We start from the raw sequence: 115,343 nt of genomic DNA on the forward strand, positions 1-115,343 counted from the left end.
GTGATGATGCGGACATATTATCGAATCCCATCCTGGTTGATTTGGGGTTCAATCAGTCTCACTGGACTGAGCTAATTCAGGATTTCGAACATGTGTTCTGTGTCGCGGCTGGCACTCTAACATCACTCCAGTCATACAAAACACATACTCAGCGCAAGCGTATCACGCCCAGCCATGTTCGCCTTTGATATGCCTTTGACTCACAGATAAAAACGTGGTCCTGTGAAGCAATTACCTCGCTTGCAAATAGCCCCGAACTCAACTTCAACATAAAACGCTCGCGTTGCAGACTAAAACACAACCGCCTTCAAAATCACATCGAAAAACAACTATCCAATTGGTAGTTCACTCATCAACGGGTTGACTTTTCATCATCTTACAATGATGCCTGTCCATGTTATTGCGCCTACGGGTTGCCTTTTCATCTCATACAGCGGTGGCTGTCCATGTTGTTGGTGACTGTCTTGATCAAAGAATTTACGGTCCTAAACAGGGACGAGTTAGACTGCCTGCCACCAAAAATTTTTCCATAGAGCTTTAAGCGTCTATTTGTTGGTGGATGTCCTCTTTAACAGAGAACCAACACACGGCCGATATTGCAAGACAGACTCCACATACTACGAAGAGCATATTTTTGTCTGCAACTTGTTCGATAAATTTACCCACACCTAGGCTCGATACCAATTGAGGTAAAACAACCGACAAGTTGAATAAACCCATATAGAGTCCCATTTTTGCGGCATTTACCTTAACTGACATTATAGCAAAGGGCAGACTGATAGTGGCCGCCCAACCAATACCCAAAAATCCCATCATAATGTAGATGGAAATTGTACTAGTACCAAGCTGCGATAGGACAAGATAAGCAATTGCCATTGTAATTATGCAGTAAGTGTGAAGTTTGACCCTGCCTAGCCTTTTAGCTAAAGGTTCTAAAAGTAGCGCGGGTAGTATTGCCGCGACTAAGTTAAGCACCAAAAAACTACCCGAAATAACTTGCCCTGACTCGGTGTCATTAAGTGACGGGTGGTTTTGATTGATAAATCCAATTATGTAAATAAACATGGATTGCACGCCTAACCACGTAAATGAGTGAGCAGCCAACACTTTCTTAAATCCAGTTTCGCTGGTGCCGTCGGGATTTCGTTGTTCCTTTGCTAATAAAGTCTTAGCAATAAAAGCCAAGGTTATGGCCAAGCAAATTGCTTCTGCGTAGTAGTGGGTGTCCTTGATGTTGAGGATTTGTAATGACATGGCGTAGATGGAGTAGATTAGAAATCCCCACAGCGGTTGGATAACTAGCATGCCTTTCCAAAAGCCTAATTTATTATTGGGTGTGCTTGGGTCTGCGAAGCCCAATGCTTGCGGCTCTTTTACGAAGAAAGGCGGTACGACTGACATGATGAAGACCAATCCGACGCCGATGTAAATCAAGGCAAAGTTGTTCCAGAAGGTTCCAATTACGTAAGCCAAAACACCAAAAGATCCTGATACCGTTTGCATCCAGGTATATCCCTTAGTGCGTTCGTGACCTTTAGGCGTAACATCCGCAATAATCGAGCGGGTGGGGTTGAAACTGACATTGATGGACAGATCCAAAGTCAAGGCCACCAGTACCGCCACACCTAAAATACCATCAACGCCCATCGCCGATGATATGATACCGATATTAGGCAGAGCTAATAAACTTAGGGCTGCGAGCACACCGCCAATAAGAATGAATGGGCGACGTCGACCTCCCCAAAACCAGATATTATCACTGATCGCTCCAATTATGACTTGGCCAAGAATTCCTGCAATTGGGCCCGCCGCCCACACTAGTCCCACATCATGAAGATCTAGCCCGTATTGTGTTGTCAGTAGCCAGCTCAACGCCGCAATTTGCACCGAAAGGGCGAATCCCATGGCACTGGCAGGTAAACTCAACAGTGCAAAAAAGCGGTTAGTAAGATTTTTTTGAAAAGCTAGCATGGGATGCCTCAAAGTTAAAAAGCCACATAATTAATTAACAATATAATAACCTAGTCTGTTAGCAGAACATCATGCATACGTATGTAAAATTGGTTTTTATTCAAACTCTTGGTGTAAAAGGTGGCTTTTACTTCCGTTCTTAAATGGCATCTTTTATAGTCGTAACATTATTGTAAAAGAGGGGGTTTGTTTTGGGTCCTATCATGTTGGACGTGTCATCCTTTGAACTCACAGCAGTTGAAAAAGACGTATTAGATCATCCGTTGGTTGGCGGCGTTATTTTGTTTTCTCGGAATTATCATGATCAGCAGCAGTTGGCTGAGTTGGTTCGCCAGATAAGACATCACAGCCGTAATGAATTGCTGGTCGCAGTAGATCACGAGGGCGGGCGAGTACAACGTTTTCGAGACAGTTTCAGCGCGATACCTGCGATGGGCTCAATTGCCGCTAATCAAGATAGCATCACAGATGAAATGCGTACCGATGCCAACACATTTGGTTGGTTAATGGCCTCTGAGTTACTGGCCTTTGATATTGACATTAGTTTTGCCCCTGTTCTGGATATTTGGGGCATATCAGATGTCATCGGTGATCGTAGTTTCCATCAACAGCCTGATCTGCTGATTGAACTTGCCAGCGCATTTATTTTAGGAATGCGCAGTGCTGGAATGAAGTCAACCGGTAAGCATTTTCCCGGGCATGGCAATGTTAAAGAAGATTCTCACATTGCTATGCCAATAGATAAGCGCAATAAACAAGTGATATTCGAGCAAGACATGCGCGTTTTTTCTGAACTGCATCACAAAGGTCTGCTAGATGCCGTGATGCCTGCCCACGTAATCTATCCTGAAGTAGATAGTATGCCGGCCGGATTCTCTAAGATTTGGGTTGAACAGATCCTACGCCAACAATTGGCGTTTAATGGTGTGGTATTTACTGATGATCTATCTATGCAAGGGGCTGCCCATTTAGGCTCTTTTGTCGAACGCGCCGAAACCGCATTGCAAGCGGGTTGTGATATGGCACTAGTATGTAATCATCCAGATGCCGCCATTGCGGTTTTAGATGGCTTATCTCGAGACTATGTGCCCACTGGAAGGGTAAGATCGATGCGTAAAACGGTCGATTTAGGTTTTGATCAACTTCAACAAAGCGTGCAGTACAAGAATGCAATTCAGCGCTTGGAACAGTTCTATGAAAGCTAATTATTCCATACTATTTCTATCCTTGGCGCTTGCACTAGGTTTGTACTGGGGATTAATGATGATCGCCAATCAACCTCATGGGATATCCGTTACTGCCGCAATTACCTTGTTTGTTGCGGTTTTGTGGATTTCAGAAGCCTTGCCAATTCCAGTAACTTCCTTGATCCCATTTTTCGCTTTTCCAATGGCAGGGGTATTAACCCACGAACAAGCCGCTTCAGCTTTGGGTAGTCATGTTATTTTGCTATTAATGGGCGCGTTTATGCTGTCCAAATCACTTGAAAAGTCGAATGTGCATCGCCGTTTAGCGCTTTACATGCTGCGAATAACCGGCAGTCACAGTGCCAAGCGATTAGTTTTGGGTTTTATGCTTACTGCGGCAGTATTAAGCATGTGGATTTCCAATACGGCAACGACCTTAATGTTGTTACCCATAGTACTAGCAATTATCCCGCTCATTAAAGAACCTAAAATCGTAGTTGCGCTGTTATTGGGCATCGCTTATGCGGCGAGTGTCGGCGGCGTAGGGACGCCCATTGGTACCCCTCCTAACATCATTTTCATGAGCGTTTACACTGAAACTCAAGGAGTGGGCATTAACTTTTTGGAGTGGATGAAAACGGGGATCCCTATCGTTATCATTGCCATACCTTTAATGGCGTTGTGGCTAACCCGCGGGCTGTCTGAAATGGCCCATGTTGAGTTACCTAAAGTGGGACTTTGGCAAGCGGCTGAAAAACGTGTGTTGATTGTGTTTGCAATAGTGGCACTGGCTTGGATATTACGACCTTACTGGACCGATTGGTTTGCGATGCCCTATGTAGGTGATAGTACTATTGCATTACTGGGGGTTGTGTTGATGTTTAGTGTCCCTAGCGGCGTACGTGACGAGCAGGGCAATAGAGAGACGCTACTGGATTGGAAAACCGCCAACGCCATTCCTTGGGGCATGCTGTTGTTATTCGCCGGTGGTATTTGTATCGCCAAAGCCTTTAGCGCTTCGGGTTTAAGCGATGTGATGGGAGGTTGGCTAACGGGGCTCACCGAATTACCGATACCTATCCTCGTATTAGGCATTTGTTTATTTGTCACATTCTTAACTGAAATTACGTCCAACACGGCCACTGCTACTTTGCTCATGCCGATACTTGCCACCGCCGGTATGGCTGCGGGAATTGATCCTGCATTGCTAATGATGCCGGCCGCGATAAGTGCGAGTTGCGCATTTATGTTGCCGGTTGCTACTGCACCTAATGCGATTGTTTATGGTACTGATAAATTCAGTATTAAAACCATGGCACGAGAAGGCTTTGCGTTGAATATTATCGTCGCGTTAGTGGTTACTGGTGTCGTCACTGTAACCCGTTAACAGTTAGCCTGAACTCTGGATAAATAACACTTTGAACTACTTGTGTAATATTTAATTGCTCGACACAGCTAATTCAGAGTTCAGGTTAGTTAAACTTGGCTTTCTTGCACCTGATGATGATGATTAACTGACCGAGCAAGCACAAACAGAAAATCAGACAAACGATTTAAATAGCTTAGGCACAAATCAGGAACGGGATAGTCCTTAATAAGTGCCACCATCCGACGTTCAGCACGCCGTGCTATTGTTCTGCAAATATGTAACAGTGCGGCTACTGGATGGCCACCTGGTAAAATGAAATGCGTTTGCGCAGGCAACGAATCCTGCAGTTTATCAATACACCGCTCAAGATCTTCCAAATCCGCAGGCTGCAATTGTGTTTGAGCTGAAATTGCGAAGCCTATTTGAAACAGATTTTTTTGGACCGACAGCAATAGTGCTTCATGTTGCTGAATAATGGGATCTGATTGCTGAGTCAGCAGCATACCAATTTGTGCGTTGAGTTCATCGAGGGTGCCGTAGCACTCCAAAACATCGGCATCTTTTTGCATACGCACCATTTCTTTGGCAAATATTTGCGTGTGGCCTTTATCGCCAGACTTAGTATAAATTTTCATTATTCAGTACCTGGTGCGTCGGTGTTTTGTTCGGACTCTGGAAAATCATATCGACGGATCTGAATAATCATGCCAAACATGGGGTGATCAAAATAATGTATTTGCTGACTGATCACGCGTCGCAACTGATCAAACGGGAAACTTTGCAGATGAGATGCTTCACGCACACTTGGTTCAATTGAAGTTGATTTTGTCTCAGTTGCATCAAATACCGGCGATCTAAAATCAAACTGACTGTCGATGTGTAAATAAGGCGTACGTTGTATGTATCGCAAAAAGACATTAATACTTCCTTCTAGCTCCCACAATTCATCAAATACACCATTGTACGGCAGGGGGTTTTGTTCTACTTCCGGTAGCAACTGAGTACTGTCTTGCGTTAGCTCTTTAATAGGAACTTGGTTATAAATTGCCATGCGGATCTTATCAATTAAGTCAATTTCTAGCGGAACATTATCGTTCTCTATACCTGTGTCGACGAGGGGCAATTCTTGTTGTTCTGCAAATTGCGCGGCTGATTGGTCATTGCTGATATCGGCGCTATTTGGCATTGCAATGCGTCGACCGTCTTTTGCAAACTGCTTGGCAAAATTTTGTCCGGCAAATACCCGCAAAGGAGTACTGTTTTGTTGTCCAAAAAAGACTTGTTGTCGCCAGCCCATGTGAAGCATTGCGGTAAGGTCTCGTTGGCGACGAATATCCCTAAAAAGTGCCTGCATTTCTAAATTATTTAAATTCAATAATTGTGGATCCCGTGACAACGGAAAATCGCGACTTGCCACCGTTGTCGGAACTTTAGATAGAAACGGACGATATAGTTCGTCATCTGAGTATTTGCATAATAACTGTGGTGGGAGAGTAATCGGACCGGTCGTTAACCCAGGTAGCGCAAGTTCCAGATGTGTCGCCGAGAAGTAACTGCCATCTTCTAGCTGACGCTCGCTGCTGAGAGCGTTTTCAACATCAGTTAATCCTAGTTCAACAGCAGCGGTGTTACTGTCACTGTCTGGGATTGATGAATCCATTTCGGAATCTGCCGCGTCGAGTTGCAGCTCAAGGTTTAAGGGGGCAAATTCAAGTTCAGGTAAAGGGGCGAATTGAAATGTCAGCTCAGGTTTTTTGGCTAAAGGACTAAAACATTGAGGGAGTGCGCTAAACCAAGGGGTCAAGTCAGGATACAAATGCCGACTAAGTATATCAACGAGTGCCCGATCTTGAGCATGGTTAAGCTGCGCAGGAAATTGTTCCGCAACATTCTCAGGAGAAATGTTTCGTTTAAACAGAATGACTTCAATATCAAACCACCATTCTCGCTCTTGCGCGCTAACAGCGGCACTGGATAACGCAATAGTTAAAAGTAATGAGCGCCACATAACTTTTGCAAGATGAACGGCTAAATACGATAGGCCTAGCTTATGGAGAAACATCATGCTGCTTTTACCCTGCGTAAAAATTCTTCCAAAACATTGTCAATAGCCTGTATTCTCTGCTCCGCTGAGTCATTGTTGATCACTATTTTCAATTTCTGTGGACCCTCTAGTTTGAATTGAGTCGGTTTCGTTTGAATAAGATGAATAATATAACCGGGCTCTACCTTGGTACTTTGTGAAAACTCAATGACAGCGCCTTTCAAAGTTGCATCAATCTTGGTAATGCCAATGGCTTTTGCCTGTAATTTCATCTCCGCTATCTTAACCAAATTTTTGGCCGCTTGGGGTAATAATCCAAATCGGTCAATCAACTCTATCTGAAATTCCCTTATGTCATTAGGATTCTTGCACCCGGCTAACTTTTTGTACAAAGATAATCGGGTATTTACATCCGCAATATAATCTTCTGGAAGCAATGCTGGTATTCTTAATTCAATATCCGTCTGCGCTGACAAGGCATCATCTAAAGAAGGCTCGCGTCCTTCTTTAAGTGCTTCAACTGCTTGCTCTAACATATCCATGTATAAGGTAAATCCTACACTGGCTATCTGACCGGATTGATCATCACCAAGCAATTCACCGGCACCTCTAATCTCCAGATCGTGGGTCGCTAATGCAAATCCGGCTCCGAGATCTTCTAAGGCTGAAATGGCATCAAGACGTTTTCTTGCATCCCGCGTCATGCGTTTTGGATGTGGTGTCAGCAAGTACGCATAGGCTTGGTGATGAGAACGTCCCACTCGACCACGCAGTTGGTGCAATTGTGCCAAGCCTAAATGGTCCGCTCTGTCCATGATAATGGTATTGGCCGAAGGAACGTCGATACCCGTCTCTATGATAGTGGTACAAACCAATACATTAAAGCGCTGATGATAAAAATCACTCATCACCTGCTCTAACTCTCGCTCACGCATTTGTCCATGGCCTACGGCAATGCGCGCTTCAGGAACAATTTCGGCGATCTCCGCTGCGGTTTTTTCGATACTATCAACTTCGTTATGCAAGAAATAAACTTGGCCGCCACGCAAGATTTCACGCATGATGGCTTCACGTAATAAATCTTTGCTACGTTGATGTACGAATGTTTTGATCGCCAAACGTTTGGCTGGCGGAGTGGCTATTATGGACAGATCGCGCATGCCGCTTAACGCCATATTCAGCGTGCGGGGAATAGGGGTTGCGGTCAACGTTAAGATATCCACATCCGAACGCAAGGCTTTGAATTTTTCTTTTTGTCTTACGCCAAAGCGGTGCTCTTCATCAATGATCACTAAGCCCAAGTCAGCAAATTTAATGTCATCTTGTAATAGTTTATGAGTACCAACCACTATGTCGACTTTACCGTCCGTTATCCCCGCCATGACCTGTTTTTGATCTTTGCCGGTGACAAATCGAGACATGACTTCAATCCGAAATGGCCAGTCGGCAAAGCGGTCTTTGAAATTCTCATAGTGTTGCTGGGCCAATAGGGTAGTGGGGACCAATATCGCCACCTGTTTACCTTGATTGGCTGCAATAAAAGCTGCACGCATCGCCACTTCAGTTTTTCCAAAACCTACATCACCACAGACCAATCGGTCCATTGCATTTGGGCTACCCATATCTTGAATGACGGCATTGATTGCTTGTAACTGATCGGCCGTTTCTTCAAATGGAAAGCTATCAGAAAAACCTTGATACTCTTGCCAATTAATCGGATAGGCAAAGCCCGGTTTTGCTGCACGGCGGGCATAGACATCCAATAATTGTGCCGCCACGTCACGTACTTTTTCCGCGGCTTTTTTCTTTGCTTTAGTCCAACTGTCTGAGCCTAAATGATGTAGTGGTGCGCTATCTAAATCGCCACCACTGTAGCGCGATATTAAGTGCAAAGACGCGACAGGCACGTAGAGTTTGGCATCTTTGGCATAACAAATGGTTAAGTATTCGGTAGTGACGCCGCCCACATCTAAGGTTTGTAACCCAACAAAGCGTCCAACACCGTGGTCCAAGTGCACAACGGGCTGGCCTTCGGTCAGTTCGGCCAAATTGCGTATTACCGCATGCTCATCAGTGGCTTGCCGTTTTTCGCGCAGTCGACGTTGGCTGACTTTATGTCCGAGTAGCTGTGTCTCAGTAATCACCGCCAGACTGATGGATTCATCAATCAACTCAAAACTGTTTTCGGCCAATCCTATGGTGATACCAACATCGTTTTTGCCGGCTAAAAACTCGTGGATACTAGCGACCGTTTTGGTTTTGATTTGCGCTTTGGCAAGCAGCTCCATTAAACTTTCACGTCGCCCTTGTGACTCGGCAACGAACAGTGTTTTAGTGCCCGACTTGCGCCAATCCTCTAACGCGTTTTTAATGCTGGCCCAAGGAACTTTGTGCTGGTGTTTGATGGCAATGTCATTAATCGCCTCGGTTTTGAAATTGACTTTGCCCGCCTTGTTTTCGACCTCAGCGGCAGATAGATGTAGTCGTGGCCATTGTTTGAAACCGGCAAATAATTCTTCGTGGCGCTGAAATATTTCTTGTGGCAAAAGCAAAGGACGAGCCGGATTATAGCGATACTGCTCATAGCGTTCATTCAGATCTGTCCAATAAAACTCACAGGCAGAGGATAAATCGCCGTGCGTCATGATCAAGGTATCTGTATGCAGATAATCAAATAATGTTGACGTGTGATCGAAGAACAACGGCAAGTAATATTCGATGCCACCGGGCATCAAGCCTTTACCGACCTGATAATAAATCGATTCTTTGCTGTTATTGGCATCAAACTTTTCAAGATACTGTTGACGGAATAGTTTAATAGCGTCCTGATCGGTTGGGAATTCTCGCGCTGGAAGCAATCTGATACCTTCTACGGTTGCTTCTGAACGTTGATTATCGGGGTCAAAAAATCGGATAGTATCGATTTCATCATCAAACATATCGATCCGATAGGGCTGCCGACTACCCATGGGATAGAGATCAATAATACTGCCGCGAATACTATATTCACCATGACTCATCACTTGATTCACATGTTGATAACCGGATTTTTCTAAGCCTAATCGAAACTCATTTATATCCAGTGTTTGTCCGGTGTTGAGTATCAGTAAATGTTTACCCAAAAAATTAGTGGGCGGCATGCGCAACATTAAGGTATTTACCGGTACAATAAAAATACTACGCTGGTTTTGAGTTAGTTCGAATAATGTTTCCATCCGCTGAGAAACAATGTCTTGGTGCGGTGAAAAGTTATCATAGGGGAGTGTTTCCCAGTCAGGCAATACTTTTACTTCTAACTGGTCTTTGCCAGCGCCTCTGAGGAAAAAATCTAATTCTTTTTCTAACTTGAGGGCACTGGGTGTATCGGCAGTGACCAACAAGGTTGATCCTGGATTTGCAATTGCTCCTTGGGCGATGGCCATTGCCATACTGCTACCCTGGAGATTTCCCCAATGCGAAACTTTGCCAGCCTGACTTGGTAATGCAGGCGAAAAAATACTGGTCGTCATTAATTACTTTCGTTGTGTTGTTGTTTTGAACGGGCGCGTAACTGCACCGTTTGTAAATGCAAACTGGCACGAACCAAGAGTTCTTGGTCCTCTTCGCGAATACGAGAAAATAATAGATAAGCATGAAAGCCATCCTCTGCAGGTTCGCATTTTATCACCTCCGCGTAGCAAAACACGCCCGCCGCTTCTTCTGATAAAAACACTTTGAGCTCGACATACTGTCCTTCTTGCATTGGCTCTTGGGTCTCGACGGCTAGCCCGCCACCGCCGAATTCAACTGAACGATACCGGTGTCTTTCTTCATCTTGCTGTTGCAATATAAATGACATCATCAAATCGATCTTTTTGTTTTGATGGTGCAAGTATTCCACCAAGTCTTTAGCATGCTCACCTAAGTTCCTGAGCGGTCGCAGTGCTTGTGCATCGACACTGGACATGTGTGAAGCAATTTGAAACGCATACGGCATGTTACTCACCAAATTAGCGGCATCGGGCAGGCTAAAGTCATTATCCAGTGGCACTACATTCACATTCAGCGCGTGTTTTATAGTGAAAAACTCGTGATATTGAGCCATCTTCTGTTGCAAAGTTGCTGATTCCATAACTCTCCCATTACAGCGTTCGCTGATTAACATTCCGCGGGCAATCTAGCGCGTAGGCGTTTGCTTCTTGTGAAGCTAATTTCAAACACGTATTATGCCAGCTTATACAAAACAATGAACTGCCAATTGCCAGATTATTCATTTCCAACGCCATGACTCGTAGAATCACATTGAAGGTCCGCATTTACCATGTTTTATCCTGTTTCAGCTTATATCGGACTTAGATACGCAAGAGCCAGCAAAAGTAGCCACTTTATTGCGTTTATTAATTTGTTCTCGGTGGTCGGTATTGCTTTGGGGCTGATCGCATTAATTACGGTTGCCTCGGTAATGAATGGTTTTGAAAATCAGCTTAAAACCCGCATGCTGGGGATCACGCCGCATATTGTTGTTGATACACGAGACCAAACGCCACAGGTGGTGCAAGCTCTCTCTGGCATTCATGGCGTCAACGCGGTGTCCACCTTTATTGAAAGTGAGGGCGTTGTCCAGTCTAAAAGGGGAATTCAAGGCGTATTAATACATGGTATCGATCCGCAGTTTATGAGTGAAAACTCAGTGCTGTCAGAACACATGTTATTAGGCCGCTTTACCGATCTTAAAGCCGGTCAGTACAACGTTATTATCGGCCGAGCCTTAGCCAACAGCTTGAACTTACGACCGGGTGACCAAGCGCGAATACTCTCTGCCGGAGCAAGTTCGTTTAGCCCTTTTGGCCGAATGCCAAGTCAACGCCTATTCAACGTCGTCGGTTTATTTGATCTGGGCTCCCAGCTCGATGATAAAGTTATTTACATGCACGTGAATGACAGTGCCAAGTTACTCCGAAAGCCACTAAAAGAAGTAGGCCAAAGCCGATTGTTTTTAAATGATGCATTCGACTATCAACAAGTTGAGCAGTCAATCACCTTACCATCGGTAAATTGGCGAGTCCGTCAAGGCCCCTTATTTGATGCGGTGAAAATGGAAAAAAATATGATGTCCTTGATGCTGTTGCTGATCATCGCCGTCGCCGCGTTTAATATTGTTTCTGCTTTAGTGATGGTGGTTACCGAGAAGCAAGGTGACATTGCCATATTGCGCACTCAAGGTATGCAAAGTCGCGATATCCTCAGTATCTTCCTCATAAACGGGTTGTACAATGGGATCAAAGGGACAGTTATTGGATTGGTATTAGGTATTTTATTGGTGACACAATTGAATTTTCTACTTGCTTTAGTAGGTGCCCCTATTGCGTTAGGCGACGGTCAAGGGTTACCTGTGGATATCCAGTGGCAACAAATTATGTCGTTAGTGATGTTATCCATTGGACTCTGTTTTGCCGCTACACTTTATCCAGCTTATCGCGCATTGAAAGTTCAGCCAGCGGCGGCATTAAAATACGAATAGTAGGGGGTTGGTGGTTTTTTGTGCAATCAGTTCGAGCTGGTTGGTTTTCGCCATACATGTGACACAGGTTTCGCTATACTAGTGTCAGTATTACGCTCGTTTGGGTTGAATTCGGTTATTGCTAATTTAATACTAAGTAAATTAGCGAACGAATAGGTTCGACTCAGTACTGTGTACAATTAATCCTTACACACAAATCGTTTATCATAATAACCTCGAGCTGGGAAATTCAGCTTGTTATTTAAGGCCTATAAATGCAAAAGACATATATAACAGCACAACAACTTCTTGAGGATTCATTTCGTTTGGCCTCTCAAGTGTTTGAAGATGGTTTTCGTCCTCACTTTATTGTTGGTATTTGGCGCGGTGGTGCACCTATTGGTATTGCAGTCCAAGAATATTTTGATTACAAAAAAGTCGAAACAGATCACATCGCTGTGCGCACATCGTCTTATTATGGTATCGATAAGCAATCAAAAGAGATAAAGGTTCACGGCCTGCATTATTTAATCGAAAATGCCAATGCAGATGATGGTTTATTGATTGTAGATGACGTATTCGACTCAGGGCGCAGCGTGGAAGCGTTGATAACCCAGATTAAAAAATTATCTCGTCGCAACATGCCTAGTGATGTGCGAATTGCGTGCCCATACTACAAGCCTACGAACAACAAAACACAGATAGTACCGGATTACTTTGTGCACGAAAGTGACGAATGGTTGGTATTTCCTCATGAAATCTCTGGATTGACGCCAGATGAAATTATCGAAGGAAAATCTGACTTAAAGAATGTACATGATTTGTTATTGTAATCATTGATATGCATCACGCTGGTGAGCCTAGTTCATCAGCGTGATGAGTGCTAAAAGCAATCATACTAATTAATTTGAATTCAGCAGAGGTATCCTATCCGGAGTTCAGGTTACTTATCTTGGATATAGTACTTATCGTAAAACGTGTATACCCAGGTTGGTTTGTAGATGATCAACAGTGTCATCGTCATACCGTTTAGCATTCCCTCGGAAAAGATCAGCAGCGGTATCAGCATCAAATAGGTATCGATGATCACATCGGCTTGATACACACCGTCAATATAATAGTAGCCACCAAGCAATAGCATTTTCAGCGCAATCATGGCCGCACCGGCGAAAAAAGCACATACAAAAACGTACACAAAAAAGTGTCGAGGCAGTTTGTGGAATGAAAAGTTGTAAATCAAATAACTCACAGCAATCGGTGTGGTGACCCCTAAAAGTCCATGTACGCCAAACATAGCCCAGCTGTCATAGCCTGAAATAGTCGCGACAATCAAAGTTATGAAGCCACTTAGCAATGCCCATCGAAGACCCAACAACAACGTCATGGCAGTCAACCATAGAAAGTGCACATCCAGACCGGGAGTGACTCCAACTCGAAATATCCACAATCCAAAGACGCTGATAGAGGCACCCAACACCAAATGTTGGGTCTTTTTGCTATGAGCAAAATCAAGGAATGAAATCTTGCGAATGACAATAACAATGCTCAGCAAATAAAGCAGCCAAGCAATGCCTTGAAGTAAACTTATATCCATCATTTAAAGGGTATAACTCGCCCAGATCGGCGCATGATCAGAAGGCTTTTCAATACCTCTTAATTCATAGTCTATCCCCGCATCTGTCAGTTTCTCGTGCAGCTTTTGAGTGGCTAATATCAGATCAATTCGTAACCCTCGATTATCATCAAAGCCTCGAGAGCGATAATCAAACCAGCTATATTGCTCTCCAATTTCGGGGTGCAATGTTCTAAAGCCGTCGTACAACCCCCAATCAAACAGGCCGTTGAGCCATTCACGCTCCTCGGGAAGAAAGCTACATTTACCAGAGCGTAACCAGCGTTTTTTATTGTCTTCGCCGATACCAATATCTAAATCTGTATGCGAAATATTGACATCGCCCATGACGATCACGTTCTCATCAGGCGTGTGGTTTTCATCCATGTACGACATCAGATCACGGTAGAATCTGCGTTTTGCAGGGTATTTAGTTTCATGAGATTGGTTCTCACCTTGTGGGAAATAGCCGTTCAGTACTCGTACTTTCTCACCGTTAGGTAATGGGTAGTCGACCATGATCATGCGACGCTGGGCATCCTCTTCATCCGTAGGAAAGCCATATTGAACGTGGGTTGGCTCTTGCTTGCATAACATGGCCACACCGTAATGGCCTTTTTGTCCATGAAAATAGACGTGATATCCTAACTTGGTGACATCTTCTACAGGAAACTGATCGTTATGCACTTTAATTTCTTGTAAACCGATAACATCTGGCTGATGTTTTTCGATAAGGGCTTGGAGCTGGTGCAAACGAGCACGAATACCATTGATATTAAATGAAATAAACTTCATGGGGTCTCTTGATTAAGCATTTTTCAGCAGTTTACCAAACAATGTCAGCGGACTAAACTCGTTTACTTTGTTAAGTCTGTTAAATTTCAAGACGCTAATCAACAACTGTATTTGGCGATAGCAACAGAAATACTCGTCACGTGTATGCATTAAACATGGTCATCGCTAAAAGTTAAACATCGTCATGTTTACTAATTAAACATTATCAGGGCTGCGCACTGATATTATCTTACGTTGCTTACTGTCACCCCCACGTGTTGCGCACTGTCATCGCCACATGTTGCCCGCTGTCATCCCCACATGTTGCCCTCTGTCATCCCCACATGTTGCCCGCTGTCATCCCTACATGTTGCCCGCTGTCATCTCCACATGTTGCCCGCTGTCATCCCCACATGTTGCGCACTGTCATCCCCACATGTTGCCCGCTGTCATCCCCACATGTTGTTAGTGGGGACCTCCTTAACACCACAACACGTTTTAACAGATTCACGATTAAAGCGCTCGGGTATGACAATTATATTTAACACATTATTTTTATGCTAAATGATTTACAACACTGATTGGATGCACCCCCCTTGACTAAATACCAGCGAATTACATTCCCATGATTTTGCAAACAACGACATTCACATGATGCTATTGTCGAGCAATGACCAAACGCGCTAACATGCTTACTTTAGTCTTCTCCATCTAACGTTGTTCAATTTCAAGGAAGCGCTGTGCTGCATGTGATTCAGTCAAATAAAATGGAAGTCTTGCAGGGGCAGTTGATCCATAAGCTAGTGCACAGTAGCGTTGGTCAAGACGCATTCGAACAGGTACTCACACCAGATACTATAATAGTGCAGAGTCCGGGGATGGCGCAGTGGTTAAAAATTGATATTGCCAATATTTTAGGTATCGCTGCCAATTTAGAATTTCCGCTACCTTCAAGTTATATCTGGCAATTGTATCAGCAGTATTTCGATGATCTTCCCGACACCTCAGCATTTACCAAATCAAATATGGCGTGGAAATTAATGAGTCTGTTGGAGGCCTTTCTCGACACCGCTGAGTTTTCTGAAATTCGAGCCTATCTTGATGACGATGACGGGATAAAGCGTTACCAACTTTGCCAAAAAATTGCGGACGTGTTTGATCAATATCAAGTCTATCGACCTGATTGGATAAACGAATGGGAGACGGGCAATTCGACTATTGATGACGTGCCCTTAACAAGCCATCAATGGCAGCCTATACTTTGGCGTGCATTGGTCGAAAAAACCGCCCATTTAGGCGAATCAGCTTATCATCGTGCCAACTTACACCAACAGTTATTGAGCCGCATCACATCCAATCCTGTTGCGACAAACGGCAAACCGCTTTATATCTTTGGCATTTCCACTTTACCGCAACAACAACTTGACGTTTTTGAAGCGTTGGCACAACACCGAGAAGTATATTTATTTTGGTGTAATCCAAGTCATCATTATTGGGGCGATATCGTTGATCAGCAGCAATTTAGTCGTTTGAAACTAAAGCAGCGACCAGAAACAGCGCAGGAGGTGGGTTATTTTGATATCGGCAATCCACTGCTTGCAAGTTGGGGTAAACCAGGTCGCGATTACTTAGATATGATTGTGTCCTGTAATGCGCAAATTCACGATGAATTCCAACAATCGTCACCACAGTCAGCGCCGGAAACCCTGTTGCAGTGGTTACAGCACGAAATTTTTGAACTCACTATGCGTGGCACGCATGAGCGTCTTGATGCACAAGAATTGCTGAGCAATGGTATTCAGTATCCTAAACTGCCCATCGCCACTCACGATCGCTCGTTGCAATTTCATAAATGTCACTCCAAAGTCAGAGAGCTTGAGGTACTGCATGATCATTTACTGCATGCCTTTTCACTCAATCCTGATTTAAAGCCGGCCGATATTGTGGTGATGATGCCTGATGTGGCAGCTTATGCTCCTTATATTGAAGGGGTGTTTGGTAGCGCGCAACGTAAGCATTTCATTCCCTACGGCATATCTGATCGCAATGCCATGCAAGAGTCGGCAATCGTTGAGAGCTTTTTGCAGTTGATGGACATTCATCAAAGCCGCCTCAGTCTATCCGAGTTGTTAAGCTTACTCGAAATACCGGCAATCCAACGGCGTTTTGATATTAATGATAGTGACTATCAGAATATTCGTTTTTGGTTAGCCCAAAGTGGCTATCGATGGGGCTGGGATGGGCAAGATAAAACGCGCTGGCAGTTGCCGGATGAAATGCAAAACACCTTACTGTTTGGTTTGCAACGATTGCTGGCAGGGTATGCCATGCCCTCTGATCAATATTTTACGACAAACAGCGAATTTCGCGATGCCGCTGTTATCGCTCCATTTCATGATATTGAAGGCCAAGAAGCGGCAGCACTGGGTAAGCTTTATCAGTTTGCAATGTGTATTCACGATGTTTTAATGTTTTGTGCCAGTGACGATACGCTTGCCAACAAAGCCAGCCAAGGTCTGGATTTCATCGAGATGTTTTATGACGTAGACGACAATGAACAGGTCTATCTTAATCAGCTTCGTCAAGCACTAGAAAGCATAACCCATCACCAGCGCCAGTACCCGGATCCTATCAATCACGATATCTTTGTCGCGGAATTGCAGCAAAACCTGCAAGACAAAGGCGTCGGTCAGCGTTTCATGGCAGGGGCTGTGAATTTTTGTACGCTAATGCCAATGCGCAGTATTCCATTCCAGCATGTCTGCTTATTGGGAATGAATGATGATGCTTATCCTCGACAGACAGTACCAATTGGCTTTGACCTGATGCGTAAAGCACAATACCGGCGCGGTGATCGTTCGCGTCGGCAAGACGACAGATACCTTTTTTTAGAAGCCTTGCTATCGGCCAGAACGCAACTCTATATTAGTTATATTGGTTTGAATGTAAGGGATAATTCAGCTCGCAATCCGTCGATCTTAATCAGTGAGTTACTTGAATATTGCGCTCAAGTATTTTGCTTTGAGGGGGAGCATTCAGCCAATCCTCAGCGAACTCAAGAAAACTTACTTGATGCACTGCAAACCGAACATGGATTGCAACCCTTTGATCCCAAATACTATTTAGCATCACATCCGATCACCAGCAGTTTTAATTTGCAATGGCGCAATGTGCTTGATGCTCAACGTGCAGCGCCTGAAACTGAAGTGTTTTTGCAAGAGGCGTTACCTGATTCAGCGGATTCAAGGACACACACCTTGGCGTTGACAGAATTATTAGCTTTCTATGACAATCCGATTAAATTCTTCCTTAAGCATCGATTTGGCGCCACTCTCGATGTTTACGCCGATGAAATTCAAGACGATGAACCCTTTGCAATATCACCATTAGATCGTTACTTACTTACCGAACAAGCGTTGCATACTCAAGGTATGCAGGATGACAACTCATTAAGAACGCAACTATCAATGCATTGGCGAGCCGCAGGGAAGTTGGCGACCGGAAGAGTAGGAGATGACCAATTCGAACAGGAAATGAGCAATACGGAGTCTTTCCGTGAGCAGGTTCAACAATACATTACTGATGTGCCCCAGCAGGGTGTGGAAATTAATTTAAGTTTAGCCAACGTCACTCTTGAGGGCTGGCTAAATAATGGTTTTGGTGATCAATTTGTACTCTATCGCCCCGGAAAGTTGAAAACCAAAAACTGTTTAGCGTTATGGATAAAGTGGCTGACCATTTGTGCACAGCACCCTGGTCGATTTAGTCAAGCCCGATTCATTGCAACCGATAAGACCTTTGTATTGAATATTGTTGAGCAACAGGATGCGATTGGGCTTTTAGAATCATTATTTCAACAATTTGAAAAAGGGCAGAATAGTCCACTGATGTTGTTCCCTGAAACCGCAGTCTGCTGGCTTAAATCAGAAGATAAAGTTAAAACGCTGCGCATCTTTTACGGTGATAATTTTGCCAAAGGCGAAGGTCAAGATGAGAATATTCAAAGGGTGTGCGCGCAATTGGAACGGCACTTTGATGGGTTTTTAAAGGCGACCGAGCTGATTGTGGCTCCCATGCTTAATTATGGAAAAAAAGTATGAAAAGCTTAGACACCTATGACTTTCCGCTCGCGGGTGCTTCGCTGATTGAAGCCAGTGCAGGGACCGGTAAAACCTACACCATTGTAAATCTATACTTGCGAATTTTGTTAGCCCACAACACCCCTGTAAATTCTGCACAGGGGCTTGGACTGGGAGTGGACAATATTCTGGTGGTGACGTTTACCAACGCCGCCACAGCAGAGCTTAAAGAGCGGATAAGAAGCCGTATCGCATCGGCTTACTTTGATTTTTATCAAGGTGCCAGCGAAGACCCATTTATTCAACAACTTATTGATGATACTGAAGATGTTCAGCGGGCCTGCGACATATTGTCTTTGGCAGCGAAACAAATGGACGAAGCGGCGATTTTTACCATCCACAGTTTTTGTCAAAAAATGCTCGCCGAGCATGCGTTTGAAAGTGGTAGTGTGTTTGGCGAAAGTTTGCAGCTGGACCAATCCCAGTGGATCAAGCAAGCAACTCAAGATTATTGGCGTCGAACAGTGGTGACACTTGACCCTCATTTGCTTGGCGAGATCACACAGATCTGGAAAACACCTACAGATTTAGAAAAAAGCTTACATGGTCTGCTGAATCGAGACGTTGTGCCTTTGCAGCGAATTTCGTTGGCGCAGGCGAGTGCGCAATTAGTTGAGTTACATCAACTCACTGTGCAAATGAAACAGTGGTGGCAACAACAACACGTATCGACACAACTACAAAACGCCAAGTTAAAAGCCAGCACTAAATTGGGTAAACCGGTTATTTACCAGCAGATGGAACACTTTGTTCACAGTGATTCGCTGGTTTGTCCGTTTAAAGAGGGGTGGCAAGACTGGTTGCCTGAAAAAATCGCTAGCGCGCGAAAAAAGGGTAGTGCTGACCTTAGTCATTTAGATTTTAGCGTGTTTGAATCCCTTGAGTCACAGCGTCTTGTTTGCCGAAGTGCAATCCATTGTGCATTACTCAATGACGCTTTGCAGCAAGTTAGAATCAACTTGGAATTATATAAAACGCGTACTAGTCAATTGTCACCGGATGATTTGCTAAGCCGCTTGCAAAGCGCTATTCAATCAGAGCAAGGAGCGCGTTTAAGCAACATTATTCGTCAGCAATTTCCCGCTGCGATGATTGATGAGTTTCAAGACACGGACAAAGTCCAGTTTGATATCTTTAGTGCTATTTATCCCATTGATAAAGTCAATGTCACTGATTATTGCTTAGTATTGATCGGCGATCCCAAACAAGCCATATATGGATTTCGCGGAGCGGATATTTTCACCTACATATATGCAAAAAGACTGATTGCGCAAAGTCGTCACTTTACCTTAGCGAAAAACTGGCGAACCCAGCAAAATTTAGTCAACAGCGTTAACCAAATATTTAGCCAAAGTGAACGGGGATTTCACTTTGAACGGGATATTCCATTCTATCCTGTAGAAGCCGCTAAACCGGTCACCCAATTGACCATAGCCGGTCAAGATTGTGCCAGTTTATGTTTTCATCTTATCGCTACCGAACAAGAGGTGGTGCAGGCAAAAGAGGCACAACAGATCTTAGCTAAACAGGCAACGCAGGTGATTGTTGATATATTGCAATCCGGTGAAATAAGCCATTTGCAACGCCAAGATGAGCCCAAAAGCATTGAAGCTGGCGATATCTGTGTTTTGGTCAGAACCCGAAACGAAGCGCAAATTATCAAGCAAATGCTATCTGAGTCTAATGTCGACAGTGTTTTTCTTGTCCGCCACAGTGTTTTTGCCAGCGTCTCGGCAATTGACACCTATCGCCTGTTGGTTGCTTTAGCAAACCCTAAGAACGAAAGTTCGGTCCGAGCTGCACTATTAGGAACCACATTTTGTTTGAATGCTAACGCGCTTGATTCGTTGTTCAATGACGAGTTGGCTTGGCAGCAATTGATGGAGCGTTTCGTAGAATGGCATTATCAATGGCAAAAACACGGTTTGATGATGGTGCTCAATCAAGTGATGCAACATTTTGACGTGTACAGCCAGTTGCTAAAGCTACACCAAGATGGGTTGCGTCGACTCACCGATCTGCGTCATGTAATCGAGCTTCTGCAACATCAAAGTGACACCACGCCAGGACAAAGTCAGTTGGTTTACTGGATGTGGCAGCAAATTAGTGAGCCTGATCACAACAGTGAATCGCAACAGTTACGCTTGGAAACGGACTCGGGCTTAGTGCAAATTATTACAATGCATGCATCCAAGGGGCTGGAATTTCCGTTTGTGTTTATTCCATTTGGCTGCGCGTATCGCAAAACAGATTCTGCCATTTTTCACGGTGATAACGAACGTTTACAGGTGGATTTTACTGGTTCGGAAGCGTATCAACAGCAAGCTGATAATGAGCGTCTTGCCGAAGATATTCGCTTACTCTATGTTGCATTGACGCGCGCCGTACATTACTGCTTTGTGGGGGTCTGGAATCCTTCATTGGGGACCAGTAAAAGTGAGTCAGGATTAGCCTTGACAGCAATGGGAAGTTTATTGTTAAACCGCGGTGAAATGCCCACGAAAACACTATTACAGCAGCGGCTTGAAGCGCTAACGGAACTAGCCGATATTGCGGTGGTTGAAGTTGATGCTCAATTACAACCTAGTTCACTGATGCAATCGGAGGCTTCGGTAACTGAAGAGTACCAACATCAGTCATTAGCGTCGGATATTGATCGTCAATGGCGGATCACCAGTTATTCTGCCATTGCGCGTAACCAAATGGATCTGGAACATGACAAGTCTGGCTTCGACGAGACCCTGATCACGCCGGAACATTTATCTCTCACGCTTTCTGAGGATGTCGATACGGTCAACGAAATCGCAATGGACCGCTTTACGTTTCCACGCGGCGCTCAGCCGGGTTCTTTCCTACATGGGGTGTTGGAAAACATTGATTTTAGTCAAACACATACATTGGCTGATGCGATTGAACAACAGGGGAAATGGTTCGGTATTGACGATGTTTGGTATCCAATAGTGCAAGACTGGTTAATGGATGTCATCGCCACTCCAATTACTTTACCTGATGGACATAGTGATGCGTGTTTTACCATTAGTTCACTTGAAAAGAACCAAATCAGTGTGGAAATGGAATTCCACTTGCCGCTCAATAGAGTTAACGTCGAGCGTTTCAATCACTTGATCAATCAAGTGTTTAAAACAACCCACAGACACTACGATTTTGAGCAGCTACACGGCATGTTAAAAGGGTTTATTGATTTGACGTTTTGTGTCGGTAAGCAGTTTTTTGTGGCGGATTACAAATCGAATTATCTTGGCGATTCATCAAGCGACTATAGCCACGAAAATATGAGCTTAGCGATGCGTGATCATGATTACCATCTGCAATCATTACTTTATGTATTGGCTTTACATCGTTATCTCAAGGTTCGGTTACATAACTACGATTATGATACCCATGTTGGGGGGGCATATTATTGGTTTCTAAGGGGGATGTCCGCACAGCACCAAGATCATGGGATCGTGCTATTTAAGCCAGAAAAACAACATATTGAGCAGTTAGACCGACTATTTAGTGGACAACCAATAATCGAATCGAAAACCAATCAACAACCTACAGAGCAATTAGGATTATGGTAGTGCAGGGCCGTTCAACGTTCGCTTCAACTTACGCAGAGCCTATTCGGCGTTTGGCTTTGACCGACTTGGATATCGCGTTTGCCAGCTTTATATTTGACAATGAAAAACAGGATGCTGGGTCGTTGGCGTTATTAGCAGCTTGGGTTAGTCATCGACTTAATCAACAAGACACTTGCGTTGCTATTGATGATATTGCTCCTCATCGACTTGCGATCATGGGCTTTGAAAGTCAAGACGACGTAAGACAAAAAATCGCGCAGTCACGCTGTTTTTCAGCACCTTTGGAACAATTAGCTACCCCCATTATTGTCGATTTAAACCGATTGTATTTGCATAAGTATTATCAATACGAGTGGCAGTTAGCGCAATTAATCAAACACAAAGTGGCTTTCAAAACACAACTTGATATGACTTTATACAAGGACATATTGTTGACATTGTTTGCCCCGCCTAAAACACCGCAAACCGATGAAATAGATTGGCAATGTGTGGCGGTTTGTATCGCTGCTTTGCGTCGATTTACTTTAATAACCGGTGGTCCTGGAACGGGCAAGACAACAACAGTGGCTAAATTATTAGCCCTGCTGAACACGGTAGCAAAGCGGCAAAATCATAAACTCACGATTAAGCTGGTTGCCCCTACTGGGAAAGCCGCTGCGCGCCTGACCGAGTCAATTGATAAAGCCAAAGAGCGTTTGCCAAATGCCTACCAACAAGGCTTAGAAATGCAATGTAGTACCATTCACCGATTATTAGGAAGTTTGCCCAATCGGGTTGATTTTAAACACAATGCCAGCAACCCGTTACATTTGGATGTGCTGATTGTGGATGAAGCCTCGATGGTTGATTTACCCTTGATGTATCGTTTGTTCAGCGCGCTTCCAAGTCACGCCAAAGTGGTGCTCTTAGGGGATCATAATCAATTGTCGTCGGTAGAGACCGGCAGTGTGTTATCGGATATATGTCAAGCTGCGCAGGCGGATGCCAGTCAAATTGCGTACCATCACGACACGGCCGATGCGGTTGAACAAATGAGTGGTATTCAACTTCCTAAGGTGTCAGCAGAGGCGTCAGCAGAATTAAGCGAGTGCTACGTAAAATTACGCAAGAGTCATCGATTTTCGGCTGACAGTGATATCGGCCAATTGGCTAATGAGATTATTGCCGGTCAGGCAATCCAAGCAGCACGACTGCTGCAAAGCGAGCAAAACCAGAAGATACAGTGGCGTCAAAATAGCGCTCCGCAAAACCTAGTGGATGAATATGTGTCTCACGCCCAGTCGTATTTTGATGCTATTGCGCAAAATGACTTAACGGTTGCATTTAACCTGTTATCCAATCGACAAATTTTGTGTGCTTTTAAAACTGGGAGCTGGGGCACACAGTCGATCAATCGCTTGATTGAAAATGTGCTCATACGCAGTGGGACCATTAGCCCTGATAAAACGTTCTACGCAGGACGGCCAATCATGTTGGCTAAAAATGATCATAGTTTAGGCCTGTTCAATGGGGATATCGGTATCGTACTGCCAGATCCAGCAAACCCCGTATTGACCAAAGCGTGGTTTAAAGTGGCCAGCGTTGAAACGGACCAGACTAAAGAAAAAACCGAGGTTAGCCCAAATAGCGGGTTTAAAGGTGTGTTAGTGAGTCGCTTACCCGAGCATGAAACCGTATATGCCATGACAATCCATAAAAGCCAAGGCTCGGAGTTTCATCATATTGATTTGTGTTTACCGCAGCAAACCACCAGTCAGTCGGGCAAACTATTGAGTCGGGAATTACTCTACACAGGGCTTACGCGCGCCAGAGAGAGCTTTCATTTGTATGCCGCTTCAGCTGTGTTGGATCGTTGCTTAAAAACCCTTTGTAAGAGGGGCAGCGGCTTGCACCGACGTTTATAATTACAATCCATCAAACACATTCGGCTCGTCACTCCTTCATTTGTCCTCGCAGCAAATTAGCACTATTGGTGACACTGGCAATTGTGCCCAATACGCCAGCCATTGAGGCTGCAATAATATAGATGGACTCACCCGATGTGAGTGCAATGCCACCGATGATTAATAGGATCATGATCCCTAGTGGCAACTTGTAGTTTTTCCAGATTCCTGCCTCGCCGTTTACTACTAGTGCATTCAGCGTTGCCGCTGTTTCAGCATGTAACACGAAATGGGCGAAACTGAGATTAACGATATCTAAACTGCCGTTTCTCACGGTTATCAGTCCGTTGAGCGCAAGGTGCTCTATCATTTGCGTATTTGCAGGGTTCAGTTTTTGCTTCTTAGCTAAATTCAGCAGGGCTAATTTTTCCGCGCTCGAACACGACTCCCATTTGAAACGATATAAGGCTTCAGCATTGAGCAGGATGTAATTAATGGTCGTCCAGCGACTTTCAATATGTAGCTCTTCATCTCGCTTCCAGATCTGCGACCAGGAGTCTTCTTCAGTTACCGGTTCGAACTGCTGATTTAAATAATTTAGCTCAGGGAAAGCGCTGACCTCATCGTGCAATAATTGCCAGTCAATTCCTTGTTTAAAGTTTTCAGGGACATTAACCACAAAATCCATTAGGCATTCCGCCCATGATAAGTATTCAGAGTTATCCAGTATTTTGCTCTGATCGAGGGCCAGTGGATCTTTCATTTTAACTCGCTGTAAACTATGAAACCCGGTGAAAAGGGTAAAGCTATTCAATTGTTTAGATAAGGTAAGCGATTTAAATTCCATGATCAGATCAAGCAGTAATTGTCTGTATTCGCTTTTCTCTAGACAGGTTTCAATATCCCATAACTCGAGATTGAGATTTTTATTAGCGTCATCCACAGATAGATTTATCTTTAAATTGGGCAAGAAATAGTTCTCTTGGCTAAATTTCTGCAGGCACGGACTCATTTTAAATAGTTTATCGAATCCAGCTAGCAGACTTGTTGCAGGCTCGTTTTGTTGATAACTCATGGTGCGCAATAAAAGTGCTAAACCAATACCATTCAGCTTGATGGTGTCACATTCGATTATTAGATTGGTATTACGTTCCTCAAAATGCAGGGTATGCACCGATCCAGTTATACGTTCAATATGCTGCAAGAATCGTTCAGGACAATACAGGCGATTCCATAACACCCGAGCGTTAAATCTAAACCAACCCCAAATTGCGGCGCTTAACAGCAGGGCAAATAGAAAGGTGACTCCCACGAATTTGCCGCTAACTGAGATATCTGGGCCTTCGAAATTGGCAAATTCATCGGATGGTTGATAACTGGCGGTGAGCTCTTCATCTAATAAATAAATGTTTATCCACTGCCATAAATAAGTCGCACCAAATACCGAGCTTAACTTCGGATAGTCATCCGGGTTAACCTGACTCGAATGCGCCGCACATTTTTTTGTCCCTTGGGTTAATCGACTCCGCCACTTCTCATTTAACGGCAGCAGGTTAAAGGCTGAAATACGTTGAGATGTGATCGAGTTGGGGTAGCGGCTTAAACCTATCGTATTTAATTCCTTGCGTTCATAGTTCAACCAGTTACATGCTAGCTGTTGATAATGAAAATCGAGGCTTTTTTGCGGTGCATCTGCGGTTCTTTGCAAGTAGATGAAATGCATAGCAACGGCAATAAGAACCACTAATATGAGACGTTTTGAACCTCGCTTAGCGACATTATGGGTTTGCGCATTAACTTCTGCGAGCGGATAGCAAAAATATCGATAGCAGCCTCGATAGACAACCACAGTGGCAATCAGCAAGCCGGCAAAAGGTAACCACAGTGACCAATCAAACCACGCTTTTTGCACAATGAGCCCTTCGATGTTAAAACCAAAGATATACAAACTATAACTTGCGCTAAATAACACTGAGCTGACTAGCATGACCAATCTGACATTGAGTTTGGCTGGTATATTAAGTTTCTTTTTCAGCGCGCTGGTCCAGACGAAATGTCGAGCGGCGTAGATGCCGATGATCATGATTAACATGATCAGGCAAAATGTGGTGGTAATATAAAGAAATTGATTGGTCATGAACGTTTGTAAACTGTCATTGGGATAAAATACCACTATTGCCCAGCTGTCAACGACACTGTTTGAAACGGCAAACTTGCCTTCTTGACCGTGATAGGTGCCATCGATTGAGCCGCTTCCAAGCTCGGTGTAATGATCCAAGCCTGCTTTTAACCATTTGCTTAGCGGAGAGTGGATATCCCCTGAGTAGTATAGGTTTTCGACTAATGAACGTTCTGAGTCATTGTGGAACAAAACCTTGCCAGAACTTCGATCCACTACCATATAGACGAAGTCATAAGGCGGAGATTGACCCAGAGTCATGGATGGCAGCAACACATCAGCACCAATAATGTAGTCCTTGGATGGTTTGGCTAACTCGTTCTTATCTTGTGTAAATAGATTGCTAGGAGCGGTAATGGGCATAGAAATTGTGGTCCCACGAGTACCATTATTGACATTGAGTAAGCGTTGGATATAAACATTATGGAATGTTTTCTGCTGATTCGTATTCGTGCCAAGCGTCAGATCCCAGCCTTTTTGATCTCTCACCATTTTATAATAATTTCGATGGGACAGATTAAAGGTTTCCGGCAACGAGTTACTTTCTTGAAAATTAACCGACGGCAAAACTGAGTTCCCATCGAGGTTTAACGCAAATACCGACAAGATTTTGTTTTTTGGCTGTTGCACAAAACCAGCGGGTAATGAGGTTGCCAAAGACTCGCCTTTGGTCAAAGAGACTTTTTGCAACAACCCGTGAAAGTCTAACGTGTCTGCTTCGGATTGGTTACTGCGGTAACTATGCAGCATGACGCCAATGGCATAGTCATTTAGCTCAAAATTAATAAACTCAGGATCATCTGGGGCCAGCGGATAGTTTAAAGATAGAGGAAACTCAGAGTTCTGGGTAATTGCAGTGCCTAACGCGGTTTCATTTAGTTGCCCTTTTGGGTCTTGTTTGGCATTTTGAGTAAGTAATGCTCGGCGCATTGCATCATTAAAATTACGCACATCTTCTTGACTGTATCCACTGTAGGGCACTTTTTCAGGCATTGAGGTTAATGCTTCTAGGATCAGGGAATAAAAATCACGGTATTGACTAAGCTGGGTAAACACATCTTCTATATCCGCAGCCAAACTTTGATTGAGATAATTTGCATAGCGCAGCGCGGTCTTGTCTTTATCAATTTGTAATAACGATTTTTGAAAGTAGGCGAGGGTTAATGCAATTATCACGATATAAAAAAGATAACTTGCCGCAGTAGTGAATACGCGAAAAGAGCGAGTGATCGATTGATTTTTCGGCAATAAGAACAATCGTAACATACACCACATGAATACGAGGCTAACCAAGGTGACCGCTAATAATGAAACATTCCAATGACCATTGTCTCTGCTCTCTAATTTGTGCTGCGGCAACAAGCCCACTAAAAAGATGCGATCTAAGGTCTGCTTAACGTCTGGGACTCCGGCGGTTTTATTCTCGACTTTTTTAATTTGATCCAAGGGCGTAGACAGCGCAAACGGGAAAACGTAAACCCGAAATTCACCATAAGATATTTTCATGTCTACGTGATTGCTATAGCTGGGTAAGGGCGAGGGGCCGTCTTTATTTGAGGGGGCTTTTGCCTCACTGAAATTCAATTGAAACTGTTTATTTTTACGTTGAATTTGTTGGTTGATACTACTGAGATCAACAATTGAAATGGTTTTTTCATTACCAACCCGAGACAAAACCTCGCTTTGTTCATTGGCGAATAAGTACTGACTAAACCCTTTCTTGGGTTGCGGTAGAATGTCTTCTAAATCAAGTTCTGCTTTAAAATCGGGAGATTCAGGGGAACTAATGTGAAGTTTCTGTCCGACGATAAGATAATTAAATGTTTTAGCCTCTAGGCGTTTTCGTTCTGCGATGGGTTCGATAGAGTAGCTAGGTAACAGTGAACGAATTGAACTCACACTTTCTTTGAACTTGTGCATACTTTGCAGTTTCTGTAGATTTTCATTGAAGGTGTTTGACGCTTCATACAGCACACGGTAATAGTCATGATTAGTGGACCTATCTTTACGGTTCATCAAACCGTAATAAGTTAATCCCGCTAAGATCAATAACAGTAAAATTCCGTATACCCAAAGCTTGCGATTAGGCGCGGCATAATATTTTTTACTATTGTCAGTCATCATCACTTGTCATGTTTTTTAGTTGCATGTTTTTGAGGTGAATATTGACTACTGTTTTCCCTCACTTTTTGACACTATAATCCGTCACATGTACATCAGAAGCTCGCTCATGGCGGCGTTGGTAATTTTTTAACTCTAGTAATTAAGGTTGCTATTGCGGGATAAAGCAAGAATTTCGCTGTAGTTTTTGTCATAATCCTGCCTGTTCATCGGTGAATTAGGTTAATAACGCTTCTGATGACAGTGAAAGGTCGCAACCCACGGTTTCGTAACTACTACATATTATCGGGCAAAGGCTCGTTAAAACAGGAACACAGAATGACAGAACTTACCTCGGACGAATTTGTATCGTTAAGTAAATTACAGCCTGAAGAGCGCTTCGATTATGCATTGGAAAAAATCGTTGAGAATGGCGAGTTGTGGGGGCTTTTTGGGGAAAATGGCTGGTTACTGTTACAAGCTGAAGAAGATGCCTGTTTGCCAATCTGGCCTAGTGAGTCATTTGCCAAAGCCTGGGAGAAAGACGATTTTCCAGATTGCAAACCGAAAAAAATCAGTCTTGATGCTTGGTTGAATCAATGGCTTCCTGGCATGGAGCAAAATAAAACATTGATATTGGTGTTTCCGTTAAATGAAGATGAAGAAGGGATCATGTTAGATGCACAAGAAATACGTGAATGCTTCAATGAGCAAATAACGCCATCTGAATAATATACGGTTTTTATCATCGTTGTGCTTTGGCCGCAGCAAAAGAGGTGTTGCGGTCAAACAGGTACAAGCTCAGTGCGCTGATAAATAATATCAGTCCGCCTAATATCAAACTCCACCTAGCCCCATACAAGCTGACTAGGCCGCCGACAAAAGCAATCAGCACATTACCTAAGTAAAAGGTGAGGGTGAGTAACCCCATCAACTTCCCCTGACCATAGCTTTCATAGCGATCACTGAAATATACAGGCATTAAACCATTAAAAAAAGCAATCAGCACGCCCATGACAATGAAGTAGCTCAGCAACAATGATGAGGTAATAAAGGGCGTGGTTAGCAGTACTAAGCAGGCCAACAGCAATGCAGTGAGTATGCTCTTCACTTTTCCAAATCGATGCCGAGATTTTTCGATCAACAAGGTACTGGCCAGCACCATGCAAAATGTCAACAATGCTGTGTAGTGGCCAATTTGGACACTGTCAAAACTAAAGTCTTCAACTAACCAAACAGGATAAAACTCGTAGAAAGCGTTTAGACCTAAATTTACCATCAGAGCTATCACAAAAACGCTCCTTAAACTGACATGGTGTAACAATCTTAATGAATTTTGCTTCCACATGAGTTCGAAGAGCGGCCTTTGCTCTAAGCGGTTTGAATTGGTTTCAGTAATCAGTATCAAGGTTAAAGTGGCGGCGAACAGCAGTGCGATAGAGGCACTAAAAAAAGCGGTATGAGCACCGAGCAACATTAAATAGCCACCGGCGAGTGGGCCTACTAACCAGCCCACGTAACCGGCTGCATAAGTCCATGAAAAGGCTCTTGTTTTATCAATAACCGGATGTAGATCAGCGGCAATCGCTCTTGCGATCGAAACGTTTCCACTGAAAATCCCCGTCACAAAACGGGCTAGCACAAACAAAGTATAGTCTTGCCACAGCAGCGAAAAACCACATAAAACGTAACCCAATGCACTGAGGCTAATAGAGCCAGCCAAGGTCTTTTTGCGTCCGAAAGTATCAGATAGTGCGCCTAAAAAGATAGAGCCAATTAATGCGCCTAACGGAAATGCAGCCAGTACAATAGCAAGTAATAATTTGGGATGAATGTGCAAGAAATTGTTAAATTCATTTAACGGAGCGTCGATAAACAGAGGCGCTAATATCGGAAACGGTAACGCTATTCCTGCCATGCTCAAGATACTGATAAACATCATCGAGATCAGAATGATATAGGCTTTTGTTTTAGGCATCTTTAGTTATCTTTACACTGAGTTTTTGTGATAAAAAAATCGATTTGAGTTACAATCAACGCACGTTTTCGTGATTAACAAAATATTGAATTGCTTAATGAAAGACAGGTCGCTGCGCGCACATTTCCCATTTTTTTCTCATCCACAAAATCAGCAGTTGCTCTATTTTGATAATGCCGCAACAACCCAAAAACCTGACATCGTTATCAGTACCATCACCGATTATTATTCAATTCATAATGTCAATGTACATCGCGCTTCATACCAGTTGGCCGCTAATACCACGAGTAAATTTGAGCAATCCAGAGTGTTTGTACAGGAATTTATTCATGCCCGCTATGCTAGTGAGATAATATTTACCAAAGGTGCGACGGAAAGCATAAACTTGATTGCTATCGCGTTAGCTGAAACAAATTTGCCTGAAGGTGGGCGCATTCTAGTCTCGGCAACCGAGCATCACGCGAATTTAGTCCCATGGCAACAATTAGCTAAAAAGAAGGGGTTGCATATTGACGTTATCCCCATCGATAGCAACGGTTGCTGGCAAGTGGAACAAGGCCTTTCGTTAATTTCAGACAAAACCTGTATCGTAGCGCTAGGCATGGTCTCTAACGCACTAGGTAGCGTTAATAAGGTCGGCGTTTTTATTGAAAAAGCCAAGCAATTCAACAGCATCACAGTGTTAGATGCGGCGCAAGCCGTGTCCCATCTTGAGCTCAATGTACAATCTTTAGATTGTGATTTTCTCGTATTCAGTGGACACAAAGCTTATGGTCCGACGGGGATCGGGGTACTGTATGGCAAGCAGGCTCGACTCAATGCCTTGCCGGTGTTTTTAACGGGCGGAGAGATGATCGAAAAAGTCGATTATCAAACATCGAGCTTTCAACCTCCACCGTTTAAGTTTGAAGCGGGAACACCTCATGTTGAAGGGGTGTTAGGCTTGCACCAAGCGCTGCAATTTATCCAAACGCACAGAGTCGAGATCAAAAAAAACGAGTCTGCCCTAGTGGATTATCTAAGGCAAACATTAGAGCAGGTTGACGGTGTTCGATTATTTGGTGATGCAGATAATAGCATTGCGACTTGCTCGTTTATTGTAGAAGGATGCGATAGCCAAGATCTAGGCACTTTGCTCAATGAACAAGGTATTGCGGTGCGAGTAGGGCATCATTGCGCCATGCCGTTGATGAACACACTCAATGTACCTGGAACCTTGCGCATCTCACTCGCTTGTTATAATACCGTTCAAGAAATAGACAAATTTGCGCTGGCGTTGCATCAGGCTATTGCAAAGTTAAATAATGTCAATCTAATGACATCCGATAGTGGTACCCAATCAGATGACGTTTTAACCCGTGATTTACCTTTAGCTGAGTCAATTAAACGAGTGAAAGGTTGGGACAGTGTCTATCGACAGGTAATGCTTGCTGGGAAAGGTAACCAGGGCATGCCAGCTGAATATAAAACCGCAAATAACGAGGTGTTAGGGTGTGAGTCGCAGGTGTGGCTTATTTGTCATCAGGATGATAAAAGTCGGATTCGATTCGAAGCGGATGCCAGTGGGAAAATAGTCCGCGGCCTACTGGCTATCTTATTAGAACCTGTGCAAACTAAGTCGGCAGAATTTATTCTCCAGTTTGATTTTTTTGCACACTTACAGGAGCTGGGACTGGATAAGCACATTAGTGCTTCACGAGGAAACGGACTGGCGGCGGTGGTTCGCAAAATAAAAAAACTTTTGAGCGATCAAAAGTAGTCATTTCTGGTTTATTTAGATCTACGTTACTAATCAAGGATATGCATGTCACAAGAAAATGATGTTAAATTGCTGGCACGAAATCTTAATGAAGAAGATTTCGATGATATTAAAGTTATCATGGATCGAGTGTATACCAACTTAGGTGGCTCGATAACCAAAAAACGCTATATGGCGATGCTGAAAATCTTCAGAGATGGCCAGATATGTATCGCAGATGATGGCAAAGTGGTAGCAGCTGCTTTTTCGGTCATCGTTGATTACGATAAGTTTGGTGATGAGCATACCTATGATGAAATTACCGGTAATGCCTACCTGACGACCCATGATCCAAACGGCGATGTGCTCTATGGTATTGAAGTCTTTGTTGATCCAGATTATCGCAACTTGCGACTTGGGCGACGATTATACGAAGCGCGCAAAGAGCTTTGTCAAAGCCTTAATCTGCGCGCCATCATCCTCGGTGGACGCATACCTAACTATAAGAATCACAGTCACGAATTGTCGCCGCAAAAGTACATTGAAGCGGTTAAACGTCGTGATTTATATGACCCGATTTTAACTTTCCAATTGTCCAACGATTTTGAAGTTAAGCGAGTGTTGCGGGCTTACATGCCAGAGGACAAAGAGTCTGAAGGTTTTGCGACCTTACTTGAGTGGTTTAATATTTATTATGAACCACAAAAGCGCAAACTCTTCGGGGCCAAGAAAGAAGTGGTTAGAATCGGTTGCGTACAATGGCAGATGCGCGAAATGAGCAGTGTTGGCGAGTTGCTGCAGCAATTTGAATATTTTGTTGATGCACTGTCTGATTATCGTTGTGATGTGGCCCTGTTCCCAGAATTTTTCAACGCTCCCTTAATGGGGTTAGGCGATCAGAGCTCTTCGATTGAAGCGATTAAACATTTGGCCACCTACACTGATGAAATTGTCAATGAAGTGTCGAAAATGGCAGTCAGTTACAATATCAATATTATCGCCGGATCTATGCCCTTGATCGAAGATGAACTCTTATACAACGTGGCGTTTATTTGTAAACGCGACGGTACTATTGAGAGCCAATATAAGCTACATCCTACGCCATCTGAAAAGAAAGACTGGGCGATGGAGGGCGGCGACAGGTTGACCTTGTTTGATACTGATTTTGGTCGCATTGGCGTATTAATTTGTTACGACGTGGAATTTCCCGAGCTAGCCCGTTTATTAAGCGAAGAAGAAATGCAGATCCTGTTTGTGCCTTTCTGGACGGATACCAAAAACGGTTATCTACGAGTGCAGCGTTGCGCGCAAGCTAGAGCAATAGAAAACGAATGTTACGTCGCTATTGCCGGTAGTATCGGCAACTTGCCTAAGGTAGATAACGTTGACATTCAATACGGTCAAACGGCGGTGTTTTCGCCCTCAGATTTTGCCTTTCCCCATGATGCAATAATGGCCGAAACTACGCCTAATACGGAAATGACGCTGATAGTGGACGTTGACTTGGATAAACTTCAGGTACTACAAAATACAGGTTCAGTGCGAAACTTCTTGGATCGTCGTCGTGACCTCTATCGCATTGAGTGGATTGGCGAAAAGAGCATAGTCAATAAAGGAGAGCAGGGCGGCTAAGCCTCAATAGCTCAGGTTTTGCGCGCGTTTTTCGCTTCAATCCATTGCGACATGTATTGGGTGCTTTTATGAAAATGATGTTGCAGCATCATGCCGGTGAAATTGGCTAAACGGTGCTGCGACAAATTCTCAGAAATGTCACTTATGCTGTGCGCTAGTCTCATTAAAATAGCATCTGCATTAAATCGTGTATCCAACAGTGGTTGGGCGCGAAGACTCGCTTGTTGCCAACTGTTTTGGTCTACATACAATTTTACTGCTTGGTCTGCAAAAGCACTCGGATCATCTTCAATCGCGCCAGGCCAATCCATCTCACCCACCATGCCTTGCGAGCCAATTGTACTGGTGACACTGGGGGTTTTGCAGAGCATCGCATCCGCCAACTTACCTTTTAACCCAGCGCCAAATCGCAGCGGCGCTAGGCATACTCGAGCTTGACTTAACATAGATAGTGCATCATCAACCCAGCCATCCACAAAAAAACCCTGTTTAGGAGCATGTAACTGAGTGGCTTTGGGGGGCGGATAAGCACCGTAAACATGTAGCTCGGCTTCAGGTAATTGCGTCCTTATCAACGGCCAAATGGTATTTTTTAAATACAGCACAGCATCCCAATTTGGTGCATGTCTAAAATTACCAATGGAGACAAAATGTGCACGTTGCTCAAATGTCAGCGAAGGGGATTCGGCAGGCTGTTCTACAATAAATGGGCAATAAACAAGTAACGCGCTAGGTATATTAAATTGCGCTTGCAGTATCTCCATTTCATAGTCAGAAATGATTAAACTTAAATCACAGCGGTAGATGGCAGCAATTTCACGAAGCGCCATGTCATTTTTCAGCAGTGAATCATTCATAGGTATTTGCTTTTTAAACGCTTGATGTCGAGCGTCACGCAAAAAATGCAAATCTTCGGTATCAAGAATTCGAATAGCGTTGGGACAAGCTTTGGCCACTCGCCAACCAAATTGCTCTTCCATCATGAAGCGATCAAATAACACAATATCGGGAGATAGCTCAACAACAAAGTCGTCAAATGAACTGCAGTTGAGGGCAATTTCCACTTCTTGATAATGTAATGCAGCTAAATCCGCTTTGTGATCGGAGCGTAATGCCGGTGACGCATAAGTAATGACGTAACCGGAGGCACTAAAAAAAGCCAGTAAACTCATCATGTGTTTGCCTGCGGCCGATGAATTGGGTTCAGGCCAGACATAACCGATCACTAACAATTTTTTTTCCGCAGAAGAAGTATCAATAGACATGCACAAAGCTAATGGTAGCAACGAAGTAGGCCGATCATAGCGCTATGCAGTTTACAACGAAAGCCTTATGCTAGCTTAATTCAAATTAACCACAGCAACAGAGACTGATAAAATGCAACACCATGTTATTTTTGGTGCCGGTTTAATAGGTTGTTACCTCGGTGCTGCACTGCGTAATCAAGGCTGCGAGGTTGATCTGATTTGTCGAGAGCGAGTGCAGCTTAAGTTGCGTTCGGGCATCGAGATTACGGACTATCTGCATCATAAGGCCCAAATCAGCGGTTTTACCTGCAACGCCCACAAGAAGCAACCTCAGCCTGCAGATGTATTGTGGTTGACAGTAAAGTGTACAGATGTAGTCGAGGCAATCCCGCAGATTAAAGCCTTCTGTGATGCCCACACAGTGATCATCTGTTGTCAAAATGGACTGGGGTCAGATAAACCGCTTAAACAGGCTTTACCCGATAATCTAGTGCTCAGGGCAATGGTGCCATTTAATGTGGTTGAAGTAGCAGATGGACATTTTCACCGAGGGTCTCAAGGGGCTTTAACGCTCGAAACTGAATTAACCGCTGCGGAGTGGCTTGATAAACTGGTTGCAAAAATAGACTCAGACTTGCTGCCAGTAGAAACGAGTAATGATATGTCTGCTTTATTGTGGGCGAAACTACAACTTAATCTAGGTAATAGTGTGAATGCATTGGCTGACATTCCGGTAAAAGCCATGTTGCAGCAACGAGGGTATCGTATGGTCATTGCCGCATTGATGGACGAATTACTTTTGGTCACCGATAAAAAGCACATTCAACTCCCTAAGGTCACTGCGTTACCCAGTCATTGGATACCTAAAGTACTACGATTACCAAATTGGTTATTCAAGCTGGTGGCAAATAAGATGCTGGCAATTGATCCCCTTGTTAGAACCTCTATGTGGTGGGATCTATCACGGCGGAAAAAGACCGAAATACACTATCTTAACGGTGTGATTGTTGATCATGCCAAAGCGCTTGGTATTCCATGTAATGCCAATCAAAAAGTCATTGAAATGATAGAAAATCGTGAAAATAATCAAATGCCTGCAAATAAATCAGCGATTTCTGCCTCACAATTGTACAAAGAAGTTATCCACCACTAATATGTAAATGAACTAATAGTATTAAATTCGATATTGTTATTTGTACTATTATCTTGGTAAGTTATTAACTTGAGATATCATTAGTACATTAGGAGATGAATGGTGCACGCGCTGGATTACGCTTCTGAGGCAAAAGATATATTCGTATTACCTGATGCGGTGATTCAGATTAAAAGACTCATTGATGATCATGCAACCGACATGGAAGACATTGCCGGTGTCATTAACTACGATCCGGCTCTTACGGTGCAAATTCTTAAAATAGCGAATAGTGCGCTATATAAGTTCCCCAGCAAAATCGAATCTGTCAGTAAAGCGATCCAAGTCATTGGCACCAATTCTGTGTACGACTTGGTGATAGCGTGTAGCATATGTAAAACCTTTAACGGCGTTGACAACAGTGTCATTGATCTAGATCGTTTTTGGGAAAACTCGGTGTTTTGTGGATTACTTTGCAAATACTTTGCCGAGCGACTGATTGGAAAGGGCTCGGAAAGACTATTTGTATCAGGGTTACTACATAATGTTGGCGAGCTAGTGATGGTCAGGTTTAATCCTGAGATAGCTAGAAAGTGTGCACAAATCAGTGAAACCGACACACCACTGCAATTACAGCTTAAGCATTTAGGCTCTACTTATGCTGATATTGGCGCCACTTTGGTAAGAATGTGGGGTATTCCAACGACCATCGTAGATCCAATAGGTAATCAACATCACAGTCAAACCGAAGCCAAGACTATCGACGATAAAATTATCCAATTAAGTTACATTATGGCGTTAGATAGCTGTTACCCAGAACTTTATTCTGGGCATGCAAACTTAGAAGTTGAGCTGTATGAAGATCTAGGACTAGATAATGAATCGCTCGAAACCGCACTTAATTTCGTGGGCATGCAAAGTTTGAGTGTGTTGGCCATGTTTAGTCCGTCGTCATCAGTGGTATTGTAATTTTTATTCTGAAATAGACCTAGTCAAAAATCCCCACCGTTTGTCTGCTCAATGCAACTAACTTACCTTGTTGATCCCAAATATTGGCCTCTGTGTGCGCATATCCTTCACCAGCTTGGCGCGTTCTTGCAGCATAGGCGAACCAATCGCTCGGTTGCCATTGCTGATGTGGATGCAAAAATTCCACGTTCCATGACATAGTGCTTGCTGGTGCTGGCCACTTTAGCAATTGTAGTACGGTAGGTGGCCACGCATCTATTAACGCGATCAAATGGGCATCCTGCATTTGAGCGGGCGGTTGTTTAAATCGCATCCAACCATCAATCTTATCAATTTTGCTGCCAGTAAATGGCAGGGCTCCCTCTACTATCGATAAGTCGAAATGGCGTAAGAATTTTGGGGTTATTTTCGGTATTTGCGGAATAAATTTGGCTTTTTTGGGGATCGTCATTTGATGATTATCGTCGTTTTCGACCACAATTTTTGACTCTCGCCCAACGCCAAAACAGCTTTGACACAAGAGCGCGACCTGCTGGTTTTGTATTGCTTTAGCAATAACTTGGGTGACATTTTTGCCTTGGCGAAGTATGTCGATTTCAATCGTAAAGGGGCTATCAACCTGCAGTGGTCCGACAAAGTTACAGTTAAACGAACGCATCACTCTGTCATTTGATACTTGTTGTTTTATCGCCGCATAGACCATTGCCGCTGACACGCCGCCAAACGCAGTGCGGCCTTGTGCCCACTCTTTTGTTATCAAAAGATGAGGCACTTCGAGCGGGTTTTCACTGTGGTTTCGAGCTTGTGAGAGCAGTTGATCGACGGTCATGTTATTTTTCCAAAAGCCTTTTGTTTGTTATAACGCAGCACTGGTCCGATGTCTAGCGGTGGTAACGAATTGCGTTTAGCTTTTTGAAATCAGCCGCCACAGGAACGCTTTATTAAGCTGTTTTTAACGTTAAACTATTTATTTGTATGATAATTATTATTTTATTTACAAATGTTTCACAACTTTGCTTGTTATTCACGTAAGCCGGAAAGTAGTATGAAAGGTAGTTGCCAACTTGCTAGGAAAATCGATGTCAAAGCAAACGACCGCTGCACAATCCTCGAAACGCCCTTCTGAAGACCTTGAGCATGCACCAATTCAAAGCTCACCAGTGAGTCAGAAGTATCGCATTTATGTATTAGTTATTCTCACGTTGGTGTATGCATTCAATTTTATTGATCGACAAATTATTGGCATTTTATCTCCCTTGATCCAACAAGATTTAGGCCTTGATGATGCCCAAATGGGGTGGCTCAAAGGGATATATTTCGCGCTTCTGTATACTGTTTTGGGGATCCCAATAGCTTGGTTGGCTGACCGATACAACAGGGTCAACATCATTGCGATTTCACTGACTATATGGAGCGGGTTTACCGCTTTATCGGGACTGGCTAGTAACTATATGCAATTGGCCTTAGCGCGAGCTGGTGTGGGAATTGGTGAAGCGGGAGGCAGTCCGCCGTCACATTCGATCATTTCCGATCTATTTCCCAAAGACAAACGTGCCAGTGCACTATCGATTTATTCACTTGGTATTCCTTTTGGCATTATGCTCGCCTTTTTTGCAACTGCTTTTTTAATTAAAGGAGGCAGCGCTGATTGGCGAGTTGTAATGCTCAGTGTTGGACTTCCCGGTGTCGCACTAGCCATTATTTTGAAGTTGACTGTAAAAGAGCCGGTCAGGGGCGGAGACAATGCTGGCGCGGATCTAACCCAAGTGCCTTTTTCGCAAGCGTTAAAAACCTTATTGAGCATTCCGTCTTGGTGGGGAATGTGTTTGGGAATATCCTTTGGCTCTTTTGCAAATTATGCTATCGGAACTTGGATTATTGACTTTTACGTGCGAGCGCACAGTGGTCTGGATTTTGTCAATCTGTTGGTTGTAATGGGCATTATTAATGGAACGGCTTATGCGCTTGGCGTTTGGGTTGGTGGTGTGCTTGTTGATAAATGGAGTCAGCGTAGCAAAAAAGCCTACGGTTTAGTGCCGGGATTGATGTTAGTAATAGCCACACCTGCATTTATGTTTTCATTGTATGTAGAGAGTTTAAATGCCTCATTGGCATTAATGACCATAGTACTGTTCGCCAGTGGTTCCTATTTAGGTCCTTCTTTTGCGCTGGCACAAACATTGGCACCGGTGAAAGTCAGAGCCATGTCTACAGCTTTGCTTTTTTTCGTGCTGAATATCATTGGGTTGGGCGGCGGTCCCACTTTTGTTGGATTGCTTAGCGACGCATTTAGCGACACCCATGGTTCGGTGGAGGGGTTGCGATTGGCAATGACGTGGTTAGCAGCACCTTTTATTTTATCCATCCTTGCTTATTTTTGGACCTCTCGTAAAGTCGACCAAGACTGGCAAAATGCAGAGCAAAGAAATGGATAAAAAAAAACCGCTCCGGGGAGGAGCGGCTATAACCATCTAAGGACGGGAAAGTACCACTAAGTATCAAAGGAAATCGTTACTAACTTTGGTCAATTACGACCAAATCGTTCAATCTATCGAGCTAGCCTCCACAGGTTGTTTGTGATTGGCAGTGAGCTTTTCAGCCTTCTGCGCGCGCATTTGTTCAAGAAGTTGTTGGCCGTCACAGCTTGATGCATTGAAGTGCGATGTAAGCATTGCAGAGTAAGTGTCGTTAGACTCAAACACCGCGCTTTGGGTTGCCGCTTCAGAGGCCTTGTCGCAAACACTTTTTAAAGAAGCTGTGATAGATGCATTAGCACTTTGGGCAACGCTTAATGCGATTGCTGAAGTGATAAGTACGCGTTTCATCGTAATTTTCATCTTAACCTCTTTAATTAGTTGTTTCGTTCGACTTGGGTTAAGAATGCACAATGCCAATCGATTAATAAATCTCTGGGGTGATACTCAGGTATGTAAAGGTATACGTATTTGGGCTGTGATGACGTGATCCGCTAATTTGAACGATTTTTGAGTTGGGTAAGGCTGATTAAGCCGATGAATAAGCGTATTATAGTAATGTTAACCAACTGAGAGTCAACGATGACAAATCGCCGCAACCTAACTGTACATTTCGCGCACGCTAATGGATTTCCTGCTGCCAGTTATTCGTTACTGTTAGATGCCATTGAGCCTATGGCAAGAGTGCTCGCATTGGACAAGTTTGCCCATAACCCCGTTTTTCCGCTGAGCCGCGGTTGGGGCAATCAAGTCGATGAATTGATCCACTTTCTTACTGAAAATAACGGTGTGCCAAGCTATCTTGTGGGTCATTCTTTTGGTGCTGTGGTTTCGTATATGGCTGCTTGTTTGCATCCAGATAAAGTCAAAGGCTTGATCATGCTAGATCCACCTTTATTTACTGGCGTCACCAGTGCTGTGGTAAAAGTTTTACGGCCCACACCTTTGTTTGATCGGCTCACCCCAGCCAGACAAACATTAAATCGCTGTACCCAATGGCCTAAAGGCACCGATTTGACTGCGTACTTTTCTGGTAAACAATTATTTAAAAATATGCACCCTACCTGCATCGAAGACTATACAAAGGCAGCAGTAAAAGAAACTGACGAGGGATTTGAGCTTGATTTTGATCACACTATCGAAGCCAACATTTTTCGAACTATTCCGCTGAACATTTCACGGTTTTATGGGAAATTACGTGTTCCAGCTGTTCTTATTACAGGGGAAAAAACGACCGTTTGTCGGCCACATTTGATTGCTCCCTTTATTAAACATAATCAGCTGCAGCATAAAACTGTCAAAGACGGTGGCCATATGTTCCCCTTGGAACAGCCACTATTTGTCGCAGAGATGATCAAGCAACAATTGGCCGCATGGGAATGCTAAGCCAATCATTTTCTTGGAAGTTTAATAACCTACTGGTAGCCCCAACATTTCTCGAGTAACCAGTACTACGCCTTTTTCCGTTACTCTAAAGCCTCTGGCTTCGTCATCTTGCTTACTGTGACCAATAACCATACCTTCAGGGATGATGCAGCCACGGTCGATAATCGCGCGACGAATACGACAATTACGTTTAATTTCCACATCAGGCAATACAACTGATTCTTCAACTTCACTGTAGCTGTGCACTCTGACGTTTGAGAAACACACTGTCTTGCGGACTGTCGCGCCAGAGATAATACAGCCGCCAGATACCACTGAGTTTATTGCTGAACCACGACGATTGTCTTCTTCCCAAACGAACTTAGCGGGCGGAAGTTGCTCTTGATAAGTCCAGATTGGCCAGCGTTTATCGTACAGGTTTAATGCTGGCACTGGTTGCACCAACTCCATGTTTGCCATCCAGAACGAATCCAGTGTCCCAACATCACGCCAGTACACTTCTCGTTGATCAGACTCATCAAACGCATAAGCATAAACAGGATGATCTTTAATGATGGCTGGAATAATGTCTTTGCCAAAATCACGCTCTGAACTCGACGTTTCGGAGTCTCGCTTAAGTTGCTCAAACAAAAACTCAGTGTCAAACACATAGTTGCCCATGGAGGCCAGACATTTTGTCGCGTCATTAGGCAATGGGTTGGGCTTTTCCGGTTTTTCGGCAAAGCCTTCAATTCGCATATTTTCATCAACCGACATAACACCGAATTGACCAGCGGCTTCCTCTAATGGCACGGGCATACAGCAGACCGTCATTTTCGCGCCTGATTCCGCATGTCGAGCAATTAAATTACCATAGTCCATACGATATATATGATCGCCCGAGAGGATCATCACATATTTGGGTAACTCGTCGCGAATAATATCAATATTTTGAAAAACCGCATCTGCGGTACCTAAGTACCAATCGTCTGACGCACGTTGTGACGCAGGTAGAATTTCAACTGACTCGCCAAGTTCTTTCTTGAAATGTCCCCAACCTCTAACAAGGTGACGAATTAATGAATGTGATTTGTATTGAGTGACTACGCCGACTCGACGGATTCCTGAATTTATACAGTTAGATAAGGGGAAGTCGATGATCCTAAACTTACCGCCAAAATACAACGCTGGCTTGGCTCGCCAATTCGTCAATTCATACAGTCTTGAACCTCTACCACCGGCGAGAATTAAGGCATAGGTATCTTTGGTTAGATTACTTATATAACGGGGGCTTGGGTTTTCCATTAGGCATATCCTCAGACGTTTCTTATAGTTTAGTGGCTAAGGAGAGAGACTACATATTTACAGTCTCCTTGCTAAATTTAGTTTGGCATGTCGATAGGGGAAAAACAATTTGGATATTCATTTATTGCCATGTTTATTGCTCCTTTATTGGATTGATTGGCGAAAAAAGATAAATCCGCTAATATCTAGCCAACTAAACCGCATCCAATCAAAAAGGAATATAAGATGCACCATATGGCAATATTGGTAACTGATAAGTTACCTATGTTTGAATTGGGGTGTGCATTAGAAGTATTCAGTTTACCCAAACAAGAGATCAGTCCTTGGTATAAATGTGACGTAATTAGCTTTGATTCAAGCACTTTGACAACGTCGACGGGCTTGCAGCTGAGCGCAATAGAAACCGATGAACTGCTTCATTACGACCGGTTACTTATCCCTGGGTGGGACACGCAATCAAAAAAAATAAAGCTTTCTCTTGCTGAGCAAATTGTCGCTTTTCATGGGTTAAACAAACCAATCATTACGTTTTGCTCAGGGGCATTTTTACCTGCACAATTAGGTTTATTAAATAACCTTAAAGCGACAACACACTGGCGCTATGCAGAAGAGTTTAAACAGCGTTTTCCTTTAGTAGAGTACGTAGATAATGTTTTGTATACGCAAAACCAAAATATTTCTTGCTCAGCCGGTAGTACTGCCGCGCTCGATTTATCGATTGAAATTGTCCGCCAAGATTTTGGCCATGAAGTTGCTAACGTTATTGCTCGTCGGTTGGTGCTTTCGCCCCATCGGACGGGAGGGCAAGCCCAATTCGTTGAAACACCAATAGTTCACAAACATCATCGTTTTGCAAAAACTTTAGACTGGGCAATTAAGAAATTGCATACGGTACTCAAAGTAGATGATCTTGCCAAGCATGCAAATATGTCTCGTCGATCGTTTGACCGTCACTTTAAAGCCTCGGTTGGCATGCCACCTAAGGAGTGGTTAAATCAGCAACGTATTCGCTTAGCCAAAGACTTATTGGAGCATGATCGGATCAGTATGGATGAGTTGGCGTCAAAAGTGGGCTTTGATAATACGGTCACATTACGGTTTAATTTTCATAAATTCGTGGGCATTTCACCCAGTGAGTATCAACAACAATTTTTTCAAGGGTAGTGGAGTCATCGGTGACCGAACAAAAACAACAACAAGCTAAGCAAAAGGTTATTTTTGATCATGACGGTGGGGTAGACGATTTATTGTCTTTAATGTTACTTCTCACCATGGAGCACATTGAACTGCTAGCCGTCACCATCACGCCAGCGGATTGTTATTTAAGTGATGCAACATTGTCCACGTTAAAGATCCTCAACAAAATGGACCGAACTGATGTGCTGGTAGCAAAAGGGAGTATCCACGGCGTCAATCCGTTTCCAGCTGATTGGCGAGCGCAACCCAAAATATGTAATGCCTTACCAGATATGATCTTGCAACCGGTTAATTTAAACCAGATAAGCGAACTGCCAGCCGACCAAGTAATAGCCTCGCTACTTGAACAGCATCAACAAGTTGATATCTTAATGACGGGCCCGTGCAGCAATTTAACCGCGTGTTTAGCCAAGCATCCTGAGCTGAAATCACATATCCAGCAAGTTATCTGGATGGGAGGAGCGGTTGATGTGCCAGGTAACGTGGCCATGCACAATCATGACAAAAGCGCAGAATGGAATGCCTTTTGGGACCCTATGGCCACTCAAGCCTTGATTGAATCTGGACTGGTGGTAAAAATGATCAGTCTAGATGCTACCAATTGTTTACCGGTAGACATGACATTTTTAGCACAATTGGCGCAGCAACGTGCTTACCCACTATCCCATTTAGCGGGGCAGTTTTGGGCGACAACGATCAATTCTATCCCGAGTTATGAATACACCTATTTTATGTGGGACGTCCTAGCAACCTCTGTATTGGGCGTTGCCGCTGATGCTATTGAGTTCAGCGCTATTGAACTAGCTGTGTCGATTACCGAGCCTAATGCGGGTCAGACCTATCGCGCAAAGGGCAGTGGTAATGAAATTTTGGTCGCCACCGGCGCTAATAAACAACTGGTATTAGATTATGTTTTACGGCAGTTTAAAGGTTAAGCTTGTGTTGTTTAAACAAATTTCAAGTACATCAAATGGTTAAAGAAAGGAAATATACGCAATGACATTACTCAAACGTTGCCTCATCGGGTTGTTATTTATCGTCGTTACACTGATGATTATTGGTCTATTTTTACCCTCTAAATACAGTGTTGAGCGATCGATTGTGATTAATGCCCCAGCAAATGAAATTTACCCTCAGCTCGTGGATTTAAGAAAGTGGCGACAATGGGGAGTGTGGTTTGAACGTGACCTGCAAATGAGTATTACCTATACCGGTCCAGATAATGAGGTTGGTATGAAATCGAGTTGGAAAAGTGACACCGAAGGGGATGGGGAAATGACCATCACAGCCTTAGTGCCAAATAAACAGGTGACTTACCATCTTTATTTTCCCGCCTTTGAAATGGGTTCAACTGGCGAACTTGTTTTGCAAGAGCAAGCAAGCTCTACTACAGTGACATGGCGTGATTCGGGTGACGTGGGAAATAACCCAGTCAATCGATACTTTGCTTTGGTGATGGACTCCATGATAGGCCCTGACTTTCAACAAGGGCTGAAAAATTTAAAAAATTTAGTCGAAAAAACTAATTAAAATAAACACAGTTTAATCTCAATTAGGTGTTTATTGAGCTTCAATAAACACCCCTTGGGTTTTGCCATGTTCGGTGGTTATATCGTATTTGCTGTTGCGCATCTGGTAATCAGCAACAATATCATTGACCATTGCCATTCCCTGACGTTTTAAATGCTCGCATAAATAGTGGGCAGGCATGCTTTTAAGCTTTCGCGAGATTTCTTCTCCCGCTTCTATCCACAGTGCCTGATGTCCTTTTTCATGATCCACTAAATTATCATAATAGAGATCAAAGGTACGCTTCAGCGTCTCAGTTGACGTGGTTCGGTTTGACATTTTAGGTAAGGTATATTCCCCCTCAAGGTACACGACCACTTCCTTGATCCGGCATAAGTTGTTTTCAATTTTCCAACCAAACTTAGGAAATAATTTCCATTGGGTTCCGCCGTGAAAAAGCTGGTTTTCTTTATTTACGGGGGAGTGTTTACGCAGTTCTATTTTTATTTCTGCCACTGATTGGGGCTGAATATTATAATGATGGAATCGCTCTCGTAATATCACCTGCGCCTGAGCATGAGAATTTATAATACTAATAAAAGTCAAACAACAGAGTAAAGCAATACTAAGCCACTTATCGATAACCCTTTGTATTTTATTCTTAATTGTCATGCTGACTACTTTTATTGTATGCCTCAAAGGCATAGGCTGAGTAGCCACTTTGAGGCCATCTTAAGTCAACTTTATAGCTGCATAAACACCGTACAGAAATATTCAGATTAGAGTGCCTCTTGTCATAGATTAAGGTCTGATTGGGGTTACCTCTTGTTACTATCATGTCACCATTGTAGGTATGTCCCTGATGATGTCGATGGCAATACCCGTTAATTTTAGTCGAGTTTTGCACCAAGCGGCAGAATTTGCCTATTTAACCTGAACTCAGTTCATTTCGCTTGGATAGGTATAAGGTCAGCCTATTATTCATACAATCAATGGCAATTTACGCTGAGTTGGCTACTATTTGAACTATGTCACCAAGCGTAAACATTCTGTTTTGCGTGTCAGGGATGCACTATGAAAAACCTGTCTACTCGTTCAAATCCAATGATCATGATTGGCTTAATCGTAGCAATGATCTTGTTGATAGGGGCTATTGTTATCTCGGCTACTCGCCCCGCTAGTAGTGACAAAGTTGTCCATTTGGCGGCTGGGGAGTGGGCTCCTTATGTGGGCGAGTCGCTACCGGATAATGGCGTTGCAGCGGCAATTGTTGAGCTTGTATTTAAACAAATGGGCTATCAAACTCAACTGCAATTTATGCCATGGACCCTGGTGCAAAATCGCGCTGAACAGTCGCAAACTAACCGTCAGATCAGGGGTATCTTCCCTTATATTCACAGTCAGCAAAGGGAAGGGCAGTTTTATTTTAGTGACGGCATTATTGACATTACCTATGGCGTATTTTATCACGTATCCAATACTCCCGAAGCAAAGCTCATAACCCAACATCAAGATCTCAAACAATTTTCAATCATCACGTTGCAAGGCTATAAATACGCCCAAGAAATTCAGCAATATCTGCCCCAGTTCACCTGCGATCAAAAAGATACGATGCAAGGGCTCGAAGCACTAGAGCAAAATCTCACTTCGGTGATCATTAGTTTTAACGACTTTTCTGACGAACTTGTTGCTGTCGTTTTGTCTGGTCCTCAAACCGGCCAGCTTGGGGGCAATAACGACAAGCTATTCAAACTGTCTATTAATCCGGCCCAATTGTCAGATAAATTAACCTGGACAGGCACGCAAAATATCGTTGTTTACGGGCTAGGGACCAGATTCAATAGCACAGATTTTTCCAATAAGATCGATGAATATCAGCTGATAATGACGTCGCAAACGGCGCAGTTACTTGACCTAAAACACGTGAAACACAGCTGTATTACCGATGATGAGGCCTCTGCTTTAGTTAATTTGGCATATTTATCCAAACCCAAAGTAATGATTGAAGCTATCCAAGTCGCCGAAAATATATTGTCGTCATCGCTTCCTGAATTAGCGCCTTATATTCAGCGAAGCTCATACTCAAAGCCTGTTCCTCATCGAATGATGTTCCCTAAAAATAACCCCAACAATTTAGGGTTGCGAGATCAGTTTAACTTGCGACTTAATGAATTACGTTCGAACCAACAAGCATACGACAAACTGGTGCGCACTACGGTGAACAAGATCCAATTATCAACGGCGGTGTCTTTGGTGGCTACGTCGGGCAACACGTTGGTAAATGCCGGCGTTTTTGACCAGCAAATGCAAACGTGCCAGTTTGATCCACCGGTGTTTTTTCCAAATGGTTCTAAGGCCTCAGTACGTCAATGGTCCAGCGTTTTCTTAAGGGCTAAGCAAGACGGTTCACGTCCCTATGTGCTGGCCAGAATTTTAAACGGGCCTTTAGCTGGCAGTCCCAATCTCTATTGCTTTGCCCCCGAAGCCATTAAGTTGCAATGAACAGTGAGAAATATCAATGAAAACTAAAAAGAGGTACAGCATACTTTCGCGTTCAGCCCCCTACCTATTGATCATTTACTGTGTCGCAGTATTGTTGTTTTTCTTGGCTGAACTCAAGTTATTCGGGCTCGATGAATATTTGCGAGCCACTAATCAAGTGTTGATTTTGTTCGCATTGCTGATCATGCCCTTTGTGATCATTAACATGCCGAGTTTTATTCAATCATTGACACTCAAGATATCGGATAAAGAATTGCACGTGCAATTAAATGAGATGGAACAGAGTTTCAATGACACTATTACTAAAGTTCAGCAGCAAGTAAGTACCTCAGAACAGTCGTTTTGGCCAATTCTTGCAGGCGAAGATATTCATGCTGATAGTCGCATTCAAGGGCCTGATCCACGAATTATTATTGGTGCTAAAAACGATCCATCACAATTGTTTTTTACCGAGTTACTGGCATTAGCACTGACTAACAGTAACCCAAATATCATCTGTGATATTCGCTATCCTAATGGCGATAGCATGCATAATTTTGCCGAGCTCAAATATCGGTGGATTGATATTTACATGGATTACACAGGCACCTGTATTCAATATTTTAATATTCAACATCTTGATAGTGAAAATCAACCTAAAAGCGCTGATGAGATCAGCAACGAATTAAATCAATATGGTCAACAGTTGGGGATAAAATGGTTGCCAGTATTAGGTTGTAGCGAGGATTATTGTTTAGTGATTACACCTGAGTTGCAAGAGCAAGAAAAACTGTACTCTTTGCAAGATTTAAAAAAACAAGCAGGGAAACTCACTATCAGTGCCGACCCAGAGTTTATTAACCGGAAAGATTGTTTATTGGGGCTTAAAAAATACGGAATTAAGTTTAAAGACGTGTTGCCATGCAGCGTCACCGATCGGTATGCGGTATTAGGTACAGAAGAGGCGGAGGTTTTTGTTGGTTATGAGTCGGATCCAGAGTTGATATCTCAAACCGTAGTGGCTTTAACCGATCCTGATCAGTTTTTTCCCCGTTATCATGCGCAACCCTTGATTTCGCAAAAGTTACTGACAATATTGCCGGCGCTAGAACAAGATTTGATGGTTTTGGCGGATTGCATGGACACTCAAATGCTCAATGCCATTGTTAATAAAATGGCCCGTTCGAACTTTGATCGACAGCGAGCTCGAGCTGAGGCAAAAGTGGTGTTTGCGCAAGCCTTAGCTCGCGCATCGGCAACCTAGGGGGTAGGACTATCCCCACTGAACATGGGGATATCAAACTACAACGGCATTTACTGAGCAGATAATGCCGATGCTACTTTCGATTGAGACTGCCTGCCAAGTGTGTTCATGATATTACGGCCAGCCAAGGCCAGCTTGTTGATATCAATACCGGTGTGAATATTCATGCCGTTGAGCATATAGATCACATCTTCTGTGGCAACATTGCCTGATGCGCCTTTTGCGTATGGGCAGCCACCAAGACCCGCAACCGCGCTATCGATGGTAGATATGCCCATTTGTAACGCGACCAGTATATTGGCCAAGGCTTGTCCATAGGTATCGTGAAAATGCACAGCAACTTTCTCAACGGGGACATATTCGAGTACGGCATTAAGCATGTCCGCGGTCTTCAACGGGGTACCCACCCCAATAGTGTCGCCTAAGGAAATCTCATAGCAGCCTAATTCGAGTAGTTGTTTTGCTACCTTTGCCACCGCCTGTGGCGCAATGTCACCTTCGTAAGGGCAGCCCAGCACACAAGACAAATACCCTCTGACTGGTATGTTATTGGCTTTGGCTTGAGCCACGACAGGCTCGAAACGTGCGATACTTTCAGCGATCGTACAATTGATATTTTTCTTAGAAAACGATTCAGAAGCTGCGCCAAATACGGCAATTTCATCAACCTTAACCGATAATGCGTCTTCAAAGCCTTTGAGGTTTGGTGTCAGTGCCGTGTAGGTAACGTCTTGGTGGCGTGACAATTGACTAAATAAGCGCTTGCTGTCTGCCATCTGTGGCACCCATTTGGGCGACACGAAGCTACCGGCTTCTATCACCTTAAGACCCGCCAAGGCTAGCTCATCAATTAACTTGAGCTTGTCTTCTAAGGCGATGATTTGTTTTTCATTTTGTAAACCATCGCGAGGTCCCACCTCAACGATTTTCACTGCACTTGGAATACCCTGCATCATCGTAAATTACCCTCGCTATGGGCAGCGTGTTGGTTATTCTGTTTCATCAGTGGCCTCGAACGTCAATAGCGCACTACCACCATCAACTAGGTCGCCAGGTGAATAGAAAAACTCCAGCACTTTACCAGCACTTGGGGCTTTGATCGCATGTTCCATTTTCATCGCTTCCATCACCAATAAGGTTTGTCCTTTTTCCACTTGCTGTTGCGGCTCCACCATCAATCCAACTAAAGTGCCATTCATTGGTGCGTTGAATCCGCCGTGATGGTCATCTTGGTCGGATAGGCCTAAATCGGGCGTAACTAACGCACACTGGACCGCAAACTTAGGCGTGAAAAGGGTACTGTAGTTTTCATGTTGAGCCACTTTAATAACCTGCCCATGGCCATTCACATTGACACTAAGCTCACCGTTTTCAAGTTTGCCGTGGCAAACGTAACTTTGACTACCATGCTGAATTTCAAAGCTGCGTAGTAACGAGTCATTTTGGTCCGCGTGAATAACACGGATATCATATTGACAATTTTGCACACTTAAGGTTAAAGCTTCTTGATGAAATTCGTTCATACGCCAGTGATTACCAGCTTGCCATGGTGAATGTATTGACTGCTTAGGTTGAGCTTGAACACGGTCTAATACTAGGTATACAGCCGCTAATGGAATTATCGATTCGTGAGTTTGTGCAGCACTGACAAACAGTTCGGCTTCATGCTCTTCAATGAAGTGAGTGGTTAACTGCGCATTTGCAAAGGCATTGTGAGAAGCCAAGTTGTACAGAAAGTCGATATTGGTGGTAACCCCTTGAACTTCGTATCGGCTCAATGCTGAGGTGAGTTTAGCCAAGGCTTTTTCACGGTCTTTATCCCATACAATGAGTTTGGCAATCATAGGGTCGTAGTAGGGGGAGACGGCATCATTTTGCAAAACACCCGTGTCTACTCGGGTATGGGCATCTTCACAAGGCGGGATCAACCGAGTCAGTGTGCCGGTTGAAGGTAAAAACTCATTGTTGGGATCTTCAGCATAAATTCTCGCTTCAAAAGCATGGCCGTTTATCGCCAATTCTGATTGTTGCTTAGGCAGCGTTTCCCCTTGAGCCACTAGCAATTGCCATTCAACCAAATCTTGTCCCGTGATCATCTCAGTAACCGGATGTTCTACTTGCAAGCGCGTGTTCATTTCCATGAAGAAAAATTGGCCGTCATTTTCAAGTAGAAACTCAACCGTTCCTGCGCCAACGTAGTTGATCGCTTGCGCTGCTTTTAACGCTGCCTCACCCATTTCACTGCGCAACGCATCGGTCATTCCAGGTGCGGGGGCTTCTTCGATTACTTTTTGGTGACGGCGCTGCACAGAACAATCTCGTTCGAACAAATACACGCCATTGCCGTGCTGATCACAAAACACTTGGATCTCAACATGTCGTGGTTGTGTCAGGTATTTTTCGATCAACATAATGTCATCGCCAAAACCAGACATGGCTTCACGCTTGGCGGCGTCAAGGGCTGCAAAAAACTCATCACTGTGACTGACTTGACGCATGCCTTTACCACCGCCACCAGCAGCGGCTTTTAGCAGCACGGGATAGCCCATTTCATCAGCATGCTTTTTCAGAAACTCAGGGGCTTGTTCATCACCATGATACCCTGGTACTAAAGGAACTCCGGCCTCTTGCATGATTTGTTTGGCCGCGGATTTTGAGCCCATAGCCTCGATTGCCGGGACGGGAGGACCAACAAATATAATATTATGTTGTTCACATAAGCGGCAAAATTGTGCGTTCTCAGACAAAAAACCATAGCCGGGATGTATAGCATCAACATTGAGCTTAATCGCCGCCGCGATGATTAACTCACCTTTCAAATAACTGTCTTTTGAAGGTGCTGGCCCCAGCCTAACTTTTTCGTCAGCCATTTTTACGTGTAGGGCATTGGCATCAGCATCGGAATAAACGGCAACGGTCGTTATGCCCATTTTCTTCGCGGTTTTGATTATCCGACAGGCGATTTCACCTCGATTGGCGATCAATAATTTTTTAATCATCTTAGGGGTACTCATTTGCTAGTGCGCCATGCTGGAGTGCGTTTTTCCAAAAATGCCGAAAGCCCTTCTTGGCCTTCCTCGGAAACACGAATGGTGGCGATGCGTAAACTGGTTTTTTCGATAAGCTCTTCAGCTAAGGGTTCGTCTTTGACATCGAATACTAATTGTTTAGCGGCAGCGACAGCGACAGGGCCATTGTTAAGAATTTGCCGAACGATGTCTGCAACCGTCGATTCTAGTTCTTCTTCAACCACGGCTTCGCTGACTAAACCCAATCGTCTTGCACGTCGAGCAGAGAAGACTTCAGCGGTCATAAAATACCGTCGCGCTACTCTGTCTCCCATCGCATCAATCACATAAGGACTAATAGTTGCTGGGATCAAGCCAAGCTTCACTTCGCTCAAACAAAACTTGCTGAGTCGACTAGCGATCGCGATATCACAACAGGCAACTAGTCCTACCGCACCGCCAAAAGCCGCACCTTGAATCTTAGCAATGGTTGGTTTAGGTAAGGTATATAAAGTATGCAACATGGTTGCCAGCGCATTGGCATCGGCTACATTTTGCTCGTAAGTATAGCCCGCCATGCGTTTCATCCAATTTAGATCCGCACCTGCACAGAAAGATTTTCCTGCGGCTTGAAGTACCAGAACTCGCGCGCTCTTGTCCCTAGCTACCTGATTAAATAGGGTGGTAAGGCGTAATATGACACTATCATCAAAGGCGTTGTGGATATCAGGCCGATTGAGCGTAATAGTGGCGACGCCATGCTCGTTCAGGTGATACAAGACACTTTGTGTTTCAGATTGCTGAGAAGAATTGTTGTCAGTCATTGAATTTGTCCCTATTACATGCGGAACACGCCAAAACGCGTGTCCTCAATGGGTTTGTTTAAAGACGCAGAAATTGATAAGCCCAACACAAAACGGGTATCAGCTGGGTCAATAACGCCATCATCCCATAATCTCGCGGAGGCAAAATAAGGGTGGCCTTGCTCTTCATAGGTATCAATGATCGGCTGTTTAAATTCCGCTTCTTGTTCCTTGGTCCAAGTTTCGTTCTGACGTTCTTTTTGGTCTCGCTTAACCTGCGCTAGAACGCCTGCAGCTTGTTCACCGCCCATCACTGATATGCGTGCATTAGGCCACATAAACATGAACCGGGGATCGTAAGCTCTGCCGCACATCCCATAGTTTCCTGCGCCGAAGCTGCCGCCAATTAAAACGGTAAATTTAGGCACTTTGGCACAAGCGACCGCGGTTACCATTTTGGCACCGTGTTTCGCTATGCCGCCTGCTTCGTATTGTTTACCGACCATAAAGCCGGTGATATTTTGTAAAAATACCAAAGGAATTTTGCGCTGAGCGCACAGCTCAATAAAGTGCGCACCTTTTTGTGCAGATTCTGAAAATAGGATGCCGTTGTTGGCGACTATTCCTACTGGATAGCCGAAAATGCGGGCGAATCCGCACACCAAAGTAGTTCCATACAAGGCTTTAAATTCATCAAATTCTGAGCCATCAACGATGCGAGCAATGATTTCTCTTACATCATAGGGCTGTCGCGCATCTTTAGGAATGATCCCGTAAATGTCATCGACTGGATAAGCCGGATCTTTGGGCTCGACCAAATCTAGGTAATTCGGTTTAACCCGATTCAGGCGAGCAACAGCATCTCGAGCCAGTTGCAATGCATGATGGTCGTTGTTGGCTAAATGGTCGACCACACCCGACGTTCGACAATGCACATCACCACCGCCCAATTCTTCAGCAGTAACCACCTCACCGGTTGCCGCCTTAACCAGCGGTGGTCCGCCTAAGAAGATAGTGCCTTGCTCTTTTACAATGATGGATTCATCGGCCATGGCTGGAACATAAGCTCCTCCAGCGGTACAAGAGCCCATCACTACGGCTATCTGCGGGATGTTTTGTGCTGATAAATTGGCTTGATTGAAGAAGATTCGGCCAAAATGTTCGCGATCAGGAAAGACATCTTCTTGACGCGGTAGGTTGGCACCACCAGAATCTACCAAGTAGATACACGGCAGATTATTCTGCTCTGCAATGGTTTGCGCACGTAAATGTTTTTTTACTGTCAATGGATAATAGGTACCGCCTTTTACGGTCGCATCATTGGCGACAATCATGCATTCCACGCCAGAAACACGACCTATGCCGGCTATTACGCCTGCGGCAGGAACATAATCTTCATACACGTTCCAAGCAGCCAGTTGCGACAATTCCAAAAACGGAGAACCACTGTCGAGTAGGCAGTTAATCCGCTCTCTAGGTAGTAATTTCCCTCTATCCATATGTCGCTGATTGGCCTTTTCGCCGCCGCCTTGGTTAATCTTTGCGACAACATTCTTAAGATCTTCAACCTGCGCCTGCATATGTGCAGTGTTGTCTTGAAAATCCTGACTTTGAGTATTTATTTTACTGACGATACGGGGCACAGATTCGCTCCTGGTTCGTAAATAATGATCTTAACTTAATGTCATGACAAAAAGATGTCATGACATCGACATGTTATTTCGTTTCGTTGAAAAGCTCTCGGCCAATTAGCATCCGACGTATTTCAGATGTGCCTGCGCCAATTTCATACAATTTAGCGTCACGCAACAAACGACCTGTTGGGTACTCATTTATGTAACCATTACCGCCAAGAAGTTGGATTGCGTCTAACGCCATCTTGGTTGCTAACTCAGCTGAATATAAAATTGCACCAGCAGCATCTTTGCGCGTTGTTTCACCACGGTCACATGAACGAGCAACCGCGTAAACATAAGCTCTGGCTGCATTCATTTGGGTGTACATATCAGCGACCTTGCCTTGAACCAACTGGAATTGGCCGATGGACTGACCGAATTGTTGGCGGTCATGAATGTAAGGCACGACGATATCCATGCAGGCTTGCATTATCCCTAGAGGACCGCCCGATAGTACTAAGCGTTCGTAATCTAGGCCACTCATAAGTACTTTTACTCCGCCGCCTTCTTGGCCAAGAATATTTTCTGCAGGTACTTCACAATCTTGGAATACCAATTCACAGGTATTAGAAGAGCGCATGCCTAATTTATCGAGCTTTTGCGCTTGGCTAAATCCAGCAAATCCTTTTTCCACAATAAAGGCTGTGATCCCTCTGGAGCCGCCATTAACATCTGTCTTAGCGTAAATAATGAAAGTGTGGGCGTCAGGGCCGTTGGTGATCCACATCTTGTTACCGTTAAGAATGTACTTATCACCTTTTTTATCGGCACGTAATTTCATGCTGACAACGTCTGAACCGGCATTTGGCTCGCTCATTGCCAAAGCGCCAATATGCTCTCCGCTGACTAATTTAGGCAAATATTTTGCTTTTTGTTGTTCATTACCATTTTTAGCCAGTTGGTTAACACACAAGTTTGAATGTGCGCCGTAACTCAAGCCAATGCCCGCGGAAGCGCGACTAACTTCTTCCATGGCTATGGTGTGCGCCAAATAGCCCATGTCTGAACCACCGTACTCTTCAGATACAGTGACACCCAATAAACCCATTTCACCTAGCTTAGGCCACAATTCATTTGGAAAAGCATTATTCTCATCGGCCTTTTCAGCCAAAGGAGCGATTTCTTTTTGGGCAAATTGATATACGTGATCGCGCAACATATCGATATCTTCGCCAAGCCCAAAATTTAACGTAGGGTAGGGAGCATTCATTCACTTTTTCCTTTATTTATTTGATCTAATTCGTCTCTGCATCGAGATTCAACATCATCCAACTCGGTCATCAACATGCGGATGTCTTCAAGTTGCTGATTTAATATCGCTCGTTTTTGTTCGGTCATTTCCAGCATCGCTTGTAGCTGAATTTTTGAATTCGTATGACTATCGTAAAGGTTAAACAACGTTTTGGTCTCACTCAGTGAAAAACCTAATCGTTTACCGCGAAGCACTAATTTTAGTCTAACCCGGTCTTTTTTACTGTAAACACGTGATTGGCCGACTCGTTTGGGGGCTAGTAATCCTTGTTCTTCATAAAACCGAATGGACCTTGGTGTTACATCTAAATCCTTGGAAAGTTCTCCAATGCTGTAGGTCACATCCGAATTCAAAGTCGAATCAGCAAAAGTAGAAGTGTCGCTGTGATTGTCTTTCATTTAGTTCTGCCTTGCCTGTCGAGACCGATGCCAACATATTATTACGCAAGTTTACCTTTACGTTCACGTAAACCTGGCAGCTAACTTAATTCACTGTGGTTTGAAATTCAACCTTACCGTTGTGCTTTAATTGCTGAGATAGCCCTTAAATGTTCAATTTGGTGTACAAAAAACTAAAAATATTCAGTAAGAACCGTTGTTTCGAAAAAATAACTTGAACTGTCGGATAGTAAGTGCCCCTCAATCAGGCCCTTTTTACGCTTATCTGCGCTGAGTCTTCTAGTAATAGGCCAGCTATGACGCCCGATAACTCGCCTTGCTAATCGCAAAATTGCATTATAGATGACTACTTGTGAAGGTTTGTTTGTAATTACCCTCTCTAAAACGATGAAATACCTATGTAATATTTGACAGTTCGACACATCTTATCCGAAGTTCAGCTTAAATAGAGTTAATGTGTTTTCGAGCTAGAAGTGAATGCTATTCAGCATTAAGATAGATGCACTGTTGTCCCGTTGATTTGAGTATTTATGTTCAATCGCTCCTTGATTATGTTGGTTTTTTCTTGTTTGGTTGTCCCCATGAGCTTCGCGCAGGCTGATGACGCTGAGATCAAAAACGTAAGTTATAGTTCCATCCTTGAATTGTCGTATCGGGCGGCTGATGCCACCTTAGTTTATGGTGACGATAAGCATCAATTTGGCAAGTTATGGCGTCCGTCCGTCAAATCAAGTGGCTTGCCAGCGTTGGTTGTTTTTATCCACGGAGGATGTTGGCTTAATGCTTTTGATATCGATCACAGCTTTCCGCTAACCAGCGCACTGTCTGAACAAGGCTTTTTGGTGTGGAGCATAGAATATCGCCGAACGGGAGATGAAGGCGGTGGCTGGCCCGGCTCCTTCCAAGATATTCAAGCGGGTATTGATTACATACTCAATCAATCACAAGAAACGTTTGATCCCAATAAGGTGTTTGTCGTTGGCCATTCTGCCGGAGGTCATTTAGCCACATTAGCCGCCGATCAGCGTAATGGAAAAGTCACCGCAATTGGGTTAGCTGCCATCACTGACGTGGCCAAATACGGGCAGGGCAAAAACAGCTGCCAGCAGGCAGTCCCAAAATTTATGGGAGGAAGTGCCAAGCAAAAGCCAGATGACTATGCTCAGGCAACCGCCAAATCTTTTGTACATAGCATTTTGCTGCATGGGTTGGCAGATAAGATAGTGCCGCCAAGCCAAAGTTCACAAACAAAAGCTCAAACGGTACTTATTGCAGATGCTGGGCACTTTGATTTTTTGCATCCAAAAAGTACTGCGTTTGCGGCCTTGCTGGCGACCTTAACAGCACCCCGTTATGACTCTGATTAGTCCGAAAGGAATCCGTGTTTAAACAGTAGTGTTAGCATATCTGGGAGCTGTGACGGTTTACGCATTAAGGGGGCGGAAATTCCAAGTTCATCATCGCAATGGCCAGAACCATTACCTTGCGGGCGTGATACAAACAATTGTTGTATTTTAATTGACCAAACTGCATACTTTGTAGACACCAATTATTCAATCCAGATATTTTTCATGACTTGGCAATGTGGCGTACTAGATGACAGGTAAATCCAAACAAATATTAATATGGATCATAGTACTCACTTGCAATTTGCCTTTGGTGTCCAATGTGTTTGGGCAAAGTCCCTTAAGATACACCTCACCCATTAGCCTAACCTATTGTGTTGATCCTGACTGGATGCCTTATGAAGCAATTCGAGTTGGCAAGCATGTTGGGTTATCGGCAGATTACATACACTTGATTGGCAAATACGCCAATATACAGTTTAACTTAATTGAAACCAGCAGTTGGGATGAGACCCTTGCTTTACTTAAAAGTGGTGACTGCCAAGTGGCCAGTATGTTAAACCCATCGCCTGAGCGAGAATCCTATTTAGCCTTCAGTAAGCCGTTTTTTAATGCCGAAAATGTGTTTGTGACTAATTCTGATATTCCATTTGTGGCAGGCTATGGGTCATTGCAATCTAAACGTTTAGGCTTGGTAAGAAACTACCGACATCAAGAGTATGTAGAGCGTTATTACCCAGAGTTAAACGTGACATTGGTAGAAAGTGAGTCAGCAGGACTATTGGCATTGTCTGCCAATGAAATCGATGTTTTAGTTGGCTCAATGCTATCGGTTGCTAGGCATATACAGAAATTTGGCTTGAATGAATTGAAAGTAAGCGGCCTCGCCAAGCCTCACGACCTACTGAGTATAGGGTTGATCAAAAGCCAAACCCAACATTTGGAAAGGATAAACACCGCTATAGACTTAATTACCGAATCACAACATGTTGATTTGTTCAGGCGATGGAATCAAATGACCGTTGTTGATAACACAGACTATCGCTTCTTTTATATTTCAGGAGCAGCATTGTTATTGTTCATTGCTTTAATGGCCTGGCGGAATTTTTATATTGTTCGGTTTAATCGTACACTGGTCGTAAAAAACCAATTGTTAGAAGATTTAAAAGTAGAGCTTGTTGAAAAAAACACGCAATTGGAATTTTTATCCAATCGTGATGCACTTACCTCTTTGTATAATAGATACTTTATGGTGCAACGCTGTGAGCAGGAGATTGCTAGATTAAATCGCTTTAAAGAAAATGCTTGTTTAGTGCTTTACGACATCGATCATTTTAAACAGATTAACGACACCCATGGCCATAGCTTGGGCGACAAAATACTCTGCGAATTGGCACAAGTCGTCGCAAGGGAAATCCGTCAAATTGATATCATGGCTCGCTGGGGAGGGGAGGAATTTTTAATATTATGCCCACAAACGGATTTAGTCGCGGCTAAAGCGCTATCACAAAGAATTCAGTCTGCGTTGGCAAAGTACTCATTCGACATCATCGGAAAGTTAACCTGTAGTTTTGGTATTGCTCAATACGCAGATAATGAGTCCTTTATTTCATGGTTTGACCGGGCAGATGACGCCATGTATCGAGGTAAAAAACAAGGGCGAAATGCCATAGTGACGGCGAATAGTGCGCCTGATATTGTCGAATAAAATGTTAGTTCAGGTCAGTTATTAGCCGCTTGAATTTTTTCCCAAATAGATTCTTCGTCGCTACCTTCAACTAAATACGCGTCTTTGTTGTTGCTAATTCGTCGACCAATTTCATTTAGACGTTTTCGATTACTACTGCTCAGTTCACGTTTATCCAGTTCGTTGAAAAGGCGCAAAGTCTTAGCCTCTTTATAGGTTGCCTGTTCAGATTCAATCAGGCCCTGCAGAAGATTAAGACCGAAGGCTGATTCTTTGGGAAACAATATATAAGCCTGATAAAAAAAGTCGACAGACTCGTGATAGCGTTGTTGACTGTGCAAATGCAAGCCTTCTTTGTTGAACTTGAGGGCGCGAGGACGCCGTTCACCTAATTGTTCCTCTTGTTGTGTGATCGCCATGCTTGAGATAGTTTGCTCAGTCATATCATCCAAGTCTTGCATCTTAGCTTCACATTCGAATAGTATTTGCGCCGCGCGCATCTCATCACCCACGCCAATCCATGCAGAAACCGCATCAGTCATAGTGGTTACATCAGCACTGGCGAGATCTAATGCTTCTGTTTGTTCAAGCAAAGCATTGGCCTTTTCCATATCATCTTCTAGAATCGCCGCCAGTACACTCATGTAATCTCGTTTTAAAACTAAGTTTTCTTCGAGATAATTTCTGCCTGCCGAACCAATTAAAAAACGCGCCACCTGGAGTGGTTTTGCCCGCTCATTCGGTAATTTCGACTCAGCCAGCGACAAATAGCATCGTGCCAATTCAAGTGATAATTCAGCGTATTTATCGCGCACGTGTTTTGCACTATTACGTCGCCGTTCGAGCAGGTCGATGGCCTTGTCCGTTTTGTTTTGTATTTGATAAACATAGGCTTTTAACTTTGAAGCGGCCATCGATAAACTGCTTTCATTAATTAAATCGATATATTCTTCGGCTTCCTCATATTCCTTACGTCCTACACAGATGCGTGCTAACCACTCACACGCTTTGTCGTTAGTCAGATGAGCCCCCAACATCTCTTTCAGTAAATCTTCACTAATATCAACTTCACCAGATAAAAACTGGGTATGGATCACCCCCCACTTAGCCCAAATTACATTAGCCGAGCTATTTAATACTTTTTCGTATAACTCGGTGGCTTCTGTATATCGTTTCATTTTAATTAATAATCTGGCTCGCAGCTTTAACAATGAGGTACGTGATTTTGGTAATGTGTTGCTGCTGGATAAGATGTCTAATTTCTTAAGTGCAGATTCCCACTCTTTATTATCCATCAAATGGAGAATCGGCATGCAATGCTTGCGGATAGTCAGGGTATTGATAATGGTTTTTTCTAATATGCGGATTGTGTAGGGCTTGATGACTAAATCATCAGGATGGATGTCCACGATTTGTCCAATGATCACCGGTAGGCGATCGGAGGTAACGAAAATTAAGCTGGTAGTGTGTTTAAGTAAGTTTTCACGATTAACTTCTTGAATCACTTCCACACCATTTTTGTGATCACCCAAGTGGAAATCCATTAAAATGAGATCGAAGTCTCGATTCTTAAGTTCGCGTTTTAAGTCACGACCATTTGAAAAGCAGGCGACATCGATAAATCCCATATCAACCAAATGGTTACGTAAAAGGATCCTGGCCATACCATTATCTTCGACCACCGCAATGTTGATATCCCGTCTTTTCACGTTGCTCTCTTAGTAATATCCATCAAGGTATAAACAATATAGCAAGCAACTGAAAATAAAAACAATTCCCCGTGCATTGAGTAAAAAAATATTCGAAAGGGCTAATTACGGAATTACGAGGACAGTCATCGTAAAAAGAGCAAGGACAACCATAACTGTTACGAGTGTTACGTGGACAGTCACTCTAAAATGAGCAAGGACAACCGTAACTGTTACGTGGACAGTCATCGTAAAAAGAGCGAGGACAGCCATAACTGTTACGTGGACAGTCATCGTAAAAAGAGCGAGGACAACCATAACTGTTACGTGGACAGTCACTCTAAAATGAGCAAGGACAACTATAACTGTTACGTGGACAGTCATCGTAAAAAGAGCGAGGACAGCCATAACTGTTACGTGGACAGTCATCGTAAAAAGAACGAGGACAGCCATAACTGTTACGTGGACAGTCATCGTAAAAAGAGCGAGGACAGCCATAACTGTTACGTGGACAGTCATCGTAAAAAGAGCAAGGCCAGCTATTTACTTTTCGTTGCATTACGATAGACCTAGTACCGCTAGGTTATTCGCGGATATTGCGGCATAAGGACTTATTTTCTGTAAAATTTAAGCTATCTTAACCTGAGGCTGTATCGCTTTTGGGCGATTATCATCCCATTCGAGGCGAGCCGCTATTGTTAAATTGACAGTGTTAAAAGCCCCTTACGCGCCAGATGTTGAGCATTTTCAATTTATCGATGAATTATTCGTTAGCAAGGTCTACGTTGAGTCATTACAGTCGTAAACCACTGTGTACAGATGTTGACATTTTATCAAAGAGATATTTTTACCTTTACGTTAACGTCAAGCGGAAAACTTGATAACCTCCTTCACAACTTTTTAACCTCGTTCCATATATCTCGCTAACCAGCCTGAAAATGGAGAGGTTTCACACATTGCAAAGGTTTTCGTCATGAAACAAGTCCCTCTTTTAATAAACGGTGAATTTTCTGCTTCTCAAACTAATGAGTATATTGAAGTCACTAATCCCGCCTCTAATGATGTAATCGCTAAAGCACCATGTGCTACCGCGACTGAAGTCGATATGGCGGTTGCGAGTGCCAAAGCGGCGTTTCAAACTTGGAAGGAAGTGCCTGTACCCGAACGTGCTAGGTTGATGATGCGCTATCAAGCGTTATTGAAAGAACATCACGATGAAATCGCTGAAATCCTCAGTGAAGAAACAGGTAAAACCTTTGCCGATGCAAAAGGGGATGTTTGGCGCGGAATTGAAGTTGTAGAGCAAGCTGCAAACGTTTGTTCTATGATGATGGGCGAAACGGCAGAAAACGTTGCCAGAGGCATCGATACTTACAGTTATATCCAACCCTTAGGTGTATGTTTAGGTATCACGCCCTTTAACTTTCCAGCGATGATCCCGTTGTGGATGTTCCCTATGGCAATCGCTTGTGGTAACACTTTCGTATTGAAACCTTCAGAGCAAGACCCGCTCACGCCAACACGATTAGCCGAGCTGTTTATGCAAGCCGGTGCGCCTAAAGGTGTGCTCAATGTGGTGCACGGTGGTAAAGATCAAGTAAACCAATTGCTAACCCATGAAGATACACGAGCAGTGTCGTTCGTCGGTTCTGTACCGGTTGGTCAACATATCTATAAAACGGCAACAGATCATATGAAACGCGCTCAGTGTTTTGCAGGAGCCAAGAATCACTCTGTGATCATGCCAGATGCAAACAAAGCACAGGTACTTAACAATCTAGTTGGTGCGTCAGTCGGTGCTGCTGGACAGCGTTGCATGGCTATCTCGGTCGCTGTGTTTGTAGGTGACACTAAAGACTGGGTTGAAGAGTTGGCGTCAATGATAAAAGAAGTTAAGCCTGGACTGTGGAATGATGAAAAAGCAGGCTACGGACCATTGATCAGTCCACAAGCTAAAGCAAAAGTCTTGTCTTTAATCCAACAAGGTAAAGATCAAGGCGCAACCTGCTTAGTGGACGGTTCTGATTTTACCCTTGAAGGATACGAAAACGGCAACTGGGTTGGCCCCACAGTATTTTCCGATGTAACTGAAGAGATGACTATTTATCAACAAGAGATATTCGGTCCAGTATTGTGTTGTATGTGCGTAGATACGCTAGAAGAAGCTATTGCCTTGGTGAATCGGAATCCCTTCGGTAACGGCACATCTATCTTTACCGCTAGCGGCGCGGCAGCTCGGAAGTACCAACACGAAATTGAAGTCGGTCAGGTAGGGATCAACGTACCCATCCCTGTGCCATTGCCGTTCTTCTCATTTACCGGTTGGAAAAATTCGTTCTACGGTGACTTACATGCCTATGGTAAACAAGCGGTGCGTTTCTATACTGAAACCAAAACCGTCACCGCACGTTGGTTTGAAGACGACATTCCTTCTGGTCCTAATATGACGATTAATTTACGTTGATCCTGATTAGCAAAACTAAGCAAACGAAGAGGTAAGTGATGAATTTTGATTTAACCGAAGATCAACTGGCATTTGCACAGACTGCGAGACAATTTGCTGATCAAGAATTAGCGCCTCATGCTGCGCGTTGGGATAAAGAACATATTTTTCCCAAAGACGTGATCCAAAAGGCCGGTGAGCTAGGTTTTTGTGCCCTGTATACACCAGAAGAAGCAGGTGGTTTAGGATTGAGTCGCCTTGATTCATCGATCATTTTTGAACAGCTCTCAACTGGCTGTACGGCTACTACCGCGATGATGACCATTCACAATATGGCCACTTGGATGATTGCCACTTGGGGAACGGAGCAAATTAAAGACCAGTGGTGCCCTGAATTAGTCACCGGTGAGAAATTGGCATCATACTGTTTAACCGAACCCGGTTCAGGCTCTGACGCTGCGTCATTGCGCACTAGCGCCAAGAAGCAAGGTGACGATTATGTCATCAATGGTTCAAAGATGTTTATCTCTGGTGCGGGTGAGACCGACGTACTAGTGGTTATGGTGCGTACCGGAGGCCCTGGTGCTGAAGGTATCTCAGCTGTCGTAGTTCCTGCTGATTCAAAAGGAGTTATTTACGGCAAAGCAGAAGAGAAAATGGGTTGGAATGCGCAACCGACTAGATTGGTCACCTTTGAAGATGTGGTGATCCCTGCAGCTAATTTATTAGGTAATGAAGGTGAAGGCTTTAAGTTTGCCATGATGGGACTCGATGGGGGACGCGTTAACATCGCTACATGCTCCATTGGTACTGCACAGCAAGCGCTAGAGACTGCCACAGAATACATGAAAACCCGTAGTCAATTTGGCAAACCTTTAGCGGCGTTTCAAGCTCTGCAATTCAAACTTGCGGATATGGCCACTGAGCTGGTGGCGGCGCGTCAAATGGTCCGGTTAGCCGCATTTAAAATTGATGCAAACGATCCTGATAAAACCACCTATTGTGCTATGGCCAAACGATTTGCTACTGACGTTGGTTTCAACGTTTGTAATGATGCTCTGCAATTGCACGGTGGATATGGCTATATTCAAGAGTATCCGCTAGAGCGTCATGTGCGTGATGTACGGGTTCATCAGATCCTAGAAGGCACCAATGAAATTATGCGCGTGATAATTGGTCGTCGTCTATTGGCCGATATTGATAATCAGATTTTATGATCAGGAAACAGCAATGAGTTTACCGGTGTTATTCGATTTAATTTCCTGCGAGCAGGGGAGCAATATTGCCGTTGCGACCCTGAATAAGCCTGAAGCACTCAACGCCATTGACCTACAAATGGTCAATCTGCTACTTGTGCAATTGCAAGCGTGGCAGGACAATGATGATATCGCTATGGTGGTGTTAGACAGTCGCGAAGATAAAGCATTTTGTGCTGGTGGCGATGTGGTATCTATGTACCAAGCCATGCAGCAACAAGCCGGAAAGCGTGCGCCTGGGCATCAAAACACGCCAAGTGCGATCCCTGATATGATGCAAACCTTTTTTAGTCAGGAATACAAGCTCGACTATCTGATCCACACTTACCCCAAACCAATATTAGTTTGGGGTAATGGCATTATCATGGGCGGCGGATTGGGCTTAATGGCCGGAGCCAGTCACCGTATTGCCACTGAAACTGCTCGGATCGCAATGCCAGAAGTAAGTATTGGTTTGTTTCCTGATGTTGGCGGAAGTTGGTTCTTAAATCGTATGCCCAATGGCTGTGGTCGGTTTTTAGGATCCACAGGTGCGAGCATTGATGCATCTGATGCACACTATCTAGGATTGGCAGATCATGTGATTGAGCATGCCAATAAGGCCAAACTGCTAGCGCAGCTTAAAGCCAGTTCATGGACGCAATCTAATGCAGAAAATGCCAATGTATTGACGCAAATATGTAATCAGTTCGCTAAGTCGGATTTGAAAACAGGTCCGGTGGCTGCGCATCAACAATTGATCAGCGATCTTGACCAACATAGCAGCGTAACCGATTACGTGTCGGCTATCTCACAGTTGGACGTAGGCGATGACAAGTGGCTTAAAAAAGCACGAGATGGTGTTGCTTATGGCTCACCCATCACTCTCTATCTTGTTGAGCAGCAATTGCGCCGCGGGGCACAGTTGAGTTTAGCAGATTGCTTTAAAATGGAGTTGATCATGGCCTGTCGATGCGCGACTTATGGTGAATTCCAAGAAGGCGTTAGGGCTCTGTTGATCGATAAAGATCGCTCGCCACAATGGGCTTTTGATAGTGTGACACGTGTCGATGAGCACACTATTAACGAATTTTTTAATGCGCCATGGAACGAGCAATCTCATCCGTTAAAAGATCTCGGTGGTTCCTCTTTACAATCTAGCGTTACTGGAGAATAACAATGGCTAACATAGCGTTTATCGGTCTGGGAAATATGGGAGGTCCAATGGCCTCTAATTTATTGACTGCGCAACACCAAGTCACCGTATTTGATTTATCGGCTGCGGCCGTCAATACCTTGGTTGAGCGAGGAGCCACAGCGGCAAACAGTGCCGCAGAGGCAGCTCAATCCGCAGAAATAGTTATTTCTATGTTACCCGCTGGAAAGCATGTCGAATCTCTTTATTTGGATGACAAAACCGGTCTGGTTGATCACCTCCCTAAAGGTACCCTAGTGATTGATTCTAGTACTATCGACGCGGCCACTGCTCAGCGAGTCGGGAAAGCGCTGGAAAGCAAAGGGATTTATTTTGCTGATGCGCCTGTATCAGGCGGTGTAGGTGGAGCCACAGCTGGGACTTTGACCTTTATTGTGGGTGGTGAGCAGGCTGTTTTTGAAAAAGCCAAACCCATTCTTGAGTGCATGGGCAAAAACATTTTTCATGCTGGTGATGTGGGAGCAGGGCAAGTTGCCAAAATCTGTAACAACATGCTGCTAGCAGTATTGATGGCGGGTACATCCGAAGCGCTTCAGTTAGCAATCGATAATGGACTTGACCCCAAAGTCATGTCCGACATTATGCTGCAAAGCTCAGGTCGGAATTGGACCTTAGAGTTATACAATCCCTGTCCAGGAGTTATGCCAAATGTGCCCAGTTCAAATCAATATCAAGGCGGCTTCATGGTCGACCTGATGCGTAAGGATTTGGGACTGGCGATGGATACGGCGCTTAAGAGTCAATCTGCAACGCCAATGGGAGCGCTTTCGCAGAGCTTGTTCGCTATGCACAGCAAAAGCGGCAATGGCAATCGAGATTTCTCTAGTATTTTTGAGATGTTCAGTAAGCACTAATTCAAACTGGCAACTAAGCCAAAAAGGTGGATCATGGAATTAAAAAATAAAGTCGTGGTGATAACAGGTGCTGCTCAAGGATTGGGGTTAGCAATGGCCAATACATTTGCACAGGCAGGCGCACACATTGCGTTGATAGATATGCAAGATGAAGCAGTAAAAAACGCGGCTAAATCTATTTCTGAGTTAGGCGTAACCGCTAAGGGCTATGCATTAAATGTAACCGACGAAGAAGCTGTCGAAACCGTTTTTTCCCAAATAGCTGCTGACTTTGGTCAAATTAACGGCTTAATCAACAGTGCTGGAATAATGCGTGATGGCATGTTGTTGAAAGTAAAAGAAGGAAAAGTGGTTGATAAAATGTCCAAACAGCAATTTCAGTCTGTACTTGATGTTAATGTTACTGGCACCTTTTTATGTGCCCGAGAAGCTGCCGCTCATATGATAGAAACGCAAAGCGAAGGTGTGATCATTAACCTTTCTTCAGTATCACGTGCGGGCAATATGGGGCAAACCAACTATTCAGCGTCTAAGTCTGCAGTGTCAACCATGACAGTCTCCTGGGCTAAAGAACTGGCCCGCCACAATATTCGAACAGGTTGCATCGCGCCTGGTTTAGTCAATACGGCAATGGCTGCGCAGATGCGTCCTGAGATGCTGCAACGTTTCTTATCGACCGTGCCCGCAGGCAGATTGGCTGAAGTGGATGAGTTAGGTCATGCTGCTAAGTTTATTTTTGAGAATGACTATTATACTGGCAGAACACTTGAATTAGATGGTGGAACAAGGGTTTAATACAGCCCATTGATTTTACTTTGCCGGACCACTGGGTCCGGCTTATTTTAGGTTGTGCCTAGCATGTGGATTTGTCCTTCCTGCCAACTGCCATTATCACTCGATCAAAACGCGTGGAAATGCGCCTCTAACCATCATTTCGACAAAGCCAAAGAAGGCTATGTTAATCTTCAACTCGCGCAAGAACGCAAGAGTAAGTCTCCTGGCGATAGTAAAGAGATGATCGAAGCAAGACGAACGTTTTTACAAAGCGGTCATTATGATCCTTTAGTTAATCAATTAGTCGAATTGATAGCCCAAAGTCACACTCAAAAGCCACCCGTTGTGTTTGATGCAGGTTGTGGTGAAGGGTATTACTTAGCCAAGATTAAAGCGGGCTTAGCTGCGCAGGGTATTCAATGCCAAGCAATGGGTAGTGACATCTCTAAGGCTGGTATTCAAAAAGCGGCAAAGCGCTATAAAGATTGCGATTTCAGTGTCGCCAGTACCTTTAAAATTCCGTTGCCTGACGCCAGTGTTAACATCGTAACCCAAGTCTTTGCACCTGCAAGTGAGCATGAGGTTGCGCGTATTTTACAGCCTGGTGGGGTGTGGATATGTGTCAACCCAGCGACGGATCACCTTAGAGAATTAAAACAGACTATCTACAGAGAGCATCAAGTACATCAACAAGAATCTATTGACTCACCGTTGTTCAAGCTTGAAAAAAGGTCTGCAGTGCGCTTTGAGTTATCATTAAACAGTCCAATAGAACGTGAAGCCTTGTTAAAAATGACACCGTTTTATTGGCATACCAGTGAACAGGCAAAAAGCGAGTTTATACATGCAACTTTTTCTGTCACCGTTGACTTCGATATTCAGGTAATGAGGAGAGTCGATGAGCAATAAAGCGTTGTTTTTGGACCGAGATGGCATCGTAAACCTCGATCATGGTTATGCGAGTAAACCAGATGACATCGACTTTGTTGAGGGGATTTTTGAGCTGTGTCGTTACTTTCAGCAGCGCGGCTACCTGATTATCATCGTTACTAATCAATCGGGGATTGCTAGAGGTTACTATTCCGAGCACGCGTTTTCAGCGTTAATGGAGTGGATGACAAAACAGTTTGCCCAGCAGGGCGTGATCCTAACAGACACTTTTTACTGTCCTCATCACCCAGAGCACGGGAAAGGACCTTATTTGCGCCAGTGTACTTGTCGCAAACCTCAACCGGGTATGCTCTTTGATGCAGCTAAAAAGTATGATTTGGACTTAGCAACTTGCGTTATGGTGGGAGATCGTTTGTCAGATATGGAGGCGGCTCGCAGTGCCGGTGTGCTTAATCGTTTCCTAGTTAATCAACAACAAGACAGTCATGACGGATGTCATAAGGTGACTGAACTTAAACAAATTATCCCCACAGTGCAGCGCTTGCTAGGCTAAGTTCAGGTTAAGTAACCTGAACTTAGCCTACCGATGCTACTATTTTAGTATCAGTTTATTTGGTGAAACGAGTTAGATGCTTCATGGCCTGACCAAGCAAGCCAGTGTTTAGACTTTCTGTACTTTCTTCATCATTAAGGCGATCGTATATTTTATAATTCCCATTGCCTAACACTTCAATGCGATTGCCATTGTGCAATACGATCACTTTGCTTCCCTTAGTGCCGACTAACCAACTGCGTCGGGGAGTTTGTATTGATTGCCCTACAGAATAATCTTCCACATTAGCAGCGCAGCCTAAAACGCCAAGTGCCGTCGCAGGAATATCTAAATGGCTGGACAAATTGTTGCTCAGCTCGAAATTGGCTAACAGTGGGACACTTTCAATATCATCACGATTAGCTGACAGTTGAGTGATGATTACCTGCTTTTGATTAAGCAATTCAGTGGTAACTAATTGTTTGATTTGCTGGTTTGTCACAAAACCAATAGCTAAGGTTGGTTGGGTAGAGACAAGTCGCTGTTTGAACTCAGTATACTTGATCCGCACCTCATCAATTTTGTCATGATCAAGTGACGAGCCTGAATACAGCGAAATGGGCAAACCAAGCTTCTGCGGTAAATCCAGCATGATCGGTAAATGGCTTTGCAGTTCGCTAAGATAAATCTCTGGCAAACCAAACAAACTGGTTAGTTTTGCCGATTGATTATTTGAACTTAAATCATAGTGGTCGTCATATTGGCGTAATTCAGCAAAGCCCAAAGGCAGTTTTTGGTTATCCGTTTGGATTAGAATGACTAAACTTTGATTGTTGTTAATGCTGCAATAAACGGGGTTAGCAGGATACTTAATCCCTTTTATTCCTGTATCAAACTGCAATGATTTACGGTTCTTATAATTCTCTAGATCCAGCAATCCATATTTCGACATTAAGGTTTTTGCTGTCGCAGGGTAAGAGAGTGGGAATAAATTATCTTGCTTTATAATAGGTTGATACAATTTGGCATCGGCCCATACGTGAAGCGCATGGCTACTTACAAAACAGGCCACGAAAAACCCACTGATAGGTACCCCGATGCGAAACTTCTGAACACGTTCTATGCGCTTCCACAATGCATTGGCTAGCACTAATTGGAAAGTCAGCCAGACTAGGAATAACAGCAGTAAGAAGCTCCATTCCTGCCAACCAAAAGCGTTGATTACCGTTTGTGTTTCTGTACGGATAAGATCGGCACTGCTTAAACTCAAATGCAGTCCATACTTGGTGTACAATAATGCGTCAAATGCCAGTAAAGCCAATGCCAGTGCAGCCATCGACGAACCGACACCCCGGATCACTCTGGATTTAGGGACTGCATAGATCAGCGGTAAAATGAAAATGACAAAGCCAATAAAAGTCAAAAATCCGATGTGACTAAACCAATTCAGCAGCAAAAACAAAACACCGATGAATGAGTCAGGTAAAGGGGTCGCAAAGACATAGATAGATGCAATGATGATCGCGATGATAATATTAGATAGTGCAAACCAATGTCCCCAGGACACTAGCTTGGTTACCATTATTCGGCGTGGGGTTTCACTGAGTATCATTTATTTTTGTTTTCCATTGATACTTTTTAACAAGACTTGTGTAAACTTATCGGCCATTTTTTCACGTTGGTCAGCGTTGACTTGGTGCAAAAATATATTGGTGATGACATTGCCTAATGCCATGAGTGATAAGTCTCTATTCGCCTGATTCTTTTCAAGTGCAAATACGATATCATTCATTAGCGCTTCAAACTGCGCATCAGAGTATTTTGATTGTTGCGGCATGGATGAGCCCTTTATTGCGATTTCGACAAATAGTAACAGCATTCGCGCATTTAGTAACTAGTTAGCCAATGCATTGCTTTTTAAATCATCAATTTTTGCAAACTTCATATTTTTTATAAGGTTATATTTTTTAATGAGCGCACTTATTCATCATTTTGTGGTCCATCAATTGGCAGTTAATGAACAGCAACAACTGTCAGTCATCCCTAAAAACAGCTGTTTTGAGGTGCGACCAGAAATAGAGATGTTGGCCCAACAGATTAATCATGCGTTTAATCAAAAGCCAGGTAAAGGGGTGGGTAACTTTTTACAGGTAGATGACACTCAAGAAGAAGATGCGCCAGAGACTGATAATTCATTCCAACAGTCGTTATTGGAAACCATTGAAGATCCTGAGCAGTTTGTTGAATTTAGTGTGGCAAGCTGCGAAAAGCTGAAAAAAAGTATGGTCGAAATGGGCGCGGTTGAGACGGGCTTTGTGGTGTTTAGTCACTATGAATTTCTAGCCACAGAATACTTAATGATCGCGCTGTTGAACACCAAACAGCATGTGGAAATAACCGACTCGTTAGAGCTTACCTACAGTGATCACTTAGACTTGGCTAAAATGCAATTGGCGGTGCGTATCGACCTTACCCAATTGAAAACCATGCCAGAACAAAATCGTTACATCAGTTTCATTAAGGGCCGTATGGGACGCAAAGTATCTGATTTTTTCATGCACTTCATCGGTTGTGAAGAACGCGTTGATGTGAAACAACAAAATAAGCAATTGTTGCAATCGGTTGATGAATTTATTGCGTCTGAACAGTTAGATAAAAAAGAGCAACAACAGACACGCCAAGTGGTTTCGGATTATTACAAGGCTAAATTGGAAGAGGGTGAGGACATCAATATTGCTGAATTGGCCGAAAATCTACCGAAAGAATCGGGCCGAGACTTCGCGCAGTTTAATCAACAATCAGAGGCACCCCTAGAAGAAAAATTTCAAGCAGACCGTGGTGTGCTTAAAACATTGGCAAAGTTCTCTGGACAGGGCGGCGGCATTAGTTTGAGTTTTGATCGCGCGCTATACGGTGAGCGCATCATCTATGATGAAGATACGGATACCTTGTATATAAAGGGCATTCCACCTAACTTAAAAGACCAACTAACGCGTCATCAGTCGTAAACGCTGTTTTCAACTTAGTTGAATGGGATATACTATTTATCGTTGTCCCATTCAAACACCTTATTTATCAAATTTAGTAAACAGGATATTTTTTCTTTATGCAGCTTTTTGTCAATGATCTTACTGTTATGGACTTTTCTTACCTGTGCCCAGAGCGGGGAATGGTGGGGGAAAGCTGGATCGTTGATGTGATTTTAGATGGTGAATTAAATGAAGAAAGTATGGTGTTGGATTTTGGTAAAGTTAAAAAACAACTGAAATACTTGATTGATGAATACGTCGATCATAAGTTATTAGTTCCGGCCGATCATCCCTACAGCCAAGTGACTCGATATGCCAATAGCGATCAAGTGAGTGTCGACTTCTGCCGACCTAAAGGCCGCAGTATTCATCTTATCTGCCCCGCTGAAGCTTATGCTTTCGTGTACGCTGATACGGTTACAATTGCCAGTGTCGGCCAATATCTAAAAGAAGTGATTGCAACACATTTACCCAGCAATGTTGGCGGAATTGAGTTGATACTGCGTCCTGAAGTCATTGAAACGCCGTTTTATCATTATACCCACGGGCTTAAAAAGCACGATGGTAACTGTCAGCGAATAGCCCATGGTCATCGCTCAAAAGTGCTCGTGTACCAAGATCAGCAACTCAGTGATAAGTGGCAAACTTATTGGGCCGAACGTTGGAAAGATATCTATATTGGCAGCACTGAAGACTGTGTTGATTGGTCAAAAAGTGTTTTTGCTGATAAATCTACAGACTTAAATGAACACTATGTTTTTCAATACGAATCTTCACAAGGTGAATTTGCCATGGCAATACCTAAGGCAGAAAGTGAAATTATTGATATGGACTCCACGGTTGAATGTTTAGCGCAGTACATGGCGTTAGAGTTAAAGCGTTTAAAAGACGATGCAGATTTCAAGGTGCTGGCATTTGAAGGGGTCGGTAAAGGAGCTATCGCTTATGCTTAAGCTTTGCATCGGGTTCTTAGTGATGGTGTGTGCTTTGGCTTCAAACGCGATGACCTTGCAAGGCCAACTAACCCAAGGGAGTTTGATCCGTGGCACTGTTGAGCCAGGAACGCAGGTGTGGCTGAATGAACAAGCGCTGAAAGTGTCTGATCAGGGATATTTTGCTTTTGGCTTTGAACGCGATGCAAAGTTAAACCACGTATTGCGCTGGATCAAGATTGAAGGCGAACAACAGCATAAATCTTTACAATTAAGTAAACGCGATTATGCCATTCAACGAATCGATGGGTTACCACCGAAAATGGTCACGCCGCCTAAAGAGGTGTTAGAGCGTATTCGAAAAGACAATCAACAGGTTGGCGCTGCGCGAAAGTTAAATGACGATAGAATCGATTTCATGCAGTCTTTTATTTGGCCCGCCGAAGGTCCTATCAGTGGTGTATATGGGAGCCAACGGGTACTCAACGGTGAGCCAAAAAGACCGCACTTCGGGGTTGATGTAGCCGCACCAGTCGGCACACCGGTTTATTCTCCAGCTGATGGTATAGTCACTTTATGGGTGCCTGACATGTATTACTCTGGTGGCACTATGATCATCGATCATGGGCATGGGATTTCTTCTACTTTCTTGCATTTGCATGCAGGTCATATAAAGGTTGGAGATAAGGTTAAACAGGGGCAATTAGTAGCAGAGATTGGCGCTACTGGCCGGGTGACGGGCGCGCATCTCGATTGGCGGATGAATTGGGGCAAGACCCGTATTGATCCGGCTTTATTAGTCCCTGAAAGAGTCAATTAACCCATTTCAACTTTATCTATTGAGGAACATGCTTTGCATCAAAGTAACCTTGGTAACGTTTACCAAGGAGCACGCTCGTCGTTGCTAGCAAGTCGAAAGCTTTTAATACAGTAACCGACCACGCCAGATGCTTATTAACTCAAGCAATACATTTCATTGTTTTCTCAATGCAAAAATCAGTTTTAAAGCGAACAAATATCCTTTGTTCTCAGCTTATCTAATTTAGTCTAGATTATTGGATAATAAGCGCCTCTCAATTACGCTCTTTTAACGCTTGTCTGCGTTGAGTTTTCTAGCAATAGGTCAGCTATTAAGTACTAAAGCTCGCCTTGATAATCGCAAAAATTGCATCATTGATGCGTGTTTTTGAAGATTCGTTTCTATCTATCCTTACTAACACTTTGAAATAGTGATGTAATATTTAATTGCTCCAGGCATCTCACGCAAAGTTCAGCTTAATGTAAAGATACGGGGAAGGTGATGACTCGTTTTTGCTCTTTCACCAAGGCGAGCTTACCCAAATAAATTTCAAAAAACTGTACCATGAGGTGTTTTCAAAAGTGATATATTGTTTAAAAAATAGCATCTGAGTGAGCATCATGGAATATGACTTTAACATGAGTACCATTATCGGCATAAAACCGATGAAGTCATCTGAGGTGGTTAAAATTCATCGCGTTTTAGACGGTTATGAACCTTTCGGCGTAGCCTTTGAAGATGTGCAAGCGCAGACTAAGATGGATCCAGATCGTCTCAGAGATTTATTGGATAAATACCATTTTTATTTCACCCCTATCAGCACTACCGGACGCTACATTATTAATCGCCATCATTATCAAAACGGCAATATTGATGAGGTGGTCGATAGTATTGAAAGGCGCAATGTACGTTTCGCGATTGCGAAATTTACGCCTTTCTTCGTCGTTGGATTAATTTTGTTAAGCAGTACTATTGGGTTTATGCTCTCAGCCATTGTGAATAAAAACGGCGGCTATTTTTAATTATAAGTTCAACTTAAATTAGGCCTCATTAACCAATTGTCACGTAATGCGGGGTCTCGTGTTTGCAAATAAATAATGTCTTTTTGTGCTTCATGTACCGGCAAGTTCAATTGCACTAATCTGCCATCCCGCAAGACATGCATTGTTAGATATTGCTGATCGTAGTGGTCGTCTAAAATAGATTGCAATTTTGACTTACTAACTTGCCACTGCTCTACAGAAATCAAGACATCTCCTACAAATAGCTCAGCCTCATAGGCTGGACTGGACTCTAATACTTGCGTTATTTTAACGCCGATACTGTTGTCTTCATAACTTGCCCCAAAGCCAACCCGGGCTTCTTTTTCTGCTGACTTACCACCTTTATCACCTGGCTCACATTGCGATCGAAAACACACTTCAATGCCAGCACCTCTTAGCAATTCTTCAGTGGGTAAAGGCTTGGTTGAATATAATGCGTGTTGGAAGAATGATCCCAAATCTATGTTTAGATGTTGTTTTATTGTGCTGTTAATGCTGTCAATCTGGGTACCAACATTTATGCTGCCAAATTGACGCCAAAGTAGTTGCATTACCTTAAATAAATTGGCCTCATCATGGGTTTCTTGTCTAATTAACAAGTCTAGACAAAGCGCAATTTCAGCGCCTTTGGCGTAGTAACTCACTATATTATTGGCCGCGCTGGCGTCTTGTTGATAAAAACGGGTCCATGCGTCAAAACTCGACTCTGTGACCGTTTGTTTGAATTGTCCGGGATTTCGAGACAACCGTGTTAAGTTTTGACCTAGTAACTCAAGATAGCTCTCAGGTTCAATCAGTTTGCTTCTGACTAAACTCAAATCATCCACGTAACTAGTGAAACCTTCATAAATCCAAAGCTGTTCGGTATACACTTCCTTGCTTAAATCTAATTGTATAAAGACGTCCGGTTTGTTGCGTTTAACATGCCAAGTATGAAAAAATTCATGACTACACAGGCTTAAAAATCGACGGTAGCCATCTGGCATGGTTTTTCTTTGGCGCACTGTAGGTAGCTCGTTTCTTGCGTATTGCAAAACGGTTGATGCTCGATGTTCAAGTCCACCAAAACCACCTTCACATAACAGCGTCATAAACCAATATTCATCAATCGGGATGTTGTAATCAAAAAGTGCAAGATGATGTTCACAGACAGCGACTAAATCTTGGCATATACGCTCCACGTCAGCTTTGTGCTTACCCGTAAGAACGAATTTGAAATCTACTCCCTTTGCTCTAAAGCTAGCGATGTCAAACTCACCCATCAATACGGGATGATCAATCAACTCGTCGTAATCTTGCGCTAAATAAACGTATTTATTTGATTGCGAGTTATCCCGAGGCATAGATGTCGCTATTTGCCAGCGGTCTTGTTTTTTATCCGGAAGAGCAAGCGTCATTGAACAGCGACCGCTATAACCATGGCAGCGCAAAAATAAGCTAGTGCCATTAAAAAATGCGTACTCATCATTAATATAAGCGCTCCTGACAGATAAATCATAAGCGTACACGAGCATGGTAATGTTTATGATTTTGCTATTAGGAGTAATACGCCAACTTTGTTTATCTAATTTCTCGTATGGTAAGGACTCATCATTGGCATCAAAAACATCAAATTTAACGATGTTTTTACAGAAATCACGGATCATGTAACTCCCTGGGATCCATGCTGGCAGACTAACCATAATATCTTCAATCGTTGACAAGTGGATAGTTTGTGTCACTCGGAAATAATGACCGGATATAGATTCTAGGCTCACGGCATAATGAACTTGGGATATGTTTGACAAAATTTATCTTCCTACAACGTTTTTCGCTTAGCATAACTCATTCACTTTATTTAGTTAATTGAACTATGCCTGTCCATGTTAATGATGCCTGTCCATGCTAATGATGCCTGTCCATGTTAACGATGCCAGTCCATGTTAATGATGGCTGTCCATGTTAATGATGCTAATGATGCCTGTCCATGTTAACGATGCCTGTCCATGTTAACGATGGCTGTCCATGTTAACGATGACTGTCCATGTTAATGATGGCTGTCCATGTTAATGATGGCTGTCCATGTTAATGATGCCTGTCCATGTTAATGATGCCTGTCCATGTTAATGATGGCTGTCCATGTTAATGATGTCTGTCCATGTTAACGATGGCTGTCCATGTTAATGATGACTGTCCATGTTAATGATGGCTGTCCATGTTAATGATGGCTGTCCATGCTAATGATGCCTGTCCATGTTAACGATGGCTGTCCATGTTAATGATGGCTGTCCATGTTAATAATGGCTGTCCATGCTAATGATGCCTGTCCATGCTAATGATGGCTGTCCATGCTAATGATGGCTGTCCATGTTAATGATGACTGTCCATGTTAACGATGGCTGTCCTAAGAGTTGGTTTTAAAGATAATGAGGTTGGTGTTTTGTGTTGAAATAGTAACTATTGTCGGGAGGTACATATAGTTGTTCGAGGGGGATATACATGGTAAATATGTTATAAATCAGTGAATAAAGAAAGTAACTAATAATAAGGGTGTAACCGATGTTCAGGGAGACTGAAACCTAAGTGGCGATATTACAGGAAAAATTTGGCCTTACTCGTGAAGACTTGCGTAAGCTTAGGAGCATGCGTCCTGGACTTTCATTGGATTTACAAATCATGTCAGTGTCTGGAATCAAACGTGTTAGAACAGAGTTTATTGGCATGGATGGCAACAAGTCGCTGATCATTAAATTTCCCGATGAATCACGATGGGGGAGCCTGCGGGATGCAATCTATGTAGATAGTAGCCTTGTTGTACGCTATATCTACGAGGATGATGTTGGTGAGGTTGTGGCGTTTAAAGTAAAAACCAATATTATTTTAAGTAAACCAAGTAATTATATTTTTACAAGTTTCCCATTGTCGTTGCAATGTCACCCGTTGCGATGCGAACAGCGCTCACAAGTTCATGTCCACGTTGAAGTGCTTGATGGGATGTCGAATGCAGTGTTATATGATGGCCTGATCATCGATATTTCCATGGGAGGTTGTCGAGTCTCAATAGATCGCGCCTTGGTTAGTCAAAAGCTCGCACATAATGAAAAGATTACGCTTTCAATTAAGAATCCAAATGGTCAGGTGTCGAAACTAAAAGCAATGGTAATGAATCAAAAGTCAGATGAAACCCGATATTATTTCGGTGTTAAATTTGAAGGTTCAGAGGAACTTGTTGAAGAGCTGTTACAGCAGTTGATGATATCCTAAAACCAGCTTAATCTAACCTACAAGTATCTAAGTCAACACCCATGATTAACTGAGCTATCTTAAAACAAAAATAATAATAAAGAGGATATTATGCGTAAAGTCGAGGCTCTACTAAACGAATATGGTGAAAGTCATCAAAACAAGACCAATGTGTTCATTCACATTATCGCAGTACCGGCCATTTACTTTGTAACATTTGCGCTAGTTTGGTCTATTCCCACTGTCGAATTATTAGACTATTTTAACATCACCTGGGCTCATGTTTTGGCTCTTCCTTTACTGTGGTATTACTTTAAATTATCAGGTCCTATTGGTGCCGCTATGACGCTGCTAACGATGGCCTGCTTTGGTGGTGTTCAATTATTAGTGTATGTCGGAATATCGGTTTGGCAGTTTTCTTTAGTGTTATTCATTGCAATGTGGATTTTACAATTTGTCGGACATCACATAGAAGGTAAAAAACCGTCATTCTTAAAAGATATACAGTTCTTGTTGATTGGTCCCGCTTGGTGGTGGGGACATTGGCTCAAGCGATTCAATATTCAATACTAGATACTAAAATCTAGAGCCTCCTAAAGAATATTTGCGTTAAATGGAACTAAGCTTGGGATTAACAACAAGTTAATTTCCAGCGCTCAGCATATAATGTTCACCATAAGCTGTTTTGTAGAGAGTTAATTTGATCAACTGGCAAAAGCTATTTGAAAACCGAGAAAGACTATTTTGGACCTTGCATACCGGAGGGTGGGCTGGGTTTGCGGTGGTGTATTATATCGGCTCTTTTTTACACGACATGCGGGGAGTCTGGTTATTTGTTATTGGTTTAAATGCCATGGCCGGTTGGCTATTAACCATTCCGTTGCGGTATATCTATCGTTGGGCGCGATTACAGCCTTTGTGGAAAATGTTGGTCACAATTGCAATCAGCGCCTATTTCATTGCATTGTGTTGGGCTGTCCTTAAAAACGTCAATTATTGGGAAATATACAAACACGGTTATCGTCCCGAAGTTTGGTACATGTATTTTACCAATACCATTAACTCGTTGATAATGGTGGTCTGTTGGAGTGGCTTGTACTTCGGTATTAAAAACTTCCAGATGCTACAAAAAGAAAAGCAAAATGCGCTAAAGGCTTCTACTATGGCGCACCAAGCACACCTTAAAATGCTGCGTTATCAGCTTAATCCCCATTTTTTATTCAATACACTTAATGCCATCAGCACGCTTATCTTGGTCAAAGATAATAAAACGGCAGAGGCAATGGTCAGTCGCTTAAGTGATTTTTTACGTTATTCATTGGATAAAGATCCGATTAAAAAAATTCCGCTAAAGCATGAGATTCAAGCGTTGGAGTTATATCTAGAGATAGAAAAAGTACGTTTTGATGACCGGCTTGACGTAAGCTGGGATATTGCTGATAACTGTAAAGACGCATTGGTGCCCAGCCTGATTCTGCAGCCCATTATTGAAAACGCCATCAAGTTTGCGATTTCAAAAATGCAGGAAGGTGGCAAAATAAGCATAGTGGCTCGTTCTTTTGGTCGTGATTTGATGCTAGAAGTGTCAGATAATGGTCCAGGTGCAGAAATAGAAAATGGCCAATTGAAACGTTGCAATGGGGTTGGCCTGCCGAATATCCATGAACGATTAAACTCTCTTTATGCAACAAATCACTCATTCGTTGTATCGCATAATCAACCCACGGGGATCAAAGTCAATATTCGTATCCCGTTTGAGGTAGGTGAACATGACAACTAAAATAACTGCATTGATCGTTGATGATGAACCATTGGCTCGCAAAGGACTGTCCATCAGATTACAAGAGTTCGAACATATCGAGCTGCTTGGTGAATGCCAAAATGGATTGGAAGCCGTCACTCTGATCCCACAGTTACGTCCAGATTTAGTGTTTTTAGATATCCAAATGCCTGGACTCAATGGTTTTCAAGTGATTAACAAATTGAAGGAGCTTCAACAGCCAGTTCCGCTCGTTGTGTTTGTTACTGCCTATGACACTTACGCGATCAAAGCATTCGATATTCATGCACTTGATTACGTTCTCAAGCCAATTGACGAGAAACGTTTAGCCACAGCCATCGAAAAAGTGACCGAAGTATTCAAACTCAATAGGCAGGGTGATCATAAATATAAATTGGCCAAGTTAGTTGCTGAATTTACTGGTGATGACTGTGAAGACATTTTAAAGCGTCTGGCTTCTGGTGAACCTATTGAAACTCAGCGTTATCCGAATATATTAGCAATTAAAGATGGTTCAGAGGTGACTCGAGTCGCAGTAGACGAAATCCAATGGATTGATGCTGCGGGCGACTATATGTGTGTGCATGCCAGTGATGCAACTCACATTATGCGCCGCACCATGAAAGAGTTGGAAGAAGATCTCGACCCGCGAAAATTTGTCCGTGCCCACCGCAGTGCAATTGTGAATATTCAATTTGTGAATAAGATGGTGAGTCATATCAGTGGTGAATATCATTTGGTTCTTACCAATGGCTCAGAGCTTAAAGTCAGTCGCAGTCATCGTGATAAAGTCAAAGAGATGATCCGCATTTGATTGTGTCAGTCTAATTCTACACCACCCTAAACGTTGAATTCGGTGTACTCCACCGCACCATTCCTATCTAATTAAGATTTAGAGCCTCAGGTGGACCTTTAATAAAGGCCACCTTGTTTGAAGTGACCTTTATAAAGGTTCATGGATACGTCTATTTGTTGAGACGACTAATTGGAATTACGGTTGGTGCCAAACGCGACCAATTTTCCATTTTTGGAATAACTAGGATCAAAATCACCAACATTCGACGAACCCGCTAAACGAGAAATTTCACCACTGGAAATGTTCAGTTGCCATATATCAAAATCCGAATTGTTGGTTGTCCGATTCGAATGGAAAACTAAGGATTTGCTGTTGTTAGACCAACTTGGTTGTTGATTATAAATATCTGGCCCATCGAAAGTCACTTGATAAGGTGAGCCTACAGCATTGCCTTTGCGATCAACATCGACTACCCATAGATTTTCACCATCGGAGAACGCAATCTGCTTACCGTTGGGTGACCAATTTGGGTTTATGCCAAAAGAGGAGATGAGGGTTTCAGAAGAGCCATCAATATTAATCGTTTTTAAGGCTCCTGCATCGCTGTAAACAATTTTCTTACTGGTATTACTCCATTCCGCATCAAATCCATAGGTGACAAATTGAGCGCTTCCTCCACCCGATGGTACAACGACAATTTCAGTGCGGTTGTATCGGTCAAACACAATGTGTTTGCCGTTAGGTGACCAGGATGCATCATTACCATCTAGCCCGCCTTCAAGGGGATATGTATTGCCACTTTTCAAATCTGCTATATAAATGCCGGTGTATTCACCATAGGTATCATAAGCAAGTTTTTTGCTATTGTTGGAAAAGCTCGGGTTAAACGCGGGGTTATCGTTGGGGTTAGCAATATCAATTACATCGCCAGTTTTTAAATTGACTATAGAGATCCCAAACACATTTGCAGGGGTAGATACCAGTTTCATATCATCCAAAAAGTAGGTCGCAGGCGTTACGCCACCACCATCACGTGTTTCAGCATAAAACGACCACTCTTCGATATTTTCGGTGTTTAAGACACCGTCTCCAATATTACTAAAACTGGCGCGTGCAAAATTGTCTAATCCAATTTCGATATTCTTCCAACCGACAAAATTATCGAAAAAAGGACTAATCCAAACCTCGGTTAAACCATTACTATCACGATCTACAAGATTAAAAGACAGTTCGTTGCCTGAATTGTTTCCATAAAGCCAGAACGTAATGGTAGGAGATTGGCTCCAATCTTGAGCAGCACCAAGGGTATGTCCTACTCCGGCATAGACGCTAGCTGGTAAAGAAACTGAGAGCAAATTGTCATTCGCCATTTTACCAGGCACTGCGCTAATGCTTAATGCGTCAGGCGTATCTATGAGAAAGTTAACCGCTGGGCCATTTGAATCGCTATAAAATACCCCGCCTCCTAAAGGGCCATTGCTAAATTCATCAATGACGACATCAGCCTGTATCTTTGCGGAAAATAGCAGTGGAAGTAATAGTATCAGTAGTAGTTTTTGATAGTTTAACATTTGTATTCCTTAACAGTTATGAATCACTACTCAATTTAATTTATGATTAGAAAGTAATTTAAACAGTGTTAACTAAGAACGACTTACGTAAAGTTAGTGACTATCGAAAACTGGTCAAAAGCTTAGAAACTTTCGAGTAGTTTGACTCTCACTGAAAACTATTCCTATTCATTATTCGTTTACTAAAGGTAGACGTAATCTAAATTTCCTATTTTGAACTAGCCAACATCACCGTAATTCTGAGTCACATTCCTTGTTGACTGATAAAGTGTAGACTAGCGTTGGGATCCAACAATAGATAATTGACATATCCAGTCTCTTAGAAAATTCACGAAATAGCGGAAGGTTAACTAACTGAATTGCGCTTAAAGATTGCTCACTGATGATTTATATATGCTATTCCACTGCAGTTCTGGTTGTGAAATGGATGTTTGAACTCGGACCAATTTATAGAGATAAATTGTCTCGCTGCGCAGACAATTCTTGGTTGTAATAACCATCAACTTATCATTCCATATTGCTATCTTATGCAATAAAACCGTAATTAAACCTGAGCAAAAATGTCATTCATCGCGCCATTATGTAGCTCATTTTTTTGCCGTGTCACTAATCGCAATTAATCTGCGACTAATGGATTTAAACTTTTTCGCTCCTTAATGCGACTTATAGTTAATAGCACTTACGACAGCCAGAAGAAAGCGTCATGGACATTACAAAAGTTGCGTTGAAAAATGCGTCAGGAGTGGCAATTGCCGTTAGCATTATTGCTTTCTTGGGGTTCTATAGTTTATTCAAATTACCTATTCAGTTGTTTCCTGATATCGAAAGACCCACTATCGCAATCCAAACTTTTTGGCGTGCAGCATCTCCCCAAGAAATAGAATCAGAGATATTAGAGCCGCAAGAAGAGGTCCTGCAGGGAATACCAGGCTTAACCAGTATGAACGCCTGGGCCAATCAAAGTAATGCATGGATTAATCTGGAGTTTGGCTTGGATACCGACATGCAGCGTACTTTGATTGAGGTGATAAGTCGGATGAATCGGATCCCTCCATTACCGCGAGACGCTTTATCGCCTAACATCATGATGGGCGGAGGCGGCGGTGGTACACCGGCACTGACCTACTTCTTTTTACAAAAGCTACCAGGTAACAATAATGAGATAAGCAGTTATGTTACCTTTTTTGAAGATGTCGTGCGTCCTCGTTTGGAATCTATTGAGGGTGTCGCAAGGGTTAGAATGGAAAGCGGTGTTGGGGGCAGTGAGGAGTTTCAAATTGTATTTGACCCTTACCTTGCTGCCGAGCTGGGCGTGGATTTAACCAATATTTCTCGTATGTTGGGCACATCAAACGATGTCTCGGGTGGGTTTGTCGATGTGGGGCGACGAAAATATACCCTGCGTTTTCAAGGGAAGTATCAACCGCAAGAGATGGGCGAGATGATCCTTGAGTGGCGCGATGGTAGCCCAATTAAATTACGTGATATCGCAAGCATTCAAATAAAAAGGGCAGAAGGCTCAAACTACAGTGTGCAAAATGGCAATCCTGCTATTTCAATTCGCATCGATAGAGAAAATAGCGCTAATGTCTTGGCGACCCTTGAAGCCGTGAAACAGCGGGTCACTGAAATCAATACTCATGTTCTGGCCTCACAACAGCTTACTATGGTGCAATCATTCGATGCATCCGTGTTTATCTATCGAGCGGTAAACCTTGTCACCAGTAATTTAGTGATTGGCATATTATTGTCTGTTGCCATCCTATGGTGGTTCATGCGTCAGCGTAAAGCGACCTTAATTGTTGCATTGGCCATCCCAATTTCATTGCTTAGTACCTTTGTTGTGCTGCAAATAACAGGGCGTTCACTGAACGTCATTTCGTTAGCTGGACTTGCCTTTGCGGTGGGGATGGTGCTCGATGCCGCTATTGTGGTGTTGGAAAATATTGTTAGGCATAAACGCGATGCAGAGCCTGCTATTGAAACCGCGCAGCGCGCCACGCGGGAAGTGTTTGGCGCTCTATTAGCGTCAACGGCGACCACGATTGCCATTTTTATTCCGGTGATATTCCTACAGGATGTTGAAGGACAACTGTTTGCGGATTTAGCGCTTACCATTGCGATAGCGGTGATGATGTCATTTATAGTCGCTGTAACTGTGCTGCCCGTTGCCGCTAGTTATTGGCTAACGGGTGATTTACCTAAAGATAGACTAGCCGGTGTGTGGCAACGCATTGCTGACAAAATCATGGTGCTAAACAAAACGCTAAAACGTCGCTGGACAACCATCGCTATTCTAATGTTGCTACCACTTTCAGTAACTTTTTTGTTGATGCCAAAACTCGATTATTTGCCACCGGTTAAACGGGATGCAATTGACGCATATTTTAATTTTCCAGCGGGTGCAAGTGAGGAATTCATCCAACAAGAGGTACTGTCATTGGTGGTACAACGTCTCAAACCTTATATGGCGGGTGAAAAACAGCCTGCGCTTAAAAACTATTACATCATTACTTGGCCAAACGGCGGCACATTAGGTGTCAGGGCGAAAGATCAGGGTAAGGTTAGGGAGCTGGAAAACCTAGTAAGAGATGAGATACTTCGCGACTTGCCTGACACCCAAGCCTTTACAATGCAAGGTAACTTGTTTGGTGGTTTTGGTAATGGACGAAGTATTGATATGCGACTGCAAGGTACGGATCAAGAAGGACTTGTAGTGGCAGCCCAGCGAGGGTTAGAACTCCTGCGCGCTAGTTTCCCCGGAGCCAATGTGCGAGCAAACCCAGGTTTAGAACAAGCCGAACCAGAACTACAACTTTATCCTAAAGATGCCAGATTAATGGAAGTAGGACTAGATCGTAGTCGTGTGGCCAATCTAATTCGTTCCATGGGCGATGGTATGTATGTGGGTGAATATTTTGACGGCATTAAACGAATGAATATCATATTTAAAGCGCAAAAATGGGAAACACCCGAACAGCTTAGTGTTATTCCTGTTATGACTCCCAGTGGTGAAATGGTGCAAATGGGGGAGTTGGTCGACGTAGTCAGATCCGTTGGACCTAGTCGAATTCAGCGAGTAGACAGACGCAGAACGTTAAATCTATCGGTCAACCCGCCAGAGGGAATGTCATTAGAAGAAGCCATGGCTAAGATTAAACAAGAGGTGGAGCCAGAGTTACGTGCCTTGATGCCACCTGACGGCGCAATTAATTATGGCGGCAGTGCCGATAGCCTCAACAAAGCCATAGTCACTATGAGTCAAAACTTCTTGTTTGCAATGGCACTGCTATTTGTTTTGATGGCAGGGCTATTTCGTAGCGCCACCGACAGCCTAATGGTGATTTTGAGTATACCTCTTGCCACCGTGGGAGGGGTTATAGCGGTGCGCCTACTCAATTTGATCAGCTTCCAACCTATGGATCTACTGACCATGATTGGTTTCATTATTTTACTTGGTTTGGTAGTCAATAATGCCATTTTACTGGTGCATCAAACGCGTAATGGCGAGCGCGCCGGTCTGAGCCGTCATGATGCCGTTCATCAAGCCTTACTGTTGCGCTTACGACCCATATTCATGAGCACCTTAACCTCTATTTTCGGTATGTTACCGCTGCTGCTTTTGCCTGGTGCCGGTAGCGTAATCTATCGTGGATTAGCGGCCGTGATCGTGGGCGGAATGAGCGTTAGTACCATTTTCACCCTTTTATTGTTGCCCACGTTATTGATGCTTCGTCAACGGACGTCAATAAGTGAAAACCGAACTATTAACAATGAATTGGCTGAGCCCGTCATCGGCCATTCATAAATGAAAAGTCAGGGATTTAACATGAGACATAGATTAATTAATGCCACCGTTGTAGTTGCCATTATCGCAGTAAGTTTTAACAGCTTAGCCCAACAGGCGCCGCAAGAGCCGCCCGCTGCGCTAGTTGAAGCTGAAGCCGTTCGCACTGAATTAATAGCTCAGCAAATATGGGTGCCCGGCACGGTCGTGAGTCGCACTGATTCAAGTTTGGCCAGTGAAGTGCCAGGTAGAATAACCTGGTTAGCCGATGTTGGAGATTTGGTCGAGGCAGGCGATGTGCTAGCCAAAGTAGACGACCATATGTTGCAACTCGATTACGAGCAAAATCAAGCTAACATCGCTATTTGGGAGGCAAGAGTTAACTTGTTAAGCCGTAAACAAAAGCGCTTTAGCAGTATGGCAGAGCAAGCCAATACGTCTAAAGATCAATTGGACGAGGTTGTGGCTGAGCTTGAAATTGCCCAGCAAGAATTAAATCAAGCTAAGGTGGATAAAAGACTAACCGAATATAAATTGGCACAAAGTGAAATAAAGGCACCTTTCAAAGCTATGGTGGTAGAGCGCATCCAAAGCCCAGGCGAATACATTGCGGTTGGGCAATCACTACTGAGAATAGTCGATATGGCCAATGTCGAAGCCAGTATCAAAGCACCACTCTCGGCCGTTCCTTTTATTCAACACGGCTTAACAGTGATGGTTCGCTCCGGAGATAAACAAAGTTCGCATCCTATCCGTACTATTGTGCCTGTGGGCAATAGCCGTTCGAGAATGATGGAAATTCGTGTGCAGTTGCAGCCGGGGGACTTTGCGATTGGCTCAGCAGTGCGAGTGGCATTGCCACACAGTGAGTCCCATCAAGGATTAACCGTTCCTAGAGACGCTTTAGTGTTGCGTAAGTCAGGTGCATTTGTTTATCAGGTTACTGATAACAATACGGCAAAACAAATAGCAGTAAAAACCGGTATTGGCATGGGGGACAGAATAGAAGTTGTTGGCGATATTAATGCACAATCGCCGGTGATTACCCGTGGAGCAGAGCGACTCTCAGAAGGGCAAAAAATACGATATGCAGAGCCAACTCAGCAACTGGCAAACATATAGATTAGCATCACACCATCAACTCATGATCAGGGCCGTTTGAGTAAATCAAACAGGTCCTGTTGAATTTTCACTAAATAAGGGTCTAAGGCTTTTTGCGTTTGCCAACTTGTTTCTAGCGGGCAACAAGATAACTGCTGATTCACCTCAGCCACCATCACTCCGGATTTACCCTCTAATGCAGCTTCAACGGCATAAGCGCCCATTTTAGTAGCTAACACGCGATCTTGTGAAACTGGCGAGCCGCCTCGTTGCACATGCCCCAAAATCACTGGACGACATTCTATTTCAGTTTCTTCCGTTAAGGTCTGAGCTAATTGTGTGACGCCTTGAGGCCATAGGTTTTCAGTAATAACGACAATATAGCTGTTATTGCCACGCCGACGTTTCACTGCGTCAATGTGATCAATGATATTTTTTAGTTCATCTTCACAGCTGCGAGTTAATTCTGGCACCATAACTTGATCAGCGCCAGATGCTATCGCCGCATTTAATCCTATAAATCCGGCATTTCTGCCCATCACCTCAATTAAGAAAATACGTTCAAACGCGTCCGCGGTATCACGAACTTTATCTATGGAATCAAGGGCTGTTTCGATTGCCGTATAATAGCCAATGGTGGCATCCGTACCATATATATCGTTATCAATAGTGCCCGGCAATCCAATTACTTGCCCTTGCCAATGTTGACTCAAATGGTGTGCCCCGCGAAAAGAGCCATCCCCGCCAATCACCAGTAATGCTTCTATTCCTAATGCATCAAGATTTTTAGCCGCTAAGCGAGCAGCGTCATCTGACATGAACGTTAAACAACGTGCACTTCGGAGTATGGTTCCGCCACGCTGAATAATATTGGTGACATTACTGGCGCGCAGATTCAAATATTCCTGTTCAAGTAGTCCGTTATAACCGTGTTTATAACCATAAACTTCAAGTCCGTAGCGTAAGCTTGTCAATACAATCGCGCGGATACATGCGTTCATTCCAGGGGCATCTCCGCCGGATGTTAACATTGCTATTTTACGCATCTACGCTCTCCAGAACCCCGCTTATTTAAGCTTATAGACTAGCAGTGTAATACGTTGTTGAATATAGCTTTATAGGGAATATTTAGATTGTTAGAGGTTGCTGAACCCTAGTGTGAAAGATGTAAGAAATGATTAACACCTATTGTGTCCTTAATGGCTAAAGTGCAGACTAGTTTTTTTATGAAACGAGCAAAAGCTATGCAAAAACGCATTATTATCTTGTTATTGTCGACCTTGTTGTTCTTCGTTTCGGGATGTTCATCAAAGTTTGCTTATAACAACATTGATTGGATGTTGTATTGGTATGTAGATGATTTCATCGAACTAGATAAACAGCAAAAGTCGTTTCTCGACTCCAAGGTCGACAAATGGCATGCATGGCATCGTAGCAACGAATTAGTCGAGTATCGTCAGCACCTAGTGGATATAAAAGCACTGTTGCAAGAAGGCAGCATGACGAGCGAACAATGGACACAACATTTACTGCGTGGCAGTGAGCATTGGCACCGTTTTCGTGACCAAATCATGCCTGAGCTATCTGTGTTGGCCATTCAATTAACGGATCAACAAATAATCGCGCTTTTTGAAGAGCTTGAGAAAAACAATAAAGAGCGAATTGAGCAGCGCAATGAAGATTCGCTAGAAGAGCGAATTCAAGACAATAAAGAGGACACGCAAAAACAAATTAAAAGCTGGACGGGTAAACTAACGAGTCAGCAGGTTGCCATAATAAATGATCACGTGGATCAATTTCGATCTACGTTTGAAGAGTGGATTGTCTATCGTAGAAACATGCAGTCAGCCACAAAGAGCCTGATGTTAGCAAGACATCAACTAGACGATTTTCCGCAACAACTCACTGAATTAATGGCAAAGCCCGATAAATATCGAAGTTCGGATTACTTACTTGCTAATGAGCACAATCAAGCAGTATTTGCCAATATGTTGGCAGAGTTGACGGCTAGTCTAACGACTAAGCAAAAGAAAAAAGTATTTAAAGAAATTGATGATTTGATTGACGATATCGATGACTTAATTGAAGATTGACGCCACGTTCATTTTGCTTGGATAACCTACGTTGAATCGATGGGATGGCTTTTTATTATCTTTAGTCACAGCTGTGTTGTGGGGTATTCTGCCGGTGTTTTTACAGATTAGCCTGCAAGTTCTCGATAGTATGAGTATTACTTGGGTTAGGTTTGTTTTTGCCGCCGTGTTCGTGTTCGTTTTTTTGTTGTTAAAAGGCGCCTTGCCCAACATATGGCGACAGCTACCTCGGGCGCAATTGATCTTACTGGTCGCTTCCTTAGCACTAGTGGCTAATTATGTTGCCAACGTCAAAAGTCTGGAATACGTCAATCCAGAAACCGTGCAAGTGGTAATGCAAATCGCGCCTATTTTATTGATGGTTGGGGGCGTTGTCTTCTACAAAGAACAATTTAAACGGTTAGAACTGGCAGGTGCCGCGTGCTTATTTCTTGGCTTAGGCCTGTTTTTCAGTCCTAAATTGAGTTCGTTACTATCCACTGAATCTGCTTACAACACCGGGATTTTATTAGTTGTATTTGCTGCCGTATCTTGGGTTGGGTATGCGCTATTGCAAAAGGTATTATTGCGTTCCTTTACCTCGAAGCAACTGACGTTACTGATCTATTGTATTGGCATTGTGGTGTTAACGCCCTTTATCGATCTTACAAACCTGGTGAATATCAATCGCATCCAAACCTTTGCGTTAATATTTTGCTGCTTAAATACGGTCATTGCTTATGGCTGTTTTACCGAAGCGTTAAATATTTGGAGTGCGTCTAAGGTCAGTGCAGTGGTGGCTTCAGGCCCTGTGTTTACGTTTATTAGTGTCGCAATCGCAGAGCGACTCTTACCTGAGCAGTTTGCAATGATCAAACTTGATTGGGTGGTTATTCTAGGGGCTTGCTGTGTCGTTATTGGCTCTATGACAACGGCGCTGGCAAAGCAGAAGAAAATAGTACCAGCGAAAGCCTAAGTGTTTACTGTTCTTTTTTACGAGTCTCGCCAATAGCAGTGCCGTCATTTTTACAGATGGTGTCGAACTCGTCCCGATAATACCGCAAGTTGGTACAGGCTTCCTCATAACGTAATTTTGCCGTTAGTGCTTGTTGCGGATAGTCGGTTTTACTCATGGTTTTACGTAGCCGCTCACAATCTTGATGTTGTTGTTTTACTTCAAGGATCTGTTCACACGGATTTTCGTTACTGGCGCAACCATGCAATGCGACAACGGTGACACTGACAATCGCACTACGCATTAATCTATTGTGGGGAGGGGATTTACTCATGTACTTCTCTGTCTGCCGCCAATTGGAACATCAATTAATGTGTTCACGTAAATCAAACATAGCGGACTCGGGGTAAAAAAGCTATCGAAGATTACGATTGAAGAGAATTGAAACCTCATTGTAGCTCGGAAGCAATGTTCCTCCGTCATCTCAGCAAGAGCGTTTAAAGTGGACAGGCATCTTTAACAGGAAGCGCCCTTTACAAGGTCCCCAATAACAACGTTCGGGGACGACTTCGTCGAACTAACGTGGACAGGCATGTAAAACCGCTTTTGTCGAACTAACGTGGACAGGCATGTAAAACCGCTTCATGCCGTCATCTCAGCAATAACCGCTTCATGCCGTCATCTCAGCAATAACCGCTTCATGCCGTCATCTCAGCAATAACCGCTTCATGCCGTCATCTCAGCAAAGCTCTTGGGCTGAGATCTGGTTGGAAGTCATAGAGTCTTTAATTGAGCGTTTAAAGTGCGTTTAAAGTGGACAGGCATCTTTAACAGGAAGCGCCCTTTACACGGTCCCCAATAACAACGTTTGGGGACGACTTCGTCGAACTGCGGGTCGAACTAACGTGGACAGGCATGTAAAACCGCTTCATGCCGTCATCTCAGCAACGCTCTTGGGCTGAGATCTGGTTGGAAGTCATAGAGTCTTTAATTGAGCGTTTAAAGTGGACAGGCATCTTTAACAGGAAGCGCCCTTTACAAGGTTCCCCAATAACAACGTTTGGGGACGACTTCATCGAACTGCGGGTCGCAGCTTCTCGTCCAGCCCCACAAGGAAATTTAAATATTGAAGTATACTTTCACCGGTCAGTGAAAGAAGAAAAATGGTGGAGGGGGCAGGATTCGAACCTGCGAAGGCTGAGCCGGCAGATTTACAGTCTGCTCCCGTTGACCGCTTGGGTACCCCTCCGAAAGAGGCGCGTATACTAGCAGAAAAAACCCAAGTGTAAATAGGATTAAAGAATTATCTGCAACAATCGATAAAAAGAAAGGTAATTAAGAGGAATAACTGTGTCTGCTAGCGATACGTTAGAGCCGATAGAGAGCACTATTGCAGTCAGCGATCTGGAATGGTCCGGTCAGATTAATCGTGCTGCTAGTCAGGGTAGGGCTTTTGCGCTGTTGTTGTCTATGCTCGAATCTGATGTGCTTGAGCGGCCCAAACTAATTGCTAGCGAAGAACCGCAACAAGATAAAGCTGAACTCGTCTCCGATTATCCAAGACCTGCGCTTAGCGCACGCAAAGATGACTGGCAAAATGCCATACGAAATAGCCAGCTTTTCGCTCGTCATCCGTCAGACGGCAAATTATTTCAAACCATGCACCCACAACCCTTGTCTATTTTTAATGACGCTAAACGAATTGATGAAGAGGTATTAGCTAATTGCGACTTTTATACCCAATCTCGTTTGAAACAGCCTGCTGATAAAGACCTAAAAGTAGACGTTACTCAATTATTCGACGTTCTTGAAAAGCGTGATAGCTTAGCTGCGACGTTTGTCTAAGCCGCAACACTTTCCTTGCTCCAACAAGCGTGTTAACTCTGAACTAGCCTCTGTTTTTGCATGATCTGCACATTTTGGTATACTGCGCGCCGCAAAATTGCTTTGGTTTTACGTTCCAATTCGCAAAAGAGGATCTAATGTCTAAATTCATTGTCTGCGCAATGTACAAATTTGTTGCGCTTGAAAATTACCAAGAAATGCGTCAGCCGCTGCTTGACGTATTAGAGAAACACAATATAAAAGGTACCTTGTTACTTGCTAATGAAGGTATCAATGGCACTATTTCGGGTACAAGAGAGGCAATCGAACAGCTGATTGACTATCTAAATCAAGATCCTCGAATCAATCCTATCTCAGTAAAAGAATCGCTCGACGACACCCAGCCCTTTTATCGAACCAAGGTGAAATTGAAAAAAGAAATAGTCACCATGGGCGTTGAGGGCATAGATCCACAGAAAACCGTCGGCACTTATGTAAAACCTAAAGATTGGAATGCGTTGATTGCTGATCCTGAGGTTACCGTGATTGATACTCGAAATAATTATGAGATTGAAATTGGTACTTTTGAGAATGCGATCAATCCAAATACCGAGTCGTTTCGTGAGTTTCCTCAATACGTGGCAGAAAATCTGAACCCGCAACAACATAAAAAAGTTGCCATGTTCTGTACAGGCGGTATTCGCTGTGAAAAATCGACAGCTTATTTAAAAGAGCAGGGGTTTGATGAGGTTTATCATCTAGAGGGCGGTATCCTCAAATACTTGGAAGAAGTGCCTGTAGAAGAGACTCTTTGGAAAGGTGACTGCTTTGTCTTTGATAATCGCGTTGCGGTCGACCACGAGTTAAAGAAGAGTCATTACGAGGCTTGTTATGCTTGTCGTTTGCCTATTACTGCAGAAGACAAAGCCAGTGAACAATACGAGCCTGGGGTAAGTTGTCCAAAATGTTTTGGTAAGCACACAGATGAACAAATCGCTCGTTTTAGAGAACGTGAAAAACAGGTAAATTTAGCTCGCCAGCGTAATGAAGAGCATGTCGGTAGCGAAGCAAGGAAGGCAACTAAACTGCGTCGTCAACAAAAAGCGGCAGAACGCAGAAAACGACGTATCGAAGCAGGCAAATCGGCATAGACAGAAGCACAGATTAAACGGTAAACTCTTCGTTCAATGTATTAAGTAAGATTTAAATATGACTGATAAAACACAGATGGATGAAAGCAAGATTGCTGAAATCCGTAAAGAATTCGATTATTTTGATCACGATAATAATGGCCAAATAGATTTACCGGAATTTATTGAATTACTAACTATTTTGTCACCTAAGACTAAAGCTAGCCATGTTCAAGAAGGCTTTTCATTAATTGATGAGAATAACGACGGTTATATCGACTTTGAAGAGTTTCTAAACTGGTGGCAAGAAGCGTGGTGGGAATACTAGTTAACTACGATTTCATTAAATAACTCTTATTCGATGAGGTAATTATTGTTCTCGCAATAATTACCTGTTTGCACCGAATTAGCAGAGGATGTGCTATCCTTTTCTAAAAAAGAGCCTCGTATTTTAGGTTATCTACACATCTTTTTGGCGTGGCTTTTTAAGCATCGGCGCTTCACCTACTTCGACACCTTCTTGGCTTCTTATGCGTTTCTTAGGTGCTGAACTAAGTTGCTTCTTAGGCGCGTTTTTAATCGCTTTTGCTGGCGCTTTTTTCACTTTTTGTGGACTTGCTTTAATCCCCTTAAACTTCCCTTCAAGACCAGTAAATTCATTAAAAACAATGTTTTGCGATAAAAACTGCTTTACTTGAATGAAACTTTGCCAGTCTTTAGGACCAACTAATGAAGCCGCATGTCCTTGATTACCCGCACGTCCAGTTCGACCTATTCGATGCACATATTCATCTGCATGCTTGGGCATATCAAAATTAATAACCCATTCAACTTTTAATAAATCTAACCCACGTGATGCAACATCTGTGGTCACTAACACCTGATGTTGTCCACGACTAAAGGCATTCATAATGTTGCTACGTTGAGACTGCGTTAAACTGGCGCTTAAGGCCACGCTGTCATAGTTGGCTTGAATAAGTTGCTCGGCTAACTTGTCAGTGTCTTCGCGCGTCGCAGTAAAGACGATGGTTTGTTTATTATCTGCCATTGACAGTAATTTCATCAGCAACTGTATTTTGTGATCAAGATGGTCCGCGAGGAAAAACTGCTGCTCTATATCTAAGTGTTGGGCGTTGGCTTGACCAACACTGATACGCTGAGGCGCTTTTAACATGCGCTCTGTGAGATAATGAAGTTCGGCAGAATCTAGGGTTGCAGAGAACATCATGGTTTGACGTTTACGATGATCAGCACAATGATCAATCAGCTTTAATTCATCGGCAAACCCTAAATCTAGCATGCGGTCAGCTTCATCGAGAATAAGTAACTCCAACCCGTTAAGGTACAAGCTTTTACCTTTTACGTGATCCGCAACCCTGCCTGCCGTACCGACAACAAACTGCGGACTATGCTTAAGGGCTTTGACTTGATCATTAAAGTTTTCGCCACCTAAGATCAAAGCAGCCGATATTTTTTGCCCAGCGATTAACCATTTTAACTGTAAAAACACTTGTTTCGCTAATTCGCGCGTCGGTGCCAGCACCAATACCCTGGGATCTTTTCGACTCAGCGGCTTTGTTTTTAAAACACGGTGCAATGCTGGCGCTAAGAAGGCCAGCGTTTTTCCTGAGCCAGTTTTAGAAGAGGCTAATAAGTCTTTGCCAAGCAGAGCGTGGCCAATAGCTAAGGATTGTATCTCGGTGGCGTTTTCGAACCCTTTCACACTTAGCGCTTTGAGAATTCGATGGTCTAGCGGTAGATCGGTAAATGGTATGGTCACGCTTAATCCTGAAACAGAGACTCAGCAAACGTACCTATAATGGCTTGCATGTTTGCGTTATCGGAATTTAATTGCCAGTTGCACATAGAAAATTGCTCTAGCAATGGCCCTTGATAAATTGTATCGAGGGATTGTTGTTGTTGAATGTTATATTGTACACCAAGTTGGTTAATAAGTGGCGTAAGTAATAACTGAATTCCCTTATCATTAACTCGCTCTATATTGGCTAAAATCACTTGGCGCGATTGCTCCAACGAACTGGGTATAGTTCTAGCGCTGTTAATTGCTTTGAGTATATTGAGATAAGACTCTCTGGCCGTATCGTCCGGAGACAGCAGTAATTTACGCTGGGCACGGTCTACCATTCTCTCGAAATACAGTGAGTTGTCCTGATAGAGAAAAGCCAACAGTAAATTCATCGAACTTATCAGCTCACCAGAACGACGGTTCAACTTTTCGTTTAATTCCAGTGCCTTGGTGAAATGTGCACTCGCATCCATATAGCGTTTTTCTGATATTGCCAAGATCCCCAAATTATTTTGTAGCACCGCAATGTAGGTCTCTGATTCGATGTTAGTTGCAATATCCAACGCAATTAGGTTTATTTCTTTCGCTTGCGCGAAATGGTTAAGGTTGCGTTCAACCACGCCTAAGTTAAGTAATGCGCGCAATTTACTGTGTTCGGTGGAACTTTTTTCTAAACTGCACAGGTAACTGGCCTTAGCGTCATTTAGGTAACCTGAGCGTCTAAACCAAATACCTAGAGCGCTTAGTATCTGATCTAGATGAGCTTGATAATATTCCGTGTTTGATAAGGGCTCAAAGGAAATCAACGCTGCATGCAATCTGTCTAGGTCAGCGACACTAACCGCTGCTAACATTGCAATAAAGTGCCATTGAGCCTGTTGCTCGTCATTAGCAACCGTAATTTTATGGCTATTTTTATCGAGGATAGTAAGGGATTTTTCGGGCAACACCACCAAGTGGTCTTGTGCTTCTTTTAGCGTGAGATCAACATTTTCAAAGGACAAGCCATGTTGGTAATGGGCGTTACTCATGGGCATAAATACGCACATGAAAAACAAAATGAAAAGTCCCTTTAACACGACTACTCCGGCGAAAAACTGAACACCGGAGCAGTGTAAATGATCAAAGGGAATTTGCAACTAGACAAACGTCTAATTTTTAAAACTGCATGGTTGGTACGTTTTCAGGGACGATCAACTTTCCAGCCGTTTTTTGTTTTACTTCATCAATACTCACATCTGGCGCAATTTCGACGAGGTGGAATGCGCCATCTTTCACTTCTATGACTGCTAAATCAGTGATGATCTTGTTAATACAATTAACGCCAGTCAAAGGGAGTGTGCACTTTTCAAGTAATTTTGAGTTTCCGTGTTTGTCAGCGTGCGTCATGGTAACAATAATATTTTTAGCGCCAGCAACTAAGTCCATGGCGCCGCCCATGCCTTTGATCAGCTTTCCAGGTATCATCCATGATGCAATATTGCCTTGCGTATCAACTTCGAATGCACCCAGTACGGTAAAGTCAACGTGGCCGCCGCGGATCATGGCGAAACTCTCTGCGGAGCTGAAGATAGAGGCTCCGGTGACTGCGGTAACTGTTTCTTTACCTGCGTTGATCATATCAGCATCAAGCTGTTCTTCGGTGGGATAGGGGCCCATCCCTAGTAACCCGTTTTCAGATTGCAACATGACCGCAATGTCTTCAGGTACATAACTGGCGGCTAATGTCGGTATGCCGATACCTAAATTGATATAGTCGCCATCTTTAAATTCACTGGCAACGCGCATCGCTATTTGATCTCGAGTCAAGGCCATTAGGCTTCTCCTTGTTCTTTAGCTAACACTTTACGTTCAATACGTTTTTCAAAAGTGCCCTGAATAATTCGGTTTACGTAGATACCTGGGGTATGAATTTCACTTGGTGGAATTGCGCCTGGAGGCACAATCTCTTCCACCTCAACAACCGTGATTTTACCCGCGGTAGCCGCCATTGGATTAAAGTTTTGCGCAGTATGACGGTAAACACAGTTACCAAAGATGTCAGCTTTCCACGCTTTGACAATTGCAAAATCGCCGGTGATAGATTCTTCTAGGATGTATGGACGACCATTAAATTCTTTCACTTCCTTGCCTTCGCCAACGGGAGTTCCATAACCCGTCGCGGTGTAAAATGCCGGTATACCTGCACCGCCAGCGCGCATTTTTTCAGCTAGGGTACCTTGTGGTGTTAACTCTACTTCCAACTCACCGTTGAGCAGTTGTTGTTCGAATAAGGCATTCTCACCGACATAAGAAGAGATCATTTTCTTAATCTGTTTGTCTTCCAACAGTAAGCCCAAGCCGAAACCATCAACTCCGCAGTTATTCGAAACCACGGTTAAATCTTTTGTGCGCATCTTTTTGATCTGAGCGATCAGACCTTCTGGAATGCCGCATAAACCAAATCCACCGGCGATTATGGTCATGCCATCGGTTAGACCCTGCATCGCTTGTTCATAGCTAGTAACGACTTTATTAAACCCGCTCATAGTAACCTCTTATAGTGTGTTAACTGAGATAGATATTCGAATTAGTATTAGCGCTTATTGAATTAAAGTAAAATTGAATTAATATGGATATTAATAAATTTAATGGAATAATAACGCGGCATGATTTCGTATAAACAACTCAATGCGTTTTTAACGCTAGCACAATCAAACACCTTTGCTGAGGCAGCTGAGAAAATTCATCTCTCACAGCCCGCACTATCCAGTGCAATTAAGAAAATGGAGCAGGTTTTAGGCGGCAAGCTTTTTTCACGTTCTACCCGCAAAGTTGCGCTGAGTCGAGAAGGCATTGAATTTGTTCCAATTGCAAGACGACTTGTGCATGACTGGGATACCGGTGTTAAAGACATGCAAGAGCTGTTTGCTATGAAACGCGGTAAATTAACCCTCGCCGCAATGCCGTCATTCGCTAGCAGTTTACTTCCGGGCATTCTAAAGTCATTTCAACAACACTGGCAGGGGATTAATATCAGCATAGAAGATGTTGTGATGGAAGATGTGATTGGTCTGGTGCGCGAGGGCAGAGCTGAAATTGGCTTTACTTTTGAGACCGAATTATTGCAGGGGTTAGCGTTCTTTCCTTTGATGGATAACGAATTTATTGCCGTTATGTCGAGTCATCACCCGTTATCGAAAAATAAGCAGTTAAACTGGAAACAACTTGCGGCTCATCGTTTTGTGGCAATGAACCGTGGTTCGTCAATTCGCCAATGGATAGATGCATTTACAGCGGAAAGAGGGTTAACGCTTGATATAGTGACTGAAGCGAATCAACTCTCAACCTTAGGAGAATTGGTTAAGCATGACATGGGGATATCTGTCGTTCCGGGGATCTGTAAACAGCAATTCAGTCACAACGATTTAGTCTGTAGGCCTATTAGTGGCGCTAATTTGAGAAAAAAGGTAGGTATGATAAAAACCTCAAGAAAATCACTGTCTGTGCCCGCTCAAGCACTTTGGGATACGCTTATTGTTAAAACCTAAAGATTTTAAACGGCATTTAAAGACGGATTAGTTACATTACCATTTTTTCTTAGGAGCAAACAATTCGTCGAGCTCGTCCCTTTCTTCCTCTTGCTTCTTGGCTCTGTCTTTGGCATTTGCGTTGCGCAAGTTATCTTGGATAGTCCGTAACTGCTCCTCCAATTGCCCCTTTCGCTCTAAATTATAAGGATCTGGGATGTTTTGACTTTCTAGAGCCGCAATGGCTTTTTCGAAATATTGTCTAGCCGAGCCTAGCATGTTTGATTGAACCGCCGCTTGCCCACGTTTTGCCAGCGTTTCCACGTTAACTCGTAGCTGTAATGAAGCCAAATGGCGATCTTCCTGAGAAAACGTTTGCGTATCAACCTTGCCCTTTGCATGTTCTGAACGCAGTAAAACGCGAAACTTCTTAACCGCCTGAATGTATTGGATCACCATTTTATCGCTTTCTGGCAAATTGAAGTTTTCATGAGACGGCGCCGGAGTGTCAACATTGATTGTTTTAATTCGATCCTGGGCTTCCCTGACTCGTTGTTTAATCTCAGCAATATTTGGATTGAGTTCGTAAATAATTTTTAGCGCATTAAGAACGCGATTATGCAAAATTGCAACCAACCGCTGGGATACGGGAATGGTTTCAACTGCCATCAGCACGTTTTCAGTTTCGTCAATCACCGACTTTTGTTTGGCAATTTCGGTTCTTTTTTCAGCTTCAACCTTTTCACGGTGTTGCTGCAAGGCATTGACGACAATAGCGACAACAACCAATGACACGATCAAAATGATTATGATGGGAAAAAGCATCTAACTAACAAATCCTATAACTGTTTTGGTCACTAAAATAGCTACCTGGGTAAAATTCAGGCGGCATATTAGGGCAATTTGAGCGTAAATACACTTCCACCTAATTTTCCTCCATTAGTAAATGAAATTTCGCCTTGCCTATCGCCTCGACGATGGGTAGCTGCGATTAATCTAGCAAAGAACAAGCCTAAACCGGTCCTGCCTTCGCTGATCTTCAAGTTTTGCATCAGCGCCGAGTTACTTTCTAACATTCGAGTCGGATAGCCAGCACCATCGTCTTCAACTTGGATCACTAGCCAACCATCATCTTCAAACGCACTCACGAGTAGCTTTTGTTGACCGTAACGCATGGCGTTCACCAAAATATCATTTAATAGTAAGGTGATCAGTTCTTTGTCTAAATACCGAACCAACCCCGGTGTCTGCTCAACGTTTAACGACATATTCTTATGCCCAAGATAATTTTCATGGGTAATAAAAATGTCTTCTAGTAAGTCATCAATAAAGCACTCATCTTCATTTATCGGCAGGTTTTCCATTTCTGCCCTATATAATGACAAAACTTGTACTAAACCAGTATTTAGCCGCGCTGCTTCATAGTGCGCAGTGGATAACATAGGCTTTGCTTGTTCGTTATCTGTACCTATACATAAATTCAAGGCATCTATAGATTGCTGTAGCAAATTCAGGGAACTCTTCATATCATGAACAGCCGCTGCTAATACAGTCGAAAAGTCGATTGAATTTTTCATACTAAACCTTAGTGGGGTGTAGTTTGAGAATTAAAAGTTATGCGCCAGTATCACTGAGATTTTACAGATTTACCAAAAAAACTGTTAATTCAAAGATAAAAATTAGAATTTAGTTAAAATTGAATGGAATTAATGTACGCTTGGGTATATATATTTTGAATATCAAATATTCTCATAAAAGGTACCTGGTCGCTTATAATGAAATTACAACAGCTTAGATACATTGTTGAAGTACTTAACAATAATCTCAATGTCTCTGCCACAGCAGAAAATCTTTACACCTCACAACCTGGTATAAGTAAACAAGTTCGTATGCTCGAAGACGAATTGGGGATACAAATATTTGGTCGAAGTGGCAAGCATCTCACGCATGTGACTGAGGCCGGTCAGGATGTGATCAATATCTCTCGAGAAATTCTGGCCAAAGTTGAAAGCATTAAGGCGGTCGCTAGAGAGCACACGTTGCCCGATCAAGGTAAGCTGAATATTGCGACTACCCATACCCAAGCTAGATATGCATTACCCAGTGTTATTAAAGGCTTTATGGATAAATACCAGAAAGTGTCTTTGCACATGCACCAAGGTACTCCTTCGCAAATCAGTGATTTAGCCGCCAAGGGGGAGGCAGACTTTGCGATTGCAACCGAAGCTTTGCATTTGTACAACGATCTGGTGATGTTGCCTTGCTATCATTGGAATCGCAGCATAATTGTAAATCGTGATCATCCACTGGCAAAGAAAACCACCATCACCATAAACGATATCGCTGAGTATCCATTGGTTACCTATGTGTTTGGATTTACGGGGCGATCAGAGTTAGACCAAGCATTTGATCGAGCGGGCTTGGAGCCAAAAATTGTATTCACTGCGACAGACGCAGACGTGATAAAAACCTATGTGCGTCTGGGCGTCGGCATTGGTGTGATTGCCTCAATGGCAATTGACGAAAAACTCGACGGCGATTTAGTGAGAATTGATGCGAGTCATTTGTTTGATTACAGCACGACCAAGATTGGATTTAGAAAGGGCTCTTTCTTGCGCAGTTACATGTACGAATTCATCGAACGATTTGCGCCGCATTTGACCAAAGAAGTAGTTGAACGCGCGATGATGCAGAAAAATAATGATGAAGTAGAAAAAATGTTTAAAGGGTTAACCTTGCCCGTCAAATAATACGGGCAAGGCCAAAGTGTTCACGCGCTTTTTAACACTCAATGATATTCACTGCCAAACCGCCTCGTGCGGTTTCTTTGTATTTTGACTTCATGTCATTCCCTGTATCCCACATTGTCTTTATCACCTTATCCAGTGATACTTTGTGTTGTCCAGAGCCACGAAGTGCTAAACGAGACGCATTGATTGCTTTAATCGCTCCCATGGCATTACGTTCAATGCAGGGTACTTGAACCAGTCCACCTACAGGATCACAGGTTAGTCCCAAGTTGTGTTCCATGCCTATTTCCGCAGCATTTTCCACGGCATCAACAGATCCGCCAATGATTTCCGTTAAGGCTCCGGCTGCCATTGAACAGGCAACGCCGACTTCACCTTGGCAACCGACTTCTGCGCCCGAAATAGATGCATTTTTCTTGTATAAAATACCGATAGCAGCTGCCGTGAGCAGATAGCGTGCTGCTGTGTGCTTTTCGACCTTGCGCACAAATTTATCGAAATAGCATAATACCGCTGGAATAATTCCCGCAGCACCGTTAGTCGGAGCGGTAACCACGCGTCCGCCTGCTGCGTTTTCTTCGTTGACTGCTAGTGCAAATAGATTGACCCAGTCCATCGCCTGCATTGGATCTGAGGTTTGCTCTGTTTCAAGGCGACGATAAAGAGCAGGTGCTCTGCGGGTTACTTTCAAACCACCTGGTAGAATTCCTTCCGAGTGAATGCCATTGTCAACAGACTCCAACATCACCTGCCAGATGTGCCACAATTTGTCGATGACTTCATTTTTAGGTCGAACGGTCATTTCGTTTTGCAACATTAAGGCACTGATCGATAGCCCATTTTCTTTACATTTTTGAATTAACTCGGCGGCACTCGAAAACGAATAGGGCAACGGCTTCTGCTCAGCTTCCAACGACATATTCTTAACGGATTGGAAATCCTCTTCGTTGACAATAAATCCGCCACCGATGGAGTAGTAGGTTTGACTCAATACCAATTGCTTTTTACTGTATGCCATGATTGACATGCCATTGGCGTGAAGCGGCAATGTCTTACGACGATGAAAGGTAATCGCCCCTTCTCGTGGGAAGTTCACTTTTGTTTTTCCAAACAAGCTTAACTTTTGGCTAGTTTCTATATCTTGCAGGTAACCGTCAACGAGGCTGACATCAACAGTCTCAGGATCAAATCCCATTAGCCCTAAAATAACGGCTTTACCCGTACCATGGCCTTTTCCGGTTTGACCTAACGAGCCAAATAGTTCCACTCGAACGGCATCTATGTTTTCAAGATTGCCATCTTCGCTAAGTTTTTCACAAAATATTTTTGCAGCACGCATAGGGCCCACTGTGTGTGAGCTAGATGGACCTATGCCGATACTAAACATGTCGAATACACTGATCATTTTTATCTCAATTTAAGTCGTTGACTTAGTTAGGCGCTATGATGCGGACACTTTGTTAATGGGGCAAGTAAAATGGACTCTGCGTAGCAATTTATTGGTTCTACCAAGCGTAAAGAAAACTTGCAACAGCACGCCGGTTAACAATCAATATATATGATTGGAGAGCATTCTTACGAAAGAAGCGGTGGCTCCCCAAATGGTTTTATCTTGCCATGCAATAAAGTAAATTGGATGTTCTACATTACCGCGTTTAACCCAGTGGATAAGATGTTGATCTTGATCTAATAGATGGGTCAAGGGCACTTCGAATACGGACTCCACTTCGTTTTTATCTAATACCAAGTCAAATTCAGGCTCCACTAAACTAACAAAGGGCGTTACTTCGTAACGACTCACCGTGCGAAATTTAGGCAAGCTTCCAATCACTTGGATTTTGTTTGCTGATATCCCTATTTCTTCTTCAGTTTCGCGCAGAGCAGTGTGTAATAAATCAGTATCACTTTCTTCTTGCTTACCACCAGGGAAGCTCACTTGGCCGGGATGATGCTTTAAGTGCAGGGCGCGCTCAGTGAATAACACCGACAAGCCTTCAGCTCTGTCGATGATGGGGATCAAAACGGCCGCTGGACGACCGGGATCACGCAGCGGAAAATCATTTTCCGGTAACACCATTCGAGCATGGTGAAAACGTTGCATGAATTCCAGTTTATCCATTGGTAGTTAGCCCTTGAGCTTTGCTAAAACAGGGAGGATCTTGGACACTTTATCAAAGCTTTCTTGATATTCATCTTTGTCCACTGAATCTAAAACGATGCCGCCGCCTGCCCAACAATAGATAGTGTTATTTTCACATAGCAGCGTGCGGATACAAATACTGGTATCCATATCACCGTTAAGGTCGATGTAACCAATACTACCACAATAAATATTGCGTTTATGGGGCTCAAGCTCGTCAATAATTTCCATTGCGCGGATTTTTGGCGCGCCTGTTATTGAGCCACCAGGAAAAGCGCCGCGTAACAAACTCAGCGCATCATGCTTGGGCGTCAATTTTCCGGTCACTGTACTAACCAGATGATGCACAGCAGCAAATGATTCTACGGCAAATAGCTGTGGAACTTGGATGCTATGATCTTGGCAAGATTTGCTTAAATCATTTCTCAACAAATCAACAATCATTAAATTTTCGGCACGATCCTTAACGGATGATTGCAACGCTTGTATATGTTGCTCATCCTCTTTTTTGTCGGTGCTTCGAGGGCGTGTTCCTTTAATGGGTTGGGTCTCTACTTGACCTGATCTAACAGATAAAAATCGCTCGGGGGAAATGCTAATTACCGATGAGTGGGGGAGGTTAATGTAAGCAGAAAACGGCGCTCGATTGGCTTCTCTAAGCGATGTGTAAGCTTGCCAAGGCGTGCCGCTATAATCGCTTTGAAAACGCTGTGCTAGGTTCACCTGATAGCAATCACCTGCGCGCAAATAATCATGTACCTTAGCGAGGTTTTGCTTGTATTGCGCTTCATCCATGTTGGCATGCCATTCACTGGTTAAGGTGAATGTATTGTGCGTTGTGGTAGGCTTGGTTTGCGCATTTTGTTCAAATTGCTCCGCTTGCGGCGAATCAAAACCATCCAAACAGCACAAATAAAAAGTGCCCGTGTGGTTATCTTTTATCAAGCTCCATGCATACAGTCCGACCGCCATATCAGGTGTTTCGTAGGACTCGCGAGAATAATGAGGTAATTCTTCAAAGCAGCGACCGAGATCATATCCAAAAAAACCCACTGCGCCACAGCCAAATGGCAGTGTGGGTAGGCTCGGACTCCGATTGGTCGGTGCTGCCAAATCAAAGGTTGTTTGCATGAGTTCGCGCAATAGGGTGATAGGGTCACCACTTTTAATCGTTCGGGTTTGATCGATATCACAGATAGTGCATGTATGGCCTTTTGCCGTTATCCAAGCAACGGGTTGTGCGACCATAATATCGAAACGGGCATTTTTATGCTGACTGTTAGAAGAGTCTAAAAGCATTGACCAAGACTGATCCGAATATCGGTGAAAAATATCGGTGATATCGGTTTTCGGATCAATACGTAGAGTTTGAATTTGATAGTTTTGATTTGCGCTGTGCAACATTTTACTCGTACCAGCTTTAAAATTTAGACACGTTTAGCGTTGGAGCAATCCATTACAAAAGGTTATCATATTGTGATTAGGCTAACGATATAAAAAATTCCCCAAAAACTTAAAACAGAGGCACTTATGGCAGTTATTCGTCAACAAGATTTTATTGATAGCATCGAAGATGCGTTGCAATTTATCTCTTATTACCATCCTTTGGATTACGTAAAAGCCGTTGAGAAGGCGTACAACAAGGAACAGAGTAAAGCTGCCAAAGATGCCATGGCACAAATACTGATTAATTCGCGTATGTCGGCCGAAGGCAAGCGCCCATTGTGTCAAGACACGGGGATTATTGCCTGCTTTGTTAAGATTGGCATGGAAGCGCAATGGGATAAGACCGATATGACGGTGCAACAAATGGTCGATGAAGGTACTCGTCGTGCTTACCTCAATAAAGACAACCCGTTGCGAGCTTCTATTGTGTCTGACCCCGCTGGTGCGCGCAAAAATACCAAAGATAACACGCCGTCTGTAGTGCACATCGATATGGTGTCTGGTGGCAACATTGAAGTAATGATTGCAGCCAAAGGTGGTGGTTCGGAAAATAAATCTAAAATGGTGATGTTAAACCCCAGTGACGATATTGCCGAATGGGTAGTGAAAACGCTTCCTACTATGGGCGCTGGCTGGTGCCCACCTGGCATGCTTGGAATAGGCATTGGCGGAACTGCAGAAAAAGCGGCGGTCATGGCAAAAGAAAGTCTGATGGATCCCGTTGATATTCAAGAGTTGATTGACCGCGGTGCGACAACTACCGAAGAAAAGTTACGCTTAGATATCTTCAAAAAAGTCAACGATTTGGGTATAGGCGCGCAAGGACTTGGCGGGTTGACCACGGTAGTTGATGTGAAAATTAAATCTTTCCCAACGCATGCCGCGTCAAAACCTGTTGTCATGATCCCTAACTGCGCTGCCACCCGACACGTTCACTTTCATCTAGATGGCAGCGGTGCAGCAGAATTTGTTCCGCCAAAAATGGAAGACTGGCCAGATATTACTTGGGAAGTGGGTAAGGATACTCGTCGAGTGAATCTAGATACACTTAAAAAAGAAGACATACAGCAATGGAAAGCCGGAGAAACGGTGTTGCTGTCTGGCAAAATGCTAACCGGTCGTGATGCTGCGCATAAACGGATACAAACCATGTTGGATAACGGTGAAGGTTTGCCTGATGGGGTAGATTTAACCAATAGGTTTATCTACTACGTGGGGCCCGTGGATGCGGTTGGTAACGAAGTTGTAGGTCCGGCTGGCCCAACAACGGCGACACGGATGGATAAATTCACCGATATGATGTTGGAAAAAACGGGTTTAATTGGGATGATTGGCAAGGCCGAGCGGGGTCCTGCAACTGTCGACAGTATTGCTAAGCACAAAGCTGTGTATCTAATGGCGGTCGGCGGTGCAGCCTATCTCGTTTCTAAAGCCATTAAGAAATCCAAAGTGGTCGCTTTTGAAGACTTAGGTATGGAAGCCATTTACGAGTTTGAAGTGGAAGATATGCCTGTCACCGTTGCGGTAGATAGCAACGGCTCTAACGTACACGATACAGGTCCGGCGCTGTGGAAAGTAAAAATAGCCGATCTTGAAAAAGCACAATAATTGTCATTATCTGGCGTCTATGTTGCTGCACTTAGCTTAAGTGCAGCAACGCACTTGAGCTATCAGCTTTACTACTCAACTGGAACTACGAGAAACTAACACATGGATTTATCCCAACAGATCATCACGTTTTTAATTGTCGCTGGGTTAACTGGAATGCTCGTCGGGATTTTGATTTCGTTGTTTATAAGCCGTCGCAAGGAAAAGCAATCACTTGCAGCGCAAGCGACGCAATTTCAACAAACCATCTCTCTACTGGAAATGCAGATATCGCAACTATCAGCGGAGCTAAGTAAAGCTGATCAACAACTTGATCAAGCCCACGCACAACAGCTGGAAGCACAACGCAAAGTCGGGGAGTTGGAGCAAAAGAATATTCAAATAGAGCAGCTTAAAATGGAAGTTGATTCTTGGCAAAAGCAAAGCCAGCAACTGCAAGATAAAGCTAACCAGTACTCATCACAATTAGAAGCGCAAACCGCGAGTTTTGCCCAAGAGCGCATCGCCTTACAGGATAAAATGGACTTGTTAGCCAATGCTGAAAATCGCTTACAGGCCCAATTTGAAAACCTTGCCAATAAGATCTTCGAACAAAAACATGAGAAATTCACTCAAACCAGTAAAGCCGGTTTAGATGCCTTGTTATCCCCACTAAAAGATCAGATTGAAGGCTTCAAACGACAAGTTACCGATCAATATGTCAAAGAAGGTCAAGAGCGAGCCTCGTTAAAGACCGAAATACTAGGGCTAAAAGAGCTTAATCAGCAAATTACCCAAGAAGCCGCAGCGCTGACCAAGGCACTTAAAGGTGACAATAAACAGCAAGGAAACTGGGGGGAAATTGTTCTGGATCGTATTTTAACGGAGTCAGGATTGCGCGAAGGACATGAATTTGAGACTCAGGTTTCGCTGAAGAATGAGTCTGGCAAGTTATATCAGCCTGATGTGATAGTGCACCTGCCCAACGATAAAGACATAGTCGTGGACTCCAAAGTGTCGCTTGCGGATTACGAAAAATACTTTAACCAACAAGAAGATGAAGCGAGTCGCCGAGCGCACTTAAACGCCCACGTTAACTCGATGCGCAGCCACATTAAAGAATTGGGTAAAAAGGACTACCAAGATCTCAAGGGGATTCGCACGCTTGATTATGTATTGATGTTTGTGCCGATTGAGTCAGCATTTTTAGTGGCGATCGAGCATTCTCCAGAGTTAATAAAGCTCGCTTTAGACAACAATATTATGCTGGTTAGTCCAACCAATTTGCTGGTTGCATTGCGCACCATCAACAATATTTGGCAATACGAGTATCAGAATCAAAATGCGCAAAAAATTGCCACCCAAGCTGGCAAGCTATACGACAAATTCCATGGTTTTGTGGAAGACATGGAGAAGATCCGCCGCTCGGTAGATGCAGTCAGCAATCACGTTGATGCAGCTACCAATAAGCTGGTGAGTGGTAAAGGCAACTTGGTCCGTCAAATCGAACAGTTTAGAGTATTAGGCGTGCAGACCAATAAAAAGCTCAAGCAAGCGATGGTGGAAAAATCTTTAGAGGAAATCGATTTCGATAGTGAAGAAGCTGCGCAAAGCGACGCTGCAAAGGAAGAGTTAGAGAAAAGCAAATAGGAACAGGCCTATTTGCGATTCGACCGGACTAAAGAACTTCTCATCTGGCATTTGCTGCTACTTTCGTCATTCCCACTGTACTTAATGAGGACCTAATTTAACTCATGTCAAACATCTTTACTTAGTTAAAGTAAACCTCGGTTCACAAAGGGTCGGTACATACATCCATGTACGCTTGGCGTTATCGTCCCTGAAAACGGCATTTTGTTAATTATCCAGTGCTCAGGTTAATTATAGCCTTATAGCCTGCTTTAGCTTTGGAGCTCACAAACGACTGCAATTCAACTTCGCATCGTTCTTGTGTGTTTGTTTGATTTATAGAGCTAAGTTTAGAGTTGTCGATATTTAGTACATAAGTTAGTATAAATTTAATTATTCAATTATTTTCAAAGGCTTTTCTTTGGCTTACTGCCAACCAAATACATTTTTCTTAATCGTGTTTTTTACGTTTGTAAGTTGTCCTGTAGCTTACGGTGCAGATGACGTTAGTTTAGCTATCAATGAAATCCCTGATATTTTAGAAGAGAGCAAACCTGAAGGGGAATACGCATTACTGCTTTTTAAACTCCAACAGATGAGTAGCTTCGATCTAAAACCGACTTTTCTACCTATATCCCGTGCGGGCAAAATGTTTGATGAACACAAGGTCGATTGTTTGTTTCCCAGTAGCTTGAACGTATACGGCTCTAAAGGTGAAGCAATCCAAAGTTTGGCACTAAATACCGCGCATGCTTATTTGATCAGCCTAAAGCCTTTCGAAATGGACGCTTTGTTAATGTTACAAAAACCGCGGTACCGCATTGCCTATCGCCGAGGCAATACTTATGGCGGCACCTTAAATCGTCTAGAACATCACTCACTTGTTGCTGTGAATGACGACATGCAAAGTTTTGGCTTGCTTAGAAATGGCCGGGTAGACCATGTATTGACGTACATGCCAGATGCTCTTGTGTTATTGAAAGCGGAACCGGAGACACCATTTTATTATGATCGACAAAGACCATTTTATTCTCAAAATGACAGCATCGTTTGCCATGATAAGCCTGAGCTGAGAAGGTTCATTGATGAGCTAAATATGCACATTTTGCAACTGACGGAATCTGGAGAGCTTCAAACCCTTCTCGGCGAAATTCGCTTCGTACCTTAATCATTAAATGCTACCGCTTCTGTCATTGAAATTAACACAGCCGCCTATGTAAACACCCAAACCAGCTATTCCAGCAATGCTGCTCGCCTAATGGTTTTAGCGATGTTGCGCGGAATTACTACTAATACGCACAATGTTTAGATAGCAGTGCTGAGCTTGGTAAAAACGTTAATCGCTAGAGCCTTATTTTCCCTGACAATTCAATCGACTCAATCTTCTACTTTCACTGCCCACATATCATGCTCGTCTGCATGAATAATTTGTCCCCAAATGAGATCACCAGGGGCTACATCAAACTCATCGGTTAAGTGAACTAAGCCATCAATCTCGGGGGCATCTGCAAAACAACGTCCAACGGCGCCTTCGGACGTTACTTCGTCAATTAATATCTGGTATTCCAAACCGATCTTTTGTTGCAATTTTTGCGCACTTATTTGTGATTGTAGTGCCATAAAACGTTCAAAACGTTCCTGTTTAACATCTTCTGGGACAGGATCTGGCAAGTCGTTGGCTTTGGCGCCATCCACATCAGAGTATTTGAAACAGCCAACACGGTCCAGTTGGGCCACTTCAAGAAAGTCCAATAATTGTTGGAATTCTTCTTCGGTTTCACCGGGGAAGCCAACAATGAAGGTGGAACGAATGATCAACTGAGGACAGATTTCACGCCATTTTTGGATACGTTCTAATGTTTTTTCAGCCGCAGCGGGGCGTTTCATCAATTTCAGAATACGCGGGGTGGCGTGCTGAAAAGGAATATCCAAGTAAGGCAAAATTTTACCTTCGGCCATCAGTGGGATCACTTTATCAACCGAAGGGTAGGGATACACATAATGTAATCGCACCCAAATGCCCATTTCGCCCAATTTTTTGCATAGACCGAGCATGTCAGTTTTTACTGGCATGCCATCCCAGAAACCAGTTTGATATTTTACGTCAACCCCGTAGGCACTGGTATCCTGCGAAATCACAAGCAGTTCTTTTACTCCAGCGGCTTTTAGGCGTTTAGCTTCATCAAGTATTTCGCCCACAGGACGACTTACTAGGTCACCGCGCATAGACGGAATGATGCAGAAGGTACATCGGTGGTTGCAGCCTTCAGATATTTTTAAATAGGCGTAATGTTTCGGCGTTAGTTTGATCCCGTGATCTGGAACAAGCTGCATGAAAGGATTATGACTGGGTTTGGGTATTTGTTCGTGAACCTGCTCCACCACCGCTTCATAAGCATGGGGGCCTGTGATTGCTAACACGTTTGGATGCACCTCACGGATCTCGTCTTCTTTTACGCCCAAACAACCGGTAACTATGACTTTACCGTTCTCAGCCAATGCTTCGCCAATGGTATCTAGTGATTCTTGCACTGCGCTGTCTATAAAGCCACAGGTATTCACTATCACCAAATCAGCATCATTATAAGTCGGAACCACATCATAACCTTCAGTGCGTAATTGGGTTAAAATACGCTCTGAATCAACTAGATTTTTCGGGCAGCCGAGGCTAACAAAACCGATTCTCGCGGCATTGGTTTGCTTTTTCGGGGCATCTGACTCCAATATTTTAACTGGGGTCTCTAATGTGGTTGTTGCGTTCGGGGTAAAGGTTTCAACTGTCATAACATCTCTTAACAAGCAGCGGGTGCGTAATGGCGCAATTATACGGTATTTTTGCCATGCGTCGTAGTTTAAATCCAGTGTAAAAACCCGTTTTAAACGAGTTTTCAGCTTGAACTGGTGGCATTGTTGTTTTGACTAGGCAACGAAAGACGCTAACGAGAAAGCCTAATCACCTTGGGGCAGAGTTTTACAGTGCTCTGCCGTTTACTATTTTTCATTAATCTTGTGCGTGATGGTGTTAGGCTATACACTTTGATCGCAATGCGACTTGCAAAATAAAAGGTTCAAATACATTAAAAGAAGCCTAGTAATATGATTTGTAGATTCGATTTCGGATTACTCTTGACTACTATACGCAAGCAACTTCTGCTTACCGCGGCGATTTTGGGTGTCGCTTTTTCCGCTCATTCCCAAAACACTTCTGAGCTCGATAAGTTTATTCAAGAAGCTGTTATAAAACCTTACGATTGCCCCGAAGACGAATTCATTAGCAAGGTTAAACAATTTCTTGATCTTCCTAATCTGACCAAATTACAACGTCGGCAGTTGCGCGTTAGACACACCCACTGGCAGATTTGCGTGGGACAACACGAAGAAGCAAAACAAAGATTACAGACACTGTTGTCGGAAACTGAAAAATTGCCAGCAAGCGAAGACCTTGCTTATGCGAGTTATCAGTTGGGATTTATTTATGATCTGCAAGAGAATGAAAAACGCTGTGACTTATATCAGCAGACTCAAAAAATGGCCGAGGGCAAGTACAGTGACTTGTATTTGAGTGCAAGTATGGGGCTTATTACGGTTTGCAATACCGGTAATGACGAAGGGGTTAAGTTGGCTAAAATGTATGCCTTGTTAGAACCATACGCCGAGGCAAATGATAATGCGGCACTTGCACATATACATAATAATATAGGCCTATATTATGCGTCTCTTGGTCAGCACGTGCTCGCGGCGGAGCAGTATCAGAAATCTTACGAATTAGGATTTGATAGTTATACAGGATCTAACCAGCTTGCCACGTTAATCAGTGTTATTTCTTCACACATGGCCAGTGCTAATTTTGATCAGGCTTGGCAATCGATCGAGGAGTTTAAACGGGTAAATCTCAAAGTAGATACCGCTCTGTCAAATGTGTGGTTACATTTTGCTGAAGCAGGTTACCACTATCGTACGGGTAACATGCCTGGATTACGAGACAGTTTGGCCAAGTGGCGTGTCTATTTGGATGAGATCGATAGCACTATGTATAACGGACTATATCGTTGGTATAGCGCTGTCCCCTGTTTGGAAGAGAAAGACAAAGTGTGTTTACAGCAATTTTTACAAGCTGAAGAAAATGCCAGCGAAGGTTACAAAGCCTTTCTCAGTGGAAACAAGGACTACTTAAAATTTATGGTTGAGATCCAACTGTTGCTGGGGGATATTGATCAGGCCAAATTGATGTTTAGTAAATTTTCCGACGTTATGTTTCAAAAAGTTACCGAACAACAAGCATCTGGAAAGATCTTAGGAGTGGCTAATTTACACTCTCAAATCAATAGTTTGGAGTCGAGTCTGGAAGCCTCTAAGTCAAATAGAGTTAAACAAATTTGGGCGATTGCCAGCGCGTTGGTGCTGATTTTAGTGTTAGCTATATATTTTGTACGTAAAAAATACCTTGATAGTTTATCCTACGATCCCGTTACAGGTTTACTTAACGCTCATACTGTTCTGAATCAGATCAGGCAGGTCCCGGCGCCATCCAATGGGCATATAAATGCACTAGCGCTATTTGATCTTGGCAACTTTAGAGATGTAAATAGCCAAATTGGTGCAACAAGCAGTGATATTGTGTTGCAGCAAATTGCCATGGCGTTAAGCAAAGTTACTCGAGAACGGGACATTCTCGGCAGATTTGCACCAGAGCAATTTATTGTGTGCTTAACTGACACTGAAGAAAATTCCGCGAAATCGTTTTTCGAACGCATGCGTTATGCATTGGAAAATACGTTTGTGACTGAACAACAAAATCAAAATGTCAGTGTCCGGTCTAGCACCAGTATTTTCATATCAAGTGACGCCTTCCATGATCTTGATGAGATCTTAAACGAGATGCAGTTATCATTGGTGCGACAAACCGATAGCTAACTCGTTTGCAGTATTAACTTGCTCCTTGTATTTTCTACTTAATAGCTAATTTTAAAGGCTCTATGACTAGACTTTTGTTACCACTAAAGCATTATGATGAAGCGGGTAGGGTAAAACCTCCGCGTATATTTTGGTGGTGTGGTCTATTGTTGGCCAAGAGTTACTTTATTTTCGTACTTTCACTAAGTAATTTTCGCGATGCTGATGGACTTTTAGAGGTGTTTTACCCCCAGCAATCAGAATTGTATTTAGGATTTGGTATAGGTTTTGGTGCCGTTATAGCCATGGTGCTGGTTGCTTATCGTGAAAAATGGTGGAATACCAAATTGGTATTTATCAGCCACCTCATTAAGCCGCTGATGTTTATGACTCTCGCGTTGGATTTGCTTCACCAAGTTGAACTTGCACAAAAAAGTTATTGGCAATTCTCTTGGACAGTGGCGTTATTTGTTTGCCTTGACGTGATGATTTTCTACTATATTTTCACTAGTCGTCATATAAAAATAATGCTTAAAGACTGGCGTGTACACTAGGTACTCACCTGATATTAATTTATTACACCATAACACTCAGTTGAAAATCACCTTATTGCAAATTATTGTCGACCGCTTGCTGAAAGTAATTTTGCACGTGTATTTGGCTGTCGTTAACTAAGCGTTGGTAACAAATTCCAGCGAATGCATAAGACTTCCCTGAATATTCAAGCACAACATAAGGGGCGTCTTGATCCGACTCGTCGTAACGCCAATTGCCGCCCACCAGCGCTTTGAAAATCTCGCCAATATAGGCTCCATAAATATTGCAAATCGTAAATACAGCGTTGTCTTCAAGCGCTTGATCTTTGTATCTATGGATCCAACGTAAGATAACATCATCTACCACGCTAATGCTTTCGACTGAGCCATCTAATTCGATACCAAACTCGTCTTTTGTCGTTTCTATAGCGTTTTGGGCGCTGTCAGCCATTAATTGATTAAGCTCTTCTTGCGTCATCCGCATGTGTAATCTCCAACGGTATTCTTTGAATAAAGTGATTGTCGCTGTTATCGAAACATTTGTCGAATTTTAGCGTTTAAATCAATTGTTAAGCTTCATTGGGTTGTCTAATGAATGAGCCAATTTAAAGGGGCATTGTTGTTAACTAACCGACAATGTGTTGCACGCCAGCAAACTGGGAGTTGGATTACTTGCCTAAAAACTTATTAATTGCTCTGGATGCGGCAAAAAAGCCAAACGTTGCAGTGACAGCCACTGAAGCACCAAATCCGCTACTGCAATCGAGCCTACCGGTGGCCGTTTGATTGCCCTTTTGATGGCAGGTTGTGCCGTCAGCTTGCGGATAACGTAATTGTTCTGTGGAATAAACACAGTCAACTGCAAATCTTCGCTTAGGGTTTTTGCTAAAATTATACATCCGGCGCAATTGATTGCGTAACTTAGCGGCCAAGGGATCTTGGATGGTTTTACTTAAATCGCCTATTACAATTTGGCTTGGGTCGATTTGCCCGCCAGCACCACCGGTTGTGATGATTTTGATTTTTTGTCGCTTACAATGAGCAATCAATGATGCTTTGGCAGGAATGCTATCAATCGCGTCTATCACATAATCCATGTTGTTGGTGATCAGCTGTCCAACATTTTCAGTGGTGATAAAATCTTCAATGATGTTCACTTTGCATTGCGGGTTAATCTGCATTATCCGCTCAGCCATTACCTGTACTTTGGCTAATCCTATCGTGTTACTGAGTGCATGAATTTGCCGATTTGTATTGGTCGTGCAGATGTCATCAAGGTCAATTAAAGTGATTTGGCCAATGGCAGTGCGAGCTAGCGCCTCTGCCGCCCAAGTACCCACGCCACCAATGCCTACCACGCAAAAATGGCTATCACGTAGCCGTTGAGTGTCAGCAACACCATAGACACGCTCAGTTCCACCAAATCGTTGCTTATTTTCTACCGGATTAATTTCAGACATAGGTCAAGTATGGGTAAATATCGCTTATCAAAGGGCGCGAAGTATATCAAGATAGAAACATAATGATAATGACTGTTTACTAAATTGTTGGAATGGATAAATACGATGTAACTGTAATCGGCGCTGGCATAGTGGGTGTGGCCACTGCTTGTGAGATAAAACGGCGTTTTCCGTCACTTTCTGTGATGATCCTAGAAAAAGAAACGTCGCCCGCTATGCACCAAACAGGGCGAAATTCAGGAGTTATCCACGCCGGAGTTTATTATCAACCTGGCAGTCTTAAAGCGAGGTTTTGTCAACAAGGTCTTAAAGATACGATTGCTTTTTGTCGACAGCACGCGATTCCATTTCAACAGTGTGGCAAGTTGATAGTAGCCACTAATTCGTTGGAGCGTAAAAGATTACATGACCTTTATCAAAGGTGTGAACAAAATGACTTGAGTCCAACTTTGCTAAGCAAGTCGATGTTATTGAAAAAGTCGCCCAATACATTAGGTGAAGAAGCCATTTTCATTGCCCAAACAGGAATTGTGGACTACCAAACACTGACGACTGTAATGCTCAATGAATTCTTGCAACTTGGTGGGGATGTAACATTCAATTTTCCACTGATTAAGGTCGAGCAGTTACAAACTAGCTGCGACTTACTAAGTCACCATGCGCGGATTAATTCAGGATTTGTTATTAACTGTACCGGTGTCATGACCGATCGCATCGCTACCATGTTCGACCTTGAGCTGGATTTTAGGATAGTGCCATTTAAGGGCGAGTACTTTCAACTGCCTGCCAAGTATAATCAAATTATTGATCATCTTATATACCCTGTACCGGATCCCAGCTTGCCGTTTCTAGGGGTTCACCTGACTAAAATGATTGATGGGTCAGTGACAGTTGGCCCCAACGCCGTGCTGGCCGCTGCCAGAGAAGGTTACCACAAATTCGATTTTAACCTTACCGATATGGCCGCTTCGTTTACTTTCCCCGGTTTCTGGCGTTTACTCAATCGTCATAAAAGCAGTGTCTGGGGTGAGCTTAAAAGTTCGCTGTCAAAACGAGAATATCTAAAACAAGTGCACAAATATTGTCCGCAGATCAAATACCACGAATTGTTGCCATACCGCAGTGGAATT

Annotated in this window: 90 protein-coding genes, 1 tRNA gene and 1 pseudogene (1 of these 92 running past the window's edge); 52 read left to right on the forward strand and 40 right to left on the reverse strand. The window is 43.4% G+C overall.

What is annotated here, in order from left to right; translation table 11 throughout:
* Positions 1-188 (forward strand): annotated as a pseudogene (locus tag ABD036_RS11205) (hypothetical protein); the annotation flags it as partial.
* A 349-nt stretch (positions 189-537) separates the two neighbouring features.
* Here the strand turns inward: ABD036_RS11205 and ABD036_RS11210 are convergent.
* Positions 538-1,971, reverse strand: coding sequence for an MFS transporter (locus tag ABD036_RS11210; protein ID WP_343859921.1), 1,434 nt, complete (start codon positions 1,969-1,971; stop codon positions 538-540).
* Between the two features lie 203 nt (positions 1,972-2,174).
* Here ABD036_RS11210 and nagZ point away from each other — a divergent pair, with 203 nt between their 5' ends.
* A complete protein-coding gene (gene nagZ / locus ABD036_RS11215) occupies positions 2,175-3,176 on the forward strand; it encodes a beta-N-acetylhexosaminidase (protein ID WP_343859923.1) in 1,002 nt (333 codons plus the stop codon).
* Positions 3,166-4,545 (forward strand): SLC13 family permease, encoded by a 1,380-nt coding sequence (locus ABD036_RS11220; protein ID WP_343859925.1) that lies wholly within the window; start codon positions 3,166-3,168, stop codon positions 4,543-4,545. Before nagZ ends, ABD036_RS11220 begins: the two co-directional genes overlap by 11 nt.
* Positions 4,546-4,634: 89 nt before the next feature.
* On the opposite strand, the gene ABD036_RS11225 is transcribed toward ABD036_RS11220, so the two are convergent.
* Genes ABD036_RS11225 through ABD036_RS11240 form a run of 4 tightly spaced genes read right to left on the reverse strand, consistent with a single transcriptional unit; the run spans position 4,635 to position 10,682 of the window.
* A complete protein-coding gene (locus ABD036_RS11225) occupies positions 4,635-5,162 on the reverse strand; it encodes a cob(I)yrinic acid a,c-diamide adenosyltransferase (RefSeq protein ID WP_343859927.1) in 528 nt (175 codons plus the stop codon).
* Entirely contained in the window at positions 5,162-6,592 is a 1,431-nt protein-coding gene (locus ABD036_RS11230; RefSeq protein WP_343859929.1) for a CsiV family protein, read from the reverse strand. The genes ABD036_RS11225 and ABD036_RS11230 overlap by 1 nt, the downstream gene beginning before the upstream one ends.
* The gene (gene mfd, locus ABD036_RS11235; protein WP_343859931.1) at positions 6,589-10,080 is read right to left on the reverse strand and encodes a transcription-repair coupling factor; all 3,492 of its coding nucleotides are present in this window, start codon (positions 10,078-10,080) and stop codon (positions 6,589-6,591) included. Before mfd ends, ABD036_RS11230 begins: the two co-directional genes overlap by 4 nt.
* A complete protein-coding gene (locus tag ABD036_RS11240; protein ID WP_343859933.1) occupies positions 10,080-10,682 on the reverse strand; it encodes a PilZ domain-containing protein in 603 nt (200 codons plus the stop codon). Before ABD036_RS11240 ends, mfd begins: the two co-directional genes overlap by 1 nt.
* A 189-nt stretch (positions 10,683-10,871) precedes the next feature.
* Here ABD036_RS11240 and ABD036_RS11245 point away from each other — a divergent pair, with 189 nt between their 5' ends.
* Positions 10,872-12,071 (forward strand): lipoprotein-releasing ABC transporter permease subunit, encoded by a 1,200-nt coding sequence (locus tag ABD036_RS11245; RefSeq protein ID WP_343859935.1) that lies wholly within the window; start codon positions 10,872-10,874, stop codon positions 12,069-12,071.
* 254 nt (positions 12,072-12,325) lie between these two features.
* A complete protein-coding gene (locus tag ABD036_RS11250; RefSeq protein ID WP_343859937.1) occupies positions 12,326-12,883 on the forward strand; it encodes a phosphoribosyltransferase in 558 nt (185 codons plus the stop codon).
* A gap of 110 nt (positions 12,884-12,993) precedes the next feature.
* Here the strand turns inward: ABD036_RS11250 and ABD036_RS11255 are convergent, their stop codons facing one another.
* Both ABD036_RS11255 and xthA read right to left on the reverse strand, forming a co-directional pair.
* On the reverse strand, positions 12,994-13,647 hold the full coding sequence (locus tag ABD036_RS11255; RefSeq protein ID WP_343859939.1) for an energy-coupling factor ABC transporter permease: 654 nt from the start codon (positions 13,645-13,647) through the stop codon (positions 12,994-12,996).
* On the reverse strand, positions 13,648-14,457 hold the full coding sequence (gene xthA / locus ABD036_RS11260; protein WP_343859940.1) for an exodeoxyribonuclease III: 810 nt from the start codon (positions 14,455-14,457) through the stop codon (positions 13,648-13,650).
* Positions 14,458-15,176: 719 nt separating this feature from the next.
* Between xthA and recC the strand changes: the two genes are divergently transcribed.
* The 3 genes from recC to recD are packed head-to-tail and all read left to right on the forward strand — an operon-like array spanning position 15,177 to position 24,063.
* Entirely contained in the window at positions 15,177-18,536 is a 3,360-nt protein-coding gene (gene recC / locus ABD036_RS11265) for an exodeoxyribonuclease V subunit gamma (RefSeq protein ID WP_343859941.1), read from the forward strand.
* Positions 18,533-22,159 carry an exodeoxyribonuclease V subunit beta gene (gene recB / locus ABD036_RS11270; RefSeq protein WP_343859943.1) on the forward strand — a complete coding sequence of 1,209 codons (3,627 nt, stop codon included), beginning with the start codon at positions 18,533-18,535 and terminating at the stop codon, positions 22,157-22,159. Before recC ends, recB begins: the two co-directional genes overlap by 4 nt.
* Positions 22,159-24,063 carry an exodeoxyribonuclease V subunit alpha gene (recD, locus tag ABD036_RS11275; protein WP_343859945.1) on the forward strand — a complete coding sequence of 635 codons (1,905 nt, stop codon included), beginning with the start codon at positions 22,159-22,161 and terminating at the stop codon, positions 24,061-24,063. Before recB ends, recD begins: the two co-directional genes overlap by 1 nt.
* A gap of 28 nt (positions 24,064-24,091) precedes the next feature.
* On the opposite strand, the gene ABD036_RS11280 is transcribed toward recD, so the two are convergent.
* Positions 24,092-28,345, reverse strand: a complete 4,254-nt coding sequence (locus ABD036_RS11280) for a hypothetical protein (RefSeq protein ID WP_343859947.1) — start codon at positions 28,343-28,345, stop codon at positions 24,092-24,094.
* Positions 28,346-28,660: 315 nt separating this feature from the next.
* On the opposite strand from ABD036_RS11280, the gene ABD036_RS11285 reads away from it, so the two are divergent.
* Entirely contained in the window at positions 28,661-29,053 is a 393-nt protein-coding gene (locus ABD036_RS11285; RefSeq protein ID WP_343859949.1) for a DUF2750 domain-containing protein, read from the forward strand.
* A gap of 13 nt (positions 29,054-29,066) precedes the next feature.
* Here the strand turns inward: ABD036_RS11285 and ABD036_RS11290 are convergent, their stop codons facing one another.
* Positions 29,067-30,299, reverse strand: a complete 1,233-nt coding sequence (locus ABD036_RS11290; RefSeq protein ID WP_343859951.1) for an MFS transporter — start codon at positions 30,297-30,299, stop codon at positions 29,067-29,069.
* A 97-nt stretch (positions 30,300-30,396) separates the two neighbouring features.
* On the opposite strand from ABD036_RS11290, the gene ABD036_RS11295 reads away from it, so the two are divergent.
* Positions 30,397-32,058, forward strand: coding sequence for a SufS family cysteine desulfurase (locus tag ABD036_RS11295; RefSeq protein WP_343859953.1), 1,662 nt, complete (start codon positions 30,397-30,399; stop codon positions 32,056-32,058).
* A 45-nt stretch (positions 32,059-32,103) separates the two neighbouring features.
* Positions 32,104-33,669: a GNAT family N-acetyltransferase gene (locus ABD036_RS11300; protein ID WP_343859955.1), complete on the forward strand. Its 1,566-nt coding sequence runs from the start codon at positions 32,104-32,106 to the stop codon at positions 33,667-33,669.
* Positions 33,670-33,680: 11 nt separating this feature from the next.
* On the opposite strand, the gene ABD036_RS11305 is transcribed toward ABD036_RS11300, so the two are convergent.
* Positions 33,681-34,934, reverse strand: a complete 1,254-nt coding sequence (locus ABD036_RS11305) for a glycosyltransferase (protein WP_343859957.1) — start codon at positions 34,932-34,934, stop codon at positions 33,681-33,683.
* Between the two features lie 112 nt (positions 34,935-35,046).
* Between ABD036_RS11305 and ABD036_RS11310 the strand changes: the two genes are divergently transcribed.
* Both ABD036_RS11310 and ABD036_RS11315 read left to right on the forward strand, forming a co-directional pair.
* Positions 35,047-36,069 carry a 2-dehydropantoate 2-reductase gene (locus ABD036_RS11310; protein ID WP_343859959.1) on the forward strand — a complete coding sequence of 341 codons (1,023 nt, stop codon included), beginning with the start codon at positions 35,047-35,049 and terminating at the stop codon, positions 36,067-36,069.
* Positions 36,070-36,168: 99 nt separating this feature from the next.
* On the forward strand, positions 36,169-37,017 hold the full coding sequence (locus ABD036_RS11315) for an HDOD domain-containing protein (RefSeq protein WP_343859961.1): 849 nt from the start codon (positions 36,169-36,171) through the stop codon (positions 37,015-37,017).
* A gap of 19 nt (positions 37,018-37,036) precedes the next feature.
* On the opposite strand, the gene ABD036_RS11320 is transcribed toward ABD036_RS11315, so the two are convergent.
* Positions 37,037-37,846, reverse strand: coding sequence for an acyl-CoA thioesterase (locus tag ABD036_RS11320; protein WP_343859963.1), 810 nt, complete (start codon positions 37,844-37,846; stop codon positions 37,037-37,039).
* A gap of 250 nt (positions 37,847-38,096) precedes the next feature.
* Here ABD036_RS11320 and ABD036_RS11325 point away from each other — a divergent pair, with 250 nt between their 5' ends.
* A complete protein-coding gene (locus ABD036_RS11325; RefSeq protein ID WP_343859966.1) occupies positions 38,097-39,452 on the forward strand; it encodes a spinster family MFS transporter in 1,356 nt (451 codons plus the stop codon).
* A 108-nt stretch (positions 39,453-39,560) separates the two neighbouring features.
* Here the strand turns inward: ABD036_RS11325 and ABD036_RS11330 are convergent, their stop codons facing one another.
* The gene (locus ABD036_RS11330) at positions 39,561-39,854 is read right to left on the reverse strand and encodes a hypothetical protein (protein WP_343859968.1); all 294 of its coding nucleotides are present in this window, start codon (positions 39,852-39,854) and stop codon (positions 39,561-39,563) included.
* A gap of 219 nt (positions 39,855-40,073) precedes the next feature.
* Between ABD036_RS11330 and ABD036_RS11335 the strand changes: the two genes are divergently transcribed.
* Positions 40,074-40,877, forward strand: a complete 804-nt coding sequence (locus ABD036_RS11335) for an alpha/beta fold hydrolase (RefSeq protein ID WP_343859970.1) — start codon at positions 40,074-40,076, stop codon at positions 40,875-40,877.
* 21 nt (positions 40,878-40,898) lie between these two features.
* Here the strand turns inward: ABD036_RS11335 and glgC are convergent, their stop codons facing one another.
* Complete coding sequence (gene glgC, locus ABD036_RS11340) at positions 40,899-42,161, reverse strand: glucose-1-phosphate adenylyltransferase (protein ID WP_343859972.1); 1,263 nt, start codon at positions 42,159-42,161, stop codon at positions 40,899-40,901.
* 225 nt (positions 42,162-42,386) lie between these two features.
* On the opposite strand from glgC, the gene ABD036_RS11345 reads away from it, so the two are divergent.
* From ABD036_RS11345 to ABD036_RS11355, 3 genes are all read left to right on the forward strand, one after another.
* Positions 42,387-43,325, forward strand: a complete 939-nt coding sequence (locus tag ABD036_RS11345; RefSeq protein ID WP_343859974.1) for a GlxA family transcriptional regulator — start codon at positions 42,387-42,389, stop codon at positions 43,323-43,325.
* A gap of 11 nt (positions 43,326-43,336) precedes the next feature.
* Positions 43,337-44,293: a nucleoside hydrolase gene (locus tag ABD036_RS11350; RefSeq protein ID WP_343859976.1), complete on the forward strand. Its 957-nt coding sequence runs from the start codon at positions 43,337-43,339 to the stop codon at positions 44,291-44,293.
* Between the two features lie 61 nt (positions 44,294-44,354).
* Complete coding sequence (locus ABD036_RS11355; protein WP_343859978.1) at positions 44,355-44,888, forward strand: SRPBCC family protein; 534 nt, start codon at positions 44,355-44,357, stop codon at positions 44,886-44,888.
* A gap of 30 nt (positions 44,889-44,918) precedes the next feature.
* On the opposite strand, the gene ABD036_RS11360 is transcribed toward ABD036_RS11355, so the two are convergent.
* Positions 44,919-45,539 carry a DUF922 domain-containing protein gene (locus ABD036_RS11360; RefSeq protein WP_343859980.1) on the reverse strand — a complete coding sequence of 207 codons (621 nt, stop codon included), beginning with the start codon at positions 45,537-45,539 and terminating at the stop codon, positions 44,919-44,921.
* 402 nt (positions 45,540-45,941) lie between these two features.
* Here ABD036_RS11360 and ABD036_RS11365 point away from each other — a divergent pair, with 402 nt between their 5' ends.
* Positions 45,942-47,369: a substrate-binding periplasmic protein gene (locus tag ABD036_RS11365; RefSeq protein WP_343859982.1), complete on the forward strand. Its 1,428-nt coding sequence runs from the start codon at positions 45,942-45,944 to the stop codon at positions 47,367-47,369.
* 16 nt (positions 47,370-47,385) lie between these two features.
* Positions 47,386-48,612 carry an ABC transporter substrate-binding protein gene (locus tag ABD036_RS11370; protein WP_343859984.1) on the forward strand — a complete coding sequence of 409 codons (1,227 nt, stop codon included), beginning with the start codon at positions 47,386-47,388 and terminating at the stop codon, positions 48,610-48,612.
* 50 nt (positions 48,613-48,662) lie between these two features.
* On the opposite strand, the gene ABD036_RS11375 is transcribed toward ABD036_RS11370, so the two are convergent.
* From ABD036_RS11375 to ABD036_RS11400, 6 genes are all read right to left on the reverse strand, one after another.
* Positions 48,663-49,568 carry a hydroxymethylglutaryl-CoA lyase gene (locus tag ABD036_RS11375; RefSeq protein ID WP_343859986.1) on the reverse strand — a complete coding sequence of 302 codons (906 nt, stop codon included), beginning with the start codon at positions 49,566-49,568 and terminating at the stop codon, positions 48,663-48,665.
* 33 nt (positions 49,569-49,601) lie between these two features.
* Positions 49,602-51,611 carry an acetyl/propionyl/methylcrotonyl-CoA carboxylase subunit alpha gene (locus ABD036_RS11380; protein WP_343860308.1) on the reverse strand — a complete coding sequence of 670 codons (2,010 nt, stop codon included), beginning with the start codon at positions 51,609-51,611 and terminating at the stop codon, positions 49,602-49,604.
* A gap of 11 nt (positions 51,612-51,622) precedes the next feature.
* Complete coding sequence (locus tag ABD036_RS11385; protein ID WP_343859988.1) at positions 51,623-52,444, reverse strand: enoyl-CoA hydratase/isomerase family protein; 822 nt, start codon at positions 52,442-52,444, stop codon at positions 51,623-51,625.
* Positions 52,445-52,458: 14 nt separating this feature from the next.
* Positions 52,459-54,066 carry a carboxyl transferase domain-containing protein gene (locus ABD036_RS11390; RefSeq protein WP_343859990.1) on the reverse strand — a complete coding sequence of 536 codons (1,608 nt, stop codon included), beginning with the start codon at positions 54,064-54,066 and terminating at the stop codon, positions 52,459-52,461.
* A gap of 73 nt (positions 54,067-54,139) precedes the next feature.
* Positions 54,140-55,309: an isovaleryl-CoA dehydrogenase gene (locus ABD036_RS11395; protein ID WP_343859992.1), complete on the reverse strand. Its 1,170-nt coding sequence runs from the start codon at positions 55,307-55,309 to the stop codon at positions 54,140-54,142.
* Positions 55,306-55,749, reverse strand: a complete 444-nt coding sequence (locus ABD036_RS11400; protein WP_343859994.1) for a MerR family transcriptional regulator — start codon at positions 55,747-55,749, stop codon at positions 55,306-55,308. Before ABD036_RS11400 ends, ABD036_RS11395 begins: the two co-directional genes overlap by 4 nt.
* A gap of 581 nt (positions 55,750-56,330) precedes the next feature.
* On the opposite strand from ABD036_RS11400, the gene ABD036_RS11405 reads away from it, so the two are divergent.
* Both ABD036_RS11405 and ABD036_RS11410 read left to right on the forward strand, forming a co-directional pair.
* Positions 56,331-57,116 carry an alpha/beta hydrolase family protein gene (locus tag ABD036_RS11405; RefSeq protein ID WP_343859996.1) on the forward strand — a complete coding sequence of 262 codons (786 nt, stop codon included), beginning with the start codon at positions 56,331-56,333 and terminating at the stop codon, positions 57,114-57,116.
* 229 nt (positions 57,117-57,345) lie between these two features.
* Positions 57,346-58,803 (forward strand): diguanylate cyclase, encoded by a 1,458-nt coding sequence (locus ABD036_RS11410; RefSeq protein ID WP_343859998.1) that lies wholly within the window; start codon positions 57,346-57,348, stop codon positions 58,801-58,803.
* A gap of 14 nt (positions 58,804-58,817) precedes the next feature.
* Here the strand turns inward: ABD036_RS11410 and ABD036_RS11415 are convergent, their stop codons facing one another.
* On the reverse strand, positions 58,818-60,491 hold the full coding sequence (locus ABD036_RS11415) for a response regulator (RefSeq protein ID WP_343860000.1): 1,674 nt from the start codon (positions 60,489-60,491) through the stop codon (positions 58,818-58,820).
* Positions 60,492-61,443: 952 nt separating this feature from the next.
* Here ABD036_RS11415 and ABD036_RS11420 point away from each other — a divergent pair.
* From ABD036_RS11420 to gmhB, 7 genes are all read left to right on the forward strand, one after another.
* Positions 61,444-62,934, forward strand: a complete 1,491-nt coding sequence (locus ABD036_RS11420) for a CoA-acylating methylmalonate-semialdehyde dehydrogenase (RefSeq protein ID WP_343860002.1) — start codon at positions 61,444-61,446, stop codon at positions 62,932-62,934.
* 38 nt (positions 62,935-62,972) lie between these two features.
* Positions 62,973-64,130 (forward strand): acyl-CoA dehydrogenase family protein, encoded by a 1,158-nt coding sequence (locus ABD036_RS11425; RefSeq protein WP_343860004.1) that lies wholly within the window; start codon positions 62,973-62,975, stop codon positions 64,128-64,130.
* Positions 64,131-64,143: 13 nt separating this feature from the next.
* Positions 64,144-65,325: an enoyl-CoA hydratase/isomerase family protein gene (locus ABD036_RS11430; protein WP_343860006.1), complete on the forward strand. Its 1,182-nt coding sequence runs from the start codon at positions 64,144-64,146 to the stop codon at positions 65,323-65,325.
* A 2-nt stretch (positions 65,326-65,327) separates the two neighbouring features.
* Positions 65,328-66,218: a 3-hydroxyisobutyrate dehydrogenase gene (gene mmsB / locus ABD036_RS11435; protein WP_343860008.1), complete on the forward strand. Its 891-nt coding sequence runs from the start codon at positions 65,328-65,330 to the stop codon at positions 66,216-66,218.
* 33 nt (positions 66,219-66,251) lie between these two features.
* Positions 66,252-67,013, forward strand: a complete 762-nt coding sequence (locus ABD036_RS11440; protein WP_343860010.1) for an SDR family oxidoreductase — start codon at positions 66,252-66,254, stop codon at positions 67,011-67,013.
* Positions 67,014-67,076: 63 nt separating this feature from the next.
* Complete coding sequence (locus ABD036_RS11445; RefSeq protein ID WP_343860012.1) at positions 67,077-67,901, forward strand: putative RNA methyltransferase; 825 nt, start codon at positions 67,077-67,079, stop codon at positions 67,899-67,901.
* A complete protein-coding gene (gene gmhB, locus ABD036_RS11450; protein WP_343860014.1) occupies positions 67,891-68,436 on the forward strand; it encodes a D-glycero-beta-D-manno-heptose 1,7-bisphosphate 7-phosphatase in 546 nt (181 codons plus the stop codon). Before ABD036_RS11445 ends, gmhB begins: the two co-directional genes overlap by 11 nt.
* A gap of 55 nt (positions 68,437-68,491) precedes the next feature.
* Here the strand turns inward: gmhB and ABD036_RS11455 are convergent, their stop codons facing one another.
* Together ABD036_RS11455 and ABD036_RS11460 are read right to left on the reverse strand one after the other, a co-directional pair.
* Positions 68,492-70,027 carry a DUF3413 domain-containing protein gene (locus ABD036_RS11455; protein WP_343860016.1) on the reverse strand — a complete coding sequence of 512 codons (1,536 nt, stop codon included), beginning with the start codon at positions 70,025-70,027 and terminating at the stop codon, positions 68,492-68,494.
* Entirely contained in the window at positions 70,028-70,252 is a 225-nt protein-coding gene (locus ABD036_RS11460; RefSeq protein WP_343860018.1) for a YejL family protein, read from the reverse strand.
* Positions 70,253-70,385: 133 nt separating this feature from the next.
* On the opposite strand from ABD036_RS11460, the gene yejK reads away from it, so the two are divergent.
* The 4 genes from yejK to ABD036_RS11480 all read left to right on the forward strand — a co-directional run bounded on the left by yejK (position 70,386) and on the right by ABD036_RS11480 (position 74,197).
* Entirely contained in the window at positions 70,386-71,423 is a 1,038-nt protein-coding gene (yejK, locus tag ABD036_RS11465; RefSeq protein ID WP_343860020.1) for a nucleoid-associated protein YejK, read from the forward strand.
* A 98-nt stretch (positions 71,424-71,521) separates the two neighbouring features.
* Positions 71,522-72,397, forward strand: a complete 876-nt coding sequence (locus ABD036_RS11470) for a 6-pyruvoyl trahydropterin synthase family protein (RefSeq protein ID WP_343860022.1) — start codon at positions 71,522-71,524, stop codon at positions 72,395-72,397.
* The gene (locus tag ABD036_RS11475; protein WP_343860024.1) at positions 72,390-73,196 is read left to right on the forward strand and encodes a M23 family metallopeptidase; all 807 of its coding nucleotides are present in this window, start codon (positions 72,390-72,392) and stop codon (positions 73,194-73,196) included. The genes ABD036_RS11470 and ABD036_RS11475 overlap by 8 nt, the downstream gene beginning before the upstream one ends.
* Before the next feature lie 617 nt (positions 73,197-73,813).
* The gene (locus tag ABD036_RS11480) at positions 73,814-74,197 is read left to right on the forward strand and encodes a hypothetical protein (protein WP_343860026.1); all 384 of its coding nucleotides are present in this window, start codon (positions 73,814-73,816) and stop codon (positions 74,195-74,197) included.
* 8 nt (positions 74,198-74,205) lie between these two features.
* On the opposite strand, the gene ABD036_RS11485 is transcribed toward ABD036_RS11480, so the two are convergent.
* Positions 74,206-76,005, reverse strand: coding sequence for a M61 family metallopeptidase (locus tag ABD036_RS11485; protein WP_343860028.1), 1,800 nt, complete (start codon positions 76,003-76,005; stop codon positions 74,206-74,208).
* A gap of 775 nt (positions 76,006-76,780) precedes the next feature.
* Here ABD036_RS11485 and ABD036_RS11490 point away from each other — a divergent pair.
* The 4 genes from ABD036_RS11490 to ABD036_RS11505 all read left to right on the forward strand — a co-directional run bounded on the left by ABD036_RS11490 (position 76,781) and on the right by ABD036_RS11505 (position 80,034).
* Positions 76,781-77,461 carry a PilZ domain-containing protein gene (locus tag ABD036_RS11490; protein WP_343860030.1) on the forward strand — a complete coding sequence of 227 codons (681 nt, stop codon included), beginning with the start codon at positions 76,781-76,783 and terminating at the stop codon, positions 77,459-77,461.
* Between the two features lie 90 nt (positions 77,462-77,551).
* The gene (locus ABD036_RS11495; RefSeq protein ID WP_343860032.1) at positions 77,552-78,013 is read left to right on the forward strand and encodes an Mpo1 family 2-hydroxy fatty acid dioxygenase; all 462 of its coding nucleotides are present in this window, start codon (positions 77,552-77,554) and stop codon (positions 78,011-78,013) included.
* Between the two features lie 127 nt (positions 78,014-78,140).
* Positions 78,141-79,220 (forward strand): sensor histidine kinase, encoded by a 1,080-nt coding sequence (locus tag ABD036_RS11500; RefSeq protein WP_343860034.1) that lies wholly within the window; start codon positions 78,141-78,143, stop codon positions 79,218-79,220.
* Complete coding sequence (locus ABD036_RS11505) at positions 79,210-80,034, forward strand: LytR/AlgR family response regulator transcription factor (RefSeq protein ID WP_343860036.1); 825 nt, start codon at positions 79,210-79,212, stop codon at positions 80,032-80,034. Before ABD036_RS11500 ends, ABD036_RS11505 begins: the two co-directional genes overlap by 11 nt.
* 167 nt (positions 80,035-80,201) lie before the next feature.
* On the opposite strand, the gene ABD036_RS11510 is transcribed toward ABD036_RS11505, so the two are convergent.
* The gene (locus ABD036_RS11510; RefSeq protein WP_343860038.1) at positions 80,202-81,587 is read right to left on the reverse strand and encodes a carbohydrate binding domain-containing protein; all 1,386 of its coding nucleotides are present in this window, start codon (positions 81,585-81,587) and stop codon (positions 80,202-80,204) included.
* A 703-nt stretch (positions 81,588-82,290) separates the two neighbouring features.
* Here ABD036_RS11510 and ABD036_RS11515 point away from each other — a divergent pair.
* A complete protein-coding gene (locus ABD036_RS11515) occupies positions 82,291-85,395 on the forward strand; it encodes an efflux RND transporter permease subunit (RefSeq protein ID WP_343860040.1) in 3,105 nt (1,034 codons plus the stop codon).
* Between the two features lie 21 nt (positions 85,396-85,416).
* The gene (locus ABD036_RS11520) at positions 85,417-86,496 is read left to right on the forward strand and encodes an efflux RND transporter periplasmic adaptor subunit (RefSeq protein WP_343860042.1); all 1,080 of its coding nucleotides are present in this window, start codon (positions 85,417-85,419) and stop codon (positions 86,494-86,496) included.
* Between the two features lie 26 nt (positions 86,497-86,522).
* Here ABD036_RS11520 and ABD036_RS11525 read toward each other — a convergent pair whose 3' ends face one another.
* A complete protein-coding gene (locus ABD036_RS11525; protein ID WP_343860043.1) occupies positions 86,523-87,521 on the reverse strand; it encodes an ATP-dependent 6-phosphofructokinase in 999 nt (332 codons plus the stop codon).
* A gap of 198 nt (positions 87,522-87,719) precedes the next feature.
* Between ABD036_RS11525 and ABD036_RS11530 the strand changes: the two genes are divergently transcribed.
* Together ABD036_RS11530 and ABD036_RS11535 are read left to right on the forward strand one after the other, a co-directional pair.
* Positions 87,720-88,568 (forward strand): DUF6279 family lipoprotein, encoded by an 849-nt coding sequence (locus ABD036_RS11530; protein ID WP_343860044.1) that lies wholly within the window; start codon positions 87,720-87,722, stop codon positions 88,566-88,568.
* A 31-nt stretch (positions 88,569-88,599) separates the two neighbouring features.
* A complete protein-coding gene (locus tag ABD036_RS11535; RefSeq protein WP_343860045.1) occupies positions 88,600-89,523 on the forward strand; it encodes a DMT family transporter in 924 nt (307 codons plus the stop codon).
* A 4-nt stretch (positions 89,524-89,527) separates the two neighbouring features.
* On the opposite strand, the gene ABD036_RS11540 is transcribed toward ABD036_RS11535, so the two are convergent.
* The gene (locus ABD036_RS11540) at positions 89,528-89,836 is read right to left on the reverse strand and encodes a hypothetical protein (RefSeq protein ID WP_343860047.1); all 309 of its coding nucleotides are present in this window, start codon (positions 89,834-89,836) and stop codon (positions 89,528-89,530) included.
* An 830-nt stretch (positions 89,837-90,666) separates the two neighbouring features.
* Positions 90,667-90,751: transfer RNA gene (locus ABD036_RS11545), tRNA-Tyr, on the reverse strand.
* Positions 90,752-90,852: 101 nt separating this feature from the next.
* Here ABD036_RS11545 and ABD036_RS11550 point away from each other — a divergent pair.
* From ABD036_RS11550 to ABD036_RS11560, 3 genes are all read left to right on the forward strand, one after another.
* Positions 90,853-91,347: a VC2046/SO_2500 family protein gene (locus tag ABD036_RS11550; protein WP_343860049.1), complete on the forward strand. Its 495-nt coding sequence runs from the start codon at positions 90,853-90,855 to the stop codon at positions 91,345-91,347.
* A gap of 137 nt (positions 91,348-91,484) precedes the next feature.
* On the forward strand, positions 91,485-92,477 hold the full coding sequence (trhO, locus tag ABD036_RS11555) for an oxygen-dependent tRNA uridine(34) hydroxylase TrhO (RefSeq protein ID WP_343860051.1): 993 nt from the start codon (positions 91,485-91,487) through the stop codon (positions 92,475-92,477).
* Between the two features lie 58 nt (positions 92,478-92,535).
* The gene (locus ABD036_RS11560; RefSeq protein WP_343860053.1) at positions 92,536-92,784 is read left to right on the forward strand and encodes an EF-hand domain-containing protein; all 249 of its coding nucleotides are present in this window, start codon (positions 92,536-92,538) and stop codon (positions 92,782-92,784) included.
* 132 nt (positions 92,785-92,916) lie between these two features.
* Here ABD036_RS11560 and ABD036_RS11565 read toward each other — a convergent pair whose 3' ends face one another.
* The 4 genes from ABD036_RS11565 to ABD036_RS11580 form a co-directional block, all read right to left on the reverse strand.
* A complete protein-coding gene (locus tag ABD036_RS11565; protein WP_343860310.1) occupies positions 92,917-94,230 on the reverse strand; it encodes a DEAD/DEAH box helicase in 1,314 nt (437 codons plus the stop codon).
* A gap of 8 nt (positions 94,231-94,238) precedes the next feature.
* Positions 94,239-95,342, reverse strand: a complete 1,104-nt coding sequence (locus ABD036_RS11570; protein WP_343860055.1) for a tetratricopeptide repeat protein — start codon at positions 95,340-95,342, stop codon at positions 94,239-94,241.
* Between the two features lie 79 nt (positions 95,343-95,421).
* The gene (locus tag ABD036_RS11575; protein WP_343860056.1) at positions 95,422-96,078 is read right to left on the reverse strand and encodes a CoA transferase subunit B; all 657 of its coding nucleotides are present in this window, start codon (positions 96,076-96,078) and stop codon (positions 95,422-95,424) included.
* A complete protein-coding gene (locus ABD036_RS11580; RefSeq protein WP_343860057.1) occupies positions 96,078-96,791 on the reverse strand; it encodes a CoA transferase subunit A in 714 nt (237 codons plus the stop codon). Before ABD036_RS11580 ends, ABD036_RS11575 begins: the two co-directional genes overlap by 1 nt.
* Before the next feature lie 120 nt (positions 96,792-96,911).
* Here ABD036_RS11580 and ABD036_RS11585 point away from each other — a divergent pair, with 120 nt between their 5' ends.
* Positions 96,912-97,793 (forward strand): LysR family transcriptional regulator, encoded by an 882-nt coding sequence (locus ABD036_RS11585; protein WP_343860059.1) that lies wholly within the window; start codon positions 96,912-96,914, stop codon positions 97,791-97,793.
* A gap of 36 nt (positions 97,794-97,829) precedes the next feature.
* Here ABD036_RS11585 and ABD036_RS11590 read toward each other — a convergent pair whose 3' ends face one another.
* The gene (locus ABD036_RS11590; protein WP_343860061.1) at positions 97,830-98,597 is read right to left on the reverse strand and encodes a hypothetical protein; all 768 of its coding nucleotides are present in this window, start codon (positions 98,595-98,597) and stop codon (positions 97,830-97,832) included.
* A gap of 68 nt (positions 98,598-98,665) precedes the next feature.
* Positions 98,666-99,349: a sensor histidine kinase gene (locus ABD036_RS11595; protein ID WP_343860063.1), complete on the reverse strand. Its 684-nt coding sequence runs from the start codon at positions 99,347-99,349 to the stop codon at positions 98,666-98,668.
* A 198-nt stretch (positions 99,350-99,547) separates the two neighbouring features.
* Here ABD036_RS11595 and cysB point away from each other — a divergent pair, with 198 nt between their 5' ends.
* Entirely contained in the window at positions 99,548-100,522 is a 975-nt protein-coding gene (gene cysB / locus ABD036_RS11600) for an HTH-type transcriptional regulator CysB (RefSeq protein WP_343860065.1), read from the forward strand.
* A 31-nt stretch (positions 100,523-100,553) separates the two neighbouring features.
* Here the strand turns inward: cysB and ABD036_RS11605 are convergent, their stop codons facing one another.
* From ABD036_RS11605 to pabB, 3 genes are all read right to left on the reverse strand, one after another.
* Complete coding sequence (locus tag ABD036_RS11605; protein WP_343860067.1) at positions 100,554-101,927, reverse strand: L-serine ammonia-lyase; 1,374 nt, start codon at positions 101,925-101,927, stop codon at positions 100,554-100,556.
* Between the two features lie 144 nt (positions 101,928-102,071).
* Positions 102,072-102,641, reverse strand: coding sequence for a CoA pyrophosphatase (locus ABD036_RS11610; RefSeq protein ID WP_343860069.1), 570 nt, complete (start codon positions 102,639-102,641; stop codon positions 102,072-102,074).
* Positions 102,642-102,647: 6 nt separating this feature from the next.
* The gene (pabB, locus tag ABD036_RS11615) at positions 102,648-104,066 is read right to left on the reverse strand and encodes an aminodeoxychorismate synthase component I (protein WP_343860071.1); all 1,419 of its coding nucleotides are present in this window, start codon (positions 104,064-104,066) and stop codon (positions 102,648-102,650) included.
* Positions 104,067-104,192: 126 nt separating this feature from the next.
* On the opposite strand from pabB, the gene ABD036_RS11620 reads away from it, so the two are divergent.
* From ABD036_RS11620 to ABD036_RS11630, 3 genes are all read left to right on the forward strand, one after another.
* Complete coding sequence (locus ABD036_RS11620; protein WP_343860073.1) at positions 104,193-105,716, forward strand: fumarate hydratase; 1,524 nt, start codon at positions 104,193-104,195, stop codon at positions 105,714-105,716.
* Between the two features lie 102 nt (positions 105,717-105,818).
* The gene (gene rmuC, locus ABD036_RS11625; protein ID WP_343860075.1) at positions 105,819-107,345 is read left to right on the forward strand and encodes a DNA recombination protein RmuC; all 1,527 of its coding nucleotides are present in this window, start codon (positions 105,819-105,821) and stop codon (positions 107,343-107,345) included.
* Positions 107,346-107,745: 400 nt separating this feature from the next.
* A complete protein-coding gene (locus ABD036_RS11630) occupies positions 107,746-108,492 on the forward strand; it encodes a hypothetical protein (RefSeq protein ID WP_343860077.1) in 747 nt (248 codons plus the stop codon).
* Positions 108,493-108,701: 209 nt separating this feature from the next.
* Here the strand turns inward: ABD036_RS11630 and rimO are convergent, their stop codons facing one another.
* Positions 108,702-110,108, reverse strand: a complete 1,407-nt coding sequence (rimO, locus tag ABD036_RS11635; protein ID WP_343860079.1) for a 30S ribosomal protein S12 methylthiotransferase RimO — start codon at positions 110,106-110,108, stop codon at positions 108,702-108,704.
* Between the two features lie 342 nt (positions 110,109-110,450).
* Here rimO and ABD036_RS11640 point away from each other — a divergent pair, with 342 nt between their 5' ends.
* Complete coding sequence (locus ABD036_RS11640) at positions 110,451-112,238, forward strand: diguanylate cyclase domain-containing protein (protein ID WP_343860081.1); 1,788 nt, start codon at positions 110,451-110,453, stop codon at positions 112,236-112,238.
* A 62-nt stretch (positions 112,239-112,300) separates the two neighbouring features.
* A complete protein-coding gene (locus ABD036_RS11645; protein WP_343860083.1) occupies positions 112,301-112,771 on the forward strand; it encodes a DUF2919 domain-containing protein in 471 nt (156 codons plus the stop codon).
* 52 nt (positions 112,772-112,823) lie between these two features.
* On the opposite strand, the gene ABD036_RS11650 is transcribed toward ABD036_RS11645, so the two are convergent.
* Both ABD036_RS11650 and tcdA read right to left on the reverse strand, forming a co-directional pair.
* On the reverse strand, positions 112,824-113,237 hold the full coding sequence (locus ABD036_RS11650; RefSeq protein WP_343860085.1) for a hypothetical protein: 414 nt from the start codon (positions 113,235-113,237) through the stop codon (positions 112,824-112,826).
* 184 nt (positions 113,238-113,421) lie between these two features.
* Complete coding sequence (gene tcdA / locus ABD036_RS11655) at positions 113,422-114,213, reverse strand: tRNA cyclic N6-threonylcarbamoyladenosine(37) synthase TcdA (protein WP_343860087.1); 792 nt, start codon at positions 114,211-114,213, stop codon at positions 113,422-113,424.
* A gap of 92 nt (positions 114,214-114,305) precedes the next feature.
* Between tcdA and lhgO the strand changes: the two genes are divergently transcribed.
* Positions 114,306-115,343, forward strand: the 5' portion of a protein-coding gene (gene lhgO / locus ABD036_RS11660; RefSeq protein ID WP_343860089.1) for an L-2-hydroxyglutarate oxidase. 171 nt of this gene lie beyond the right edge of the window; only the first 1,038 of its 1,209 coding nucleotides appear in the window; the start codon lies at positions 114,306-114,308; the stop codon falls past the right edge of the window.

The sequence above is a fragment of the Aliiglaciecola litoralis genome, from assembly GCF_039523355.1.
Classification (GTDB): Bacteria; Pseudomonadota; Gammaproteobacteria; order Enterobacterales; family Alteromonadaceae; genus Aliiglaciecola; species Aliiglaciecola litoralis.

Excerpts from the sequence above, each read along its gene's own strand:
- ABD036_RS11210 (WP_343859921.1), bottom strand. The coding sequence starts at position 1,971 with ATGCTAGCTTTTCAAAAAAATCTTACTAACCGCTTTTTTGCACTGTTG.
- nagZ (WP_343859923.1), top strand. The coding sequence starts at position 2,175 with ATGTTGGACGTGTCATCCTTTGAACTCACAGCAGTTGAAAAAGACGTA.
- ABD036_RS11220 (WP_343859925.1), top strand. The coding sequence starts at position 3,166 with ATGAAAGCTAATTATTCCATACTATTTCTATCCTTGGCGCTTGCACTA.
- ABD036_RS11225 (WP_343859927.1), bottom strand. The coding sequence starts at position 5,162 with ATGAAAATTTATACTAAGTCTGGCGATAAAGGCCACACGCAAATATTT.
- ABD036_RS11230 (WP_343859929.1), bottom strand. The coding sequence starts at position 6,592 with ATGATGTTTCTCCATAAGCTAGGCCTATCGTATTTAGCCGTTCATCTT.
- mfd (WP_343859931.1), bottom strand. The coding sequence starts at position 10,080 with ATGACGACCAGTATTTTTTCGCCTGCATTACCAAGTCAGGCTGGCAAA.
- ABD036_RS11240 (WP_343859933.1), bottom strand. The coding sequence starts at position 10,682 with ATGGAATCAGCAACTTTGCAACAGAAGATGGCTCAATATCACGAGTTT.
- ABD036_RS11245 (WP_343859935.1), top strand. The coding sequence starts at position 10,872 with ATGTTTTATCCTGTTTCAGCTTATATCGGACTTAGATACGCAAGAGCC.
- ABD036_RS11250 (WP_343859937.1), top strand. The coding sequence starts at position 12,326 with ATGCAAAAGACATATATAACAGCACAACAACTTCTTGAGGATTCATTT.
- ABD036_RS11255 (WP_343859939.1), bottom strand. The coding sequence starts at position 13,647 with ATGATGGATATAAGTTTACTTCAAGGCATTGCTTGGCTGCTTTATTTG.
- xthA (WP_343859940.1), bottom strand. The coding sequence starts at position 14,457 with ATGAAGTTTATTTCATTTAATATCAATGGTATTCGTGCTCGTTTGCAC.
- recB (WP_343859943.1), top strand. The coding sequence starts at position 18,533 with ATGAAAAGCTTAGACACCTATGACTTTCCGCTCGCGGGTGCTTCGCTG.
- ABD036_RS11280 (WP_343859947.1), bottom strand. The coding sequence starts at position 28,345 with ATGATGACTGACAATAGTAAAAAATATTATGCCGCGCCTAATCGCAAG.
- ABD036_RS11285 (WP_343859949.1), top strand. The coding sequence starts at position 28,661 with ATGACAGAACTTACCTCGGACGAATTTGTATCGTTAAGTAAATTACAG.
- ABD036_RS11290 (WP_343859951.1), bottom strand. The coding sequence starts at position 30,299 with ATGCCTAAAACAAAAGCCTATATCATTCTGATCTCGATGATGTTTATC.
- ABD036_RS11295 (WP_343859953.1), top strand. The coding sequence starts at position 30,397 with ATGAAAGACAGGTCGCTGCGCGCACATTTCCCATTTTTTTCTCATCCA.
- ABD036_RS11300 (WP_343859955.1), top strand. The coding sequence starts at position 32,104 with ATGTCACAAGAAAATGATGTTAAATTGCTGGCACGAAATCTTAATGAA.
- ABD036_RS11305 (WP_343859957.1), bottom strand. The coding sequence starts at position 34,934 with ATGTCTATTGATACTTCTTCTGCGGAAAAAAAATTGTTAGTGATCGGT.
- ABD036_RS11310 (WP_343859959.1), top strand. The coding sequence starts at position 35,047 with ATGCAACACCATGTTATTTTTGGTGCCGGTTTAATAGGTTGTTACCTC.
- ABD036_RS11315 (WP_343859961.1), top strand. The coding sequence starts at position 36,169 with ATGGTGCACGCGCTGGATTACGCTTCTGAGGCAAAAGATATATTCGTA.
- ABD036_RS11320 (WP_343859963.1), bottom strand. The coding sequence starts at position 37,846 with ATGACCGTCGATCAACTGCTCTCACAAGCTCGAAACCACAGTGAAAAC.
- ABD036_RS11325 (WP_343859966.1), top strand. The coding sequence starts at position 38,097 with ATGTCAAAGCAAACGACCGCTGCACAATCCTCGAAACGCCCTTCTGAA.
- ABD036_RS11330 (WP_343859968.1), bottom strand. The coding sequence starts at position 39,854 with ATGAAAATTACGATGAAACGCGTACTTATCACTTCAGCAATCGCATTA.
- ABD036_RS11335 (WP_343859970.1), top strand. The coding sequence starts at position 40,074 with ATGACAAATCGCCGCAACCTAACTGTACATTTCGCGCACGCTAATGGA.
- glgC (WP_343859972.1), bottom strand. The coding sequence starts at position 42,161 with ATGGAAAACCCAAGCCCCCGTTATATAAGTAATCTAACCAAAGATACC.
- ABD036_RS11345 (WP_343859974.1), top strand. The coding sequence starts at position 42,387 with ATGCACCATATGGCAATATTGGTAACTGATAAGTTACCTATGTTTGAA.
- ABD036_RS11355 (WP_343859978.1), top strand. The coding sequence starts at position 44,355 with ATGACATTACTCAAACGTTGCCTCATCGGGTTGTTATTTATCGTCGTT.
- ABD036_RS11360 (WP_343859980.1), bottom strand. The coding sequence starts at position 45,539 with ATGACAATTAAGAATAAAATACAAAGGGTTATCGATAAGTGGCTTAGT.
- ABD036_RS11365 (WP_343859982.1), top strand. The coding sequence starts at position 45,942 with ATGAAAAACCTGTCTACTCGTTCAAATCCAATGATCATGATTGGCTTA.
- ABD036_RS11370 (WP_343859984.1), top strand. The coding sequence starts at position 47,386 with ATGAAAACTAAAAAGAGGTACAGCATACTTTCGCGTTCAGCCCCCTAC.
- ABD036_RS11375 (WP_343859986.1), bottom strand. The coding sequence starts at position 49,568 with ATGATGCAGGGTATTCCAAGTGCAGTGAAAATCGTTGAGGTGGGACCT.
- ABD036_RS11380 (WP_343860308.1), bottom strand. The coding sequence starts at position 51,611 with ATGATTAAAAAATTATTGATCGCCAATCGAGGTGAAATCGCCTGTCGG.
- ABD036_RS11385 (WP_343859988.1), bottom strand. The coding sequence starts at position 52,444 with ATGACTGACAACAATTCTTCTCAGCAATCTGAAACACAAAGTGTCTTG.
- ABD036_RS11395 (WP_343859992.1), bottom strand. The coding sequence starts at position 55,309 with ATGAATGCTCCCTACCCTACGTTAAATTTTGGGCTTGGCGAAGATATC.
- ABD036_RS11400 (WP_343859994.1), bottom strand. The coding sequence starts at position 55,749 with ATGAAAGACAATCACAGCGACACTTCTACTTTTGCTGATTCGACTTTG.
- ABD036_RS11405 (WP_343859996.1), top strand. The coding sequence starts at position 56,331 with ATGAGCTTCGCGCAGGCTGATGACGCTGAGATCAAAAACGTAAGTTAT.
- ABD036_RS11410 (WP_343859998.1), top strand. The coding sequence starts at position 57,346 with ATGACAGGTAAATCCAAACAAATATTAATATGGATCATAGTACTCACT.
- ABD036_RS11420 (WP_343860002.1), top strand. The coding sequence starts at position 61,444 with ATGAAACAAGTCCCTCTTTTAATAAACGGTGAATTTTCTGCTTCTCAA.
- ABD036_RS11425 (WP_343860004.1), top strand. The coding sequence starts at position 62,973 with ATGAATTTTGATTTAACCGAAGATCAACTGGCATTTGCACAGACTGCG.
- ABD036_RS11430 (WP_343860006.1), top strand. The coding sequence starts at position 64,144 with ATGAGTTTACCGGTGTTATTCGATTTAATTTCCTGCGAGCAGGGGAGC.
- mmsB (WP_343860008.1), top strand. The coding sequence starts at position 65,328 with ATGGCTAACATAGCGTTTATCGGTCTGGGAAATATGGGAGGTCCAATG.
- ABD036_RS11440 (WP_343860010.1), top strand. The coding sequence starts at position 66,252 with ATGGAATTAAAAAATAAAGTCGTGGTGATAACAGGTGCTGCTCAAGGA.
- ABD036_RS11445 (WP_343860012.1), top strand. The coding sequence starts at position 67,077 with ATGTGGATTTGTCCTTCCTGCCAACTGCCATTATCACTCGATCAAAAC.
- gmhB (WP_343860014.1), top strand. The coding sequence starts at position 67,891 with ATGAGCAATAAAGCGTTGTTTTTGGACCGAGATGGCATCGTAAACCTC.
- ABD036_RS11455 (WP_343860016.1), bottom strand. The coding sequence starts at position 70,027 with ATGATACTCAGTGAAACCCCACGCCGAATAATGGTAACCAAGCTAGTG.
- ABD036_RS11460 (WP_343860018.1), bottom strand. The coding sequence starts at position 70,252 with ATGCCGCAACAATCAAAATACTCTGATGCGCAGTTTGAAGCGCTAATG.
- yejK (WP_343860020.1), top strand. The coding sequence starts at position 70,386 with ATGAGCGCACTTATTCATCATTTTGTGGTCCATCAATTGGCAGTTAAT.
- ABD036_RS11470 (WP_343860022.1), top strand. The coding sequence starts at position 71,522 with ATGCAGCTTTTTGTCAATGATCTTACTGTTATGGACTTTTCTTACCTG.
- ABD036_RS11475 (WP_343860024.1), top strand. The coding sequence starts at position 72,390 with ATGCTTAAGCTTTGCATCGGGTTCTTAGTGATGGTGTGTGCTTTGGCT.
- ABD036_RS11480 (WP_343860026.1), top strand. The coding sequence starts at position 73,814 with ATGAGTACCATTATCGGCATAAAACCGATGAAGTCATCTGAGGTGGTT.
- ABD036_RS11495 (WP_343860032.1), top strand. The coding sequence starts at position 77,552 with ATGCGTAAAGTCGAGGCTCTACTAAACGAATATGGTGAAAGTCATCAA.
- ABD036_RS11505 (WP_343860036.1), top strand. The coding sequence starts at position 79,210 with ATGACAACTAAAATAACTGCATTGATCGTTGATGATGAACCATTGGCT.
- ABD036_RS11510 (WP_343860038.1), bottom strand. The coding sequence starts at position 81,587 with ATGTTAAACTATCAAAAACTACTACTGATACTATTACTTCCACTGCTA.
- ABD036_RS11515 (WP_343860040.1), top strand. The coding sequence starts at position 82,291 with ATGGACATTACAAAAGTTGCGTTGAAAAATGCGTCAGGAGTGGCAATT.
- ABD036_RS11520 (WP_343860042.1), top strand. The coding sequence starts at position 85,417 with ATGAGACATAGATTAATTAATGCCACCGTTGTAGTTGCCATTATCGCA.
- ABD036_RS11525 (WP_343860043.1), bottom strand. The coding sequence starts at position 87,521 with ATGCGTAAAATAGCAATGTTAACATCCGGCGGAGATGCCCCTGGAATG.
- ABD036_RS11530 (WP_343860044.1), top strand. The coding sequence starts at position 87,720 with ATGCAAAAACGCATTATTATCTTGTTATTGTCGACCTTGTTGTTCTTC.
- ABD036_RS11540 (WP_343860047.1), bottom strand. The coding sequence starts at position 89,836 with ATGAGTAAATCCCCTCCCCACAATAGATTAATGCGTAGTGCGATTGTC.
- trhO (WP_343860051.1), top strand. The coding sequence starts at position 91,485 with ATGTCTAAATTCATTGTCTGCGCAATGTACAAATTTGTTGCGCTTGAA.
- ABD036_RS11560 (WP_343860053.1), top strand. The coding sequence starts at position 92,536 with ATGACTGATAAAACACAGATGGATGAAAGCAAGATTGCTGAAATCCGT.
- ABD036_RS11575 (WP_343860056.1), bottom strand. The coding sequence starts at position 96,078 with ATGGCCTTGACTCGAGATCAAATAGCGATGCGCGTTGCCAGTGAATTT.
- ABD036_RS11580 (WP_343860057.1), bottom strand. The coding sequence starts at position 96,791 with ATGAGCGGGTTTAATAAAGTCGTTACTAGCTATGAACAAGCGATGCAG.
- ABD036_RS11585 (WP_343860059.1), top strand. The coding sequence starts at position 96,912 with ATGATTTCGTATAAACAACTCAATGCGTTTTTAACGCTAGCACAATCA.
- ABD036_RS11590 (WP_343860061.1), bottom strand. The coding sequence starts at position 98,597 with ATGCTTTTTCCCATCATAATCATTTTGATCGTGTCATTGGTTGTTGTC.
- ABD036_RS11595 (WP_343860063.1), bottom strand. The coding sequence starts at position 99,349 with ATGAAAAATTCAATCGACTTTTCGACTGTATTAGCAGCGGCTGTTCAT.
- cysB (WP_343860065.1), top strand. The coding sequence starts at position 99,548 with ATGAAATTACAACAGCTTAGATACATTGTTGAAGTACTTAACAATAAT.
- ABD036_RS11605 (WP_343860067.1), bottom strand. The coding sequence starts at position 101,927 with ATGATCAGTGTATTCGACATGTTTAGTATCGGCATAGGTCCATCTAGC.
- ABD036_RS11610 (WP_343860069.1), bottom strand. The coding sequence starts at position 102,641 with ATGGATAAACTGGAATTCATGCAACGTTTTCACCATGCTCGAATGGTG.
- pabB (WP_343860071.1), bottom strand. The coding sequence starts at position 104,066 with ATGTTGCACAGCGCAAATCAAAACTATCAAATTCAAACTCTACGTATT.
- ABD036_RS11620 (WP_343860073.1), top strand. The coding sequence starts at position 104,193 with ATGGCAGTTATTCGTCAACAAGATTTTATTGATAGCATCGAAGATGCG.
- rmuC (WP_343860075.1), top strand. The coding sequence starts at position 105,819 with ATGGATTTATCCCAACAGATCATCACGTTTTTAATTGTCGCTGGGTTA.
- rimO (WP_343860079.1), bottom strand. The coding sequence starts at position 110,108 with ATGACAGTTGAAACCTTTACCCCGAACGCAACAACCACATTAGAGACC.
- ABD036_RS11645 (WP_343860083.1), top strand. The coding sequence starts at position 112,301 with ATGACTAGACTTTTGTTACCACTAAAGCATTATGATGAAGCGGGTAGG.
- ABD036_RS11650 (WP_343860085.1), bottom strand. The coding sequence starts at position 113,237 with ATGCGGATGACGCAAGAAGAGCTTAATCAATTAATGGCTGACAGCGCC.
- tcdA (WP_343860087.1), bottom strand. The coding sequence starts at position 114,213 with ATGTCTGAAATTAATCCGGTAGAAAATAAGCAACGATTTGGTGGAACT.